We start from the raw sequence: 115,343 nt of genomic DNA, 5'->3' as shown, positions 1-115,343 counted from the left end.
CAGCATTAAACAACATGACAAACGTTGAATTTGGCGTAGGAGAAGCAGAAGTAGTCATTCCAAACTGGTACAAACAAGGCATCATCGCTGACACAATCGTAGTCGATCCACCACGTAAAGGCTGTGATGAAGCACTACTAAATACAATCATCGATATGAAGCCAAAGCGTGTGGTGTATGTATCATGTAATCCGGCTACACTTGCTCGTGATTTGAAGGTTCTTGAAGAGGGTGGGTATAAGACGCAGGAAGTTCAACCTGTGGATATGTTCCCGCATACTACGCACGTGGAGTGTGTGGCATGGCTTAAGTTGGTATAATAGAAAAGCAGTTGATATAGAAAAAATCTATACCATCTGCTTTTTTGTTTCTAAAAATACCATTCAGGACCGATTTTAGGTAAAATAAACATTGCCGATTTTCACAATAGTTTTTCACAAATTATAAATGTCCAAATGTACTTGTGTTTGATAATAAGTTATTAGGCATGATATAAGTGTAAAAGAAGTGGAACATTGGGCTTTATCCCGCTATTCGCGGGCAGTAATACTCCCACCTCAAAATTCAGCGAAAGCAAAGAAGTTAGGTGGGAGTATTACTGCCCGTAAAAGTCCGATTGGTTCAACTAATAATCAGTGGGGGATGAAGAAAACCCCAACTGATTAAAGTTTCACTTTATATTTTTTGACCGAGAGTTTGAAATTGTATCCATAGTGAGAGGATTTGAGTTTGAAATGATAGATAATTTTTGGCGTGATTTACCACGACCATTTTTTGTACTTGCACCAATGGAAGATGTGACAGATGTTGTTTTTCGTCACGTAGTAAGTGAAGCCGGTCGACCGGATGTATTTTTCACAGAGTTTACAAACTCGGATAGCTATTGTCATCCAGAGGGCATGAAAAGTGTGCGTGGCCGTTTGATTTTTACAGAAGATGAACAGCCAATGGTGGCACATATTTGGGGGGATAATCCCGAATATTTCCGTCAAATGAGTATTGGCATGGCAGAGCTAGGATTTAAAGGCATCGATATTAATATGGGCTGCCCTGTACCGAATGTGGCATCGAGAGGGAAAGGTAGTGGCCTTATTCTGCGTCCAGACGTTGCGGCAGAACTTATTCAAGCAGCAAAAGCGGGCGGACTGCCTGTCAGCGTGAAAACACGACTTGGCTTTAAGGAGTTAAATGAGTGGGAGGAGTGGTTAACGCATATTTTAAAACAGGATATTGCGAACCTTTCTATTCATTTACGTACAAGAGAAGAAATGAGCCAAGTAGATGCGCATTGGGAGCTAATTCCGGAAATCAAAAAATTACGTGACCGTATTGCACCAAATACGCTACTAACAATCAATGGAGACATTCCTGACCGTCAAACTGGGCTGCAGCTTGCTGAAAAATATGGTATTGATGGCGTTATGATCGGGCGAGGTATTTTTAAAAATCCTTTTGCTTTTGAAAAAGAGCCGAGAGAGCATAGCAGTAAAGAACACCTTGATCTTTTAAGACTGCAGCTTGACCTTCAAGATCAATATGCGGAAGTACTACCACGTTCAATCACAGGGCTTCATCGCTTTTTCAAAATTTATGTCAAAGGATTCCATGGAGCTGCTGAATTAAGAAATCAATTGATGAGCACGAAATCAACAGATGAAGTGCGTGCATTGCTTGATAAGTTTGAAGAGAGTGTTGATAAGGCTGGGGATAGTGAAACGGTATAACTCTTAAAGAGTTAGATGGGAAATGAATTGCATCAATGTATGTGTAGTGTGTGATTTGGTTGAGTTTAAAATAAGCGTAGAGCTGAAAAAGAACAGTGTATTTGAGAAATCAAAGCACTGTTTTTTCTTTTAGTTAATGTTATGAGGGGAATCTTTTCATAAGCATATAACAAACACGTAAGAGATCTATAGATACAATGATAGAGAAAAGTTCGGGTAAGACTATAAAACCTACCTTTAAAATGTTAAAGTATTAATTTAGCGGATATTAACTAAAAGGTTATATTAAACATGATAGTTTAAAGCATGTTAGAGGATAGACTTTAACTTCTGTATAAATAATCAACATTTAGGAGGACTAACAATGGCAATGAGCAATAATGATATATTAAAAAGAGTAAGATATGCTATGGATATAAAAGATACAGATATGGTAGAGATATTTAAACTTGGTGGCATTGAAGTAACGAAAGAAGAAGTAGTTGATATGCTTACAAAAGTAAAGAAAAGTCCCCAGCATGAAGCTGAAAATGCTGATGTAGTCGAAGATGATTACGTATTAACATGCGATATGATGATGTTAGAGTCATTTTTAAATGGATTTATTACTTTAAAAAGAGGAAAGCAAGATCCGCAACCAGGGCAACCAGCTGGACAAGCGATGCCTTTACAGAGTAATGAGAGTGCCAATAACCTTCTTCTAAAGAAAATGAAAATAGCACTTTCATTAACAAGTGAAGATGTGCTTGATATATTAGACAGCGTAGGAGTTAAGGTGACAAAAGGAGAGTTAGGCGCTCTATTAAGAAAGAAAGGTCATAAGAATTACAAAGAGTGCGGCGATAGATACGCAAGGAATTTCGTAAAGGGATTAGCTGTAAAGTATAGAGGCTAAGGAAAGGAATAAGCGTTGTAACATTTATGTTGAAACAGTAAATGATATAATAGATAGAGTAGGACGTTTGTAGCCTACTCTTTTTTATTTGTAAAAATAACTTGAACGAATACTTTAGGTGATGAAATGATACATACATATTTAGGTGAGACAATTAATTTTCATATAAATTATAAGAAGAAAAAATCAGTACGTATTTATGTAGATTCTTACGGAAATGTTGAGGTGCAAGCTCCGAAAGGGACGCCTGTTGAATATATAATCCAATTGTTAGAAGAGAAATGGGATTGGATTCAGAAAACACGTAAGGAAATGCAGGAGAGAGCGCGTGGACCACAGGAAAAGGCTTATGATCAAGGAGAGGGCTTTCTGTATCTAGGGAATACGTATCCGATACAGATTTCCCAAGATACAAGCATTGAGCAAGATAACGCAGTTTTTGAAGGAGATAAGCTATATATTTATGTGAAAGAGCTTAAGGATGAGAAAATACAACAAGCTTTAAAGCGATTTTACTATAAGCAGTGTAAGGCATTAGTAGAGAAAAGTATTAAAGCGCATCAAAGTAACTTCAAAACAAAACCGCGTTCTATTCGTATTACAGATAGTAGTCGTACGTGGGGAACTTGTGATTCAAATTTACAGTTAACGTTTAATTGGAAGTTAGCAATGGCACCACAACGGGTAATTGACTACGTAGTCGTTCACGAAATGTGTCATATGGTTCATTTAAATCATGATCGATCTTTTTGGCGTCTTGTCGGGAAGATAATGCCTGATTATAAGGAAATGGAAAACTGGTTAGCATTATCGAGTTGGAAGATGACGGTTTAGTAGTGATATTGTTGGAGCAATTATTATTGCACTATAGTTTTAGTTTATAATTGCTTTTTTTTTATAACTGAACTCACAAACATCCCGTTGTATTGCTGTATACACTCCGAGCATGTATGTGGAGTGTGTGGCTTGGTTGAGTTTTGCTTAAGTCAATAGGATTAATAAAAAAGTAAAGTGCTGATTAGTACCTTACTTTTTTATGGTAAGTGTCTTGGATAACAAGTAAGGGCTTAGAGGGAAAGTAAGGCTTGTATGAAGGATTAAGAAATATATGTCATTTAACTAAATGCTTTTGAATAAATCGCGGTAAATATCAGAATAAAACAAAAAGCACGAATAATCAAAAAACACACTTGTGTTTTTTTGTCTATTTTGTATAATTAAATACATGGAAACTTTTGACGGTTATAAAATTCGTATATTGCGTAGGAAGAATTCCTTGACGATTCAAGAGCTTGCTAAATTAGTTAATTTATCTCCTTCTGCTATCGGGATGTATGAAAGGGGAGTAAGGCGACCGGATTTATCTTTAGCTATGAAATTATCTGAAATATTTAATCTAAGCATTGATTATTTTTATAGTAATGATGAAGAGAGTCAACCAGATGTAATCCAACATATACAGAAATTAATCGAAAATGTAGATTTTAAAGAAATTAGTGAAAAAGAAAAAATAAAAAAGGAAGTTTTAAAGCGAGCAAATGGTTATTGTGAATTATGTAATAGTTTTGCTCCTTTTATTGGAAATGATGGAGTTCCATATTTAGAAATACATAAAGTGAACTCACAGGGAATAAAAATTACTTCAGAAGATGCTGTTTTTGTAGCACTTTGTCCAAATTGTTATAGAAGATTACAAATATTGGAGTTAAAGGGAGATATAATTTATCTTATCAATAAGGTTAAAGAAAATTAAGTTTTTGGAGGGAATCTATGAGTATTGAAACATTATTAACAGATATTGAAGCTATAGAAGATGAAATTAAAAGCGAAATGGAAAAAAATAGTGTTCAGGCTACTCTTTCTGTTAATACTTATAATAAGCTGTTAGAAAAAATTCAGTTATTAAAAAATAATAGTAATTTAGATTTTTCGTTGGTGTTTATTGGGGAGAAAGGTGTAGGAAAAACTACCAATATATGTAGGGTTTTAAATTTAGTACATATGGCAACTAAGAAACGGAAAACTAGGAATATTAAGGTTGTAGAGGAAATTTTACAAACTGGATCGGGAGCAACAACAATTTGTGACATAGAAATTGCTCCTAGTCAAATTGGGAGAACATTTATAAATATAGAAGAGGTCAATGAACAAGACCTTTTTGATTATTTAAGATCTTTTGCAGAGTACATTTTTATGAAAGCCCATAAAAACATAAATGAATTTGATGATAGTGTTCCATTACCTCCAGAAATTGAGAGGGCTTGTCGTAATATGACGAACTTGAGAGAAACTAGAGACAATGAAATTCGAATAGACCATGGGATAGAACTGGCTAGAAAATTTGCAGAAAATGAGCTTGGTTTGTTCATAGATGAGGTTATTACAAGAGCTAATTTGGAAAGGCGTTCTCAAAAGCATTTTGAATTTGGAAATGATTTATTTGAAAAAGATGAATTGTTATGGATTAAGGGTATTTTTAAGAATTTAAATCTTGGGAAAATAGACGTGGCACCACTTCCAAAAATTATAAAAATTCACTTGAGCAAGGAAGTTTTTAATTTTGATGATTTGCCCTTTATTAATAGGATAGTTGATACAAGAGGTTTAGATTCTTCAGCTAATAGTGATAGAAAAGATTTATTCAAAATTCTTAGAGAAGAACCTAATAATATTGTCATTTTAATTGATAAGTTTGCTGCTCCCTCTTTATCTATGATTGATCTTCTTAATACGTATGCATATGATGAAACTCTAAACTTAATAGACCGATTAATTTTCCTGGTAAATTTTCGGAATAATGAACCCAACCTGGTAGTTGGAGTAGATGGTTCAGTGGAGGATGAAGTTGAAGGTATTGAGATTAGAAGGAAACAAATAATTCGAAAGTTTACAGAGAATAGAATCCCTTTTAATGAAAATAACATTATGTTTTATAATCCTTTAAGATTCTTAGACAGTGAGAAGAAACTCGAAATAACAATGGACGATCTGGAGGATTATGGTGGGAAAGTTGAAGCAGAGAAATATAAGAATGAGATTATTCAGGATGAGAGAAGAGAGGTTATAAAGCGAATTAATGCAATAGTTTTAAATGTAATTAAGAAGTATGATAAAGAGGTTGAAGAGATTAAGGATAATTTACAAAAATTGAAATATAGTCATGAGAATGATGAGTATGCAAAAAATCAAGTTAATAAGGTTATTAGAGAAATTGAAGAATATTATCAAGATGATATTAAGGCTAAAGAAGAGGTATGGAATATCTATAATAATTATTTTATAGATAAATATCCAAGTACTATACGAGCAATAAATTTGAGGTATGGAGTTTATGACTATCATGATATATATCTAGAAGGAGCAATTAGAATAGAGGAATTAGTAAAATATCGACTAAAGGAAATCAAGGATAATGCATTATATAAATTAAACAATATAAAATCTTTTGCAAACATAAGTTCAAGGCAAGAAGTTGCAATTACAATGGTAATTGAAGATATAGGGAATTTGTATGTAGAAAAAATTAATTTAATAAATCAGAAAGCTTATGAAACATTTGAAAAAAATGTATTTTCATTCGAAAAAAATGAACAGTTCTGGAGGAAAACTAATCATAGGTGGGGACAAGGGAATGGGTATAGGCGTGATATAATTGAATACTATCAAGAGCGTATTGAAGAAAGTCAATTGCTTGAGGCAATTGAAGCGTTCTTAGTGGAATGTGTCAATTCATTTGTAAACGAATTAGTAGAAATTATTACAGAGCTCAACTAAGTTTTGAAGTAAATCTAAATAGTGGAACTTAACGAAAATATTTCTTGAATTGCATTTTATTCACATGGAATGCATAGCAACATTAATACTTCAATAAGAAGAAGCCCGCTTCCTTCCCGGAAGTGGGCTTCTCTTTATATGTACAGAAACATAGAATCAATATATTTCTTTAACAATAATTAATCCACATAAAGTAAATTTCAAAGCGTAATTATAGTAAGTACCTGCATGTCATTATAAACGAAGTCATTTTTTGTCAAAAAATCACTTCTGAATTTTATTGTTATTTAATGGAAAAATGTTATTCTATTTGAGTGGATACGATTGAAAAAACGGGGAGAGAGCGCGATGGAAAAGAATAAAAGGATGCCTTTTGTGATCGTAGCTATGGCGTTAGGACTTTTTATGTCATCTCTGGATAACACCATTGTTTCTGCGAGTATTAGTCAAGTCATTAAGGATATTGGTGGATTTGATAAAATGAGCTGGGTTTTTACGGCTTATATGCTTGCGGCAACGAGTACGATGCTTGTGTTTGGGAAAATGAGCGATTTATTTGGAAGAAAATTGTTTTATTTACTCGGGATCAGTTTATTTCTAATTGGCTCGGCATTATGTGGAACTGCTCAAAATATAGATCAGTTGATTGCGTATCGTGTTATTCAAGGGATAGGCTCAGGAGCTATTTTTCCGATTTCATTCACAATCATTTATTCAATTTCTACAGATCCTAAGCAAGCAGCGAAAATGTCCGGTGTGTTTGCCGGGATATTTGGTATATCCTCGGTTCTTGGACCACAAATCGGTACTTGGATTTCTGAAGCCTCTTGGTTAGGGTGGAGATGGTGCTTTTATGTAAATGTACCTTTTGGCATTTTATCGATTGTTACTTTATTGTTTTCTTTAAAAGAATCTAAATCAGAACATAAACCAAAAGTGGATTATTTTGGAACGGTTTTATTAATTACTTCAACTGTTTTACTTCTTCTCGGTTTAGAATGGGGCGGGAAGGATTATGCCTGGGACTCCGTTCAAATCATTGGAATGTTCAGTGCAGCGGCTATATCGATTGTGTTGTTCATATTAGTGGAAAGAAAGGCTAGTGAACCGATTTTACCTCTTTCCATTTTTAAAAATAAAATGGTGCTTGGCACAAGTATTGTTGTATTTTGTCAGGGAGCAATCATGTTCTCTGCGATTACGTATCTTCCCATTCTTTCAGTAGCTATTATTGGGAATGAAAATTCAAACGGTGTATTAACACCGATGATGTTTCCAATTATGATTGGTGCGATTTTAGGAGGTTTCCTTTGTACGAAAGTTCCTTTCCGTACTATCATGGTAATTTCGATGGCAGTTGGAATATTTGAAGCTTATATGCTTAGTAACATTACACATGATACTGCGAAATTGACAGTAACTCTTGTGATGATCACAATGGGATTAATTGTTCTTGGTCCGCTTATGAGTGTCGCACAAAATGCTGTCGCTCAATCCGTTGATATGAAATATATGGGGATTGCTTCATCAGTTGTCGGGTTCTGGAGAAGTATTGGTGGTGTGATGGGGGCTGCAATTACGGCAACCATTGTGAACAATGATTTAAAAGAAAAGATGATAGATTTTGCAGCATCCTCTAAAATGCCGGCTAATCAAATTGATAAATTAGCAAAACCAGAAATCTTGATGCAAAATCATACACAGCTTCCTCCTCAGCTAGTAGAATTCATGAGAGGGGCATTAGAAGCAGCATTGCATCATGGCTTTATATTGGCAATGGTAGCTGGGATCATTGGATTGCTTGTTTCCTTATTTGTAGGTGGAGATCGTTATAAGGTTGAGCAAAAAGACAATAAGGAAAAATCTGAAACAGAGGGATTTGTTAGAGCTTAATAAGTAATGAGAACACGTCATCTTATAGTAACTGAGGCGTGACTGATTCAGCCATTTTCCTTCCTAAACCGCACCAAATATTCCCCACGAATAGCGGGATAAAAAGCAATCCAATATACTTGGATTGCTTTTTACGTGCCTTCGAGGTATCATTCCACATCTACATACGATTTCTCCTCATTCTTCACGTTAAGTACATCAAGCAAGAAGATAAAAATCGGAATCCCAATTATTAACCCCCACACACCAAAAAAATGCTCTGAAAATATAAGGATCATAGACGTATAGAAAATTGGTAAATTCGTTTTTGCAGACATAAATTTTGGATTTAAAAAATAGCTTTCAAACGCATGAATGACTGTAATGAGAATTAAAATATATACTACATATGTAATCCCGCCAATATTATAGGCAATCATACAAAGTGGAAATAGCGAAATGATTACACCTGCAACTGGGATGAGCCCAAGTAAAAAAATCATTACTGCTAATACAAGGAGCTGCGGAAATCCTAAAAGCCAAAGTGCAATAACTGAAAGGATACAATTTATCACAGCGATTAAAAACTGTGCCTCAATAACTTTTCCAAATGAACGTACAAATTTCTGTCCAAAATATGCAATCTCATTGTAAAAAAAGCTAAGCTTACTATCTTTAAATTTAGAAGTGAAAGCTATAATACGCTCTTTTTCTAACAAGAAGAACAAACTTAAAATAAAGGAAAGAAACATTTGCGAACTTACTTTCCCAATATTAGCTAAAGACTGATAAATAACATCGACACTTTGTTCAATATACTTTGATACTTCCATCTCTTTAAGGGTAGAAATCAAATATTTTATAATTTCATTATCAGGTGGCCGCTTAAAGAACACTTGAAATTGATGAATTAACTGTGAAATTTGAACGGTAATGACCGGTAAATATTTATATAACGTGGTAACAATCAACATAACTAAAACGATGTATAAAAAAGCGATAATCACTTTCCTATTTATCCGTACAAAACGATTAAGCTTTTCAGAAATAAACCTTTGAAAGTGATCCATTAAAAATGTAAGGATAAAGGTAATCAATATTAAATTAATCATACCTTTTAACCCATATAATATAAGGGCTAAAATTATTAACACAAGCAACCTTTGAAATCCTTTACTTTGAAAGAAATTTTTCATTTGCATCATTAGGACTCGATCTCCCCTTCAGTGGATAGAAATTCAATATATTCATGAAAACGTTGATTATTTATCTATTACTTTCTACCTGCTTTCTGTGTTTTTATTTGTATACAAAAAACACATGTAATTATAATATGCATATGTAGATTAAAAAGAGAAGAATCAATTTTCAGCAGTTATATAATTAATCTACAAAAAAGGAGAAGTGTAGATAAAAAATAGTGAGGGGTAGCTGGATTTACGTGTTAGACGTACATGTTTTATATTATATTAAATAACATTGTATAAATTCATCAGATTCCGGTGATTCATTATCCGAATCTAAGCTTTTAAGGATACAGTCTTTTGAATTGAAAATTTTCATGAATGTATCTTTTGAATCAGCTTGTTTAATTTAAAGAAACGCTAACTGTAAAAGAAGAATCTCGTAAAATTGAATGGTTTTAGTAGTTGGAGGAGTAAACACCGCTCGGAAGATTTTATTCTGAGCGGTGTTTATGTTATGAATATGAATGAATGGAAAGGAGATGAGTGGCATGAGCCGATTAATTGAGAAAGCGATGCAGTTTGCTGCTATTAAGCATGAAGGTCAAATGCGCAAGGGTACTAATATTCCGTACATTATACATCCATTTGGAGTAGCACTCATTTTACAGAAAGCAAAGCAGCGTGATGAAGTGATTGCCGCAGGATTATTGCATGATACTTTAGAAGATACGAGTACAACCGAGGCTGAGTTGTGCGAGCATTTTGGCGAAGAAGTGTTGAGATTGGTTCAGGCGGCTTCAGAACCAGATAAATCGTTGTCATGGGAAGAACGAAAAAAACATACTATTCTATCTCTTCCACACCGTTCGAATGAAGAAATTACTTTAATCATCGCGGATAAATTACATAACTTACGGTCCATTCAAGAGGACGTAGAAAGAGACGGCGATCCCATATGGGCGCGTTTTAATCGTGGAAAGCGTGACCAATCATGGTATTACATGAGTATTTTGCATACTTTGAAAGAAAAAGAACGAGAAATTCCAATTATTCGGGTGTTCGGAAAAGAAACACAAAATTTATTTATTGGAAAAGAAGCACTTACCTTGAAGGACATCGATGTATTATTCAGTTGTGCGTATGGCATTTCTGAGTCACAAAAAGCGAATTTGCATGAAAGAGGTCTATTAAAATTTGCGAAGGAAGTTTCTACCGCTGGTGAGGCGACTTATCGTAGTGGAAATATTGAAATGATCACTCCGTTAGCAAATGATCTTCAAGAAAGAGGAGTTTCTTTTCAGTCCAATTCAGATGGCCCCATTATTATATTGGCCTATTTAACTGAACTAAAGCATCGAATGGGTTGGTCCGATGAATTATTTCATCAATATTACTTAAGGAACTGCTCGAAATTATAGAGAGGGCGAGTATACAATTAAAAGTGGAAGGAGAAAGTTATCAAGTTCTCTCTACCATTTTCTAAGAAGGATGTTTCATTGAAAAAAGGTGATACACTACAGATAATAGTATCTCACCTTTTTATTTCTTCGTAGTAAATAATATTAGAAAATGCGCTATTGTTATTTTACTTCCCAAATCGCACCCAATACTCTCCACCACGAAACTCCATCTCATACCCACGATAACCCTTTGCCAGTAGTCTTTGTTGCTCGGTAGTATCACTCATTGGAAGTTCCTTCACGTTCGTCCATTCTTTTTGTCTATTACCCTGCAATTCTTTCACAAACACATACCGCAACCGATCACTATATTTTTCTTTCAGCGCAGCAACTTCCATCCCTTGCGCGAATTTGTCTTTTAAACTAGGGATATTAAACGGTGCAACAGTGCAGCAGACATAATCGTATTTGTTATCTACTTGTTTTAATTGCGCCATAATCAATTTCGCTAACATTTTTTGAAGGCCGTTTCCCTGGTGAGTTGGATGAACATTTGATACTTCTTGATAGATGACCCGTTCTAATTCCTCACCTTGTAAGCCAATATCCAATCCTAAATGCTCTTCATCGATAGGTGGAATTAAGAGCGCACGGAACGCAATGAGTTGTTCGTTTGCGAAAGCACCGATCATTAAGCCATTTCCTGTTAATATATTTTGAAATTCTTCTAATGTAAGAGGCTGTAAGTTTTGTTTGTTTTCTAGCGCTTCAATTACATCATCTTGTACGGATAAAATTTGCTCGATGTGATGCAAAGATAATGGCGCGACTTTGAATGGTTGCTCGTTTTGTTTTAACGTTCCTTTATAAAGAATGTTCATCATTTGGCCTCCTTTAGCGAACAATATCTTGAAAAGCAGTTAACTCATTGAGTATATCTTCATTAACGTCAACGCCTAATCCAGGCTTTTCTGTTAGGCGAATAAATGGGACATCATAGGAGAGGTTCCCAATATCTTTTGTGAATTTTAATGGTCCAGTTAGTTCAACACTTGTAATGATTTTTTTAGAAAAAGCAACATGGAATCCTGCGGAAGAGGCAACAGAGGATTCAACCATTGAACCAATTTGACACTCAATACCAGCCATTTCTGCTTGATGGGCTAGTTTGACAGCTGGATAGATTCCGCCGCATTTCATTAATTTAATGTTCACTTTATCAGCTGCTTGCTTTTGAATAATTTGGCGCATTTCACGCGGGCCTTTTAATCCTTCGTCAATCATAAGAGAAAGGTCTGTTTTTGATCGAATGTGAGCCATTGCGTCAATGTCATCGGCTATAACAGGCTGTTCAATCCAATCAATGTCCAAATGCTTAAGTGAACGTAATGCGGTTAACGTCGTTGCACTGTTTTTCCAGCCTTGGTTCACATCAACGCGAATTGCGACATCATTTCCGACTCGTTCACGTACAGCTTCAATTCTCTCAACATCTTTTTTGACATCTGTCCCGACTTTCATTTTAAAGGATTGGTATCCTTTATTTATCATGGAAGCAGCTTCTTCCGCCATGCTTTCTGGGGAATCGATACTTAAAACATGGGTAATTGTGAATTTTTCATGATAGCGTCCGCCAATCAATTGATACACAGGCTGTCCGAGTTTTTTCCCCATTACATCAAAGCAAGCTATATCAATTGCAGCTTTGGCAGTAGGCACCCCGTAAATAGTTTGATTCATGATGTCATGTATTTTCTCGATATTCATTGGATTTTTACCTAGCAAGGCAGGAGCTAATGTGTGCTTTAACACATGAAAGGTGCTTTCCCATGTTTCACCTGTAACATGCTCGTCAGCTACTCCTTCTCCGTAACCAATAATGCCTTCATCAGTTTCGAGTTTTACAATAATAGAAGGCATATCGGGATAAGTGCCGTAGCTTACGATAAATGGACTCTGAAGCGGTAAACGAATTGCATAAAGATGAATTGCTGTGATTTTCATTGAAAAGACCCCTTTCTGTTTACAATGCTCTTGTGCATTTGATATAGTTGTCGTTAAATAGTCGTTAAATAGCTATAAGGAGTTTGAACAAATGATGATAAAGATTGCGGTTATTGGTACACAAGAGTCTATTCAGCGCCTTGTGTCTGTTGCCCACCAAGTCGAAGATATAGAGATTGAACCTTATGTTTATTCTCATCCGAAAGAATCTTCAGAAGTTATCCGGCATATAAAGCCGTGTGATGTTATCTTCTTCTCCGGTGTTATACCTTATTATATTTCAAAAGAAATGCGAGAACAATTACGAATTCCAAGTATTTATTTGCAGCAAAACGAAATGGCACTTGCGTCTTCTTTGCTTTTCATTTTACATCATAAAAACATTCAACCGGAGCGAATTTCAATTGATTTAGTGAATTCTTCTTTCGTTACAAATGTTTTCAATGATATCGGAATTACAGGGGTTCCTCACGTTATGGATTATCAAGATATGTTACCGAATATGTTTGAAATAAAAGAGATTGTGGATTTTCATTACTCTCGGTACCAGTTAGGATTGGTTGATTTAGCACTAACGAGTGTTCATGCTGTCTATGACAAACTTATCGAACTTGGTGTGCCTTCACAGCGAATGCTTGATCCGACAAAAGCTCTTATACAAGGATTAAAAGATGCAAAAGCAAAAGCACAGTTAGCAAAGAGTCACTCAGCGACTGTTGCAGCTTGTGTGGTAGCATTCCCGGCATCAAACCATATTTCAATGGAGCATCTTGATACATTTGCTCGTGAAATTCACGGTTCATTTCGCCAAGTAGATGAAGCTTCATACATTTTGTATACGACGCGTGGTGATATTGAGGCACTTATAAAAACAAGTTCTCTTCAAAACTTTTTGAGTAATTCAAAAGATCCTATAGCACTTGGATTTGGTTACGGTAGAACAGTAAAAGAAGCGGAACAAAACGCTAAGATTGCTCAAAGTTTCGCAACAAATAATCAAATGGAAAGCTGTTGTTATATATTAACGGATGAAAAGGAACTGTTCGGTCCTTTTCCAAAAGAAAAGAAAGTACAAAGCCTTAAAAATGATGACCAGGAATTACTAAAGATAGCGAAAGAAACGAAGCTTAGTCCGGCAAATTTATCGAAAATTATTCAATTTAGTCAGTCTCGTTCATCACTTCAATTTACAGCAGCTGACCTTTCTGAGTATTTACAAGTAACAAGACGTACGACAGAACGTATTTTAAAGAAATTAGTTGATCAAGGATATGCAAATATTTGCGGTGAGGAGATGCCTTATCAACAAGGACGTCCTCGCGCCCTTTATGAATTAAAGCTGCCTATTTATTCTTTTTATACTACGTCTCTGGTGTAGTTTCTTAGTGCCATTCTTTTTGTCTTGGAAAGTTTAGTGATACTAAAAGGATTTAATGCATAAAGAATGGAGAGGGTGGATACAGTGAAATTCAGTCCAGCATATGGTGAAAAGGGAAAGTTCATTCATCATACTGAGGGAAGAATTACTTGACATTTAAACGAATATTCAATATGTTTTTGAAAAACAAAAAGCTGTTTAGTGTGGAGTGAATGTCATTTCAAAACAGCCTTAAGAGAATTGTTTTGCGTATAGAAGGGAGAGCATCAAGTTGAAGAGAGAAGATTTGCAGAATCGTTTAAATAAAATTTTTCAATATTTACATGAGCATCCTGAAGTGAGTTGGCATGAACATAATACGACTACCTATATTACAAAATTTTTAGAGACAGAAGGAATTTCTTATAAAACATTTGATGATTGTCCTGGAGTAATTGCAGAAATGGGAAGTGGGAAACCAGTTGTCGCCATTCGAGCTGATATGGATGCATTATGGCAAGAGGTAGATGGGGAGTTCAAAGCAAATCATTCATGTGGTCATGATGGTCATATGACAATTGTGATGGGGCTTATTTTACAGTTAAAAAATGCAGAGTGGCAAACAGGGACAGTTCGCTTTATTTTTCAGCCCGCAGAAGAAAAAGGAGGCGGAGCTCTGAAGATGGTTGAGAAAGGTGTTGTGGATGATGTTGATTTCCTATTTGGTGTTCACTTACGACCAATAGAGGAATTACCATTGAAGCAAGCGGCACCATCCATTCGCCATGGAGCAGCTGATTTTTTAGAAGCTCATATATATGGAACTGACGCTCATGGTGCAAGGCCGCATCAAGGTGTAAACGCAATCGATGTGATTTCGATGATTAACATTGGATTAAAGAATATATGGCTGTCACCACAACATTCATACTCCGTTAAAATGACGAGATGCCAAGCGGGTGGTGAAAGTTTAAATATCATTCCAGGGAACGGGCATTTCGCTTTAGATGTAAGGGCAGAAAGCAATCCATTGTTGGAAGAGTTAAAGGAAAAGATAGAACAAGTTATTCAAGCAGCTGAATCGATGGGTGTAAAGATTTCTTATGAATGGGTTGATTTCGCACCTGGAGCACAAGTATCAGCTGAGGCGGAGCAGTTCCTTCGTAAGGGAATTCTCCAAACATATGGCGAAGAAGGCTGCACTGCACCGCTTCCTACAGCAGGAAGCGATGATTTTCATTATTATACGGTCAAAAAGCCGCACTTAAAAGCTGCCATGTTAGGATTAGGTGCGAATCTAAGGCCAGGGTTACATCATCCTCACATGACGTTTGATCACGCTTGTATAATAGATGGCGTGCAAATATTGAAGCAAACGGTATTGGAAGTTTTAAAATAAGGTTGTTTAGTCCTTAAATTTAGATATGAAAGCTACCCTGAAAAGGTCAAAAATGATTGCCTTTTTAGGGTAGCTTTTTATATGGTGTAGGCTCGAAATTTTTGTGTATGATAAAATTGGATTATATGTCATTGAGAAAATATTAGATTTAATAAATATATAGTTATTAAGGAGATATGACGATGCTTAATCATTCTTTATTTGAATTTGTTGAACAATTTTCAAGTGATTTAGCTGAACTTGCTTACCGTATTGAAAATCAGCTGTTTGATCAACCTCATGCGTCAATGATGCAGGCTCGTTTATATAGTGAAGAGCTGGTGAAGATTATTAGTAAGGAAGAAGAGCTTGAGAATATCTATCCACTTAAGCACGCAGAGAAAATACATAAATTATATCGTCAAAATGCGATTGAAGAAGATATTTATATGAAATTAGAATGGATTAGAAAGAAGGGCAATAAAGCGACGCATGATGTAAAAGAGGTAGAAATTCATGATGCATTGCAAGCTCACAAGTTTCTATTTGAGATTAGTGTCTGGTATATGCAAGTATATGTGAACTACAATTTTGAACCTCCTATTTACAAGTTACCTATTAAATCTGCTCCAGAAACGAATCCATTAGAAGCAAAGGATATAGATGATTTGATTAAGCCATATCTAAATCAAACGTTGCAAAAGATTGATGATATGTGGTCAGAAATTCAACAACAGATTGAAGCAATTAGGGAGGAGAAAGGGCGAGTGCAAACTGAGGAACTTCTTTCTAAAGCTGTTAACATACACCAATCAGAAGTAGCAGCAACGGCTATTAAAGAACCTTCAAAAGGCGCTTCAAATTTTCGCCTTCAATTTAAAAATGAAACACTTGTCGTAACAGGTGAGCTTTCAATAACGCCTATTATAGATCTACCTGTAAATGGATGTAGCCATCTGTTACGTGAACTTTCACGGATTGGTATAGATTCTCTTTTGAAAATAACAACGCCAATGGATACGTTACATATGAAATTGAATGGTGTTGGTCCGCATACGATTGAGAAATTTTGGAGGGAGCTTGTTCTCTTACAAGGCCGCGAAAGTGTAGCAATTAATGAAGAAGCAATTAAGATGAGTAATGTAATAGAAAAATTATATAAGGTTTTTCTAAAAAATCATTTTCACTTAATAAATAAAACTGCTAAGGCTGCAGAATTTGAAAATGTTAATAGTAAGGAAGTCGTATACTTACTACCTAATAAAGACATAACGATTGTTATGAACCCAAATACTGTTGAAAATCATTCAAGTTTTAAAAGTGAGAATGACTACCATAGCACTGCATTGAAGAAATTTCCGAAGAAAATAAAAAACGGAAAAACGCCAACAAATTATGGATATGCTTTCAAATTCAAAACAGAAGGTGATCTAGATTTATTTTTAAACCGTGTAGATCATATTTAATTTATGTGAAGGCGAAGAGTATTCACATAAATGGTCTCGGCATGCTCATTGAAATAATTTAAAAAAATCATTTCAATGAGCATGGATTTTTCTATGTATGTTCTTCGGTTTTACTAATACCATACATGTTTTGTCTGATATAATTTGTGAATATGATATGTGGCTTGATTAGAAAAGAATGATGAGTAGAATCCTAATTGTATTAGGGTTCTTTTTTAGAGAGAAGGAGCAATAAATGAACGAACAATATTATGATGCAGTACTAAACATAAAAACAGTAGGAGAGCAAAAGGGATTCTACGAGTCTTTGCATTATCATCGTTATGAACCGACACCATATCTTGCACTAGAACAGTTGTTTAATAAGTATGAACTGAAAAGTAGTGATCGAGTTGTTGATTTTGGATGCGGAAAAGGACGATTAAATTTCTATATCCATCATTTTTATCATGCATCTGTAGTAGGAATAGAAATGAACGAGACCTTCCATCAAGAAGCAATGGAAAATCGAGATCGTTATTTGAATAAGTCTAAGAAAAGTAAAGATAAAATTCATTTTCATTGTTGCTTGGCACAAGAGTACGAGATTGATCCACTGGATAATAAATTTTATTTTTTTAATCCATTTTCGGTGCAAGTGTTTATGAATGTGATAAACAATGTATTGCTTTCGGTAGAAAAAGTAGAAAGGGAAGTAGAGCTAGTTTTATATTATCCATCGGAAGATTATATTTATTTTTTAGATAATCAAACTTCTTTTGAATTGAAAGAGGAGGTTATATTGCCAGGATTGTATGAACGAAATTCGAATGAGAGGTTTTTGATATATCGATTAGCGTATTAGAAATCTATGCTAGATTGATAAAGAACAAGGGCCTTTCCACGTTAATGGGGGATAAAAAATGCTAAAATATCACCCGTTTTCATCAAAATTTGACAGAATTTTCTCGCATAATATGATATTGTTATTTTTAAAATATATATATATTCGGGGGAAAATATGAAAAAATTTACGATTATGCTTGTTTTATTGTTTAGTATGTTTTTTTATACCGATCAGACAAAAGCAGATAGTGGTTCCCAGTTACTTATCATTAACAAAAAAATAAATCAACTGGCCTATTATAATGGAGGTACTTTAGTCAAAACATTTAGAGTAGCTACAGGAAGAGATGACTCTTTAACGCCAGAAGGGAATTTTAAAATTGTAACTAAGATTGTAAACCGGCCATATTATACAGGCAATATTCCAGGTGGTGATCCTCGCAATCCTCTAGGTAACCGTTGGATGGGGTTAGATGCTAGAGGTACATATGGTACAACTTATGCTATACACGGAAATAATAACGAAAATTCGATTGGATCTTATGTAAGTTCAGGTTGTATACGAATGCACAACGATGAAATTCGTTGGCTTTTTGATCAAGTACAACTGTACACACCAGTAATCATAACAAATACAAATGATACATTCGATACGATTGCTGCTTCCAATGGTTATTATGTTGTTTCTGGCTGGAAACAAACAAATGGGAAATGGTATTTCTATGATGGCAACGGAGTGATGAAAACTGGTTGGTTATTAGATAGAGGAAAATGGTATTACCTAGATGGATCTGGTGTGATGAAAACCGGCTGGACATTAGACAGAGGGAAATGGTATTACCTAGATGGATCTGGTGTGATGAAAACTGGCTGGTTATTAGACGGAGGGAAATGGTATTACTTAGATGGATCTGGCGTCATGAAAACTGGTTGGTTATTAGACGGAGGGAAATGGTATTACCTAGATGGATCTGGTGTGATGAAAACTGGTTGGTTACTAGACGGAGGAAAATGGTATCACCTAGATGGATCCGGAGTGATGAAAACTGGTTGGTTATTAGACGGAGGAAAATGGTATTACCTAGATGGATCTGGTGTGATGAAAACTGGCTGGTTACTAGACGGAGGAAAATGGTATTACCTAGATGGATCTGGAGTGATGAAAACCGGCTGGTTATCAGACGGAGGGAAATGGTATTATCTAGATGGATCTGGTGTCATGAAAACTGGTTGGATGAAAATCGATGATGACTGGTATTACTTCTATGATAATGGCTCAAGGGCTGCAGGTACTATAATCGACGGGTATAAATTAGATAAGGATGGCGTCTTGGTTAAAGTTGAATATCTTGCTTTAGGAGATTCTTTAGCAGCTGGGCAAACTCCATATGGAAAAATGGATGCAGGTTATCCTAATTTTATTAAAGAACGCTTTCAAAAATCTTATCATGTAGTTGATTTTAATAATTTTGGTACGGCGGGATATACATCTGTTCAATTGAAAAACGATGTTTTATACAATGAAAAAGTTCAAAAAGAAATAAAAGAGGCAAGTCATATTACGATCGATATTGGTTTGAATGATCTGGCTCCTGTAATTCAAACAAATTCAAATCAAGCCCAAGAAGCAATTCAAAATGTAAGTGTGAATTTAGAAACGATTTTGAGTACTATAGATAATCTTAATAATCACGTTCATGTTTATGTAATGGGATACTATAATCCTTTCCCATATCAATCACAAGAACAACAGGCGACGCTATTACCATTATTACATGATTTAAATACTCAAATGGAATTACAGGCTAATTCACATGGTGATACATTCGTACCTACTGAGAAGGCAATTGAAGCGAATTATGCAGAGTATATTCCAAATCAATCTGATGCTCATTTAAGTTTAGCGGGATATAGTGTGGTAGCGGGTGAGTTTTGGAAAGCAGTATCTAAGAATTAAGCAGAAAATAGTTGAGTCCAATTTACTAATTTAGTTTAATTACATTTGTTAGTGATGTTAATTTAAAAATGAAAAGTTTCATTTTATAATAAAAAGCGCAAGTTAAGTTGCCCTACACAATTCCCTTTTTGGTGAGATGTAGGGCAATTTTATTTTTATAAGAACAGCAAGTAAATGATATAACTAATCATTTTTTTAAAAGCTTCTTTTTTCACTAGAGCATTCATTATAAAATCATTCCCTTAATAAATTACTTAATATATATGATCCATTGTTTACAAACCTTGTCAGTATGAAAGGAAAGATGGTGATGGGATTGAAGACAGGGCTTGGAAGTTCTGATAAAAAATCTGCGCTTAATGTAATATATATTGTTCTAGATGATGTGGGTTACTCCGCTTTAGGTTGCTTTGGTTCAGAAATTGAAACACCTAATATTGATTCATTAGCTGAAAATGGCCTGCGTTACAATAATTTTAATGTAACTCCTTTATGTTCTCCTACTCGTGCTTGTCTATTAACAGGCCGTAACTGTCACTCTGTGGGGGTGGGATTCATAACTGAAATAGATTGGGGACCTCAATATCCTAATAAACGAGGGAGAATTTCAGATACTGCTGCTACTTTAGCTGAAATTTTAAAATTGAATGGGATGGCTACATATATGATTGGAAAGTGGCATTTGGTTCCTGGGCATGAAGCAGCATCAAGCGGACCTTTTGAAAATTGGCCGCTGTCAAAAGGCTTTCAACGATATTATGGTTTTTTATTAGCTCAGACAGATCAGTATGCACCGGATTTAGTATACGATAATCATCGTGTGCAGAGGCCGGATATATCTAATTATCATTTATCAGAGGATCTGGTTGATAAAACCTTGGAATTTTTAACGGATCATATTTCTGTTACTCCAGACCGGCCGTTCTTTCTATACTTAGCCTTTGGGGCACAGCATGAGCCTCATCAAGTACCAAGAGAATTTATAGAAAAATATAAGGGGGTTTACGATAAAGGATGGGATGAGATAAGGAAAGAGCGATTTGAGCGACAAAAGGGATTGGGAGTTATTCCGCCTTATACAGAACTCGTTGAACGCAATCCAGGGATTAAGCCATGGGTTGAACTGAAAACGAAAGAAAAAGAATTGTTTATTAAATTTCAGCAGACATATGCTGGGTTTCTAACACATACAGATCAGCAAATTGGCAGGTTACTCTATTTCCTAAAATCAAAAAACAAGCTAGATGATACTATCGTCGTTTTACTTTCTGATAACGGAGGCAGTCAGGAGGGAAATTGGAATGGTTCGATTAATGATTCAGCATACTTTAATGGAATCGAGGAAAGTGTGGATACTATGTTTGCTCATATAGATGAAATAGGAGGACCTTCCACAAGTTCTAATTATCCTAAAGGATGGGCACAAGTTTGTAATACACCTTTTAAATATTATAAGCAAAATACTTTTTTTGGAGGGACTCATGTCCCGCTCATCATCCAATGCCCTCAAAGTATTCCAGACCCTGGATCAATTCGTTCCCAATTTTATCATGCTATTGATATTACTCCTACTATACTAGACCTTCTAGGCATTGAGGCTCCTGGGGTGTATGAAGGCGTTCCGCAGATGCCGCTTCATGGTTTGAGCATGCTGGATACATTTACAGAACCGCATGTTCCATCAAAGCGAAAAACACAGTATTTTGAAATGATCGGACATAGGGCTATTTGGCAAGATGGATGGGTTGCCGTTACCTATCATGAAACAGGCATACCTTATAATGAAGATCATTGGGAATTATACAATGTAAATAAAGACTTTTCGCAAAAGTACAATCTAGCAAAAAAGTATCCAAGAAAATTGAAAGAGCTTCAAGCAATATGGTGGGAGGAAGCTAAGAGGTACGGTGTTTTACCTTTAAGTGACAATCCATATCGAAAAGGGTATGAAGGTTTACAGGAGGGAAGGACAACGTTCATTTTCTATCCTGGCATGGCTCATTTGCCAACGAGTGCTGCTCCCCAAATAACACTTTCTTCTTATTCCATTACAGTTCCAATCTTTCGTGCAACTCGTACAGCAGAAGGTGTATTAATTGCTCATGGCAATCATTCAAGTGGTTATACATTATATATAAAAGATAACTATTTATTTTATGAATATAACTATGTTGGAACTGTTTATAAAATGCAATCTTCTGTTGAAGTGCCCGTTGATTATTCAACTATACGATTTGAATTTAAAAAAGAGATGTTAAATCAAGGAATGGGCATTCTTTATATCAATGGCCAACAGGTTGGCACACTTTATATGCCTCGCACATTACCATTTCTTATTTCTACTGAGGGGTTAGATATAGGCCGAGATCGATTAACAGCCGTGGGCACTAACTATCCAGTGGCGGAATTTCCGTTTAGTGGGCAAATTGAGAGAGCGGTTATTGAACTTCAGGATGATCAAAAAGATAACCAGTTTTTGAACAAAAGAGATTCCATTTACATTAATCTAAATGGAACGATTATTTATTTGTAAGGTTGGTATTATCCCTCTAGAGAAAAGAGGTAATAAAATGGGGAAGCATAACAGTTTTCATATTCTTGCTAAGCCGACGGGCCCAATGTGTAATCTCGATTGTAAGTACTGCTATTACACTGAAAAGGAAGCTTACTTTCCTAAGGATGATTCCTTCCGAATGTCTGATGCAGTTTTAGAATCATATATTAAACAGTATATCGCTTCTCAGGACACGCAAGAAATTGTCTTTGCTTGGCAGGGAGGAGAACCAACATTAATAGGCTTAGATTTCTTTCGCAAGGCTGTATCTCTTCAAAAAAAATATGCAGATGGTAAACAAATTACAAATACAATTCAAACGAATGGAACATTGTTAAATGACCGTTGGTGTGAATTTTTTTCAGCTCATCATTTTTTAGTTGGTCTGAGCTTAGACGGACCTGAGCACATTCATGACATGTACCGAATTGACCGTGGAGGGAAACCTACATTTGAATTCGTAATGAAGGCAATTGCTATGTTAAAGAAACATGGTGTAGCATTTAACATACTGACTTGTGTTACGAGACATTCCGCTTATAAACCTCTAGAAATCTATCATTTTTTTAAGCAGCAAGACATTCAATATATACAGTTTATCCCGATTGTAGAAAGAGAAGTGAATGAAGATGCGGCAAAGTTATCCCTGCGCCATGCAACTCCTCCTTCTCTGTTAATGGAAGAAACGGAGCAAGAAGTAACTCCTTGGACAGTAGAATCAGAAATGTATGGAGAGTTCCTTATTCAAATATTTAATGAGTGGGTTCAGCATGATGTAGGATCGGTTTATGTCATGAATTTTGAATGGGCATTAGCTTCCTGGATAGGAATTCCGTCACCGATCTGTATTTTTAGAGAAGAATGTGGCCAGGCGGTAGCTATGGAGCATAATGGTGAGATGTTTTCTTGTGATCATTACGTTTATCCTGAATACCGATTGGGAAATATTACAGATGGTTTAACAAATATAATGAATGTGCCATCACTCCTTGCCTTTGGCAAAAAGAAACGAGATACTCTTCCAAAAGTGTGCAGAGATTGCGAGGTTCGATTCGCTTGTCATGGAGAATGTCCTAAAAATAGATTTTTAGTTTCAGATCAAAATGAACCAGCGTTAAATTATTTATGCGCATCCTATAAGAAGTATTTTAAACATATTAATCCGTACATGAAAATGATGAAGCAGCTGTTACAAGATGGATTGCCTGCTTCTTATATTAAAGAAATAATTATAGATCAAGGCGGTATTTCAAAAATTTAAAATAGGATATTTTTAATTTTTGAAATCGTTGGGACTTTATATGGGGAAATGTTGACTCCCCTTCTTAACAAGCTATAATAAAAACTAGATGTTCGTTTCGAACAAAAAATGATCCAAAAAGAACATGCTATAGGTTGAATAAAATACTATCAATCTATTATTTTTACGGATTTTAGAAAACGCTTACATTTAGTGTGGAGGGAGAAACCATGTCTAAGTTCACGAAGTATTTTTTAATGGAATCTAGTGATGTAATACCGTATGTGATGGAGAAGTTATCGATGTTCGAGGACGCACAGCGTTTGCAGTGCAAGGAAATTGGGGACGGCAATTTAAATTATGTGTTCCGTGTTTGGGATGAAGAGAAGGGAACTTCTGTTATTGTGAAGCAAGCGGGAGATACGGCGCGTATTTCTGATGAGTTTAAGTTATCTACGAATCGTATTCGCATTGAGTCAGATGTGCTCCAGCTAGAGGGGAAGCTGGTACCAAGGCTCGTGCCGGATGTGTATTTGTATGATGATGTAATGAATTGCTGTGTAATGGAAGATTTATCAGATCATACGATTCTTAGAACTGCACTTATGAATCATCAAATCTTTCCTAAGCTCGCAGATGATTTAACAACTTTTATGGCGAACACATTGCTATTAACATCGGATGTGGTCATGAACCATAAAGAGAAGAAAGAGCTTGTGAAAAATTATATAAATCCAGAGTTATGTGAGATTACAGAAGATCTTGTGTACTCTGAGCCGTTTACAGATCATAATAAACGAAATGAATTATTTCCTTTAAACGAAGGCTGGATTCGAGAGCATATATATAGTGATGACGAACTTCGCATGGAAGTGGCAAAGCTGAAGTTTGCATTTATGACAAATGCACAAGCTTTGCTGCATGGAGATTTGCATACTGGGTCTGTGTTTGTAAGAAAAGATTCTACAAAGATAATTGATCCAGAATTTGCGTTTTATGGACCGATGGGATATGACATTGGGAACGTTGTGGCAAACTTAATATTTGCATGGGCAAATGCAGATGCAACAATAGGTTCTGGTGTGGAAAAGGATACATATATGAACTGGTTGGAATGTACGATTACAGATATAATTGATCTATTCTCGGTGAAGTTCTTAGAAGCTTGGAATGTGCATGTTACAGATAGTATGGCGAAAGAAGAGGGATTTGATCGTTGGTATTTACAGTCTGTATTAGAAGATACAGCAGCTGTTACTGGTCTTGAATTAATTCGCCGTATTGTTGGCTTAGCAAAGGTGAAGGATATCACATCTATTGTAGATGAAGAAGCGCGTGCTAGAGCAGAACGCATTTGTTTACAAGCGGCTAAGTTGTTTATTTTACAAGCAAGTACGCACAAAACAGGCAATGATTTTTTACAAACGTTAAAAACACAAGCACTATCATTTAGCACAAAGTAAGGAGAGAAGATCATGTCAGAGCAATTAATACCGATTCAATGGAAAGATGAAGCTTTAGTTTTATTAGACCAGACTTTATTACCAAATGAGGTTGTCTATGAATCTTTTACAACGGCAGAGAGCGTATGGGATGCGATTCAAGTGATGAAGGTACGCGGTGCACCAGCGATTGGGGTTTCAGCAGCTTACGGTGTGTATTTAGGGGTAAAAGAAGTGCTGGAAGATTCAATGGAAGTGTTTATAAATGAAGTTGAAAAAGTATGTGCTTATTTAGCGACTTCAAGACCGACAGCCGTGAATTTATTTTGGGCGCTTGAGAGAATAGAGAGTGTCGCAAAAGAAAATGTTCATTTATCTATTATAGATTTGAAAAATAGATTGTTAGAAGAAGCAAAAATGATTCATAAAGAAGACGAGGAGATTAACCGTCAGATTGGTGAACATGCGCTTACGTTATTTCAAGACGGTATGGGTGTGTTAACGCATTGTAACGCGGGAGCTTTGGCGACAACGAAATACGGAACTGCGACAGCGCCGATGTATTTAGCGAAGGAAAAAGGCTGGGATTTAAAAATTTATTCTGATGAGACGCGTCCAAGATTACAAGGATCTACGCTAACTGCGTTAGAGCTGCAGCGAGCTGGTATCGATGTAACGGTTATCACAGACAATATGGCAGCGATGGTGATGTCACAAGGGAAAATTGATGCAGCAATTGTAGGATGTGACCGTGTGGCAGCAAACGGTGATGTAGCGAATAAGATTGGAACGTTGGGTGTCTCCATTTTAGCAAAGTATTATAACATTCCGTTTTATGTAGCAGCGCCGACACCAACAATTGATTTGAAAACACCAACAGGCAAAGAGATTCCGATTGAAGAGCGCGATGCTTCTGAAGTTATTAACCGCTTTGGACAATATTCAGCACCGCAAGATAGTAAGGTGTATAACCCTGCATTTGATGTAACGCCGCATGAGAATATTACAGCAATCATTACAGAGAAGGGCATTGTACGTCCACCGTTTGCGGAGAATCTAAAAAAGTTATTTCAGTCATAATGAATTTTGCATATTAGACATATAAGAAAATAAAAAAAGAGGATCGATTATCATGTCTAATTCACCAGCAGATAGAAGAAATAAAATGATTGCGATGCTCGAGAAGACAGAGTACGCAGATGTTTCGTATTTAAGTGATGTATTTCAAGTGTCATTAATGACGATACGACGAGATTTAGAGAGGCTTGAAAAGGACGGAAGGGTCATTCGGGTTTACGGTGGTGTAAAGCTGAAAACAAAGCGTGTATATGAAGCTTCTATGGAAGAGCGGTTAAATAGTAATAAGCGAGAAAAGATGGCAATTGCTCAAGAAGCAGCAAAGCTCATTGAAGATGGCGATGTAATAGCCTTTGATGCAAGTACAACTGCGCTTGAGGTAAGTAAGTTCATTAAAGACCGCAAAAACCTTACAGTTGTAACAAATAATTTGAGCATTGCAATTGAGCTGGCAGATGCGCCTCATATTGTAGTGATTTTGCTTGGGGGCTTTTTACGAGGAAAATCATTATCTATCATGGGGGCATCCTTACAGCAATACCTTCAATCAATTTATATTGATAAAGTTTTTGTTTCAAGTAAAGGGCTAAGCTTTCATGAAGGTTTAACAGATACAGCAATAGATGAAGGGGAAGCGAAGCAGGCGATGCTGAATAAGGCAAGTGAAATCATCGTTCTAGTGGATCATACGAAGCTTGGAAAGGTTGCTTTCTTTGAAGTGTGTAATAAACAGTGCATTACAAAAATTATTACAGATGAACTCATACCACTTACACCGATGCAGCAAGAATGTATTACAAGCTATAAAGAATATGGAATACCTGTCATTATAGCAAACTAGCCGTAGCAAGTTTCCTACTAAGGAGGATGTATATGTTACTACAAAAAGAGAGAGAAGAAATTGTAGAGTATGGAAAGAAATTAATTACAAGCGGACTAACAAAGGGGACAGGCGGTAATATTAGTATTTTTAACCGTGAACAAGGCCTAGTTGCGATGAGCCCAAGCGGCTTAGATTATTTTGAAACAACGCCTGAAGATGTGGTTGTACTGAATTTGGATGGAGATGTGATTGATGGAACAAGAAGACCATCTAGTGAGCTTGATATGCATCTCATTTATTATAAAAAAAGAGACGACTTGAATGCTCTTGTACACACACATTCTCCTTATGCAAAGACAATCGCATCATTAGGTTGGGAGCTTCCAGCCGTTTCTTATTTAGTAGCTTTTGCAGGTCCAAATGTGCGCTGTGCACCGTATGCAACATTCGGTACGAAAGAATTGGCAGAAGCAGCTTATGAAGGAATGATAGATCGCCGCGCTGTTTTACTTGCGAATCATGGACTTATTGCAGGGGGACATAATATTAAAATGGCATTTACAGTTGCAGAAGAGATAGAATTTTGTGCGCAAATTTACTATCAAACGAAATGCATTGGAGAACCGAAGCTATTGCCAGCGGAAGAATTAGCTGTATTAGCGAAGAAGTTTGAGACATACGGTCAAAAGTAATAAAAGATTAGGGATTGGTTTCCCTAATCTTTTGTTTATATAGAATACAATTGCATTGTCAGCTCCAAAAGTTGTGTTGTGTGTGATAAAGTTTATATAGCTGAAATTTTGTATTTCATACAGAGAGGAATGAACATATTGTATTTAACAGTAAAAGAAGCAGCTGAATTTTTAAGTATGCCAGAATCGTATATCGAAAGCCTAATCCAACAAAAACGCATTCGTGCTGTCCATGATGGCCAGCAGTACTTGCTGAATAAAGAGCAATTTAATACGCACTTAGAACAAATGGAGAAATATAAAAAGTTAGTAGAAGAAATATTAAATGAACCAATCCCAGAAGATATAGATGTGAAAGACGAGGACTAGGATACAATTTCTAGTCTTTTTTTATACATATTTTCATAAATAGGGTAAACAAGGGGAGCGATTTTTAACAAGGAATGTAATAAAGTATAAGGATTCTTCTTTTTTATTTTTAAATATAAGATTGTATATTTCTATTATATTATTATAATGAAATATCAGTGCTTTTTATTCGAAATTATAAAGTGAAACTTCCATCAGTGGTCTTACTGCCCGCGAATAGCGGGATAAAAACATACAAAGGAGTTTAATGTGAATCCGAGTACAATGTTATTTCAAGAAGAGAGGAAAGGTGCAAAGTTATTTTTATGGGTGTTTAATTTTGCTTATATAATTTTGCAGGGTCCGTACATAAGGACAGTAAATTACGATACAAACACATTTGGATTTATCGCTAATTTTGGTTTATCTATGCTCATTTTACTTTTATTATTACTTGGAATATATTGTGTAAAAAAAGAAATTCCGCATGCTGTGAAATATATATATTTAATAGGATATTTATTTGGAGATATTTTCCGTAACGTGTGGCTATATTTGGAAGACGCTGCTGAATTGGGAAGTGGAAACTTTGTAGAAGTTGTGTTAACTTTCTTTGTTCCTATTTTTATGAGTAAAAGGTATTTTTGGACTTTAATTATTAGTTTGGTTATAAAGTACAGTGTAATTATTGTTGTATCTCAACAGCCAAAGGCTTTGATGACAATGATTGTTTCTGTTGTAGTATTGGGTGTTTCTTATATTTTATTAATGCGCTTTCACTCTTATGTTGAGGGAATCAATAAGGTATTTAAGAAAACAAAACAAAATCAGCAGTCGGCAGTTATAGGAGAAATGGCCGCGACTATTGGACATGAAATACGGAATCCGTTAACATCTTTAAAAGGTTTTACACAATTGCAGAAAGAGAAGTATCCTAATGATCCAATCTATCATAATATGATTCAAGAAATTGAACGAATAAATAGTATAATCGGTGAGCTTATGATTCTAGGGAAACCAAAGTCGAAACAATATGGTACATATAACATAAGGCAGCTATTATTAGATGGAATTGATGTGGAAGAAAGGAATATTCGAGAAAGCGAAATAAAGATGAACTATATTTTTGATGAGAATGTACCAAGTATAGAATGTGATACAAAACAAATGAGATACGTTTTTGTTCATATTATGAAATATGTAATGAAGAAAATAGAGCAAGGAAGTACTATAAATATTTGCATTCAAACTATAAAAGAAGAATTTGTTGTTATACATATTGCTGATAAGGAATATGAAATAAATGAGAAAAGGACAATTGCTGTCGGAGAAGCGTCTTTTATCTCACAAGAAGATGAAATTGGTCTAGGGTTAATGGCTGTTCATAAAATTATAAATGAACATCAAGGTCACATTCATTTTGATTATGTAGCGAATGTTGGTATAAGAATAGAGGTTATCTTGCCAATTAAGCAATGAAGTATAGATTTGTTTGATAAATAACAAATTATTCTAGGAAGAATAGTTTCGTAAATTTGATTTTTCTTATAGAATAATAAGCGGTACATAAAATTGATGTTATGTATAAAGGGGTTTTAGCGTGGACAAAGCTCATATGCTCATACAAGAGGAAATTAAGGCATTAAAGCTTTTTTTAAGCTTGTTTTATATTATTTTTTTCTCCTATGATATCATATATTATTTTGTTTATCCGGCAATGAACATAGATGATCGGTCAATTGGTTTTCCAAAAGGTGGATTAGGATTTGGAATGCATATTTTCATGTTTCTGTTATTGCCGATTGGAATTTACTTAGTAAAAAAGAAAAATCCGTATGTTGTAAAGTATATCATCTTTATTGGATATACCCTTATTGATTTACTTAATAATATGATGATTTATCTAGATTCCAATCAAAAATTTGCAAGCGGGAATGCGGTAGAACAGTTTCTCATTCTGTTTTCGCCCCTTTTTGTGAATAAACGATATTTTTGGTTAGTCTCGCTTGGTATGATTGGAAAATATGCCCTGTTAGGGGTTGTTTTACATTCATCACAGGTTATTATCCCAATCGTATTATGTGTGATTCTCGCAATCATATCCTTCATTTTGTTAACACGTTTCAAATCGTATGTCCGTACCATTACAAAAATATTTGAAGGAGCGCAGCAGGCTGAAAAACTAGCAGTTGTTGGGAAAATGGCGACTACGATTGCACATGAAATTCGTAATCCATTAACAGCGTTAAAAGGATTTACGCAATTGCAGAGAGAAAAACATCCTGAAGATGCTGGGTATTATAATATTATGGTGCAAGAAATTGAACGTATGAATACGATTGTTAGTGAATTAATGGTTCTTGGGAAGCCAAAAAAGAGAGAATATAAATTACATAATATAAAAGATATTTTATCTTATGTCATTTATATTGTAGAGCAGCCAGCTTTACAAAATGGTATTACAATTTCTACAATGTTTGATAAAACATTACCTTTTATACAATGTGATGAAAAACAAATGAAACAAGTATTTCTTAACATTATTAAAAATGCGATAGAGTCTATGCCAAATGGCGGTAATATTATTGTCGAAGCGAATTCATTTCATGATAATCAGGTTGTAGTGAGTGTGACTGATGAAGGATGCGGGATGGATCAAGAGAAAATAGATAAAATAGGTGAAGCCTTCTATACGACAAAAGAAAATGGAACAGGCTTAGGGCTAATGGTTACATACAAAATTATTGAAGAGCATCAAGGTGAAGTCGCAATTGAAAGTAAGCTTGGTGTTGGAACAAAGGTAAATGTTATGTTACCAGTAGTAGAGACAAAGTAAATATATGTATAAAGAAACTCTTCTTTCAAACGATGAAAGAAGAGTTTCTTTATACATGATTATGAGTAAATAAAATGTAAAAGTATCGTTAAAGAGGGGGGGACAATCTGTTTTATTTAGAAAATATTTCATTTATAATAAAGGGAAATGTCGATAAATGACGAATTATTATGATTGGTCATCTTAACTATGTAGTTGTATATTTAAATAAATAATATGACTTCTTAGAGTACGTGCATCTAATGGAGGGAAATATGGCAAAATTAGAAGTTAGTTCTGTTGTGAGAACGGAAGAACGAAATACTGTCAAATGGTTTATATCATTATTTTATTTATGCTTTATACTATATGATTTTTTATGTAATTACATATTTCCTATTTTCATTATGAAAAATAGTACAACGTCTACAAGTTTTATGGGGCCGTGGTTTTATATTGTTATGGTACTTTTATTGCCAGTGATGTATTACGTTTTTCAAAAAAATAATGAACAATCAATAAAATATATTTGTTTTAGTGTTTATATCCTACTAACGATTATAGAAGATTTAGGAAGTTATTTAATGCATCCAAGAGCATATGCAAGTGGCAACATTGTAGAGCTATTTGCAATTTTATTCACGCCTATGTTTGTAAACACACGTTTTTTTTGGTTCGTTGTTTTAGGAGTATTAGGTAAATATCTTTTAATTGGATTAGTATTACAATCAATTACTGTTGTAATACCGCTTATATCTATATTTTTATTATCTATTATAGCTTATATATTGTTAAGGCATTTTAAACGTTATGTAGGAGTTATAAAAAATTCATACGATAGACAATTAGAAGCGTTAGTAAAAGGAGTTATTGCAACTTTAGAATTAAAGGATCCTTATACGAGAGGGCATAGTGAACGAGTGGCTACTTATGCACTTACATTGGCGAAAGAAACAGGGCGATTTAAGGCAGATGAATTAAAAGAATTTTATTATGCTTGTTTACTTCACGACATTGGAAAAATACATATTCCAGATCATATTTTAACAAAACCTTCTCGTTTAACGGCTGAAGAGTTTGAAGTTATTAAAACGCATCCAACTGTTGGAGCGGATGCCATGAAAGAAGTCGAAGGCCTACAACGAGGAATTAGTGTGATTCGTTCTCATCATGAGCGTTGGGATGGAAAAGGTTATCCAGATCAATTGAAAGAAACTGAGATTTCATTATTAGCACGTATTACGGCAGTTGCAGATGCATTCGATGCAATGACATCTTCGAGATCTTACCGAGCTGCACTCCCGTTAGAGGAAGCGTATAAACGAATTGTTGAGGGAAAGGGAACCCAGTTTGATCCGGATTTAATAGATTTGTTTAAAAAAGTGTATCCAGCATGGAAAGAAATACATCAAAAGTTATCTTGTAAGAAAGATATGAAAGTTTTTCATAAAAAGGAGGTGAAGGTATGAAAATTCGTAAACTAAAAAAAGTGAAGTTGACAGGATGCTGGTGGTGCAATTGGCCATGGTGGGAATAAAAAAGGATGCGAAGCATCCTTTTTTATTTATTTCAGCAGTTATAGAAAAAGGTGAATACTATGAAACTAACATATGAATCAACATTGATATTACATAATATAGAAGTCCGTCAAGATCAAAAAAACTACATTGTTGAAGATGCAACAACCGGTGAATTCTATGAAATGCCTCTTATTTGTATTGATGCAATTACTTTGATTCAAAAGGGATTTGATTTAAGAGAAGTAGAAGAGAAATTACAAAAACAGTATCCTGAAGAAGATGTGGATATGGTGGATTTTGCACAGCAATTGCTCGATTTAGAGCTCGTTCAAGCAGTAGATGGTGAGGAAATAGTTTGTAAGAAGGAAAAGGAGAAATTAGGATTTTCATGGATTTCTCCAAAGGTTGGTCGTTTCTTTTTTAATCGAAAGACAATGCTGCTCTATACGATTCTTTTTGTAGTGAATATCGTTCTGTTTATCGTACATCCATCTTTATTACCAAACTATAAAGATTTGTTCGTGTTTGATGTGATGACGTTTAATATTTTAGTTTGGGCTTCTGTCACATTTTTTTTGGTGTTTATTCATGAAATGGGGCATGTGCTTGCGATTAGGGCGCACGATTTTCCAACAAAGGTTGAATTTGGACATCGTTTGTTTTTGGTTGTGCTTGAAACAGATATGTCACCTGTTTGGAAGTTGTCTGCTAAAGAGAGAAACATTCTGTATTTAGCGGGAATGAGTTTTGATACAGTTATTTTATTTATTGCCTTAATAATGCAGCTTCTTTTTCAAATTCATTCACAAGTATTGTCAGGGATTCTTGCAATTATCGTGTTTGATACTACTTTACGCATGGTATATCAATGCTGCATATATATGAAAACAGATTTGTATTATGTGTTTGAAAATATGACAGCTTGTTATAACTTAATGGAGAATGGAAAGCGTTATATAAAAGGTTTGTTTGTTCCAAAATTCCGTGTAAGCAATGGTGAATTGTTTAATGGTGAAGAGAAGGTTGTTCGTTTTTATGGCCTTTTTTATGTTATCGGTGTTACTGTAACAATTACATTGGCAGTTCTGTTTTATATTCCGCAATCGGTGTATATGATGAGGCAAACGATTCCTAACTTGCAAAAACCAATATCGAATTTATATTTTTGGGATGCGGCGCTTATTATGCTGCAAACTGTAGTTATGGTTAGCCTTCTTCTGTATTCTTGGAGAAAAAAATATAGAAATGAATAATGAGAGATGAAGAGAAACTGTTAAGAGTTTCTCTTTTTTGGTCCCGCATTAATGGACAGTAGGCCCCACCTCAAGATTTAGAGAAAAGCGTTGTCCAGCTCTAGCGGCTAGAATCTCCGGTCGTTTCGCCCCCTCGGACGAGGCAAAAAGCACCTCTCTGCCTTGAGCTCCAACGTCCTGCGATTCTGGGCGAGCCGCTTCCGCTTTTCTAGAGAAGATAGGCGGAGGTTAACTGTCCGTAAAAGCACCTCCGAATGGGAGTTTCACTTCATTTGTAGCTGGGTATTCACCTATTCTTCCCTGTTTGCATATTGTAGCTTATGTAGTGAAACTGCTTACAAGGGAGTGAAAGGCAGTGACAGGAAATATAAAAAATTATTATGCTGGCGGTAATACAGCAAGGGGATTTTACAGTTTATATGAAGAGAACTTAACTGGATTAGACCGGTTGTTTATTTTAAAAGGTGGACCTGGAACAGGAAAATCTTCGCTTATGAAGGTGATTGGTCGTGAGTGGGTGGATAAAGGATATGATATTGAATTGTTACATTGTTCGTCTGACAATAACTCGATTGATGGTGTGATTATTCCGTCATTAAAGGTTGGGATTGTTGATGGAACAGCACCGCATGTTATTGAACCGAAAGCGCCAGGTGTTGTAGAAGAGTATGTAAATTTAGGGGTAGCTTGGGATTCTACTCAGCTTAGGGTGCATAAGGATGAGATTGTGCGTTATACATCAGAAGCGAGCAATGCATTTCAAGCAGCTTATGCGTGTTTTAAGACAGCGTTAGAGATTCATGATGAGTGGGAGAAATTTTATATTGACCATATTGATTTTGAAAAAGCAAATGAGCTGACAGAACAGCTCATACAGCGATTCTTTACTGATAAAACGTGTACGAAACATGCAAATGTAAAGCATCGTTTTTTAGGAGCTGCAACGCCAAAAGGAGCAGTTGATTTTGTTCCAAATTTAACAGAAGATGTACCGAAGCGTTATTTTATAAAAGGGCGTCCTGGTTCTGGGAAATCAACAATGTTAAAAAAATTAGCAGCGGCAGCTGAAGAGAAGGGCTTCGATGTTGAAATCTATCATTGCGGCTTTGATCCAAATAGTCTTGATATGGTTATTGTAAGAGAGCTTGGCTTTGCAATTTTTGATAGTACAGCACCTCATGAATATTTTCCAACACGTGAGAGTGATGAAATCATTGATATGTATAAGCTTATTATTGCACCGGGAACAGATGAGAAATATGCAGTAGAAATTCAAGATGTATCAAGGCGTTATAGAGAAAAAATGAATGAAGCAATGTCCTATTTAGCGAGGGCAAAATCTGCACGTGACAAACTAGAGAGAATTTATATTGCAGCGATGGACTTTGATAAAGTGGATGCATTCAAAGAGGAAATACAAGCAGAATTTGAGCGGATTGCAGAGAAAATATCACAAGAGCAAAAATAACACCTTGGTTTCCAAGGTGTTATTTTTTTGTGATTAACGAGGAAGTGACATGTAGTAGTGTCTTTTAGGAGTGGTGTTTGAAGGTATAGTTGTCGCTTTTAAATAAAGTCACGGTGTTTATAAAAAGACGCGATGTTTTACCCCTTTGGATCTGTTTATCTAAAGGGACGTTTTTATAGTGAAAAGTGAAAAGAAGATCTGAATTGAAAGGCGGATTAAGGAACTGTTGAGTAGTAATAAAGTTACTCCACTAAAGGGTTAGTTTTTTGAATAGCACTCAACAAGTAAATTTGATACGTATGTTTAAATATACGGAGAGGATTGTGAAGAAATATACTTAACCTAACGAAGGTGGGTTAGTTCGAAAAGGATATTATTAAAGGATATGGAATATAAATAAATTATTGAATTAGGGGGGGGGATAGTTGTCAATTTCAAAAGACATTGATAGTTACATTGTTCGTATTGGAAAAATAGAAGATGCCGAAGCAATTTTAGACATACAGAAATCAGTTGTATCCGAAGGCGAGTTTCTAATTTCGGTATCCGAAGAGTTTAATAAAACGTCATCTCAACAAAAAGAATGGGTACAGAGCATATTGGAGAGTGAAAATGAAACATTAATTGTAGCTGAAAAAGATGGTGAAGTTGTTGGTTGGGTAGTATTTGAAATTACCAAAAATAGAAAACGATTGTCTCATACAGGTTCTTTTGGAATGTTGATTAGAAAAGGTTACAGAGGACTGGGAATTGGAAAAATGCTACTAAAAACTTTATTAGAATGGGCAGAGAAGAACCCTTTAATTGAGAAGGTAAGTTTAGGAGTTTTCTCAACAAATCATAGGGCAATCTCATTGTACAAAAAAATGGGGTTCATTGAAGAAGGTCGTAAAATTAAAGAATTTAAATTTAATGATAACGAATATGTGGATGATATTCTTATGTATAAATTAGTTAAGTGAAATTGATTTTATTAGGCTTTTTTTCTAGCAGGTACGTTCCTATATTAAGTAGAAACGCATTTTCTTATTCAACAATCGGGCCCGATTGTGAAACAACATAGGTAGAAAGGATCAAACTTTTTTATAAAAACCAAACTTAAATCTGCTAGGGAAGAATCCATTTTGATCAATCTTTTTTCAAAATGGATTCTTTTTATTTATCACAAAACTTGGAATTGCGAGGTGTTTTTGATCGAACTTTATTTCAAAGCTACAAATTGAGTAAGCAAAAAATCCCGCTTTCAAGCAAATCTTTGTGTCAATTGATGGTCTATTATGTTGTGATTTGTGTTGTCAAAAGTTGTGTGATTTCTAATTTTGTACTCCAAAAGAGAACCCGTTATGTAAAACATCGGCTTTTTATTTGAATAAAAATCAACAATGAAATTTAACAGAGCCGAAAACAAAAAGAGCCACTTTCTGTTAGAGAGTGGCTTTGTATGAGTACGATTACTACATGTTACAGGGCTAGTATGTAAGTAATTACTTAAATGCATATTGCCTTATTTACTGAAAGAAGAACACCTGTTTAATTATTTTCTAATCAGTCTCGTTAAAGCCATCCCAAGAAATCCAACGCCCATTCCTATCAGCCATCCAATTTGGGAACTTCCTAACAAAGATCCCACTCCTCCACCAAGAAACATGCAGCCAACGAATACTAATCCTCCAATGCCCCATTTCTGCTGATCCATAATTCAATCACACCCTTTCAATAAAACATATGCTATTAGCTAACTAACTTTTCTTAAATATGATATGTTAATTATTTTGCTAGAGGTGGTATAGTTGTTTGGCTTAGGATCAGCAATGGTCAGGGAATTCAAAAGATGAAGATTGACGGCTTTGAAGGGATTGTAGAAGGTGAATTTAACTTTTAAGTATCATAACTTAAAAGTTGCGGAACAACATAGGTAGAAATGATCAAATTTTTTTATAAAAACTAAACTTAAATCTGCTGAAGAAGAATCCATTTTGATCAATCTTTTTTCAACATGGATTCTTTTTATTTATCGTAAAACTTGGGATTGCGAGGTGTTTTTGATCAAACTTTATTTCAAAGCTACAATAGTTGATAAATAGAGAATCCTCTTCTTTGATATTTCATCTTACAGAAAGACACCACATACATAGGGAATTTGTATATGTATGTTATCGCAGATGCCATACTAAAGGAAGGTGCTTCGGATTCGGTGTCGAATTTCCGAGGAAATGATAGAAAAATGAGAGTGATAAATATGAGAGAAAAAATTCAATTAGAGCTACAACGAATTGAAGGAGAAAACGACGTAAAGATTCTCTTCGCTGTTGAATCCGGAAGCAGGGCGTGGGGTTTTCCATCAAAAGATAGTGATTATGATGTTCGTTTTGTATACGTACATCGAATGGACTGGTACTTATCAATTGAACAAAAGCGGGATGTTATTGAGTATCCAATTAGCGATACCCTTGATATAAGTGGGTGGGAACTCCGTAAAGCATTACAGTTATTTTCTAAATCGAATCCAGCTTTGTTAGAGTGGATTCTTTCGCCAATTGTATACGCTAAGACATCAAATCTTCCGGAGCGTTTGCAGGAAATGAGTAGTCATTTTGATCTAAAAGCAACGATATATCATTATTTACATATGGCATCTAAAAACTATCGCACGTTTTTGAAAGGTGAGGAAGTAAAGCTAAAGAAATACTTTTATGTATTACGTCCGATATTAGCTTGTAAATGGTTAGAAGAGAAAGGAACATTGCCGCCTGTTGAGTTTGAAAGATTAGTGAATGGATTAGTCTTGGGTGCAAACCTTTTGAAAGAAATTGAGGAACTGCTTGAGAAGAAAAAAGCAGGTATCGAGTTGAATGTAGGACCAAGAATTGCGACATTGAATGAATTTTTAGAAGGACAGATTACGTATTACGAGGAGTATGTAAAGAGTTTAGAAAAGAAGACGACTATAGATATTGAGCAGTTGAATGTCCTGTTTCGGGATATGCTACATCAAAGCTGGAAAGAGCACCGATAATTTGGTGCTCTTCCTTAGTAAAGGTTGTACATTAACAGTACTACATATCTTCAATTCTCTTTAAAGCCTTATCAGCCGGCCCCTCAATCACATCTCCCTGAATCGAAAACCGCGAACCATGACAAGGGCAATCCCACGTACAATCACCACTATTCCATTCTACTTCGCAGCCTAAATGTGTACACGTTGTATCGACAATGTGAAGCTTGCCGTCATCGTCTTTATAAGCACCGGCACGTTTTCCGTTTATTCTTACGACAGCACCTTCTCCATTTACGAGGTCTTCTGGTTTACGAAGCGCAAATTCTAGTTTTCCTTCAATTAAATGTTTTGCTACGTCGAGGTTTTGAGTAACGAACGTTTTTATATCTGCATTCGCATGGAATCGTGATGGTGCGTAAAGTTCTTTATATGGGCTATCGATTTTCATAATGGACGCTTTTAGTAATAAAGCTGCCGCAGTTCCATTTGTCATGCCCCATTTACGGTAGCCTGTTGCGACGAAAATGTTAGGGTTATTTTCATTAATGTGTCCGATATAAGGCACTTTATCGAGTGTAATTAAGTCTTGCGTTGCCCATCTGTATGGAATTTCTTCTATGCCAAAGGTTTCTTCGCCAAATGCTTGCAGTGCTTCGTAATGGTTCATCATGTTAATGCCTTGTCCTGTTTTGTGGCTTTCTCCGCCAATTAATACTAATTTTTCATCACCCATTGTGGTGTAACGAAGGGAACGTTTCGGATTATCAATACTTATATACATTCCCCCTGGATATTCTTGTTTTGTTTTTACACCGAGGACATAAGAGCGCTCTGCGTACATTCTTGCGAAGAAAAAGCTGTTCGCATCATAAAACGGAAAGTGTGAACAAGAAATGATATAGCTACAGGTAATTCGATGTCCGTCCCTTGTAATGACTTCCAGATAAGATCCTTTTTCCACATCAACTGCAGTTGTATTTTCGTATATAACACCGCCGGCTTCAATGAATTGCTCGACAAGCGCCGCTAAATAGCGAAGCGGATGGAACTGTGCTTGATTCTTTATAACAAGTGCCGCTTTGATAGGAATTGGAAGCGGGATACTTTCTACGTATTCGCCAGGGATACCAAGCTTTTTGTATGCTTCTAATTCTTTCGTTAACTTGTGTAGACTTTCGGTTGAATTCGTATATAGATAAGCATCTTCTTCTGTGAAATCACATTGGATATTGTGCTGTTGTACGGTATCTTTTATAAATTGCCGTGCTTTATCGTTTGCTTCGTAATATAATCTCGCTTTCTCTTCTCCAAAATTGCTAATTAGTTCATCGTAAATAAGATCGTGCTGGGTTGTAATTTTTGCAGTTGTATGTCCAGTTGTTCCATTTAAAATATTTCCGGCATCAATTAATGCAACTTTGATTCCTTCTTTTGCAAGTAAGTACGCCGTTGTAATGCCAGTGATACCTGCTCCGACGATGGCAACTTCTGTTTTGATGTTCTCAGTTAGCTTTGGGAAAGTAGGGAAGCTAGTAGAATCTCGCCAATATGGTTCTGGAAATCTTGGCATTTGTTCATATTCCATCTGAATGCACCTCTTATTCTAATTAGTTTCTGTTACTTAATTTTTCCATTAACAAAAATTTCATGTGTCAAAATTAAATTATTTTAAAATAATAAAATGGTAGACGTTCTGTACATAATTTTTTGTTTTCATTTGCTTGACATAACATAAGATAAATAGGATTAAGTATAGTATCCTTCATAAAATTAAGTGTTTAGTAACGAAGTGATAAGGAATTGATAGGAAGTGTAAATGTTGGTAAATAAGCATTTTTTATTTAGTAACATAAGAAGTGATTATGAAAATATAACCAACTTTTATTACTAGGTCATAAAAGTTATTGACAATATAGAAAGTCTACTGATATGATTCATCTAGTGGAAAGGTTGATAAAGGGTAAAAAGAGAAATGTTTTTCAATGAATAATAATTGTAAGAATGAGTGAACATAATTTTCTTTGAGAAAGAAAATTTTATAATAATAGTATTATCAATCTGGAAACGACAATCGATGTATGTAAGGTGCGTAAGCGCGGCATGCAAAGGGGGTAAAAGAATGAAGGATCTTCATACGTTTGGATGGTATGCAGCACGCGTATCACCGCATTTGCCAAAGAAGGCATTTAAACCAGTCCCAACTCGTTTGTTTGGTGGACTAGCCTATTTACTTATTACGGTAGCGGGATTTTTGACAATTGGTTTATTAGATTTGAACGTGTGGGCTAATCTTGGAATTGCAATCGTTTTAGGATTATGTTTTGCATCTATGGGATTTCTTGGACATGAAATTTTGCATGGTACAGTAGTAAGAAAAGCTTGGCTAAGAGATTTTCTTGGAGCAATTGCGTTCTTGCCGCTGTCAACTGGACCAAAGTTGTGGAGAAAGTGGCACAATTTGACTCACCATGTGCATACACAGCATGAGGAGCATGATCCAGATGCGTGGCCAACGATGGATAAGTTTAAGAAAAGTAAATTTTTACGTTGGGTATATCGCCTTCCGTTGCATGTTCGTTCTTTCTTTAGCTTTCTATCGTTAACATTTCAATTTACGATGCATTCGTCTCGTATGTTTTTCCTTTTTATCAAGGAATTTAAGCCATCAACTCAAAAATCTGTATGGCTTCAGCTTCTTTTACCATGGACAGTGTGGATTAGTTTATTTTTTATTATGGGACCTTTAAAATGGTTTTTTGCTTATGTTATTCCATTATTAATTGCAAACGCTATTGTAATGGGATATATCGCAACAAATCACCGTTTGAATCCGATTGTTCCTGTAAACGATCCGCTTGCCAACTGTTTATCAGTAACAGTGCCGCGCTGGGTAGACGTGTTACATTTTAATTTCTCATATCATACAGAGCATCACTTGTTCCCAGGTATGAGCTCAAAATACTATCCATTAGTAAAAGAGAAAATTAAAGAAATGTGGCCAGAGCGCTATCACGAGATGCCGATGGGGAAAGCGTTAGCTGCGCTTTGGAATACACCACGTGTGTACTACCAAGGTAGCGAGTTAGTTGATCCGCATAAAGCACATCTATACGGCTCTTTAGGGAATGGATTAGATCCTGCGAATATTGAATATCGCGAGGAAAGTATAGAAGAAGTAAAAAATGTAAAAAACGGCTAAAATATATTTCGGTATTAGAATCAATGATTTTTATATAATAAAGATAAAAGCACGAACTCATGAAGAGTTCGTGCTTTTTACATAGGGATTTCTTTTTGCTTAGCGGGTTGTGTGTGATTCATATTTTTTCGTGCTAATCGTTTTTCAAGAAGATGAACGAAGTACGTAAATAAAAGAACGAGCGCAAGGTAATAGATGCTGACGACAATATATGTTTCAAGCTGCTGAAAGTTGGCAGCAGCTTCAGAAAGTCCAGATCCCCATAGCTCGGACATTCCTACATAGGCAACGAGAGAAGAGTCTTTTAAGCCGATAATGAACTGATTGCCTAGAGGCGGAATAGACAAACGAAATGCTTGAGGTAAAATAATACGGCGCATTGCTAATGGGTATGTCATTCCTAAAGAGCGAGCTGCTTCGAGTTGACCTCGGTCTACAGACTGAATGGAACCTCTGAAAATTTCAGTAATATAGGCACCGTTATGAATAGCGAGGGCAATAGCGCCAGCCCAAAAAGGTGATAACACAATAACAGATGTAATTCCAAAATAGAGAATCATAATTTGTACAACTAACGGTATACCACGAATAATAGCAATGTATACATGCGCAATTCCATTTAAGAATTTGCTATTGGAAATACGAAAAAATGCAAATAACAATCCAATTAGGCATCCAAGTAATAAGGAGGTTATTGTTAATTGTAATGTCAGCACAATTGCTTTTAGGAACGTTGGATATGTAGATATAAAAATATCAATCATTAGTATCACCTCTATAGAGTTGATTTCAATTTTATAAATATGATAGCAATGCCCTAATGAAAGGTGCGGAGCACTACTCATGTATAAAAATTTATTTTGCTTTCTCGCCTAGAATGTTACGGCCAAACCACTTTTTACTAATTTTCTCATACGTACCGTCTTGAATGATTTCATCTAATGCTTTATTTAATTTTTTCATTAATTCTTTATCATCTTTGCGAACAGCAATGGCCATTTCATCAAGAGATAATGGTTTACCAGCATCTTTTATATTTGATTTTCCCTCTTTCATCATGCGAAGACCGACCATTTGATCTGTGACAACAGCATCAACTCGTCCTGGTTCTAAATCCATAAGAGCGGTAATGTCGCTATCGTATTCTGTAATTTGATCTGTCTGCTTGGCAACAAGTGTTTTGAATGTACTTGCTTTTACGACACCTACTTTTTTCCCCTTTAAATCTTCAGCAGAGGAGATTGACGTGTTAGTTTTTGAAACGAAAATTTGTGCCCCAGAGCGATAATATGGATTCGTAAAACTAACCGCTTTGAGACGATCTTCTGTGATAGCCATACTTCCTAAAATTACATCATATTTTTTTGCTTGCAGACCTTGTATGAGTGTTTCCCAAGGGTTTGTTACTGGGACAGCCTTCATATTCATTTTTTTAGCAAGTGCCTCACCAATTTCGACGTCAAAGCCGACAAGCTTGCCGTTTTCTTTATAGTTAAACGGTTTATATAAACCGCTCATTGCATAGCGAAATTCTTTCTTTCCGTCTGCTGATGTAGTGCTGCTTTCTTTACTACAGGCACTTAATATTAAAGAAGCACATAATGTAATCGCTGCTATTACTTTAAACATCTTTCGTTTCATAAAAATCCCTCCAATGTTTATATAATGTTTCGTAAAAATTGCTTCGCACGCTTATTTGACGGAGCGGTGAAAAACTGTTCTGGAGGTGCATCTTCTACGATTTGTCCGTCATCCATAAAAATGATACGGTCAGCTACATCACGGGCAAATCCCATTTCATGCGTGACGATAATCATTGTCATACCTTCTTTTGCAAGGTCTTTCATAACTTGTAGTACTTCTCCGACAAGTTCAGGATCGAGAGCTGAGGTAGGTTCGTCAAATAGCATAATCTTCGGATTCATTGCGAGTGCTCTTGCGATAGCAACTCGTTGTTTTTGACCACCTGATAAAAGATCGGGCATTACGTTAGCCTTATCTTGCAATCCGACTTTTCCTAACAATTCGTAGGCAATGCTTGTTGCTTTTGTTTTGTCTAATTTCTTGACGTGAATAGGAGCTTCAATGATGTTTTCTAGTGAGGTCATATGAGGAAATAAATTAAAATGTTGAAAAACCATGCCGACATCTTCGCGGACTTTGTTTAGATTTGTATGTTTTGGATGGATTTTTTCTCCCTGTATCGAAATTTCTCCATCATCATACATCTCTAAGAAATTTAAACAGCGCAATAAGGTACTTTTTCCTGAACCGCTTGCACCAATTAAGACAACAACTTCTTTTTCTTGCACGTGTAAATTGATGTTTTTGAGCACGTTTAAGGAACCAAAAGATTTTGTTAGATTTTGAACTTGTATCATGCATCCCCCTCCAATGAAATTCAGATGTATAAAGATACCTTGTTTTTGGTAATTAGTCATAAATTGTCATATTCCTTTATTTTTTGTTAAAAATTTAAAGGGATTATAAAGTGAAACTTCCATCAGTGGAGTCTTACTGCACGCGAATAGCAGGATAAATTGTTGTATACAAAGTCTGTAAACGGCGATATTTATAGAAATAGTTAGATGTATTACATAGAATCATTGATAGAAACCATTTATTTCAAAATTTAATTATTTATTTTGGAAATCTATATATCTTTTTATATGAAAAATATAGATAATAACATATAGAAGATACTTATATCATTTAGATAGGGGGAAGCTTGGGATGGAGAAAGAAAAGAAGCCTTTTTCCTTTGGATTGCGTATACAGCTAGTGTTGTTTACGACGATTTTAGCACTTATTACGTATTCAACAAGTGTGGTGTTTATTTATGTTGTATATGATTATGTTCATGAATACGTAAATCAAACTATGTACAATATTATTGTGATGATATTAGGGGTTATTTGGTCAGGAATTTTAGCATATTTTGCAGCAGATTTTCTTATTAAGCCACTTCGAAAGCTGGAAGAAGCTGCCCATAAAGCGGCGAATGGGGATATTCGTGAGGACGTTTCTCTTCCAAAAGCAGATGATGAGATTCGTTCTTTAAGTGTTGCTTTTAATGCGATGCTTGGAAATTTACGGACAATGGTGAAAAATATTGATACAACGTTTACATACACACACAATCAAGTACAGCAAATTCGAGAGCAAACAGGAGAGGCGACGATACAAGCACAAGGAGTATCGGAAACCCTCACCGAAATTTCCGTAGGAGCGGAGCAATCAGCTGCCTCTATTCAAACGATTGTTTCAACTGTTGATGCGACAATTTCCATTGCAAGTGAAGTAGAAGGAAAAGCAAAACAATCAGATCAATTATCTTCGCAAATGGTGAAGGCGCTTGGACAAAGTACACGTGTTTTTGTATCACTTATTGAAGGGATTCAAATGTTAGCAAGAGAAAATGAACAGTCGATGAAAAGTGTACAAAAGCTAGAAGATCATACGAAGCAAGTGGGGCATATTGTCTTATTGGTGAGTGAAATTGCTAGCCAAACGAATTTGTTAGCCTTAAATGCATCAATTGAGGCAGCGCGTGCGGGAGAACATGGAAGAGGGTTTGCAGTCGTTGCTGAAGAAGTACGAAAATTAGCTGATGAAAGTGCAAGTTCAGCACAAAATATTTCAAAGTTATTGCATGATATGCAAAATGAAGTGAACCATGTTTCTCTACAAATGAAAGAACAAGTAAATGTAGCAAAAGAAGAGGCGAAACGCGGCGAAGCAACAGAGGTTATTTTAAAAGAAATGACAGCAAGCATTATGGAAGTAGTGGATGCGATTCAAAAAATTAGCGGTTATATGAATGAACAGATGGATTATATTCATGAAACGGGTATACAAACGAAGGAAGTAGCAGCAATTGCTGAGGAAACTTCAGCAGGAGCACAGGAAGTTGCTCGCATAACAATGAAGCAATCTGAAAATATGATATTCATTGATCAGCTATCAAAAGATTTAGAGAAGCGGGCAGCGGAATTAAAGAAGACAATTGCACAGTTTATGGTATAAGGAAGAACCATGTATCGTTCTTCCTTTTTATTTTGTTGTAAACGAAAGGCGTTATGACGGTCGTATGCAGTCTTCACTTCTTGTAATCTTGTGAGGTTTGTTCCGTAATAAGTGGTTGGCCAGTTTTTAATGTCTAAATCTGGCCAGTTTACATAGTCACCAACTGTATAAGGGGTACTGACGGAAAAACGCGAACTTACAACGTTAAGAATTCTTCATAATAAACCCCCAATTTATTTATGAAATTGGGGGTTTATTCCCTAAGCATCTGTTAGTTCATTTCTTTTGAAAGAGAAAATAAGCTAAAGTAGTAGTTAGAAAAGTTAACAATAAGGGTATTTTTACATATCCCCTCGAAAAGGTTTATTAAGAAAAAACAACGTATGTCAAAACGTATACAATACTATTGATATGTTTAAAATTGATTTAAGTTGTATTTATGAAACACAAAAGACAAGTTTAACAGCATGCTTCAAATAGTGTACTTCTTGAAAGGCTTTTCCTAAACTTAAGTGGTTCAAGTGATACAGCTTATTAAACTTTTTCGGAACGTTGTGCAAAAACACCCAAAAGTCGAAATAATTTATTAGGAAGCTTTTTGCTCGTAAGCTGCCGGAATCGCTTTGCGGCTAAATTTATCCCAAATAAATCCCATCAAAGTCCCAACCAAAGCAGGCACAACCCAGCCAAGTCCGAACGATGAAAACGGTAGCATATCCATCAAGCTCTGCATTTGCTTCAATTGGAGACCGAATGCTTTCAAACCATCATACAAAGCAACCAATCCTGTTAACAGCATGGCACTTCCGTATACCTTTTGTGCCTTTGTGAAGAAGGAAAGTGTTATTAAGACAATGGTTAATGGATAGGCCATTACAAGGAATGGCACGGATACAGTGATAATTTCATTCAATCCTAGGTTTGCGAGAGCGAAACTTACAATAGTTACCGTAGTTACGAAAAATTTATAGCTGAATTTGGAAGAAAGCTGTGCAAAGAACTGTCCGCATGCTGTTGTTAAACCTACGCAAGTCGTAAAGCAAGCAAGTGTAAAAATAACGCCTAACAACAGTTTTCCGCCGTAACCTAAAAAAGAACTCGCAGTTGCTGACAAAATTGCTGTACCATTTTCAAATGTACCTTGCGAAGCCATTTTTGCGCCAACTAAACCGACTGTCACATATACGAAGGCTAATGCCAATCCAGCTACAAATCCAGCTTTCAGTGTGGACTGCATTAATTGCCGATTATCCTTCACGCCTCTTTGACGGAAAGTATTCAGAATGACAACGCCAAATGCGAGGGCGGCAAGAGCATCCATTGTGGAATATCCTTCAATGAACCCTTTAAAAAATGCGCCGGATTGATAGTTTTCCGCCGGTGCATGCAAAGGAGCGTCCAAATGAATAAAAGCTGTTACGCATAAAACAACAATTGCCAGAAGTAAAGCCGGTGTAATCCAGCGTCCCATGTAATCAACCAGCTTAGACGGGTTTAGGCTCACCGCATAAACAAGAGCGAAAAATACAAAACTAAACAATAATAAGAGTACAGAATTATTTAAGGAACTGCCGCCCACAAAAGGCTTCAATCCCATTTCATACGCGACGTTCGCATTACGAGGGATCGCAAGGAACGGTCCGATTGATAAATATACAATTACAGTAAACACAGAACCGAAAAGGGGATGTACACGACTTCCTAACGCTTGCGCCCCGCCCTTTACAAGAGACATCGCTGCTAAAACGACAAACGGTAAACCTACACCTGTCACGATAAAACCGCTGATTGCCAGCCAAAATGAGGTTCCAGCTTCCATGCCGAGAAACGGCGGAAAAATCAAGTTGCCGGCTCCAAAAAACATTGAAAATAACATAAGTCCGATAAATACAGTCTCTTTCTTCTTCATGAAAACGACTCCTTCCAAATTTGAAAAATAAAAAAAGCCCGTCCCTATGGTTAGGGACGAGCTGACTCGCGATACCACCCTACTTCCGCAGCAAAAAGTGAACTGCGGCTCTCGATCAACGTACAATCATACGTGTTCCATGGTAACGGCGGACAATCCGGCAAAGCTTACTAGTCATTCAGCTTTGCATCTCAGAGATGATTTTCGCACAAGTCTCGCACATCAACTCTCACCAAACGTTGATTCTCTGTAGAGCTAGGTTCTTGGGCTACTCTTCTCGTCATAGATTTTCTTCACTTAAGAATTAAAATAAGGTTAGCAGAGAAAATATTATCAGTCAATACTTATTTAATATTCTGAATTACATTTCGGATGAATCTTTAAGAAGAAAAATACAAATAGGATTAAATAAAGGAGAAGCCATGAATGGACTTGGAAGAGCTATTTTCTTCGGAAAACAAGGAGAGGATATAGAAACTGCACAACTTGTAAAAATTAAAAAGTAATGGATTAGGTGAAAGGCTGTAAATAATAAAAATAAGGTAGCGCATGAGCGCTGCCTTGTTTTTATGTGATATGGGAGTTTTACTATATTTTTTAATGAAAAATACAGATATTTGCGTATCAGTAAGGAGAAAATAAACATATTGAATAAGTAAAAGTAACAATATCAGATAAAAAAACCGTTACAAACTTAACATATTTTGTTATGATATCCTTACGAAAACGTTTGCATTAACTTGTGCAAAAGGAGAGAAGGAATTATGAATAAAACGTGGTGGAAAGAAGCGGTAGCTTATCAAATTTATCCGCGCAGCTTTATGGATTCAAATGGCGATGGTATTGGAGATCTGAAAGGTATTATTTCAAAACTAGATTATTTAAAAGAACTCGGTATAGACGTAATTTGGATTTGCCCAATGTATAAATCGCCAAACGATGATAACGGCTATGATATTAGTGATTATCAAAATATTATGGACGAATTTGGTACGATGGCTGATTTTGATGAACTATTAGCAGAAGTGCATAAACGTGATATGAAGATTATTATCGATTTAGTTATTAATCATACAAGTGATGAGCATCCATGGTTCATTGAATCGCGTTCTTCCAAGGATAATCCAAAGCGTGATTGGTATATTTGGCACGACGGAAAAAATGGAAAAGAACCGAATAACTGGGAAAGTATTTTTAATGGATCTGCTTGGGAGTATGATGAAGCAACTGACCAATATTACTTACATCTGTTCTCGCGTAAGCAACCAGATTTAAACTGGCAAAACAAAGAAGTGCGCGAGGTGTTATATGACACGGTGAATTGGTGGCTTGATAAAGGAATTGATGGCTTCCGTGTTGATGCGATTAGTCATATTAAAAAAGAAGAAGGGTTTAAAGACATGCCGAATCCAAAAGGGCTCAAGTATGTACCTTCTTTTGATAAACATATGAATGTTGATGGCATTCAGCCGCTTTTAGAAGAGTTAAAAGCAAGAACATTTGCCAATTATGATATTATGACTGTTGGCGAAGCAAATGGTGTGAAAATTGAAGATGCTGAGCTTTGGGTTGGAGAAGAGCAAGGGAAGTTTAATATGGTATTCCAATTTGAGCATTTAAGCTTATGGGATGCAGAAAAGAAAAAGGAACTTGATGTTGTAGGGCTTAAAAAAGTTTTAACGAAGTGGCAAAAAGGTTTAGAGAATAAAGGATGGAATGCGCTCTATATTGAAAATCATGATAAACCTCGTATTGTCTCTACTTGGGGCAATGATAAACAATATTGGCGCGAAAGTGCAACAGCTTTAGGGGCAATGTATTTCTTTATGCAAGGCACACCGTTCATTTATCAAGGTCAAGAAATTGGAATGACGAATGTTCAGTTCCCGCGTATTGAAGATTATGACGATGTGGCGATTAAGAACTTATATCGTCAAAAGATTGAAGAGGGGACACCTCATCAAGAAATTATGGAGATTATTTGGGCATCTTGCCGTGATAACTCACGTACACCAATGCAATGGAGTGGCGTGGGAAATGCTGGTTTTACAACAGGTACGCCTTGGTTTGGGATGAATCCAAATTATAAAGAAATTAATGTAGACGTGCAGCAAACAGATTCAAATTCCATTTTAAATTTCTATAAAAAGATGATTGCATTGAAAAAAGAGCATGAAGTGTTTACTTATGGAACGTACGACTTACTTTTAGAAGATGATCCACAAATTTATGCGTATACACGTACGTTAAGTGATAAAAAGGTTGTTGTAATCAGCAATTTATCAGAGAGTGAAGCTGTATATGATGAGACTGCATATAAGCTAGAACGCAATCGTTTGCTTTTAAATAACTATGAAGTAGAAGAGCATGATGCAGTTACAACAATAGCTTTAAAACCATATGAAACAAGAGTGTATTATACTCATTAAAAAAGATGCTATATAGCATCTTTTTTTTATAAAAAATACAAATTTTTATAAAATTATTATTGCAATATGAAAACGCTTTTATTAAAATTGATTTATGAAAACGATTGCGTAAAAAGTTTTCGTAAGGGGATAAGCAATTATTATTTATACATGAGGGATTGTAATCTAGAAAAAGGAGGAACAAAGAAATGAAGAAGCTTGCATCTTTTGATTTTTGGCAAAAGTTTGGAAAAGCTTTATTAGTAGTTGTTGCGGTTATGCCAGCTGCTGGTTTAATGATTTCCATTGGTAAACTAATCGGTATGTCTGCTGGTGATGTATCTGCAGTACAAACAATTGCTAGAGTTATGGAAGATATCGGTTGGGCAATTATTGTAAACTTACATATTTTATTCGCTGTAGCAATTGGGGGATCTTGGGCAAAGGATCGTGCAGGCGGTGCATTTGCAGCTTTACTAGCATTCATATTAACAAACCGAATTACAGGAGCAATTTTTGGTGTAAACGCTGTAATGTTAGCGGATTCAAAAGCGAAAGTTTCTTCCTTATTAGCAGGAAACTTACTTGTTAAAGATTACTTTACTTCTGTTCTTGGTGCACCAGCACTTAACATGGGAGTATTCGTAGGTATTATTTCAGGTTTCTTAGGAGCTACGCTATACAATAAATATTATAACTATGATAAATTACCACAAGCATTAGCGTTTTTTAACGGAAAACGTTTCGTGCCATTCGTAGTAATCGTTGGTTCTACAATCACTGCTATTATTCTATCGTTTGTATGGCCATTCATTCAAAGTGGATTAAACGAATTTGGACGTTGGATTGCAGCTTCAAAAGATAGTGCACCAATTGTTGCACCATTTGTATATGGGACACTTGAACGTTTATTATTACCATTTGGCTTGCATCATATGTTAACGATTCCAATGAACTATACAGCGCTTGGCGGCTCGTACACAATCTTAACAGGTGCCAAGGCAGGGCAAGTTGTAGCAGGACAAGATCCATTATGGCTTGCGTGGATTACGGACTTAAATAACTTAATAAATAAGGGTGATATGACAGCATATCATGATTTATTAAATAATGTTGTTCCAGCACGTTTCAAAGTAGGACAAGTTATCGGTTCCACTGCATCATTAATTGGTATCGCATTTGCGATGTACCGTAACGTAGATGCAGAAAAACGTCATAAATATAAACCAATGTTCTTCTCAGCAGCATTAGCAGTATTTTTAACTGGGGTTACAGAGCCGATTGAATTTATGTTTATGTTTGTCGCTCCAGTACTATATGTTGTTTATGCAGTTATAACAGGTGTAGCGTTCGCATTAGCAGATGTTATTCATTTACGCATCCATGCGTTTGGTTTTATTGAATTATTAACTCGTACACCAATGATCGTTAAGGCAGGATTAACAAGAGATCTTATCAACTTTGTTGTTGTATCAGCTATATTCTTTGGGTTAAACTTTACAATCTTCAACTTCTTGATTAAAAAGTTCAATTTACCAACACCAGGACGTGCTGGTAACTACATTGATAATGAAGATGGGGCTGAAGAAGTAGCAGCAAATGTAAAAGAAGGTTCATTAGCAACAGCGGTTATCGAGCTATTAGGCGGGAAAGATAACATTGCAGATGTAGATGCTTGTATGACGCGTTTACGTGTAACAGTAAAAGATTTAGATGTCGTTGCACCAGAAGCAAATTGGAAGAAAAACGGAGCACTTGGATTAATTGTGAAAGATAAAGGTGTACAAGCTGTTTATGGCCCGAAAGCTGATGTATTAAAGTCAGACATTCAAGATATTTTAGGTGCATAACAAATGAAATTATTAACTTTAAATTGCCATTCGTGGCAAGAAGATGAGCAACTTGCAAAGATTCATTATTTAGCAAAAACGATTCAAGAAAATGACTATGATGTCATAGCGTTGCAAGAGGTAAGTCAATCAATTGAGGCAAGAAATATATCTGGGAACATGAAGGAAGACAATTTTGTACGCTTATTACAAGCGGAGTTAGAGAAGCTTGGAGCTGCAAAATATGACGTTGTATGGGATTTTGCTCATATTGGATACGATGTGTATGAAGAAGGTTTAGCAATTTTAACAAAGCATCCAATTATAAAGAGTGATTCATTTTTCGTATCGGGCGGTACAGATACAACGTATTGGAAAACACGAAAAATTGTAAGCGCAACAATTTCCTATAACAATGAACCGGTGACAATTTATTCTTGTCATCTTGGCTGGTGGATTGATGAAGAAGAGCCGTTTAAGAAGCAAGTAGATCATTTGTTGAATCATGTAGATAATAATGAGTTGACGTTTTTGATGGGTGACTTTAACAACAATGCACGTACGCAGAATGAGGGGTATGACTATCTCATAAAAAATGGTCTATACGACACGTATGAATTAGCAGAAAGAAAAGACGAAGGAACAACTGTGCAAGGAAAGATTGCTGGTTGGGATGAAAATAAGAATAATTTACGCATCGATCTTATTTTAAGTAATCATCCTGTGAAGGTTGTTTCCTCACAAGTGATTTTTAATGGTATGAACCGAAATGTAGTATCAGATCATTTTGGTGTTGAAGTCCAAATTAACGTGTAATGAAAAAGCAACCACCGTGTAGAAATACGGATTGGTTGCTTTTTTATTACATTTTATATATGATTTTAATCATTGAACGTAAAACCAAAACGGTCATTTAGTGTTATAATTTGCATGTGTTCATTATATAATGACGTATAAAGTTTACTGGGAAAGTATCGATTATTTTAATTTAAAAATCTCAATAAACAGTGATATAATGGCAAAATGTATGTATGAATTTGGGAAAAAGAAAAAATATATGATTAGGTGATTAAAAATATGAAACAAATATGGCGTATTTATACGACAGACATACGGAATGTAGCAAAACATTGGGCTGCAATTGTTATCATACTGGGGCTTGCAATTTTACCGTCGTTATATGCGTGGTTTAATATTAAAGCTTCTTGGGATCCTTATGGAAGTACGAAAGATGTTCCCATTGCAGTATCTAATGAAGACACTGGTACAACTTTACGCGGGAAAGATATTAATATAGGGAAAGAGGTTGTTGATTCTTTAAAAAAGGATAAAAACCTTGGTTGGAAGTTCGTTGATGAGAAGCATGCTGTAGAAGGTGTAAAGCATGGTGATTATTATGCAAGTATTACTATTCCAAAAGATTTCTCCGAAAAAATTGCAACAGTATTAAGTGATAATCCGCAAAAACCAGAGCTTCAATATTATGTGAATGAAAAGGTCAATGCTATTGCACCAAAAATTACGTCAAAAGGTGCATCAGGTATTGTAGAGGAAATAGGTAAAAACTTCGTAAAAACAGCAAACGGTGAGATTTTTAAAATCTTCAACGAGCTTGGGATTGATTTAGAAACGAATTTACCAAGTATCGAAAAAGTAAAAGAACTTGTTTTTAAATTAGAAACACAGTTTCCGGAGATTAACAATTTGGTTGATACGGCATTAACGGATGCCGATACAGCACAAAAACTTGTGAAAACAGCGCAAGACACATTGCCGACCGTTGAGAATGTCATTCGAGATGGACAACAAATGACGAAGGATTTAGATACATTCTTTACACAGAATACGAAAACGTTAGAAGCTGCACCAGGAGCAATTAAAAACAATTTAACATTTCTAAAACAGTCTGCAGATGGTGCCGTACAAATTACAGAGTTCTTGAAAAACCCAGCAGGGAATTTAGACTTAGCAAATATTAACGAACAAACATTAACTGAATCATCAAAAACTGTAAAAAGCTTTTTAGCATCTACTCGACAAGTATTACAATCTACACAACAAATGGCAGATGCTATGAAACAAAATAATGTTGTTGATCCTGAAACGACAAAACAAAATCTTCAAATCATTAAAAGTCAACTTGATGATAGAAGTAAACAAGTGGATACAATCATTTCATTATTACAAACTCTTAATGAAACATTTAACACAACAATCTTTAATGATAATATTGATCGATTGAAAGGTTTAAAAACTGTATTAGATAATACAAGTAAGAAGACCGATAATATGATTAAGGCTATAGATCAAGGACAAAAGCCGTCACAAGATGCGATCAATGCACTAGATCAAGGGGCTAAAGATGGAATTGCTATTATCGACGGTGTTTTAGGAGCATGGCCTAAATTGGATCAATTAAAACAAGAGGGTGTAAATTTAGACCCAGCGAAAAACGGATTGAATTCTTTAAAAGCAAGTTTGACAGCTGGAATACAAGTGATAGATGGAATTATTCCAGTATTAAATGATGCAGATAAAATTGCCGGAGATTTAAATAAAACAACAAATATACCAAATACAATTAATCAATTGAACAAAGTAAAAGGTGAATTCCAAAAAGGAATCGATGGGGCAAATTTAGCATTAGATGCAATGAATAAAGGACAGAAACCTGCAAAGGATGTAGTTGATGGTATAAATGCTGCATCTAAAAATGCTTCAGCGGCATTAGGCGACATTTTAGGAAGATATGATTCCGAAATTGTTCCAAGTTTCAACGATGCTATCGAACGTACGAAACAAATGTCGAAAGATACATCAAAAATCTTAAGTGAAGCAAATAAAAGTATTCCTGATGTGAAGAAGGTACTAGAAGATGCATCGAAAGGTTTGTCACTTGGCAAAGATGAAGTTGAAAAAGTAAAAGCTGAACTTCCTGATGCACAGAAGAAAATAACAGATCTTGCTAATAAAATTCGTACATTTGAATCACAAGAAGATGTAAAGGACATCATTCGTTTGTTAAAGCATGATGTGGAAAAACAAAGTGATTTCTTCGCAAGTCCAGTAAACTTAAAAGAGAATAAATTATACCCAATACCGAACTATGGTTCAGCGATGTCGCCGTTCTACACAGTGTTAGCGTTATGGGTAGGAGCATTACTCATGGTTTCATTATTAACGGTAGAAGTACATGAGGAAGATGCGGAGTATAAAAGCTATCACATTTACTTCGGCCGTTTCTTAACATTCTTAACGATCGGTCTTGCCCAGGCATTTATCGTAGCAATGGGAGATATATTCTTATTGGGCACTTATGTGGTGGATAAATTCTGGTTTGTTCTATTTAGTATGTTAATTGCTGGAGTGTTCGTTTGTATTGTATACTCACTTGTTTCTGTATTTGGAAACATCGGTAAATCCATGGCAATCGTGTTACTTGTATTACAAGTTGGTGGTTCAGGTGGAACATTCCCAATTCAAATGACGCCAAAGTTCTTCCAAGCAATTTATCCATTCCTGCCGTTCACGTATGCAATTCGTATTATTCGTGAGACAGTGGGCGGTATGCTTTGGGGTGTTGTATGGAAAGACCTTCTCGCATTGTGTATCTGGGTAGTTGTAATGCTTATTATTGCACTGGCCTTGAAAAAGCGAATTAATAAGTCGAGTGAAAAGTTTGTAGAAAACGCAAAAGGAAGTAAGTTGATTCATTAATAACAAAAGGTTCCTACCAATTGGTAGGAACCTTTTGTTTATGAAGAGCGAGTGTAGGTTAAGTATGTCGAACATCGCCGGAGGGTCTTTATCCCGCTATTTGCGGGCAGTAAAGGCTGGAGAAGAGCGGGGAAGAAAACTGTCCGTAAAAGCCCGATTGGTGAGAGCTTTCCATCAGTGAGAAAAGCGTCACTGATGGAAGTTTCACTTTATATTGTGTCGAAGCGCCGATATATTCTAAAAAACGGTCGATATATTATTGGACATGGAAGAAGGAGTTGACTTAAAGGGCATCTATATCCCTTTTAAGTCAACTCCTTTAGGTGTGTTATTTATCAAATTTCAACCCTTTTAATGCTTCTGCAAACGCATTATTTAGAGGTTCTTCTTGTTTTTGTTGTTGTTTTAAGTATTTCTGTACAGAGCGTTTATCCATTTTTCCATGAGATTCTTTCTTACGGCGTTCTTGGAATGAAGAAAGCTTCTCACGATAGCCGCATTTACATGCGAAGATTTGACCTTCTCCTTCACCACGAAGTTCTAGTTTTTTCTTACACTGAGGGCAGCGTGCGTTTGTAGTGCGGGATACATTTTTACGATGACCACATTCTCGATCTTGGCACACAAGCATTTTTCCTTTTTTGCCGTTTACTTCTAGCATTGGTTTGCCGCAGTCTGGGCAAGTTTTTGTGGAAATGTTGTCGTGTTTATATTTTTTATCGCTCGATTTAATTTCAGAAACAATTTCTTTTGTGTAGTTTTTCATTTCTGAAATGAATACATCTTTTTTCAATTTACCCTTCGCAATTGCCTCAAGTTTTTGCTCCCACTCAGCAGTTAGTGCAGGGGATTTTAATTCTTCTGGTACTAGATCAAGTAACTGACGGCCTTTTGATGTAATGTGAATGTCTTTGCCGCGCTTTTCGATTAAGAACGAATTGAATAATTTATCAATAATATCAGCACGTGTAGCAACAGTACCTAGCCCACCAGTTGATTTTAATGTGTCTGCAAGTTGTTTATTTTGCGTGCCCATGTACTTTGTAGGATTTTCCATTGCTGAAAGTAATGTTGCCTCATTAAAGCGTGCAGGCGGTTTTGTTTGCCCTGCTGTTTGTGCAATTAGTTTTACGTTTAATATATCGCCTTTTTCGATGCGAGGTAAGATTTGTTCTTTTAAATCGTCTACTGCATCGTCATCTTCAAAGCGATTTTCGTATACTTCTTTCCAACCAGAATTAACAATTGTTTTGCCGCGTGCGATGAAGTTTTCATCGTCAATCTTTGCACGTAACGTTAGTTGTTCGTATTCGAAAGCTGGGAATAAAACTGCTAAGAAACGTTTTACAACTAGATCATAAATTTTGCGTTCTTTATCCGTGAAAGCTGAAAAGTTTACATAACTTTCTGTTGGAATGATTGCATGGTGATCACTTACTTTACTATCATCAACAAACGCTTTAGAAGCTTTAATGGGTTTAGTTAAGACCTTATTAGCTAAAGAACGATACTCACCTACACCACAAGCTTTCAGACGTTCTGGAAGTGTCTCCACGATGTCCGATGAGATGTAGCGTGAATCTGTACGAGGGTATGTTAATACCTTGTGCTGCTCATATAGTTTCTGCATAATATTTAACGTTTCTTTTGCAGAATAACCAAAGATTTTATTCGCATCACGTTGTAGTTCTGTTAAGTCGTAAAGACCAGGAGCAAATGATTTTTTAGGTTTTTTCTCAATTTCCACGACAATAGCATTTTGTTTGCCTAGTTTTTTCACAATGGCATCGATTTTTTCTTTATCGAAACTACGGCTATTGCCTTTCGCATCTTGCCAAGTCAATTTTAATTTGTCTGTTGTTTGAGCTTCGATACCGTAGTATGTTTGCGCTTTGAAGTTTTTAATTTCATCTTCACGGCCTGCAATGATCGCCACAGTAGGCGTTTGTACACGACCGCAATTTAGTTGTGCATTGAATCGTGTCGTTAATGCACGCGTTGCGTTAAGACCGATATACCAGTCGGCTTCCGAACGTGCGACAGCTGAAGCGTATAAATTGTCATATGCTTTACCAGGCTTCAAATTTGCAAAGCCATCTTTAATTGCTTTATCAGTAACAGATGAAATCCATAGACGCTTAATAGGTTTATTGATTTTAACTTTATCAATAATCCAACGAGCGACTAATTCTCCTTCTCTTCCTGCATCTGTAGCCACGATGATTTCATTTACATCATTTCTAATCAGTTGACTTTTAACAGCATGAAACTGTTTTCCAGTCTGCTTGATCACTGTTAATTTTAAGCGTTCAGGTAGCATTGGAAGGTCTTCTAAATTCCAAGTTTTATATTTCACATCATAACTTTCTGGATCCGCTAATGTAACGAGATGCCCTAAAGCCCAAGTAACGATATACTTATTGCCTTCAATATAACCATTTCCTTTTTTATCACACTTCAATACACGTGCAATATCACGTGCAACAGAAGGTTTTTCAGCAATTACAACACTTTTTGCCATATTTCAAACATCCTTTCGAATTTCCGTAAGTTAACTATAGCATACATCCTTTTTGGATTCAGTTATTCGGAAGATTCGAATCTATTGTTAGTAATGAAATACTTTACATCTTTGATGAGTTAAGCGGAGAAGAATTTTCATAACAAAATGTAACTTGTGATTTTGATAGAATAAGAGTAGACTCTGAATTAGATGAATAATAAAACACATGGGAGTTTGCGGATGCAAACTGAGAGTACGGCTAATCTGTCGTTGACCATTTGAACCTGTTGGATAATGCCAGCGTAGGGAGAGTGTGAAAGCATATATTAAGACACTTTGCATGCGCAAAGTGTCTTTTTTGGCTATATCTCCCATTATTAAAAAAGGAGATGGACAAATATGAAAATCGAAGAAATTGCACAAGTAATTGAAACAGTACGAGAAAGAAATCCGCTCGTTCATAATATTACAAATGTTGTTGTGACAAATTTTACAGCTAATGGTTTACTCGCATTAGGTGCATCGCCTGTGATGGCATATGCGAAAGAAGAAGTAGCTGAAATGGCAAGTATTGCTGGAGCACTCGTTTTAAATATGGGAACACTTCGTCCGGAAGAAGTAGAAGCGATGCTCATTGCTGGGAAATCAGCAAATGCGCATAATGTACCAGTTTTGTTTGATCCTGTTGGTGCTGGTGCAACATCGTATCGAACAGAAGTTGCAAGGTATATCCCAAGTGAAGTAAAACTAGCAATTATCCGCGGCAATGCGGCGGAAATTGCAAATGTTATTGATGAGAAGTGGGAGATTAAAGGTGTTGATGCAGGAGAAGGAAACGGTGACGTTGTTTCCATTGCGAAACAAGCAGCAGAGCAGCTAGATACTGTCGCTGTTATTACTGGAAAAGAAGACGTTATAACAGATGGAGAAAGAACATTCATTCTTCGTAACGGTCATCCGATTTTAACAAAGGTAACAGGAACGGGCTGTTTATTAACATCTGTGATTGGAGCATTTACAGCAGTCGAAGGAGACTATGTAAAAGCAGCAGTCGCAGCAGTAACGTTTTACGGTGTAGCGGCAGAAATCGCAGCAAACAAAACGGCTGAACAAGGACCAGGAAGTTTCCAAATTGAATTTCTTAATCAGTTAGCAAATGTTACTGCAAAAGACATTGAACGATATGGGAATGTCGAAGAAGTTCGTTAAGAGAGGATGAGAGAAATGGCGCGCATCGATAAACAGCATATGTCTGAGTTATTACAAGTATATTTTATTATGGGGAGTAACAATTGCCGCAAAGATCCATTACAAGTCATGAAAGAAGCACTTGATGGTGGAATTACAATTTTTCAATATCGTGAAAAAGGTGACGGAGCATTAACGGGAGAAGAACGATATGCATTTGCAAAACAGCTTCAGTCTTTGTGTAAAGAATATAATGTTCCATTTATTGTGAATGATGATGTGGAATTAGCACTAGAATTAGATGCAGATGGCGTTCATGTTGGGCAAGATGATGAAGGGATTCGAACAGTACGTGAAAAAATGGGAGATAAAATGATCGGTGTATCTGCTCATACAATAGAAGAAGCACGTTTTGCAATTGAAAATGGTGCAGATTATTTAGGTGTAGGACCGATTTTTCCAACAAATACGAAAAAAGATGCAAAAGCAGTACAAGGAACGGAGGGATTATGCTTTTTCCGTGAAAGTGGCATTGAAATTCCGATTGTCGGTATTGGTGGAATTACAATTGAAAATGCTGCTTCTGTCCTTGAAGCAGGTGCGGATGGGGTGTCTGTTATTTCTGCGATTAGCTTAGCAGATTCTCCTTATAATAGTACGAAGAGATTAGCTGAACAAGTGAAAAAATAATAAATGAATCTGTTATATATCGTGAAAATCACTACTATTTTGAAAGAACCATTTCTAACATGAAGAAATGGTTCCTTTTGTCGTATAAAACAAACTGTGAGGCTTAAACTAACGTGTATGAATATATATCGTTTCGGAGGCGACAATATGATTTCGTTACAAAGTATTATAGCTGCTCATGAAAAAATGAAGGGGATTGTACATACAACACCGTTAGATTATTCCAGTACATTTAGTGAACTATCTCATAACGAAGTGTATTTAAAGTTAGAAAATCTACAAAAGACAGGTTCCTTTAAAGTACGTGGCTCTTATAATAAAATGACTTCGCTTAGCAAAGAAGAATTGCAAAAAGGAGTTGTGGCAGCATCGGCTGGTAACCATGCACAAGGTGTAGCTTATTCTAGTAATATGCTCGGTATTCCTTGTACGATTGTGATGCCAAAAGGAGCACCGCTTAGTAAGATACTTGCGACAAAGCGTTACGGAGCTAATGTTGAATTGCAAGGGAATGTATTTGATGAAGCATTAGCATATGCACTTGATTTAAAGGAACGAACAGGAGCGACGTTTGTACATCCATTTGATGATGAGCTTGTTATTGCTGGACAAGGAACAGTTGGATTAGAAATATTGCAGCAGCTTGATGATGTTGATGCGGTCATTTGTCCTATTGGTGGCGGTGGTTTAATTGCGGGTGTTGCGATGGCAATTAAAGAACAAAAGCCATCTGTGAAAATATACGGTGTACAGGCGTTGGCGTGTCCTAGTATGAAACAATCCCTTTCCGAAAAACAAAGGGTAACGGTAGAATCAACGCCAACGATGGCAGACGGAATTGCGGTGAAAAAACCGGGGGATCTCACTTTTCAGCTTGTGCAGCGCTATGTGGATGATATTTTCTGCGTCGATGAAATGGAAATTGCTCGGACGATGCTCATGTTACTAGAGCGTAATAAATTACTTGTAGAAGGATCGGGTGCTACTTCATTAGCTGCGCTATTATATGAAAAAGTACCAGTACAAGGAAAAAAGATTGTCCCTGTCTTGAGCGGAGGCAATGTTGATGTTAATTTTATTTCGCGCATTATTGAACACGGTATGGTTGAAGCAGGCCGATTTGTACATATTTCAACAACAATTAAAGATAAACCGGGGCAATTACAGCAAGTATTACAGATTGTAACCGATTTTGAAGCGAATGTTCTTCATATTCACTTAGAGAGAATTGGAACGAAAGTATTTCCAGGTTATGCACAGCTGCACCTTTCTCTTGAGACGAAAGATAATGAACATATTGAGCAAGTGCTAATTGGGATGAAGAAGAAAGGATATAGCATCGAAGTTATTGAATAAGTATTTAAACAAACGTTTGATTAAAAAGAGCTAGCCCTTGTAAAGGCTAGCTCTTTCTTAATTAAAACATCAGTGAAATGAGGAGCATTCCGATTCCAATTGATGTTATTGTTGCAACAAGACCTGGAATCATAAAGCTATGATTTAATACATATTTACCGATACGAGTTGTGCCTGTACGGTCAAAGTTAATTGCCGCAACGATTGTTCCGTAGTTTGGAATAAAGAAATATCCGTTTACAGCTGGGAACATTGCAATCAATAGTGCTGGGGAAATGCCAAGTGTTAATCCAAGTGGTATTAACGCACGTACCGTTGCAGCTTGGCTATATAACAAGATTGATAGTACGAATAGTGCAATTGCGAATAACCACGGTGCACTCGTTACGAGACCTTGAATAGAACCTTGAATCATTTGTAAGTTGCCGTTAAAGAACGTATCCCCCATCCATGCGATGCCGAAAATCGCAACAACTGCTGTTGCTCCTGCTTTAAAAACGTTACCGGACACGATGCTTTCTACATTTGGTTTACAAAAAATAATAATTAGTGCAGCGATTGTTAGCATAACCATTTCAATGGTGCTTGGCATAGAAAGACGTACAAGTTTTCCGTCTATCATCCAGCTAGGACGTAACGCTTCAAAAGATCCAAGAAGAACAACTAGAACTGTTGCAAGCAAAAAGAGGATAACAGACAGTTTTGCACCTTTTGGAACAATAAACTCTTTCTTTTCTTCTAGTTTTGGAATCATGCCTTCTTGTAATCGTTTTAAGTATTCTTCATCTTCGTTTAGCTCTTTTCCCATTTTGCTTGCAACGAAAGCAGCTACCATACAAGCGATAAAGGTAGATGGAATACTAATTTTTAAAATATCTAATAGTGTAATCTGATAGTTAGCAAGCATAGCGAGAAGTGCAACGGTTGCTGCTGAAATTGGACTTGCCGTAATCGCTTGCTGCGATGCAATAACAGCGATTGACAGTGGACGCTCTGGTCGAATTCCTGATTCGCGCGATACTTCAGCAATGACAGGAAGAACCGAATAGGCAACGTGGCCTGTCCCTGCGCAAAACGTAAATAAATAAGTGACGATTGGGGCAAAGAACGTAATACGTTTTGGGTTTTTGCGGAGTGCTTTTTCTGCAAGGTGAACAAGATAGTCCATCCCCCCAGCAGCTTGTAGTGCTCCAGCGGCTGTAATAACTGCTAAAATCATAAGCATAACATCGATTGGCGGGGAAGTTGGTTGTAAGTGGAAGAAGAAGACAAAGATTGTCATCCCAACGCCTCCCATTACGCCAAGGCCAACACCTCCAAGGCGCGCACCGATGAAAATACAAAGTAACAAAATGATGAACTGTAGCCAGAACATAGTGTAGTACCTCCGAGATAATAATCAATTGTTATTATCGAATAACTTAATTTGTTTGATGCTTCGAAAATTAAATAATGAATAATAAAATAAATCTCTGAAAATAGCCATTTTTATTATATAGCATATCCAAAACATGATTTGCTCATTTTTGTTACAATTATTTTACAAAAGAATTATTGTGGAATTAATATTTATATGTGCAAATAAATGGACAAACTGATTTAAATGTTGTAATCTGAGACAGAGAATTGTGTAATTCTCATAAAACTCCCATATCGTTCAACTCGTTCATCGAGAAAGGCAAACTTATGGAAACATAAGGGCGCAAAACTATAGGGGCTAAGGTCGAAATAGACTAAGCTAGCCAGTTACCGGACTGATAGGGTTGGTTTAGACCAATGCTTTTTCATACATTGGTCTCTTTTTTTAACTATTTTTTTGGTTTTAATATTCTAAATATTTTTATATTATGTTAATTTGTTTTTGGAGGGTAAAATGATTATAAAAAAATATTTGTCTAAGTTATCGTTTTTACAAAAAAACGTATTGTTAACAATCCTTGTTATTTTAATGCTTATTGGCAGTATGAGCGTGTTAAACTTTAATATTTTCCAGAATAGTATGTTGTCTATATATGAAAAGCACTCTGTAGATACGGGGGATATGGTAGTCCACAAACTAGACACGGGATTGATTGAGGATCTTGCAAAAGACCCAACGACGCAAAGAGTGAAAAAAGAAACGTTAACTCAGCAGTTAGGTGATGTATCAAAAGAATTAAAAACCATAGGTCATCTGTATGTTACTGGTGTAAAAACAAATAACAAGGGAGAAGTACAAGTAGTAGGAATGACCACGGAGTTATCGAAGGCCACAAAACTACAGGCAGGAGATTATGCTAAGCAGCCTTCATATTGGATGGAAACTTATGAAAAAGTAATGTCGACCAAAAAACCACAGGTATCCGCAGTATATGAAGATGATGTTGGGACCTGGGTCACAATATTAGAGCCAATTATAGGTGAGGGTCAAAAAATTGTTGCAATTGTTGGGGTAGATGTAGATGCTTCTATTATTGCAAGTACGAAACAAAAATTTATCATTCAAAGCTTGATTTTTATCTCGATTTTTCTCATTATTGCGACTTTAGTTCAATTCTTTATCGTTCGTAGTTCTTTAGCACCGTTAAAAGAGTTACGTGAAGGGTTGCGAAAAGTAGGAGATGGCGATTTAAGTATACAACTGAGAGAACGTTCAGATGATATAGGGGTTATTAATACGTATTTTAATAATACGATTGAAAAGTTCAGAAAAATTATTGAGAAAGTAAAAGAAACCTCAGAACAAGTTTCAGCTTCTTCGCAAGAGCTTTCAGCAAGTACAGAAGAGAATAGTAGGGCTGTACAAGAAATTGCAAGCTCTATTGGAGGGCTAAACGAGGGCGCACATTCTCAGCAAACTTCTGTACAGCAATGTCTAGAAATTGTCAATGAGATGGGTAATAAGATGCAAGGAATTACAGAAGTTGCAGGGCACGTAGCGGAGGCTGCTGAAGGAATGGAGAATCATTCTGCTAAAGGTAACAAGGCGATTGAACAAATTATTCAGCAGATGAATTTAATACAGAAAGCGGTCCAAGATTTATCTTTTATTATTTATTCGCTGGAAAATCGTTCAAAGCAAATTAGTGATATTGTTACAGTGATTACAGGGATTTCAAATCAAACAAATTTACTTGCTTTAAATGCTTCTATTGAGGCAGCGCGTGCTGGAGAGTCTGGAAAAGGTTTTGCAGTTGTAGCGGAAGAAGTGCGGAAATTAGCAGAACAAACGGAAACATCTGCTAAAGATATTTCTAAACTTATTAGTGAAACACAAACAGAAACTGAACAAGCCGTTGTTTCGATGCAAAAAGGATCACAGGAAGTGGAATCTGGTATTTCTCTTGTGCAAAATAGCGGTGTGTTTTTTGCAGAAATTTTACAGTCAGCACAGTCTGTGACAAAACAAGTAAAAGAAGTATCAGGAACATCAAGCTTGATTTCGCAAAACAGTAAAGATATTGTTCATTTAGTAAATGATCTTTCAAATATTGCAAAGACATATGTCGAGAGTACAAACCATGTAGAAGAAGGTATGAAAGAGCAGGAAATGTCTGTTCAAGAAGTAGCAGAATTAGCAAGTTGTTTAAATGTGCTTGCCTATGAATTGCGAGAGCTTATTGGAGAATTTAAAAGCTAAAATATCATAAAAAAGCAGAAGTGCTAACCGCTTCTGCTTTTTTATATATGTTATCTCGATATTTCGGTGCACTAAGGCCAACACTGATGGAAGTTTTACTTTGCAAAGAATTTCATTATGAATTTTCTTTGATATGTGTAAAGATATTAATAGAAAATATAATAATAGCAAGAACAACAAGAATGCTACCGCCGGCAACAAACGGAATAGCAGCATGATGTCCATAAATCTCAAGAGCCAGTGCGATCATCATAACTGGCAGCCCAATATTAAGCAGCCAAAAGTGAAATTTCCCTAGTTTAGACTGACCAGCCTCTTGAAAGATATGATATAAAATGCCAGCTACCATCATTGAAGCCCAGCCAAGAAGCAGCAAGTGAACATGTACACTTTTTAATGCAAAATTCAGAGACATTGACATATACATCCCCATGCAGACGCCGATGATAAAATAAATAGAAGAAATCTTTATAAAGCGAATGCCCATACAAATTCCACCTTTCCGTATTAATTTGTGAGTACAATAGAATATATGAAGATGAACTTGAGGACAGTATCATTAGATGGAAAAATTTAATTTTATTTGTTCACAAAAATAATACGTGCTACAATGAAAACGAATTGGAACAGGGGAGCCTATGTGGCTGAGAGGATGTAATAAAGCATCGACCCTTAACCTGATCTGGATAATGCCAGCGTAGGGAGTTGTATCAAGAATCGTAGCATATGTTATTCTATGGTAACTTGAATATAAGGCTTTCCTGGCTTCATGACAGGAAAGCCTTTTCTTTTTTCGTAAAACGCTTATATAAGGAGGAATTTAGTATGTCACAGCAAGTTACAGTTTCATTTTCAGTTGTACCACAAGCGAAGCATAAAGATGTATATTCAGTTGTAGATAAAGCAATTGAGGTTGTTCAGCAATCGGGTGTGCGCTATGAAGTTGGCGCGATGGAAACGACAATGGAAGGAGAGTTAGATGAACTTCTGGACATTATTAAACGTGCGCAACAAGCTTGCATAGATGATGGGGCAGAAGAAGTGATTACTTCTATTAAAATCCACTATCGTCCAAGCACAGGCGTAACGATTGACGAAAAAGTGTGGAAGTATCGTGAAGATCATGAAAAAACAGAAACGATCTAACATAGCAATTACAACAATTTGGCTTTTCCTTCTCATTGCAATATGGGAAGGAGCTGTTTCGGTATTCCATATTGAATCGTGGATTTTACCGAAGCCTTCTGCGATTGTACGTGAACTTATAGAAATGAAAGATTTACTACTTCCGAATACAATGCAGACGCTGCAAGAAGTTTTAATCGGATTATTTTTTGCGATTGTACTTGGAACGAGTATTGCAATTATTATGGACGTCATCCCATTATTCCGTGTTTTAATTAATCCATTATTAGTGATTTCACAAACGATTCCGATTGTCGTGCTAGCGCCTTTATTTATTATTTGGTTTGGCTACGGAATGCTGCCAAAAGTAATGGTTGTTATTCTCGTATGCTTCTTTCCGATTGCACTTAGTATTTTAGAAGGTTTTCAAACGGTAGATAAAGCAATGCTGAAATTGCTTCAAACGATGCGAGCAAGCAAGTGGCAAGTATATCAAAAGGTGAAATTTCCGGCAGTATTGCCATACTTTTTTTCAGGATTAAAAATTGCCGTTACATATAGCGTAATGGGAGCTATTATTGGAGAATGGCTTGGTGCAAGTGAAGGGCTAGGTGTTATGCTGACAAGGGCAACAAAATCCTTTTTAACAGCACGTGTATTTGGGATAGCCGCTGTTATTGTCGGTGTAACGTTATTGTTGTATTTTATTGTTGAATTGGTGGCAAGACTAACAGCACCATGGATTTACAGGAAGGATGAGGGAAAATGAAAAAAGGGTTAAAAATGCTATTAGCAGCTTCGTTACTATTTTCATTTGCAGGTTGCTCAGCAGAAAAGAAAGCGGAGAGTAAAGAGAAAAAAGTAACAGTGGTATTGGACTGGTTTCCAAATACAAATCATACTGGTTTATATGTAGCAAAGACGAAAGATTATTATAAAAAACAAGGATTAGATGTAGAAATTATTCAGCCTGGTGATAATACTTCTGTTGAACAAATGGTTGCATCCGGAAAAGCTGATTTTGGTGTAAGCTACCAAGAAAACGTAACAATAGCACGTGGAGAAGACGTTCCAGTTGTATCAATTGGTGCAATTATTCAACATAATACATCTGCGTTTGCATCTCTAAAAAAAGATAATATAACATCACCAAAGGCGTTTGAAGGAAAAAGATATGGCGGCTGGGGTGGACCAGCAGAAGAAGCAACATTAAAAACAATTATGGCGAAGAATCAAGCGGACTATAGTAAAGTACAGAATGTTGTACTTGGACAAACTGATTTCTTTAAATCTATCGGCCGCGATGCTGATTTTGAGTGGATCTATTATGGCTGGGATGGTATTGAGGCAAAGAGAAAAGGCATTGAACTAAATACAATTATGTTAAAAGATTTAGATCCAGCATTAGATTATTATAGCCCTGTTATTATTACAAGTGAAAAACATGCAAAACAAGATAAAGACTTTGTGAAGAAATTTATGAAAGCAACAACAGATGGTTATAATTTTGCAATTAAGGAACCGAAAGAAGCAGCGGATATTTTAATTAAAAATATACCTGATATTAATAAAGAGTTAGTACAAGAAAGTCAAAAATGGTTAAGTACGAAATATCAAGATGATGCGAAAGCGTGGGGAGTACAGAAGGAAGAAGTGTGGAGCAATTATATGAATTTCTTATATGACAATAAAGTCATTAAAAAGAAAATTGATGTAAAAGCGGCCTTTACAAACGAATTCCTTCCAAGCGAAAAATGAGCGGATTACAAGTAAAAGACGTTACGAAAACATTTGATGGGAAAACAGTGCTAGAACATATGAATGTCTCAATTCAGGATGGAGAATTTGTGTCCTTTGTTGGGCCAAGTGGTTGCGGAAAAAGTACATTATTAAACATTATTGCTGGAATTGAGCGAGCGAATGAGGGAGATGTATTTTACGAAAATCAATCTGTTATGAATCGAGATATTGTTAGCTATATGCCGCAGCAAGATCTTCTGCTTCCGTGGCGTTCTGCTCTTCATAATATTGTGTTACCTTTAGAAATTGAAGGGCAGTCAAAAAGAAAACGATTAGAAGCTGGGATGGAGGCACTAGAGCAATTTGGACTTGATGAATATGCAAATCATTATCCAGATGCTTTATCAGGTGGTATGCGGCAGCGGGTTAGCTTTTTACGTACGTATTTATGTGATAAACCAATTATGCTGCTTGATGAGCCCTTTGGGAAATTAGATGCATTTACAAAAATGGAAGTTCATAGCTGGCTGCTAGAATCATGGCAGAAAGGAAAGCAAACCATCATTATGGTTACGCATGATTTAGATGAAGCCATTTTGTTATCAGATCGTGTTTTCATTATGTCGCAGCAACCATCAACAATTGTTGGAGAAGTCAAAGTGAATTTGCCGCGACCTCGAACAATGGACATGTTAACGTCAGTAGAATTAAAAGAAGATAAAACAGAGATCTTAAAAATATTGGCTCCTTATATGAGAAAATAGACGAAAAAACTCTTAACAAATCTAATTTGTTAAGAGTTTTTTCTTTTGGGTGCAGGAACAAAAAGAAAAATGAAGAATATGATATAAGAGATTTGTTTATACTATTATTATGAGAAAATAATGATTTCAAAAGGAGTGAAAGGATAAGATGACTTTATCAACTGTTCTTCAAATGGTTTTGGCTTGATAAGGGAGAAGTATGCCCAATTTTTGATTAAAAGCCAACCGGAAGACAGTAGATAAAGAACCTTATTCCTTTTTTACGATAATAAATTGTAATGGGTAAGGTGTGTTCGCCTTACCCATTTTTATGTTCAGCTAATTGAATGTTGTTTTTATCCCGCTATTCGCGGGCAGTAAGATCCCCCACCTCAAGATTGAGAGAGAATCGAAGAAGATAGGTGGGGGGATAACTGCCCGTAAAAGCCCGATTGGTTCAACTAACCTTTTGTGAGGAAAAGCACCTCACGAAAGGAAGTTTCACTTTATCACGCTGTTCTCCCGTTTGGCTTTGTACATGAAGCGAAAAGGAGAGAGTAAAATGAGTATGTTATCAGTTGAAAATGTTACCCATATGTACGGGGATAAAATAATCTTTCAAAATATTTGTTTTCGCTTACTTCGAGGTGAGCGCGTTGGCCTTGTAGGAAGCAACGGAGCAGGGAAATCTACATTACTGCGTATATTAGCAGGAGAGTTACTTCCTGATGCAGGAAAGATTGAATGGTTTCCTCATGTAAATATCGGCTTTTTAGAGCAGCATATTGATTTGCAAGCTGGAACAACTATTATGAAATATTTACAAACAGCTTTTGCCCACTTGTATGATATCGAGCGTAATATGCGGCAAGTAGCGGATAAAATGGCGACAGCAGGGGATAACCTTGAGCAATTGTTAGTACAGTACGGAGAGTTACAAAGTATGCTAGAGCATTCTGATTTTTATCATATTGATGCAAAAATAGAGGAAGTTGCTGCGGGATTAGGGATTTTAGCACTTGGTATGGATCGTGAGGTAGAAAAACTAAGCGGCGGTCAACGAACAAAACTATTATTAGGAAAATTATTATTAGAAGAGCCGCATGTTTTATTGCTTGATGAACCAACGAACTATCTTGATAACGTGCACATTGAGTGGCTTATAGGATATTTGAAAAATTATAAGCATGCTTACATTGTGGTTTCGCATGATGAAAGGTTTTTAAATGAAATTACCAATGTCATTTATCATTTAGAGCATAAAGGAATAAAACGTTATATAGGTAATTATCAAACATTTATAACAAGCTATGAACAAAATAAACAGCAATTACAAGAAGCGTATGATAGGCAGCAAAGAGAAATTGGAAAGTTAAAGAACTTTATCCAAAAGAATAAAATTCGTAAAGCAAAACAAGCAAAAAGCCGCGAAAAAGTATTAGAAAAAATAAACAAAATCGGAAAACCGACTTCTACGTTACAGCCGCGTTTTATGTTTCATGTTCACTGTGATCCTGTGAGTCGGATTTTAGAGGCAAAAGATATGCAAATTGGCTACACAGAGCCTCTATTCCCACCAATTGATTTACAAGTAAAGCGCGGTGAAAAGATTGCTATTGTTGGCTATAACGGCATTGGGAAAACAACCATGTTAAAAACATTATTGGGACATTTGCAGCCTTTAAGCGGTCTTGTGAAAATAGGGGAGCGAGTAAATCCAGCTTATTTTGCACAAGAAGAGTTTGCTTCAGAACAAACACCGCTTGAAGAAGTATGGTCACTAAGGCCTGATATGACGCAAAAAGAAATTCGGCAAGCTCTAGCAAGGTGTGGTTTAACAGAAGAACATATTGGACAGCAGCTTTGCTCATTAAGTGGTGGGGAACAAACGAAAGTACGTTTATGCGAATTGATGTTAACAGAAAGTAATATACTCGTTTTAGATGAACCGACTAACCATTTAGATGTTCGAGCAAAGGAAGCACTTAAAGAAGCTCTCATGCAATATGAAGGAACGGTGCTACTTGTTTCTCATGAACCAGATTTTTACGAAGAATGGGTGACGAAAGTTTGGAAAGTGCAAGAATGGTGTGAAAGTATAAAGTAAATTTTGGTAATACAAGATAAAATAAAAGGTTTCAAAAGAGCTTTGTGCTCCTTTGAAACCTTTTTAGTTATCTGTGCAATCTTTTATACCATTGATATATGCAAGAGGATCTTAAGAATTATGATTAGAGGTAAGTTTCTAGACTCATGCTATTAATCTTCAAAGTTAATAAACTCTCTTTTGTTATAAGTCATTTACATAGTGCTGCCATGTATGAGAAGAGATTAGTAAACTGAAGTGAAACCTTCATCAGTGGGGGGCTCACTGCCTGTTCATGCAGGATAAAAATTTTTTGTAAACGCTTTAAGTGTTTTTCCAAAAATTGTTGTATGATAGAGACAAACATTATTTTAATAGGGATGTTTTTGTTTTTTAGCCACTATTAAATTTAGGGGAAAGTAGTAGTTTTGATTAGTATATTAATAGCCAATACTTTAATATACTGCATGAAAATTCAGGGTGAGGAGAATTTAGAAAAATGAATCGAAAAATTGCAGCTCTATGTGTAGCTACTAGTCTATTAGTATCTCCAATAAATAGTTTCGCACATGCAGAAGAAATGAAAGTAGATCAAACATCTATTGTACAGCAAAAAGAAGAAAGCTCTACAATAACAACAAACGGTACGAGTAAACAAAAAAATACTACTGGGGAAGTAGTAGAGAAGACACAAAATGAAAAAGTTGTTGAGAAAAAGAATGATGTGCAACAGGAGCAAGGTGTATCAGAAGAAGATAAATCATTAAAACAGCAGACTACATCGACTCCATCTAGCCAAGCAACAAACGAAACAACTGAAGAAATTTCAAAAAAACAAGTAGAGCGTTCTAACTCTCAGGAGCAAATTAAGAATGGGTGGGTTCAAGAAAATAACAATTGGTATTATTATACAAATAATGAAATGGTAAAAGGATGGAAGGATATTGATAATAAACGATATTATTTTCATCCAGAAACAGGAGTACGGCAAGTAGGATGGATTAAGGATCAAAATACGTGGTATTACTTAAGTGAAAATGATGGAGCAATGGCGACAGGATGGAAGGATATTGACAACAAACGATACTACTTTCATCCAGAAACAGGAGTACGGCAAGTAGGATGGATTAAGGATCAAAATACGTGGTATTACTTAAGTAAAAATGATGGGGCAATGACAACCGGCTGGGTAAAAGACGGAAGTGCATGGTATTACTTAAATAACAATGGAGCAATGGCAACCGGCTGGATAAAAGACGGAAGTGCACGGTATTACTTAAATAACAACGGAGTAATGGCAACCGGCTGGATAAAAGATGGAGATGCATGGTACTACTTACAGAACGACGGAACAATGGCGACGGGCTGGATAAAAGATGGGAATGCATGGTATTACTTACAGAATAACGGCGTGATGGCAACAGGTTGGTTGAAGGATGGGAATACATGGTACTATTTATCGAATATTGGAGTAATGGTAACAGGCTGGGTAAAAGATGGAAGTACATGGTATTACCTACATAATAGCGGAGCGATGGCAGTTGGTTGGTTAAAGTACGGAGATAATTGGTTTTATTTAGCGAATAATGGCGCTATGCAAACAGGCTGGTTATGGAATGGCGGGAAATGGTATTACTTACAGAACAGCGGGGCAATGGCAACCGGCTGGATATGGGATGGCGGCAAGTGGTATTACTTGTATGAAGATGGAGTTATGAAAACAGGTTATGCATATTTAGACGCACCGCAAATCTTCCAAAATCCTGAATTGAAGAATGGCTGTGAAGTAGTCTCTATGGCAATGATGTTACAGTATCACGGCTATAATGTGAATAAAATGACACTTGCTATGCAATTGCCAGTAGATCGAACACCGATTCAAACAGGACCGAATGGCCAAATCTATACATGGGGAGATCCTGCAGTTGGTTTTGTTGGTGATGTAACAGGTGCTTCTAAAGGATATTCTATTGATCCGGCACCATTAAAGACTGTACTAGATCGTTATACAAGCAGCGGTATTAATTTAACTGGTTCTGACTTCTCTAGAATTGAGCGTTTATTAGAAGAAGGAAAGCCGGTTGTAACATGGATTACAGCATCTTTTTCGTATCCAGTAGCACCAAAAACGTGGAAAACTTTATCTGGTAAAGTTATAAATGCTGATTTTGATATGCATGCAGTGTTAGTAACTGGATACGATGATAACTATGTGTACTTCAATGATCCTCTTCGAAGAGGTAAGGGAGCGAAGGTGAGTAAATCAAGCTTTATCAATAGTTATAATTACATGGGGAAGAAAGCTTTAAGCATGAATTAATTTTTGAACATAAACTATAGAAAAGAACTTGAATACATCCGAGGATGTGATGGTATGGATATCTTTTCAATTATTGCTGAAGAACGCATTCGTCAAGCAATGAAAAAAGGTGATTTTGAAGATCTTCCAGGGAAAGGAAAACCTCTTGAATTAGAAGATTTGTCAATGATACCGGAAGACCTCCGTATAAGTTATAAAATCTTAAAAAATGCTGGTATGATTCCTGAAGAAATGCAGTTACAAAAGGAAATGTTAAAAATTGAAGATCTAATTGCTTGCTGTCACGATGGTATGGAACGAGAACGATTGCAAGAAGAATTAACAGCAAAATCGCTTCGTTTTCAGCAAGTTATGGAAAGACGTAAGGTAAAAGAAACAGCAGCATTTGGTATATATCGTAAAAAGATATTTCAAAAATTTATGTAAGAGGGATTCGTATGAAACAATTTTCAAATGTAGAAGAATTAGCAGCATATATTGAGCAACAACCATTATGTTTATTATTTATTAAAACCGAGGATTGTGGTGTATGTGATGTTATGCTTGAAAAAATAATGCAATTACTCGAAACTTACCCTAATGTGGAAAAAATTGTTGTTTCATTAGAGGATATGAGGGAAATTTCAGCACAATATTTAGTGTTTACTGCACCAACCGTTTTACTATTTTACGATGGAAAAGAAATAGTACGAGAATCTCGTTTCATTTCTTTGGAGAATATAAATCGTATTCTACAAATGATTGAATAGTGAAAGGGGGATTTAGAGTGGAAATATTAGTAGGCACTGTGCTTTTTATTGTATTGTTTTGGATTATTGTAAAAGTAATTGCATCTAATGAAAGAAAACGGGTACGAAAGCAATATAAATCCGATGCAACGGATAGTACAGCGTATAGTGCACCGTTATTTTTCGCAGGGTCTAGTGATAATTCAGGAGATTGCGATAGTTCTTTTGGTGGAGATGGCGGAGATGGTGGAAGTTGTGGTGGCGATTGAAGTGAATATGGAAATGCGTCTGAAAGGGCGCATTTCTTATTTTGAAATTTAAACAAACGTTTGATTAGTTGTGGCAAAGCCTTGTGAAATGTATTAAACAAACGTTTGATTAATAAGGAAATCCGCATCACTTAATAAAGATAAAAAGATATAAAGAGGGAATATAGAATGGAAAAAAAGCCGAAAGTAAAAAATAAAGGGAAGATGATTGCATTTGCTTTAGTAGGGGTAGGCGTTATTTTATTTAAGGTCGCGTTAAAAATAGGGAAACTGTATGCGATTCATAATTGGATTGACAAGATGTTTTCTTAAATAGGGGTCACCTTACATACCCATCAACTTAAGAAATTGCTTGTTCCCCAAAACGCAAAACATGCACTAAATTCTCATAAATAACTGTTGTAGTGATATAAAATTTTTGTTTTGGGGATACTTCAAAATATTAGCTTGATGGACATGGGGCGGCACCCCAATATGCTTGGATTAAAATCATTGCAAACAGCTAAAAAATGATTACTGGAATAGAAGTTATGCATATAATCAAAAAAGGACAAACTCCCCAAGGTGAGAAGTTTGTCCAAAAATAGATATATCTTATCCATGATTTCTTTGGTTGAACAACATAAAATTCAATTCCGCTAGGAAACTTTGCACCAGAGCCAACAATAGTGAATTAGAATAATGACTTAATACTTGCTAGGACAGTAAGTATACCTATAATAATGACAAATACATTGCTCGCTTTCCCTTTGTATTTAGCTAGTACTGGTACTTTATGGATCGCATACATTGGTAATAGACATAAGATAGCAGCAACTAACGGACCACTTAGGGCATCAATGATTCCAAGAATACTTGGATTTGCATAAGCAACATACCAGCATGTTAATACGACAAAAGTAAGGATCATTGTCTTAACTGTTTTTTCTCCCATATTTTTACCGCGTTTTTTACCGACCTTGATAATCATGTCACGCATTACCTCATATGCTCCTATATAATGGCCAAGGAAGGACTTTGTTATAGCCGTAAAAGCAATAAGAGGAGCTGCAATAGTGATTACAGGCGAATTAAGCTCATTAGCAAGATATGATAGAATTGATAAGTTCTCTTCTTTTGCCTTTATAAGATCAGCTGGAGTTAAACTCAATGTGCTGCTCCAAACAAAGAACATAACAACAGCGAATGTCATGATATAACAAGCTTTTTGTATTTGAGCACATTTGGCATCAGTAGCTTCTATTCCATAGGTAGCTCTCTGTTTCATAACAAATGATGAAATCATAGGCGAATGATTGAACGAGAATACTATGATTGGTAGTATCATCAATATCGTTCCAAAATATCCTGTGCCTGTTGAAGCATTAGAAACACTTGAAAAACTAAGCATTGACGTATTCCATTTTGGAATTAAAGATATTGCGATAAAAAGTAGAGAAGCTATGAAAGGATATACTAGCATGCTCATTATCTTTACAGTGATATCTTGACCAAAATTTAGTATAGCTATAAGACCGAGTACTAATACAAGCGATAAAATGGCCCTTGGAGGCTCCGCCATGTGCAATTGATTCACGATAAAACTACTTGCAGTATTTGTAAGTGCAACCGAGTACATCAGTACGATCGTATAAATTGAGACGAAATATACAATGTTAAAAGTTATACCTGCCTTATTTCCGAAATACTCTCTTATTGTACCTGTAATCCCCTCATCAGCAGAATTGGAAGCGTATATCATTTTAGCAAGCGCCCTATGTGAGTAATACATAACAGGAAATGCAAGTATGGTAATTAGCAGTAATGATAATAAACCACCTGAACCTGCATTAATTGGTAAAAAGAGTACTCCTGCTCCAATTGCTGTTCCAAAAAGACTCAATGCCCAGGTAGTATCCTGTTTATGCCACTTTTTAGGGTCTGGATATTTCTCATTTTTTACTGCAGTATTTTCAGCTTGAAATTCTATGTTTTTTGCAGTATTCCCATTCATATAATGATTCCTCCTTGTATCTTATTCTTACGTCTTTTTTTAAGGCTTAGGGATATTGGCCCAATCACATCAAAACAACTTTTGTATTTAACAACTAAGCCCCCATAATGTATTGTTTTTAACTGCAGTTGAATCTAAGTTATTAGAATGTCCAATTCAAAATATGTTCCGGCTTTTATTTTCTACAACTCCATTTGTTCCAAAAATCAGAATATAAGATTCGGATGGTAACGCTTCCAGTTTTATGTTAAATAAAATTCCTTTTCTGATTACAAAAGGAAGCGTATCAGTATGTCCAATTTTAGAAGCTTAGAATTTTTGCACCAGAACCTGGTTTGATATTTTCTCTGCAGGTAATAGATTATCTCCTGACGCCCTCATTATAGCTTGCATATTTATGAGTTTTAATATTTTTTTATTTTTAGAAAGATTGAATAAACAGAATCTTGAATAGATAATAAATTACACTTGGCATGTAGCAATTGTGCCCATTGTTAGAATCTGTATTAGTTAGTAGAAAGAAAATAATAATACAGTTTTCCTTGGATTAACACATCGATTATATTGGAAGACCATTATAAAGATACTTCTACTTTCCTTTGTTGAAACATCTTATTTTAGACGGGAAAACTGTTATAATAAATGATTCATGCAGATGTAAAGGAATAAATGAAAGAAATATAAAATCCTTTTTGGTTATTTATTATCCGACTTGAATTTATATGCATTTTTCAGAAAAAAAGAACTTCTTTTTTATAAATCCTGTACATACTGATATTATTACTTTACAAAAGGTGTGTGATTAGTATGGAAAAAGAACAGTTATTTAGGTTCTGGTGCAAAAAAGAGAATAAAATGCATATATCCCTAACAGAATCGTATCTTATGCTATAAGGCCCAGTACCAGCGTTCTTGCAACCAGGGGCAAAGTAGCAATTAAGTGTAGAAAGTTAATCCTATATAGTGATTCCAAATAAGAAAATTGCCTCTTGTAAGGAAGAGGCAATTTTTGTTAAAGTTAGACTGAACGGTCGGTTTAGTGAGGTGCAATAATGAGAAAGAGTGCTGAAGAAATTAAAAGAGAAATTGCTTATAAAGCAGAAGAACTATTTTCAAAAACAGGGTATGCAGCAACATCTATGGAAGACATTTGTGAAGTTACTGAGCGGAGTAAGGGCAGTATTTACTATCACTTTAAAAGTAAAGAAGAATTGTTTTTATTTGTAGTGAAGCAGCATACGTACGATTGGCTGGAAAAATGGGCTGAAAAAGAAAAACAGTATTATACAAGTACGGAAAAGCTATATGGCCTTGCTGAATATTATGTGGAAGATGTCCAAAACCCAATTTCTAGCACAATTGAAGAATTTCTAACGAGTCAAGTTGTAAGGAAAGATATAATGGATGAAATGATCGCCTTAACTCGTGAATCGTATAGCATTTTCAAGAAGCTAGTTGAAGAAGGGATGGCATCAGGTGAATTTCGCCAAGACGATGTAAATGATCTTATGTATGTTGTGAACGGTCTGTTAGCTGGGCTTGGACCATTATATTATGAAATGAATGCAGAAGAAATGAAACGGATTTATAAAAAAGCAATTGATGTTTTATTACAGGGAATGGCAGCTGAATAATGATTATCAGCAGCTTTTCTTACGAACTAAATTAGACCGAACGGTCGGTTTATTAAGGGGGAGATAGGATGAATGCTTTGTTAAAAAATCGAGTGTTTATGCTTGTAATCGCTTCTGATATTTTACAACAATTTGCGATTTGGATACGAAATATGGCGCTTTTGTTTTTTGTTATGGAACATACAAATAATGATCCTGTTGCTGTTTCTTTATTGTCTGTTATGGAATATGCCCCTATATTCATCTTTTCATTTGTTGGAGGTGCATTGGCTGATCGGTGGAATCCAAAGCGAACAATGATTACAGGGGATATATTAAGTGCACTATCTATCGTCATGATTGTTTTATTATTAAAGATTGGTTATTGGCAAGCGTTATTTGCTGCAACATTTGTGTCAGCGGTCGTCAGCCAATTTTCACAGCCAGCAACTTCACGAGTTTTTAAACATCATGTCGAAGAGGAACATGTTAGTGCAGCCATTGCAATATCTCAAAGTTTACAATCATTGTTCCTTATCTTTGGTCCGGTTGTAGGAACATTCGTATATACACAGCTTGGGTTATTTGTATCATTCTATAGCTTAATCATTATTTTTGCTTTATCAGCTCTTTGTCTTTCATTTCTGCCGCGATGGATGAAAGAAGTAGAGGTGATGCAATCTTCATTATGGAATGATATAAAAGAAGGTTGGTTGTATGTGTTACGTTCTAATCCTTTACGAATGCTGACTGTTGTTTTTTCTATCATTGGTTTAGCAGCAGGTTTAGTGCAACCACTTGAAATCTTTCTCGTTGTGGAGCGATTAGGAATGGAAAAAGAAGTTGTACAATATTTAACTGCAGCTGATGGGATAGGAATGTTAATTGGCGGCGCAGTAGCAGCAGTGGTTGCTGCAAAAGTAAAGCAGAAACATTTGCTTGTTTTTGGAATTATCATTTTAGCCGTTTCATTTGTTGTAGAAGGACTTTCTACTTCATTTTGGATCACGGTATGTATGCGTTTTGTTACAGGAATTTGTTTAGCGTGTGTAAATATCGTAATAGGAACTTTCATGATTCAGCTTGTAGCTGACAATATGATTGGCCGGGTAAACGGAACTATATTGCCGTTATTCATGAGCACGATGTTAATAGGTGTTTCTTTAGGGGGGATATTGAAGGAAGCGACTTCCCTTATTACAGTGTTTAGTGTAGCAGCTGTACTTGTCGTAATTGCTGTCTTGCCGATACTCAAAATGAAGATGACACAAAAACAAGAAATGCAGAAAGTAAATCAATTATAAAAAAACTCTCCCACTAGCATAAGTTGGGAGAGTTTCTTTATTACCCCGCTTTAACGGGCAGTAAGTCCCCTTCACCTCAAGATGCAGAGAAAAACGTTGTCCAGCTCTAGCGGCTAGAATCTCCGGTCGTTTCGCCCCCTCGGACGAGGCAAAAAGCGCCTCTCTGTCGGGTACTCCAACGTCCTGCGATTCTGGGCGAGCCGCTTCCGCTTTTCTACAGAAGCTAGGTGGGGGGTAACTGCCCATAAAAGCCCGATTGGTTCAACTAACCATTCGAAGGAAAAGCACCTTTGAATGGAAGGTTCACTTTATAATGTTTCTGATTTTGGAGAAGGTGGTGTTACAGAAGCAGAAGAGCTCTCTGGTACGCGTGTTAACAGAAATCCACCGATAATAAATAATATGATAATACTTAACACGCCAGCGTTTGTTTTGCCTGTTAATTGCGTTGTGACACCGACGAGAACAGGACCCATAATGGCAGCGAATTTACCAAATATGTTATAAAATCCAAAGAATTCGTTTGCTGATTCTTTCGGAATGAGCTTTGCAAAATAGGAGCGGCTTAACGCTTGAATACCGCCTTGTGAAGTAGCAACGAGCATCGCTAAAATCCAGAAATCCAGCGTTGTTTTTAGGAAATAAGCGTACGTGCAAATAATAATATAAATAATAATACCAACATATAGCATTTTCTTGCCGGTAAATGTTTCAGATAACTTGCCATATAATAATGCAAATGGGCAGGCGACGATTTGCGTAACGAATAAAATAATTAATAAATTTGTTGCACTAATCCCAAGGTCTGTTCCATATGCTGTTGACATTGTAATGATTGTGTCGACTCCATCAATATAGAAGAAATAGGCAAGGAGGAAGAAAAAAACTGTTCGGTATTGACGGATATTTTTAAATGTATAAGCAAGGCGTTTAAAGCTTGTTATAACAGGATTTGGATCACGTTCGATAAAATAACGTTGTTCAACATTTTTTAACATAGGGATGGTAAAGAGTCCCCACCAAAGTGCTGTAATTGCGAATGAAATTTGGCTTGCCACGCCGACTGATAATGGGATGATACTTTTTTGTGAAAGAATAATAAGAGCCATGCAGCCGATAAATGGAATTGTACTTCCGATATAGCCAAGGGCAAAGCCGCGTGTTGAAACACGGTTCATTCGTTCCTCTGTCGTCACATCTATTAAAAAAGCATCGTAAAAAATATTTGATCCTGCAAACCCAATTAAAGCGAGCATATAGCAGCAAAGTAAGAGAATCCACTGCGAAGTTGGTACTACTGCCAACATACCTGTAAAAATAATGCCTAATAGGAAAAAGAATGTGAAGAAACGTTTCTTAAATCCTTTATAATCAGCAATCGTACCAAGAATTGGAGCGAGTATAGATACAAGAAGTGTAGCAAAGGAATTTGCATACCCCCAATATGCAGTGGATGTTGTACCTGCAAGTCCAAATTCTTTAGCGGCTGCTTTAAAGTAGATTGGAAATACAGCCGTTGTAATAACAAGTGAATACACTGAGTTTGCCCAGTCATATAATATCCAGCTTTTTTCCTGCCTGGACATTTTTTTCATATATGTTCCTCCCTCAACTAATCTAATGTTATTGTACAAAAAGGCGTTTATAAAAAAGAGAAACTAACTGAATGTTTACATATTTTTTACATAACTTTACAATTGCAATAACTCTTCTATAACAGTTCCATCTGTTTCACCAAGATGTAATCCAAGCAATCTTGCAATTGTAGGACCTTCATCAATAAGTCGCATGTGCGGAATAATGGCGCCTTGACGAATTCCTTTACCGGCTGCCATGAAAATAGTTTCGTAATTTGGTTTTGATGGAGAATAGCCATGGGTACCAAACGTATATTTTTTACTAGAGGTTACATCTTCTCTTGTAATCTCTCTTATAAGGTCTCCAGTATGATTTTCTAAAAAGTAATACCCTTCTCGAGCCTCAAGCATAAAGAGGCAATTCCCATCAGCTCCGCGATCTTTTGCTTCTTCATCGGTTAATAGAAATTCTATGCCGTTTTGCTTATCTTGCATGATTTCTTGCAGTAAACGGTGTAAACTTCCAATTGTTTCTGTATCATTTTTATCTTTTACGTATACATATGCTGAGCCGTCACAGCTTTGACAATAAGCTTTCCAATTTGTTACTTCTCCTTTTTTATTTACAGTAAGGAACCCTTTTTCACGCAATAGGACATTTAATTGAATGGCCTTATGTTCATCTAATGCGCTATGATCCCCGAGTGCAATGATGGTTGTTTCTTCGTACATACCGCTTTCTTTTAACGCCTCAACAATTGCACCTAAACGTTTGTCGTGGCGATGAATAGCTGCTACTGTTTCTTCAGAAGAAAATCCATGGTAATGGCGCTGTGTATCTAAATCAGTAAAATGAACAAACATAAGATTTGGCTTTTTCGTTTGAATTGTGTGTACTGCAGAAGCGAGGACAAAATCATCTAGCTCTGGTTGTGACAAACCATTCCGAATATGACCAAAACGTTGATTTAACTCTAGTTGATACAATGGACTCCCGCTGAATAAGGAGACGAGTACTTGATTTTGCCATGGCCGATTTGGGAAAATTTCTGGCATATTGTAATCAATTTTTGCTTTTCCTGTGACAGGCCATAGAAGTGCAGCTGTTTTTAAATTTGCTTTTCGCGCTTCATCATAAAGGGTCGTTCCTTTAATAGAACGGCGGTACCAGTGCCAGTCGGGTGATTCTTTTCCAGGTTGCAGCAGTGTATTGTTTACAACACCATGTTTTGCAGGATAATTTCCTGTCACAATCGTTGCATGACTTGGATATGTAACAGATGGATAAATACTTTCAACTTTTTCAGCGTATGCACCACGTTTTAGTAAAGAACGGAAGTGAGGAAGGTTTTGTAATATAGGAAAATCTAAAGCTGATAAACAATCAAAAGATAAAACAATAACATGTTTTGGTATGGACTTGTTCATAGAAAATACCTCCGAAAGTTCTAAAACCTATTTTTATATATTACTATTAATACTTGATTATAAATACTCCCGTTTAGAAGAAAGTATTTTTTAAATTTTTTGATCAATTAACATATAATGTATGTATGGGAGGGAAGATAATGGAAATTTTTTTAATAAGTAGTATTGTCACGACAGTTGTTGTTTTTCTCATTTCATTCATGTTACGAAAAAGCTTTCCAAATCGTTCGTTTGACTTTGCCTTTGGACTTATTGTGATTATAATTTGTTTCGTTTGTTTTTTACTCACATTGTTTTTCATTGGTGGATGGGAAGGTATGGCATATGGTTTCCTATGTTTTTTTATTCTGATTGGAACAATTATTGGGATGTTAATTCATCAGATCGTGAAATTTTTTCGAGATAGATATATATAATGCAAGTATAAAACAAAACAAAATGAAAAGAATATATAAGAATCAGAAAATTAACTATTGCTTTACAACAAAGTGTGTATTATGATAGTCAACAAATTTATATCGTTATGACGATGAAAAAGGATTAGTACATGTTCAATCTTTTTGCAGAGAGAGAATCCAGTGGCTGAGAGATTCTTAAAAGACAATATGGAACCTGCCTTTGAGTTCTGCATATGCAGCGGGATATTCCCGTTACCACCCTGATTCATATACATGTTGTATATGAATCAGGGTGGTAACGCCGGCAAAAGCTCGGTCCCTATTATAGGGATACGGGCTTTTTTTATTTTTTTTAAGGAGGAAAAGTAGATGGGAAAAGAACAAGTACAAGCCATTACAAAAATGGAAGAAGATTTCACGCAGTGGTATACCGATATCGTAAAAAAAGCTGAGCTTATTGATTATTCAAGTGTAAAAGGGTGTATGATTTTACGTCCGCATGGATATGCCCTTTGGGAAAACATTCAAAAAGTAATGGATGAAAAGTTAAAAGAAACAGGGCATGAAAATGTGTATATGCCAATGTTTATTCCAGAAAGTTTACTTCAAAAAGAGAAAGATCATGTGGAAGGCTTTGCACCAGAAGTAGCGTGGGTTACACATGGAGGAAGTGAAGAATTAGCAGAGCGTCTTTGTGTTCGTCCAACATCAGAAACGTTATTCTGTGAGCACTTTTCGAAAATTGTTCAGTCGTATAATGATTTACCAAAGCTGTATAACCAATGGTGTTCCGTTGTACGTTGGGAAAAAACAACGCGTCCGTTCTTACGCACAACTGAATTTTTATGGCAAGAAGGTCATACAATTCATGAAACAGCGGAAGAATCACAGCAAGAAACGCTTAATATTTTAAATATATATGCGTCGTTTTGTGAAGAGTATTTAGCTATTCCAGTTATAAAAGGACAGAAAACGGAAAAAGAAAAATTCGCAGGGGCAAAAGCGACTTACACAATTGAAAGTTTAATGCATGATGGTAAGGCACTGCAAACGGGCACGTCGCATAATTTTGGCACTAATTTCACAGAAGCATTCGATATTAAGTTTTTAGATCGAAATGGGAAATGGCAATATGCGCATCAAACATCTTGGGGTGTAACAACGAGAATGATTGGTGCACTTATTATGGTACACAGTGATAATAACGGACTTGTATTACCACCAAAGATTGCGCCAACGCAAGTGATGATTGTACCAATTGCCCAGCATAAAGAAGGCGTGTTAGAAAAAGCAGCTGAGCTTCAAACTCGTATTCAAAAAGTTGCGCGTGTGAAAATGGATGCAAGTAACAAAACACCAGGCTGGAAATTTAATGAATATGAGATGAAAGGTGTACCAATTCGTTTAGAAGTAGGACCAAAAGATATTGAGAAAAATCAAGTTGTTCTTGTACGCCGTGATACAAAAGAGAAAGAAATTGTATCTTTAACCGAATTAGAAGAACGTATTACAACATTACTTGATGACATTCAGCAGTCTCTCTTTGAAAAAGCAAAAGTATTTCGTGAAGAAAAAACATATATAGCTACCACTTTTGAAAAAATGAAACAAGTAGCAGAAGAAAAGCAAGGATTTATTAAAGCAATGTGGTGCGGAAATCTTTCCTGTGAAGAAAAGTTGAAAGAAGAGGTAGGCGTTACATCACGTTGTATGCCATTTGAACAAGAGGAATTAGCTAAACACTGCGTATGCTGTGAGAAAGATGCGAAGCATATGGTGTATTGGGGCAAAGCGTATTAAAGAATGGGTGGCTGGATTTATTAAAAGTGAAAAAGGTTGGCAAAATGCCAGCCTTTTTCAATATTGTATGGTGTATTTTCTTGATGTGAATTTGTGTATTGGTTCATAGATTCTTAACATTTTTCAAACACAAGGGATAGCGGTATGTATGTTAAAATATTAGATAAGAAAGTATGGGAAGGGGTGAACTTAGAATATAAGGATCCTTATATTCTAATAGATGATGAAAAGGATAGAAAAGCAAATAATAGCAGGTACATTTATAGCAACAGCGGCATCTCTTATTTCCACACATGCTTTTGCACAAGAAGAAAGCACAGCGACAGTAAATGCAATGAATTTAAATATACGCGAACAACCAACAACGCAAAGTCCAATTGTTGGACAATTAAAGCAAGGAACAACTGTAAAAATATTAGGGATACAAAAAGAGTGGGCAAAAATTTCTTACAATGGGAAAGAGGGCTATGTGTCACTGCAGTTTTTAAAGATAGTAGGAACGAAGCCTGCGATAGAATCTAAGCCTACAGTAGAAGCTAAGCAACAACCGAGTATTAGTAATGGACAACGTGAAACTGGTGTGATAACAGCTACTCGTTTAAATGTCCGTAATAGCCCTGGTATAGGGAGTACTCTTCTTGGAAACGTTCAAAAAGGAGAGAATGTCACTATTTTAGGGAAAGCAAATGGTTGGGCAAAGATTGAATATAAAGGTAAAGAAGGCTATGTTTCCTTAGAATTTATAAAAGTAGGAGAGAAGGCAGAGCAACCAGTATCACAGCAACAAGCAGTAATTGCTAATGGAGACCATGAAGCAGGAACAATCACAGCAACAAGTCTCCGAATAAGAAGTGCAGCAAATACAACGAGTACAATTCTTGGAAATTTAAAACAAGGTGAAAAGGTAACAGTATTAGGGAAAGCAAATGGCTGGGCAAAAATTGCGTACAACGGAAAAGAAGGCTATGTTTCTCTAGAATTTGTGAAATTAGAGGGGAAACCGATAGAAAAGCCAGTAGAAAAACCGGCAGAAAAGCCGCCAGAAAATATCGTAATGGGTACGCAAGAGACAGGAACAATTACGGCAACAAGTCTCCGAGTAAGAAGCGCAGCAAATACAACGAGTACAATTCTTGGAAATTTAAAACAAGGTGAAAAGGTAACAGTATTAGGGAAAGCAAATGGCTGGGCAAAAATTGCGTACAACGGAAAAGAAGGTTATGTTTCTCTAGAATTTGTGAAATTAGAGGGGAAACCGATAGAAAAGCCAGTAGAAAAACCGGCAGAAAAGCCGCCAGAAAATATCGTAATGGGTACGCAAGAGACAGGAACAATTACGGCAACAAGTCTCCGAGTAAGAAGCGCAGCAAATACAACGAGTACAATTCTTGGAAATTTAAAACAAGGTGAAAAGGTAACAGTATTAGGGAAAGCAAATGGCTGGGCGAAAATTATGTACAACGGAAAAGAAGGCTATGTTTCTCTAGAATTTGTGAAATTAGAGGGGAAACCGGTAGAAGAGCCGGCAGAAAAACCGGCAGAGAAACCAGCAGAAAAGCCGCCAGAAAATATCGTAACGGATACTCAAGAGACAGGAACAATTACGGCAACAAGTCTCCGAGTAAGAAGCGCAGCAAATGCAACGAGTACAATTCTCGGGAATTTAAAACAAGGTGAAAAGGTAACGGTATTAGGGAAAGCGAATGGCTGGGCGAAAATTATGTACAACGGAAAAGAAGGCTATGTTTCTCTAGAATTTGTACAAATTAGTACGACTCCGAATGCTAACGATGGAAATAAAGAACAAGTGACAGAAGAAAGAGGAATTGTAAATACATCTTTATTAAATGTACGCCAAGGTCCTTCTACGAGTACTTCAGTTGTAGCACACTTGAAAAGTGGGGAGTCAGTCTTAGTCCTTGCTAAGGAAAATGGTTGGGCAAAGGTTCGAGTAAATGGTGTAGAAGGTTATGTTTCTTTACAGTTCTTAAAATTAAAACAAGCATCTTCTTATGAAGTGATCACAGCGATAGGAAAAGTTCAAAAATCGAATGGGATGGAAGCAGAAAAAGAACTGCAAACAAAACAAGAAGATGGTTATATTGTTAGCGATGGTAAAGTTGTGAATATGAAACAAGGCTTTGTACGAGCGAATAAGTTAATTAATATTTACGATATCGCGACTGGTAAAAAGTTAACATATGTACGAGAAGGAGCGGACTTAAAGTTCATAAAAGTGGATGGAGACCGCGTGCATGTGAAAATTGATGGTACGACAGGATATGTCAATATAGATGATGTTACTTTATATCCAAATATGGTTCATGAATCAGCGTCATACTATACAGTGAAAGATGGGAAGCTATATCATTACGTATATAATACTTCTTCGAAAAAGTATACGACGTATCAAATTGGTAATGCACCGAAGCATTTAAAAGAAGGTGAGCGTTATGAGGCATTTGATAAAGAACACATTGGTGGACAAGATAGTTATCAATATTTTGAATATATGCCGCTTCGCGTTACCTCTACTTATACAGCGAAAGACATTGATGATTTCTTAAGAAAATATAGTCCAGATAGCCCGCTTATTGGAACTGGACAATATTTCGTTAATGCAGCACAAAAATATAATTTAAATGCAGGATATTTATTATCTCATGCCGTTTTAGAATCTGGGTGGGGAAAAAGTCGTATTGCGCAGGATAAGAAAAATTTATTTGGTTTTAGAGCGGTAGATTCTGATCCATATAACGGTGCAACGGCGTTTAAAACATGGGAAGAAGGTATTGATTTCTGCGCTTCATATATTGATCAAAATTATTTAAATCCAAATGGCTGGACATATAATGGCGGGAACTTGGGAGATAAATCACAAGGTATGAATGTCATGTATGCAAGTGATGAGAATTGGGGACAACAAATTGGTTCTCTTATGAATAGACTCGATGCTATGAATGGTGGAAAAGATTTAAATAAATACCAACTGGGAATGCTGCAACAAGGATCTGTGTTATTTAAAAATTTAGCTAATGAACAAGCTAGTTCAATACCTCGTAATGTCATGGTTGCAATTAAAAGAACAATTCAAACTTCAAATGGAACATATTATGAGCTGGTTTCCGATAACAAAGCATATACGAGCGTGTATGCGAAAGCAGATTCTGTAAAACTTGTATCTTCATACTAAAAATAGCTAGTTTCATAACTTCTATGTTACATAGAAGTTATGAAACAGGTGAAATTTTAAAAAGTCATGATGTACAAACAGAAGCGCATTTAGATTTGGAAAAAACAATTCAAATATAAGTATTGATGGGCTTACATCTTATATGTGTCAGTAGTAAAATAGAAATTCTCGCACTTCTTACATCAGTGCGATGAAATCGAATAGGTGTTTTCGTATAATTGAAAAATTATTCTTTTTCTCAATCTATGAAAAATGCTACAATATAAAGAAAGAATACAATATTTTCCTAAGTGGAAAGTGATTTGTAGAAAGGAAGAGACTTCATGCCTATTATTTTAGAAAAAGGACAGAAGATCGATTTAACGAAAGGAAAACCTGGTTTAACAAAGTTACAAGTTGGTTTGGGCTGGGATCCAATTGAAAAATCAGGTGGATTTTTATCTTCATTATTTGGAAGCAAGCCAAATATTGACTGTGATGCATCTGTGATTATGCTTGAAAATGATCGCTTTTTACATAAAAATGACCTTATTTATTTTGGAAATAAATTATCTTCTTGCGGAAGTATTATTCATTCGGGGGATAATTTAACGGGTGAAGGAGCGGGCGATGATGAAACTATCTTTGTGGAATTATCAAAAGTTCCATCTAGAGTAAACCGCTTAATATTTGTTGTAAATATTTATGATTGTGTGAACCGTCGTCAAGACTTTGGAATGATTCGCAATGCGTATATTCGTATTCAAAATCCACAAACAAATGAAGAGTTAGTACGTTATAATTTAACTGATAACTACGGCGGAAAGACGACGCTAATTGCTGGTGAAATATATCGTGATAACGGTGAATGGAAATTCTCTGCAATTGGAGACGGAACACAAGCTAAAAACTTAAGCGAAATTGTAACGCGTTATCAATAATCTCTAAGGAGGCGCTAAATATGGCAGCTATTTCATTACAAAAAGGACAAAAAGTAGATTTAACGAAAACAAATCCAGGTCTTTCAAAAGTAATTGTTGGTCTTGGCTGGGATACAAATAAATATGATGGACAAGCTGATTTTGATTTAGATGTAAGTATTTTCTTAGTTGGTGCAAACGGTAAAGTTGGCGGAGGAGAAGATTTTGTTTTCTATAACAATCCAACTGGAGCAAATGGTTCTGTACAGCATTTAGGTGATAATCGCACAGGAGATGGCGAAGGGGACGATGAAACAATCAAAGTTGATTTGAAAAATGTTCCTGCGCATATTGAACGTATTTGTTTTACAATTACAATTTATGATGGAGAAGGTCGTCGTCAAAACTTTGGACAAGTATCTAACTCCTTTGTTCGCATTTTAGATGAAGAGAAAAACACAGAGCTGATTCGTTATGATTTAGGTGAAGATTTCTCGATTGAAACAGCGGTTGTAGTAGGTGAATTATATCGCCATAACAATGATTGGAAGTTCAATGCGATTGGCAGTGGTTTCCAAGGCGGATTAGCAGCTTTATGTAAAAACTTTGGTTTAGATGTAGAGTAAAGAATCTATGTAAATAGAGGTGGATGGATATGGTTATTCAGTTACAAAAAGGACAAAAAATTGATTTAGGTAAGACAAGCCCAGGCCTTACAAAAGCAATTATTGGTCTTGGCTGGGATATTAAACAATATGACGGCGGAGCTGATTACGATTTAGATGCATCTGCGTTCTTATTAAATCAAGAAGGTAAATGTACGAAAGAAACAGATTTTATCTTTTATAACAATTTACAATCTCCTTGTGGTTCTGTGACACATACAGGTGATAACCGAACTGGAGAAGGTGAAGGCGATGATGAGCAATTAGTTGTCGATTTAAATAAAGTACCAGCGGATGTACATCGTATTGCTATTACAGTTACGATTTATGATGCAGAGGGGCGCCGCCAAAATTTTGGCCAAGTTGCCAATGCGTTCGTTCGTTTAGCAAATGAAGAAACAAATGAAGAAGTACTTCGCTATGATTTAGGGGAAGATTTCTCCATCGAAACAGCAGTTGTCTTTTGTGAATTATACCGTCATAATGGACAGTGGAAGTTTAATGCTGTCGGAAGTGGCTTCCAAGGCGGATTAGGTGCGCTTGTAAGAGCGTATGGCTTGGATGCATAAGAAGGAAGCGAATTTCGTTTCCTTCTTTTCCGCTTTTTAGAAATTTAAAACAGAATAGGAGTCAACAACAATATGGAGATTTTACACGGAATCCTTAATACGTATGCCCAATTCTTTGATCTAGATATGTGGGTAAAAGTATTAACAGATCCAGTATCTTGGGGATTGATTGGTACGCTTGTTGTTTTGGAAGGATTGCTATCTGCTGATAACGCGCTTGTATTAGCTGTTATGGTAAAACATCTTCCAGAAGAAAAGCGTAAAAAAGCGTTATTTTACGGACTTATTGGAGCTTATGCATTCCGTTTTATTGCCATCGGAATTGGTATGTACTTAATTAAATTATGGTGGGTAAAAGTGTTTGGTGCTCTTTACCTTGCATGGCTTTCTTTGAAACACTTCATTGATAAATCTAAAGGAAATGAAGAAGACGAAGAAGCTCATGGTATGAAGAAAGATAGTGTGCTATTTAGAATGTTTGGCATGTTCTGGGGAACAGTTGTAATGGTCGAACTAATGGATATCGCGTTCTCTGTAGATAGCGTTCTTGCGGCATTTGGTGTTTCAAACGAAGTATGGATTCTGCTTCTTGGCGGAATGCTTGGAATTTTAATGATGCGTGGTATTGCAGGTGTATTTTTAAGATTACTAGAACGTGTTCCAGAGCTTGAAACGACAGCATATATATTAATTGCAATTATTGCTGTAAAAATGTTCCTTTCTGTATTTCATATTGAAATGCCGCATTGGATGTTCTTTATGATTTTAGTTATTGCATTTGGTGCTACATTTATTTTACATTATATGAAAACATCTCGCCAAACTCGTGAAGAGGTGGCAGCTTCTAAGAAAGAAGATTAATAGGTTAATAGACTAAATGGGTTTGCTCGTTATGTGGGCGCCCATTTTTTATAAACGTTTCGTTTGGAGGTGAATTAGTGTGTTTTCACGTTTTACACTTCATCCACATGCATTAAACGGGGAAGAAGAATTGAAGCAATTTGAAGTAGAGTTAGCAAAGCGTCCGCATTATGAACTTACAGAGAATGATCTGCATTTTAGTTATGTCGGATGCCGCATTCTTGGTGTGCCGAATGATGTGGATGAATACTATAACCGGTTATTTGATTATGGTCAAAATGAGAATATCACTGTACTTCATGAACAAAATTTAAATAAAGTCATTCCTTCAGAGAAGCTTCGTGATATTCAAGAAGTTTTTTCATTACATCAACAAGCATCAAACGGTTTAACTATAAATCGACTTGTTGCTCATTTATCAGGAAAACGTTTGTTGCCTGAAGTTGACCATCCAGATATACAACACTACATACACACAACTTTTATTTCAATTTTAAAGCTGTACGAACAACAGCACAATCAATCGTTAAAAACAGAAGGCTTCCGCCGTTTTCTAATTGATATGATTAAGTTAAGTGAAAATTACGTTTCAAAATGGTTTTCACAAAAGGATTACAAAGTACAAATGCCCCAAATTATATGGTATGGTGATGCGTCGGAAAGCCAAACTTACTTTTTATACTTTCTTATTATGCTTGGATGTGACGTATTGTATTATCATCCAGAAGGAAAAGATGGATTTGAAAAAATCGATGAAGAGAATCGGACATTTGTAATCTCGCATCCAAGCCGAATCTCATTAGAACCATTTCCAGATAAAAAACGGGAGCGCGTTGCAACGGTTGCATATCAGGCATCGAAAGAAATTGAGCAAGTGCTTCATCATGATAATTCGCTCTTATATAAACCGTGGCAATTCAGGGCATATACGCCAGTTGCGCGTACATTAAAGACAACATATGATGAACTCTTTATCATTACGAAAGAGAAGGCATTTATAAGGCCAACATTCTTTGTAGAAAAGCAACATATTTATATTCCATCGTTATTTGCAAAGGTGTCTGGTGTTTCTAAAAATGGGAAAGAGTATTTTCAAAGATTAAAAATGTTAACATCGTATGAGAACAGTATGTTAGTAAATCAATTTCCGTTTACGAAAGAACAGAAAGCTAATTTTCAATTTCATTATCGCGATGCATTAGATCGTTCTGGAAAACTTAATGCACAGAGAATCATTCAAAGTCATTGGTGGCCGCACAAACGCTTACCGGAAGGCTTACAATACGGCATTGCAGAAGCGATTATTCATACATGTGAGAGTCAGCTTTACAAAAGAATGGGAACAGAAACAGAGCAAGATGCAGCTTTATATGTGTTTGCGCAGCTTTCACAAATTCCACCGAATATACTTGAACAGCTTGAGAAATTTGATTATTCTCAAGACGTACCGAAAATAGTTATATTTAACAATGAAAAAAGTGGAGAACTTACGCGTTCTGATGCGATATTGATGCTCTTTTTAAATCACATTGGTGTCGATGTTTTACATTTTAATCCGACAGGACGTAATGATATTGAGCAGTACATTGAAGCGGGAGCATTTGATTCACATTGGTTAGAAGAAGTGAGCTTTGATGTAGAGTTTCACGGTCCATCATCCTATAAAAATTTATCAAATACTTTAAAAGGGATATTTCGTCCATTTTTATAAAGGAAGGAAGATACATATATGAATCCGATTGTATTAGACCCAACAACAACAGAATTGACTGAACAAACATCACAAAATATTCGTTTGCAATTAAGACAAGATCCTGAAGTGCAGCGCATCTATAATGCGGTAGATATAAAAGATCAATTGGAATTAATCGAGCTAGGAAAAGAGCCATCTGTAGAGATTTCCCGGTTTGCTGATCAAATTTTACATACGATGACATTATCTAAAGTAGAAGATTCCGGTGAGCTATTAAAACAGCTTGGGAAAATTATGGACAAGTTTGACAGTAAAGATTTCGTTGAAGACAAAGGCGGTTTTTTCTCTCGTTTATTTAAAAAAGGAAATCAAATGATTGAACAAATCTTTAATAAGTATCAAACGATGGGCCGCGAAATGGATAAAGTATACGTGGAAATCACGAAATATCAAGATGAGATGAAGCGTTCAATCGGTACGTTAGATGGTTTGTATGAACAAAACTTAAAATACTATTTAGATTTAGAGAAATACGTTGTTGCGGGTGAAATGCTACTTGAGCGTCTGCAAACAGAGTTAGTTCCAATGTATGAAGAGCGCGTTCGTAACAATGATCAACTTGCAGGAATCGAGCTGGAATCATTAAAAAACTCTGTAGAGATTTTAGAGCAACGCATTGACGATTTAGAAAAAGCGCGTATGGTTGCACTATTAACAGCACCGCAAATTCGTATGATTCAACGTGGTAACAACAAGTTAATAGGGAAAATTAATACAGCGTTTATTACGACAATTCCTATTTTTAAAAATGGTATTATTCAAGCCGTAAATGCAAAACGTCAAAAGCTTGTTGCTGATTCGATGGCAGAACTTGACCGCCGCACAAACGAGTTATTGAAGAGAAATGCACAAAATATAGCGACGCAAAGTGTAGAAGTAGCAAAATTGGCGGGTTCTTCAAGTATTAAGATGGAAACTCTTGAAGAGACTTGGAATATTATTTCTAAAGGTGTTCAAGAAACAAAACAAATTGAAGAACAAAACAAACTTGAGCGTGAAGAAAGTCGTAAGCGTATGGCAGAATTAACAGACAAAATTAAAAAGGAAATGCAAGGATAATTAAAAAATAAAAAGGCAATGAGGATGCTCCTCGTTGCCTTTTTATTTTTTAATTAATGAACCTAATTCTTCTGTAATAGCTTGCATTTCACTAATGCTAAATGTTTCGCGTTTCATAACGTGTTCATAAATGTCATGTAAATCTTCATACATATCTTCATTGAAGTTTGAAGCTCTCATTGCTCCGGCGTTTACCATGCGTAATTTTTCTTTAATTGCTTCTACCATATATTCAACGTTTTCTTGCGTTTTTACGGATAAATCCACGGAAGTGCCCCCCTTTAAAATAGCATAGACTTATCTTAACATTTTTTATCATTTTCGTTAACGGAAGTTTGAAATCATATTAAATTAGCGCTTATTTCCTTTATAAGTAATTGTTGATTGTTTATACTAAATATAACAAATGCATCATGAAGGGAAGAAACGAATATGGTTCGAGTTTTATTTGTTTGTCTAGGAAACATTTGTCGTTCTCCGATGGCAGAAGCAATTTTTCGTGAGCTTGTAAAAAAAGAAGAATTAGAACAAGCGATTACTGTTGATTCGGCTGGAACTGGAGATTGGCATATCGGCCATCCGCCTCATCACGGCACACAAAAAATTTTAACAGAAAATGAAGTATCCTTTGAAGGAATTAAAGCACGTCAAGTAGAAAAAGAAGACTTAACAAAGTTTGATTACATAATTGCAATGGACAATAAAAACTTAGACGATTTAAAGGCTTTAGGAAAAGCAGGCGGCTATATTGGCAGACTATCCGATTTTGTTCCAGACGGTGGCTGGACAGATGTTCCGGATCCATATTTTACAGGGAACTTTCAAGAAGTATATGACCTTGTAACAGAAGGATGTGCAAAATTGCTAGCGTTCATTCGAAATGAGCAAGGAATATAAGGATGTTAGTTCAGAAAGTATAATGTGAAACTTCCATTGGTGAGCATTGCTACTTATGGTTAGTTAAACCAATCGAGCTCTTATGGGGAGATACCTTAAGGCTATCACCTTTAGGGTTTCATTGCCCGTTTGAGCAAGATAACTTTCTAACAAAATAGATGAAAGGGTGAAGGAATATGGCAAAGAAGGGAAATATTGTACGAAATATTGCAATCGGTGTGGCAGCAGGTGTGGCGGCTTCTATGTTAAAGAAAGAAAATCGTGAAAAAGTAAAGTATACAGCAGGAAAAGCAAAAACAAAAATGATTGAAATTGGTGAAAATGCAAAGCTAAAAGAAAAGATGCAAACAGTTACAGATAAAGGGCGCGAAATTGCTGATTTTAATGTTGTAAAAGCAAAAGTAGCAGAAATTAAAAAGTTAACGCCAGCTGTTGTTGAAACATTAAAAGAGACGAAAGATATTTTTAACAAGAAGAAGAAGAATGTGAAAGAACAACCAGAAACAATTGAAATTCAAGCGGTTGCACCGACAGAAGAGTTAAAGACGGAAGAAGAACTGATTGTAGCAGAAGATAGCGACAAAAAGGAATCTATTGTAGAAGAGAAGAAATCAGAAGCGTTTATTGAGCTAAAACAAAATCAAGAAGAAAAGAAAAGCGTTTAAAAAAGATGAAAACATTTTTACAAAAAGCAAGAACTCATCATGTTTTCACATTTGGGAAAGATTTATATGATCGAACAATGCGAGATGATGTGGCAGGCTTAGCAGCGCAGCTTGCCTATTTCTTCTTGCTTTCTCTTTTTCCAGCACTTGTTTTTTTAATAACGCTTCTTGGATATATTCCAATTGAAACGGAAGATGTATTAGCCTTTTTACAGAATTATGCTCCTGAAGATGTATTGAGTTTAATTGAAACAAATGTAGATAAAATAGTGAGTGAACAAAATGGTGGGTTATTATCGTTTGGTTTACTTGCAATGTTATATTTTGCTTCGAATGGCGTAAATGCGGTGATGAAGGCATTTAACCGTGCCTATGATATTACTGAAACACGTTCATATATTGCAACAAGAGCATTGTCAATTGTATTAACATTAGCAACGATTTTTATGATTGTTTTTGCTTTAACTTTACCTGTATTTGGCCAATTAATTGGATCAGCGATTTTTAAAATTCTAGGTTTATCTCATGAATTTTCGTTTGTTTGGAGTATTGTTCGATTACTATTAAGTTTTCTCGTATTATTTGGTTTATTTTGCTTTTTGTATAAATTTGCCCCAAATCGTCATGTAAAGAGAAAAGAAGTGATAACAGGAGCATTATTTGCTACAATCGGATGGATTGTGGCATCGTATTCATTTGCATTCTATGTCGATCACTTTGGAAATTATTCGAATACATATGGCAGCCTTGGTGCTATTATCATTTTAATATTATGGTTTTATTTAACTGGCTGGGTGATTTTGCTTGGTGGAGAAATTAACGCACTCTTGAATTATTATCGAACGAGTGACAATAATTCCCGTAATCAAAAGTAACCTTCTGTTCCATACTAAGGGGGAATAGGGGGGATTATTCATGGGTCAAAATAAGACTGGTAATAGTAAAAACGACAAAAACCAACGTAAACAACACAGCAGCTCACAGCCAAAACATAAAACGAGCAGCAGTGCAAACGGACATAACGGTTATCATTAAAAAAAGGGTTCCATATTGGAACCCTTTTAATTATTTGCTTTTAATAATCGTAACCCATTTAAAATAACGAGAATAGTACTTCCTTCATGACCGATGACACCTAATGGAAGTGCTAAAAATTGTAGGAAGTTTGAACAAATGAGCAGCATAATTACTGTCAATGAAAAGGTAACGTTTTGCTTTACAATACGATTCATTCGTTTTGATAAACGAATTGCTTGTGCTAAGCGAGAAAGTTCATTTTTCATTAAGACAACGTCTGCAGTTTCTAAAGCAACATCAGTTCCTTCTCCCATGGCAACTCCAATACTCGCTGTTGCCAATGCAGGAGCATCATTAATGCCATCACCGACCATCGCCACTGCACCATATTTCTTTTTCAATTCTTTTATTGCTTCTACTTTTGTTTCTGGTAAGCAAGATGCGTAGTACTCTTTAATATTACTTTCAGCAGCGATGGTCTTTGCTGTTTGTTCATTATCACCTGTAATCATAACCGCTTCGATGCCAAGGGTTTGAAGCTCGCGAATTGCAGCAATTGTTTCTTGGCGCAGTGTATCTTTTAAGGCAATAAGACCGAGAATACCTTTCTCATCGCTTACATATACAACAGTTTTTCCTTCTTGTTCTAATTTCGTTGAAATGCCGTTATGGAATGATTTTGTTGCTTCACCCATAAAATCAGCTTTCCCAATTTTGTAAGCTTTGTTTTGCAGTGTTCCTTTTAAGCCAAATCCAGTTACATCTTCAACGTTTTCTGGTTTTGTTAATGTCATGTCATATGCATGTTTTGCATATTTAACAATTGATGCTGCTAAAGGATGTGTAGAATGACTTTCAATAGATGCTGTAATGTGCAATAACTCTTTTTCAGATATTCCGTCACGCGTATATACATCTGTTACTGTTGGCTTTCCTTGTGTTAATGTACCTGTTTTATCAAAGGCGATGGCTTTTAATGAAGCGAGTCTTTCTAAATGAACACCGCCCTTAAATAAGATTCCATGGCGTGCACCGTTTGAAATTGCCGATAACGTAGCTGGTGTAATGGCTGCAACGAGTGCACATGGAGAAGCGACAACGAGTAGAATCATCGCACGGTAAAATGTTTCGTTCCAGCTCCAGCCAAGAGCATAGTGAGGAACAAACATCATGAGTGCTACAACAAGAAGTACGCCTTTCACATATGTCCCTTCAAATTTTTCAATGAAAAGTTGTGAAGGAGATTTTTCACTTTGTGCATTTTGCACGAGACGAATAATCTTTTGGAACAACGTTTGATCGCTATGCTTTGTGATTTTTACTTCGATCGCACCACGTAAGTTAACCGTTCCTGCGAATACTTCGTCACCAGGTTTCTTTTCACTTGGAATTGGTTCACCTGAAATGGCAGCTTCATCAATATTTGTTTCACCAGTGTGAATCATGCCATCTGCTGGAATGCGTTCACCTGGCTTAATTAAAATGATGTCACCAATTTGCAGCTGTTCAACTGAAATACGTTCCTCTACTCCACGAGAGATACGCAATGCTTCTTCAGGTTGTAGGTCGAGCAGTGCGGAAATCTCCTTTTGACTTTTGTTCATCGTGTAAGCTTCCATAGCTCCGCTTAAAGCGAAGATAAAAATTAATATAGCACCTTCTGTCCAATAGCCGATAATAGCTGAGCCGATAGCCGCAAAAAGCATGAGCATTTCGACGTTCAGCTCTTTTTCTGCGATTGTGTCTTCGATACCTTCTTTTGCTTTTGCATAACCTCCAATTATATAAGCTAATACGTAAAATATGGTTGCAGTTGTTGTTATGTCATTCTTTGTTAATAGCCAACCTATTAAAATGAAAACTCCAGATGTAAGTGCAAAAATGAGTTCATAATGTTTTTGAAATGTTGCAAGCCAAGATGAAGAAGTTGGCGTTCCTTGTTGCTTTGATAATACTTTTACTTCAGAATTCATAGCTGTTTTGCTCCTTTCTATTGAGAAAAAATTTATTATGGAAACCAGTGAAAGATGGATAGTAGCTTTTTTTTAAGGTGGCGTTCCCGTTTGTTTTAATAATGCTTTTATTTCAGCATTCATAGTTTTTCGCTCCTTTCTATTGAGAAAAAGAATCATCATCGACAGCCCTATAAAACGGCGAAAGCTGCCATCCATCTAGATAGCAGCATTCTTTTAAGTTGAAACGTTCTTTTGCTTTGATAATATTTTTACTAGTGAATTCATCTCTTTTACTCCTCTCATTGAGAAAAAGAATCATCATCGAAACCCTTATAAAACGACGAAAGCTGCCATCCATACGGATAGCAGCATTTCTTAGAAAACACATTCTGTGTAGTTATTTACTTTATTATTATTCTAAATTGTAACATATGTTTCCACATAGAGAAAGATTTTTTACTTAATGATTATAAGTAAAAAATCTTGTGTTTTTGACTTTGCTTTGTTATATATGAATATTGTTCGTAAAAAAGTACGGAAAGGAAGACATCACGTGAAGATAGAAAGATTTTTTACACATCCGCTTGGTGTATTTGTTGCGGCATTAAGCGCAACTTTTCTATGGGGCAGTGCGTTTCCATTTATTAAACTAAGTTATGTGCAGTTAGATATTCAACCCCATGAAGTAGGTGAACAAATTTTATTTGCTGGCTACCGTTTTTTCCTAGCAGGAGTTATGCTCTTATTCTTTTTTAAAGCATTAGGAAAGAATGTATCTTTCCAAAAAGGTACAGCGAAGCAACTTGTTCAGATTGGTTTGTTTCAAACGTTTTTACAATATGTTTGTTTTTATATCGGTTTGAGCTATAGTACTGGGATTGAAGGAGCAGTTATTTCTGGAACATCGTCATTCTTTCAAATTGTATTAGCACATTTTCTATATAAAGATGATTCATTAAATATGAGAAAAATCGTTGGTGTATCAATCGGTTTTTGTGGTGTCATTCTTGTAAACATTCCAAAAGGAAATATGGATTTTCACTTTGGCATTGGTGAATTGTTATTGTTAGCTGCGGCAATGCTGTACTCGTACGGTAACATTTTGGCGAAAGAAGGCAGTAAAACGATGGATGTAGGCTATATGACTGCATATCAAATGATTATGGGTTCTTTAGGTTTATTATTCATCGGGATTTTACAAGTTGGATTCATGCCATTTACATTTCATATGCAAACGTTGCTTATGTTACTGTACTTATCTTTTTTATCGGCAGCGGGATTTTGTATTTGGAATACAGTGATGAAATACAACAAAGTTGGAAAAGTATCGATGTACATGTTCTTCATTCCAGTGTTTGGTGTAATATTATCAAGCTTAATTTTAGGTGAAGCGATTCATTCTTTCGTATTGTTTGGATTGGCATGTGTAGCGACGGGAATCATTGTGGTGAATCGTACACCTATAGTGAAAAAAACGGAGCAAATACAAAAGCAGTGTGAAGAGGTTCATTAAGAGCCTCTTTTTCACATGTAAAGTTAGGAAATATGAAATGGAGTTTTTTCAGAAAGTGATGGAGTAATAGAGATACATATATTTTTTGTTGAAACTTGTAAGTAAAAGGAAGGAAAATGGCGTTTTTATATCGAATAACATAGAAATATTAATCCATCAAGGAGAAAAATATGAATGAAATGTACGTACTGCTAATTGGACAAGTAACTTTATTTCTGTTCGGTACAATTTATGCAATAAGGCAATCAAAACAAACAAAGAAAAACGAACCATTACCTTTATTTATACGTTTGCTCCTGAGTTTTTCATTAACTGGAGCTGCGACATGGATGTGGCTGCAGGACCCTGTGACACCTTATCGGCAGTGGGTTGCAATCGGTATGCTTTTATCAACAATCGGCGATTTATTTATGGCAGGCTTGATTCCATTTGGGCACCGTTTAATTGGCGGAATGGCGACATTTGCTATTGCACATTGCTTGTATGTTACAGCTTTTTTAGAAACAGGTATTTCATGGACTGGGTTATGGTTTAGCTTAGTAGGATACGGTTTATTTTTAATTATTGGCTGGTTCTTTTTTATTCGAAATAATAAGCAAGACAAGTTATTTACAATAGGAGCACTTGTATACGGGCTTTGGGTTAGTGGAATGGCATGTTTTGCATTTGCACTTGCTTATTTGAACGGTGGAACATGGTGGATTCCAGCATTTGGAGGTTTGTTGTTTGCCATCTCCGATTTTATTATTGGTGTTACTGATATCGGAAGAAGGAATATAAAATATGATCCTCTTTGGGTTTGGGCAACATATATTGGAGCGCAAATGTGTATTATTTATGTTGGAATGTAATCGGTCAACGAATCAGGTACTAATGATGAACGTTTAAGAGAATATTCTCAGCATAAGGAGATTATTATAAAGTGAAACCTCCATCGGTGGGGCTCTTACTGCTTTAAAGTAGCGGGATCAAGTTGACAGCTATATAGAAAATGAAAGAAGAACTGCTTAAGAGTAGTTCTTCTTTCGTTTTCTATATACCGAATGTTAGATTTTATTCTATAAATCGCATATATAATTTACTGATAATATAGAATTTATTTACAAAAGTATTTTATAATATATGTACATAGAGGGATAGAGGAGATAAGCATGAGACAGAAAAGCCGCTTTCGGGAATGGATTGAAGTATTGGCGATTGCATGTATTATTGCTTTTTTTATGAAAGTATTTGTATTTTTTCCGACGACGGTACAAGGAGCTTCCATGCAGCCTACACTTCATGACGGAGATAAAGTCATTATAAATAAGTTAGCAAGGAAAGTTGATCGCTATCATCATGGTGATGTAATTGTGATAAAAACAGATAATTTTTATGTGAAACGTATTATCGGTTTACCTGGAGATAAAATTGAAATGAAAAATGATCAGTTGTATATCAATAGTCAATTACAAAAGGAATCATATTTGGAAAAAAATAAGAAGCAAGCAAAACAACTTATGATAAATTTAACAGAGGATTTTGGTCCGATAATCATTCCAAAAAATAAAATCTTTGTGATGGGGGATAATCGATTAGTAAGCCGAGATAGTCGTAATGGGCTAGGACTAATTGATAAAGACGATGTATTAGGAAGTTTGGTTGCAATATATTATCCTTGTCAACTACCCACCACTTAAATGCTAACGCATTTTGAAGTGGGGGCTTGTAAAAAGTCCTGGTTGTCTAGCCTTAGTCTTTTGTAGACTCCGTTCGTAGGTTGCATACCCAAGAATGATTCCCTAGTTTTTGGCTCTATGGTGGCTCTGTAACAGTTCTGATTGGGAAGGAACGGTCAACCACATGCCTTCTTGTATAAGAAGTTGCCAACACCTACAAACATTGGCGAAGGGAAACAAACTCTCAGGAGGGACAAAACATGCGTGTATTTGTCAAGAATTTACGTGGGAAACCGCTTATGCCTTGCAGCCATCGCAAGGCACGGCTTCTTCTCAAACAAAGAAAAGCAACGATTATTGGATATACTCCGTTTACCATTCAACTTCTATATGCCACAGGTGAAACAATGCAACCCGTCACAATCGGTGTTGACAGCGGGGCGAAGCATATAGGCATTGCGATTGTCACAGAAAACAAAGTGCTAGCAAAAGGAACGATTGAGTTGCGTCAAGATGTCAAAGAGAATCTTACCCTTAGAGCTACACTACGTAAAAGCCGAAGAAAACGTAAAACCCGCTACCGAAAAGCGCGTTTTCTCAATCGAAAAAAGAAAGAAGGATGGTTACCACCATCGATTCAAAGCAAAGTGGATAACCAAATTCATTGGATTGAAACATTCCGCTCGTTATTACCTTCATCAAAAGTAATTGTCGAAGTAGGAAAATTTGATGCACAAAAACTAAAAAATCCTGACATACAAGGAATAGAATATCAACAGGGGGATTCCTTTGGCTTTTGGAATATAAGGTATTACGTGTTTGCGCGAGATCAATATACCTGTCAAATTTGTAAGGAAAAAGGTGGGGTCTTGCATACGCATCATATCATCGAAAGATGCAATGGCGGTTCGGATATGGCAGATAATCTTGTAACCGTACATGAAGAGTGTCATCAAAAATTTCATCAAGGAATAATCAAACATGTTTTCAAAAAACCAAAACAGTATAAAGAAACCGCTTTTATGAATATATTGCGTTTGCAAATCATGAAACGTTTGGATTGTGAGATTACGTATGGCAGTTACACTACACCAAAGAGAAAAGAACTTAGATTAGCCAAAACACATGCAAATGATGCCCTTGCGATTACGAATCCAACAAAATTACAAGAATATGACCAAAGCGGTAAATTTCGCATCAAGCAATTTAGAAAGAAAAAACGTTCCCTGCATGAAGCAACCGCAAGAAAAGGAAGAAAAACAAAGAATGCAAGTGCAAAACGGAACAATAAAAACACACCGCATGTAGATGGAATCTATCTAGGGGATAAAGTGAAAGTATTTGGACAAGTAGGGTTTGTGACAGGATTTACAGGGAAAATTGTATACGTACAAGATATCAATGGACACTATATACAAAATCCTTCTAAATCTTACAAGCAAGTGAAGATATCAGATATGGAATGTATACACCATACTAACAATTGGCAGTTCTTACAAATCAGTTAGGCTATGCCTAACCGAAATTCATCCCCACTTATCGCTGGGCTCTTGCCCGTCACGCGCTTGAAGATGGGGACTTCTTTCGGAAATACATTAAACGGATGCACATGATAGACTAGAAGGAGAGGGGCTATGGAAGATATTATTGGTCACATTCTCGCTGGGGTTGTACGAGGAGCAGTTGCACTAGGAGAAGCGGCAGCAGATGCTACAAAGGTTATCGCTCGGGGAACGGTTGGAATTGTAAAAGTTGTAGGAGAAAATATAGCAGAGGAAATTGTGGAACAAGCGTTAGAAAGCATAGAAGGACGAGAAAAGCGAAAACAAAGAAGATTTGCTCGTCATATTGAAAAGTTAAAAGGGCATGATTGGTTCAAAGTTATATATGAAGATGTAAAATGCCGAGATGTCATTCATACGGAAGAACGTTATCGGAATTTGTTAAGTAAGCGGCGGTATATACATAAACTAATTCGTAACGAAAACGAAAGACAACAATTTATTCAGCAAATTCGAGTGGAAGCAAAGGTCGATGATGTGATTTGGGATATAAAGTGAAACTTTAATCAGTGGAGGGTTCTTCATCTCCCACTGATTATCAGCCCTCACCAATCGGGCGCATGCCATCAGTCACCTTCACATAAGAATTTAGTAAAAAAAGCAGCCAATATTGGCTGCTTTTTTGTTCTTATTTACTACAATATGAGAAAATTAAAAAGTGGATATTTCATCTATGTTTGTTTCTAAAGTTGAATCTGTATAGGAATTATCCTTATTCATATTCACGATTACTTCATACTGACGTAATCTCAATTCAAAGAGCGTTATAGGATCATGATAAACTTCAGGACTCGATTTCATTTTATGCAGTGTATTTTGTTTTTCTTGTATTGTTAAATGTGTGTCTTCTACAGCTTGTTTTAATGTGCCAAATGGATTTCTGAAGAACATAGTAATATCTCGCTCTAGAGCGTTTTCAAATAGCTCAAACTGCAAGAAAAATTTGTTCATAATAGAAGCAGTTACATCGGTATAATCTTCATTTTCTAAATACTGTGTGTATTTGTTATATAGCATTGTTTTATTTTTAGGAAGAACTCCAAATAATTTACCGGCACTTTTCAGTAAAAATTGTGCTGGTGTAAATCGGCGTAAGATATTCACTTCTTCCATTTGGATTCTAGTTGTCATTCTATCTGTATCTCTGCGCCAATCATCGAGCACTTTAAAGTCACATTCTAACTGTATTCGATTTTCTCCACATAAAGAATTAAGTCCTTCACTGATTTCTTCTAAGTACGTTTGACTTTGAAGGAACTCGTTATTAGAAGTTGCAATCCAATTTTGCATAGAGCGAGCAAGGTTAGGTAACACAGTTTGTTCTAGATAGTTTTGAACTCTTTCGTTCATCGCTTTATTTAGTTCAATATCAATGTGTCCGAAATCACTTTCTTCGCTAATTAAATCAGAACAACTTTGCAGTAGTTTCGGAATACGTTCTGTTAGATCATTCGTAATTTCGTTTTTCATTGTACGATATGATTCTGTAATAGAATGAATTTTTTCCTTCTCAAAAGCAGTAAGATTATTAATAAAACCATTTAGTCTAACTAAAATATCTTCATTCCAACTAATAGAATCCACTAAGTTGTTTTCCATCTCAACTCGTTTATCCAAAAGATACGTGATTGTTTTTCGAATGAAAAATAATAGCTTTTCAGTGCGTTCTGTATCGATGTTTTTATGGTTAAAGTTAAAATGAATAAACTCAGTTAAATCGTTTAGTTGTTGACTATTTGTATATAACGAAGAATAAGGGAAAACTCTCGCATGCGGGAAATATGTGTTTATTCTCGCTTGCGTATCATGCATAACTCTTTTTGCTTCTGCTTCACTGTAAATGTTATCAATTTTATTTAATAAGAAATGAATTTGTAGATTTGGTGTATGTTCTTGAATACTTAATAAAATGTCACGTTCTTTGTCAGTAAAAGGTGAATCAGCATTCAATACGAATAATAATTCGTCTACTGAATGTAAATATTCAAAGGTTTCATTTCTGCCATCGTTGTTTCTGTTAAAGCTAGGTGTAACAACGAATGTAAGTCTATTTTTACTTAAAAATCTGCATGGTAATTTAAATTCAACACACGCTCTATCTCTATATGTTTGGCGCTGCATAGACATCATGTTATGGAACTCAGAGAAATTCTCAGACGTTGTAATTGCTGAATCTGTTATGGCGTTAATTTCGGTATGATCATCATTTTTAAAGACAACTACATTTGAGCTTGAGTCTTCTAATATATTTTCTCCTAGTATAGAGTTAATAAATGAAGATTTTCCGTTTCCTGAAGTTCCTGTTACTAAAAGACGATTTGTTTTTAAATCCGCAAGCTCGCCAACTAACCATCTAGATCGATGGCCCATCTCTAACTCATTTCTTTGTGCCCACTGTGTAATAGATTCAAAAAGATGTAAACTATACTCTAATCCATCTGTATGATTGGTAGAATATGATAGATTATTTTCTGCATGTTTTACATCTGCTGAATCTATTTGGGAAGGGAAAATCTCATCCCACGCCAATACTGCTGCAGATGGAAATACAGAATAAGACGGATTGGCTACCTTTAACCAATTTGTTAATAGGTTCGGAATGATATCGTGTAATTGTCTCAGCATATATTGACCTTGAATTAATTCAAAGTACGTTTCTTCGTAAAGAGAAGAAATTTTGTCCCATATATCGGACGAATGTATTTCGATATGTAAGAAAAATTCATTTATTGTTTTAAGCCATAATAAATAAGTTTGTTCATTTTTATAGCTCTGCCAAAGCGATGAAACAATTTGCGTAAATTGTACTTGGTCTACATTATATAATGTAGTTAATACTTCATAAAAATAATCTGGTGAAATAGTTGTAGTAAATCCTTTATCAATATATTCTTTTAGAACTTCAAACCATGGGAAAGATTCTGTTCGAATTAGCTCATTCACAGCAAGCTCTACTGCACTACCAAAATCTTGCTGTTCTTCATAAAAGGAACGAGCGATTGCTGTAACGTTTGGATAATCGGGATTTAAAGAAACTGCTTCTTTTATAACAGTGAAAGCTGAATCCAGTTTATTTTGCTCGATGTAAAGAGAGAGTAATTGTAGTGATATTTCGGTCATGAGTATTTTATTATCAGTAGTAATAGATGTATAAACATTTTCAGCAACTGATAATTGGTTAAGTTCGAAGTAAGCATCCGCAATATTTTTTTGTGCCCATGATGCTAATTCATTATTGACTTTCTCCCATTTAAAAATAGCTGATTCAAAATCTTGATGGTGATAATAAAATTCACCTTGAGCAAAACGAATATAAGATCCATCGGAAAATTCATTTTTTTGTTCGTTTAAATAAGCTTCTCCAAGCACTTGAAGAGGTGGATGTGTTTCATTCTCCATTAGGAATGTTTCATAATATATCTTTTTTATTAATTGTTTTTCTAATCTCATTTTTTTTCCCCCACTATATCTTGAAAGAATACGTTTTCCTCCATGTGTCAACACTTTTTTATCTGTATGCTTTTTATTTTAGCAAAGATTTTCTTTTGGAAAATTTCATTTTCCTTTCAATTTTTAAGTATGATTGAATTCTAATGCAAAAAGTTTCAGTTGTTTTTCAATTTCCTTTCAGTTGTGAAACAACATTATGTCTTCCTAATAAGTTAATGTGGATATAATATTCTCCATTAAGTTGTAACATTGTATATAGAGTTCGTCATAAAAACAATGTATAGTGAATATGTATGCCATGTTTGCTTCATTGATAGAGAGGGTACAATGTGGAATAACGATAGCGTATAGGATGTGTCGTGCGAATGGAACAAAATATTGGTGAATTAATCGCACACTATGGTTATTATGGAATTATTATTGCACTTGCTGGAGGAATCGTTGGATTACCGATACCAGATGAATTTTTACTTACATTTGTCGGATACAATATTTCAAGAGGATATATGTCAGGTACAGAGGCTTTTATAAGCAGCATGACTGGGGCTATAGTTGGGATTACATTAAGTTATATGCTCGGTTTAAAACTAGGACTTCCTGTACTAAAAAAATATGGTTCTAAAGTGGGGATTAAAGAAGCACAAATTGAAAGGACTCATATTTTATTTGGGAAGTATGGTCCTTTTTTACTAATGATTGGCTATTTTTTGCCTGGTGTCAGACAGCTAACTGCATATTTTGCAGGAATGTCCAACTTAAAATGGGGTAAGTTTTGTTTATATGCGTATAGTGGTGCTTTGATTTGGGTGAGTGTGTTTATTGGGCTTGGTTGGAAATTAGGAGAAAAGTGGAGAGATGTAGAGTACAATTTACATCGATATGGATTTTGGATTAGTATGATTTCAATCGTCATCGCTTTGCTTGTTTATACATATGTAAAAATACAAAAAGCTAAGAAAAACCGCTAATATATATAGCGGTTTTTCTTATCCCGCTATTCGCGGGCAGTAAGCCTCCACTAATGAAATTTTCACTTTGTTAACTAAAAGCAATAAAAAGAACGCCTGTTGTAATAAAGAGAACACCGATACCGGTCATGAAATTTAATTTTTCACCAAGAATAATTATAGCCAAGATAATTGAAAAGACCACGCTTAATTTATCAACAGGTGCTACTTGTGAAACCCTTCCTGTTTTTAAGGCGAGAAAGTAAAAGAGCCAGGAAGAAGCACCGGCTACACCGCTCAGTGTGATAAATAATAATGCTTTCTTATTTACTAATACTTCTCCGATATTTTGGAATTTTCCTTGGATGATAATAACGCCGATCATAAATAAGGCCATAATGATTGAACGAATTGTCGTTGCAACATTCGAATCAATTCCTTCTAGTCCTATTTTTCCAAAGATAGATACAAGCGCTGCTGCGATTGCTGATAGTAATGCGAATAATAACCATGAGCTCATATGAATTCCTCCAATCATATATTATTTTACATGAAAAAGACCATTCCTGTTTAGGGAATGGTCTTCTGTATTATTCTGCAATTTCCTCATATAAGAAGTAAGTCACATTATAAATATGTTCTACTTCGTCATCCGTCATATACATAAGTTCTTCGCGTTCAATTCCTTTTTTCTTTTCAATAAACTCAATCATGTTTTTCCGTTCTTCTCTTTTCATCATTTTTATTTCCCCTCTCATTCTGTTTTAATACAGTTTATTTAAGTTAATGCTATTATATAACAGAATCTTTAGAAAGTTCCAGCTTTTTCAATTTTTTTTGGAAAAGAACTTTTCGACAAAACGAGATCTCATATTTCGTGAGATCTCGTTTCTTTTTGCTATAGACGTAAAAATTCTGGTTGCGTTGTACCAACACTATCAATGTAATAAATTGTTTCAGGATTAATTTTTATTAAAACGTAATTTGGATCTTCAGGACCAAGTAACCAACGTTTCAAGCTGTTTGTCCAGAATTTATTTTTTAACGTATGGTCTTCTTCAATAGAAGCGATTCCTTCTATCTCAATATACTCTTCATCCCAGTTCTTTCCTTCTCGTCCAAGTAAAATATGAACATTTGGATTTTGTTCTATATCTGCTATCTTTTTTGAATGGCGATCTGTTGCAGCGTACAATACAAAATCTTCATGAAAAAATATCATAAAGCAGCTATGTGGTTTATTGTCACGAATTGTTGCTAGTACACCTGTTTTTTGATTTTGAATGATATTTGCTATTTTTTCTTTTATATGCATTTGTTTATGCCCCTTTCTATTGTCCCGCACTGATTATTAGTTGAATGAACAGGATTTACGTGATAAGAAATTCTTTGCTCGCTTTTACTTTTTTCCTCAATGACCTTTTTTAAACGTAATTATCATGAAAATTGGGTAAGTTAGAAGAATAATGATAAAACAAAGGATAATTGATGAAAATTGGAAGGATGAAAAGGATGTTTAATAAAATCTTTTTATTCGTTGTAGTTATCGGTGTGCCGTTTTCCATTCTTGGTAACATCATGCACTGGCCACAAACAATTATGTTTGCTGTATATTGTATTACGATTATTGCGCTTGCTGGCTTTATGGGGAGAGCGACAGAAAGTTTGGCGATTTTGGCAGGACCGCGTATCGGTGGGTTGTTAAATGCAACATTTGGTAACGCGGTTGAGCTTATTATTTCTATTTTTGCATTGCAAGCTGGGTTAATAGAAGTAGTGCTCGCTTCGTTAACAGGTTCTGTTCTCGGTAACCTATTGCTAGTGGGCGGCCTTTCCTTTTTTATAGGTGGTCTAAAGTATAAACGTCAAAGCTTTAATGTATATGATGCAAGACATAATTCAGCCCTATTAATTTTTGCGGTTGTTGTTGCATTTGTTATTCCAGAAATATTTTCAATGAAAATGAACATAGAGAAAACGTTCCAACTTAGTATTGGCGTTTCAATCATTATGATTATTTTATATTTAGCTGCATTGTATTTTAAACTTGTCACGCATCGAGGAGTATATCAGCCTAAAGAAGAAGTAATAGAACAACACGACGAAGAGCCAGAATGGTCAAAAGGAAGAGCGTTGCTTATTTTAGCACTTGCAACAGTAGCGGTTGGCTATGTATCAGAGGCGCTTGTACATACGTTTGAAACAGTCGCAAAGGTATTTGGCTGGAGTGAATTATTTATTGGAATTATTATTGTGGCCATTGTTGGAAATGCGGCAGAGCATGCATCGGCTATTCTTATGGCCTATAAAAATAAGATTAGTATTGCCGTTGAAATTGCAGTTGGATCAACATTACAAATTGCAATGTTTGTTGCACCTGTACTTGTCATTATTTCTATGTTTTTTGCAGTAAACATGCCTCTTATATTCACTTTTCCGGAATTAGTGGCAATGATTACAGCTGTATTTTTGACAATTGCTATATCAAATGATGGTGATACGAACTGGTTTGAAGGCTTAACCTTACTTGCAGCATATTTCATTATGGGTATCGGTTTTTATTTATTATGAAAAATCCCGCCGCTTTTCTCCTTTGAATCTTGAAGTGGGGAGGTCTCGTGTATCACCTTTGGTAGATGCCTAACACGAGTGAAGTTTTCTTGCCTATTTTTTGATAAAAAGTTTGGATAACAAAGAGGTGTGCGGAAAAGAATATAACAGTATAGTCCCATTAGGAAGGAGCTTTACGGATGAAACGAATGTACAGTATTTGTCTCATCATCATGTTCTCGTTTATCTTTTTATTTCCTTGTAGTAGCTTTGCAAAGACAGAACTGAATGTGAAAATTCCACCGTCTGTTTTAAACATTTCAAAAGAAAATACGTATCCAAATCCAACACAAGATTTGCCGCGCTTACAACCGAGTGAACTGGCAAAAACATTACTTGAAACATCGCCAATAGCGATTGAAAATCCGGACTTAATTCGAATGTTTAATGAAACGTCTATTTCTAATGCGCCGCTTGCAGTTGGATACCGGGCTAAAATTTATTTAGGACAATGGCCTTTAAATTATGAATCAACTGAAACAACGATGAATTGGGAATATCGACAAGTGAATCGGAATTTCCATGATAATCGTGGTGCACAGGGATTTTATTCACTTCATTATAAGCAAGAAGCACAAAAAATTGTGGAAGGTGGACTCACTTCTTACATTAAAGATGCGGAAGATGTAAAGAAGATGATGCTGCTAAAAGCAATGGAAAAAGTACGCTTACCTCTTTCGTTTAAAACAATTATTGGCTATGGCACCGCGCATGAACGAGTATACAATATTAGTCCGAAACAACTTGGATACTTATATGCATATACGCCAGCAGTTAATGAAAAAGGAAAAGTAACATTTGGAGAAGTATATCTTGTCTTAAAAGGAAATCAGCGAAAACTTATGATAAAAAATATAACATCACAAGGAATTGGAGCTTCCATACCAATTCAAGATCATATTTCATTTAAGTTTATTACGTCCCCTACCCCAAAATAAAGTGAAGTGGGAGTATTACTGCCGGTGAATAGCGGGAAAAAACGCCAGCGCATATTGCGCTGGCGTTTTTTCTCCCACTTATAGAGTGAGATTTGCTTGTTTTGTTAAAAAGTTTTCTGTTGGGTAATAACTATTTTTCACAAGAATATTTGGTCCAAGGCATTTTACAGCTGGACAATGACAGCTTAATTCTTTTGCTGCTTGTGAAGAGCTCCACTTGTCATAAGCTTCTTGCAATGTGTTCGTTTGGATGTTTCCAAGCAATGGAATGTCACCGAAATCTGTAACGATAATATTGCCGTCAAAAATATTTACATTTAAGCGAGAACGACCGTCTGGATCATTGCGTACTGTGACGTTTTTACTTGTATGCAGCTTTTTGAATACTTCTAAATCACGTTCGTCATTGCTGCATGCATAGAATGGCAATGTTCCAAATAACATCCATACATTTTCATCACGAATATCAAGAAGATGTGAAATTGCACTGCGAATTTCATCTTTCGTTAAAATTTCAAGATTGCTAGCAAAATCACTTGGATACATCGGATGTACTTCATGACGTTTGCAGCCCATCTCTTCAACAATTTGACGGTGAATATGTTCAATGTGTGGAAGAGTGCGTTTATTTAACATTGTTTCAGCAGAAACAAGAACACCCGCTTCTGATAATGCTTTACTATTTGAAATCATACGTTCAAATAGTTTGGCGCGTTGTTCATATGATGGTTTGCGTTCCATCATGGCAAATCCGCCTTCAACGAAATCATCAATAGTTCCCCAGTTATGAGAAATGTGCAAAACATCTAAGTAAGGAATAATTTGTTCGTAACGAGCCAAATCTATAGTTAGGTTAGAGTTAATTTGTGTACGAACGCCTCGTTCGTGAGCATATTTTAAGAGCGGTGTTACATAGTTATCAACGGATTTTTTTGAAAGCATTGGCTCGCCGCCTGTAATACTTAAAGAGCGTAGATGAGGAATTTCATCTAATCGTTGTAATAACAAATCAAGCGGAAGTGGATTTGGATCTTTCGGCTGTAATGTATAGCCAACAGCACAATGTTCACAGCGCATATTGCATAACGTTGTAGTTGTAAACTCAACGTTTGTTAATAATAATTTGCCGTACTCTTCAAGGTCCATATACGCTTCCCATGGATCATAAGAAGGAGTAATCGGCTTCATTTTTTGTGATGTATTCATTATGAAATACTCCTTTGACTATTGAAATAACAATTTGTCCATTCTCTATGATAGAAGAAGATTGCTTTTTAATAAAGGGAAACTTTGAGTAGAGGGAGAGGTAAATTCATTACTGCTTATAAATTAAACCAATCTGATACATGTCATATACTTATTTTTTACTTTCTGCCTACTGCCAGTAAATGGTAAAATAAGCCACTTTACCTAAATTGACGGAAAAATTTCATGACCGCGGTAATCATTTTTGCTGTATAATGAAATAAAGATTCAACAAGTTAACAAATGAGTATGCTAGATATGAAATTAGGATAACTCGAATAAAAAGGAGAGAGCACCTATGGGAAATGCTACTTATGATAAAGATTCACAATTAGTATATTTGAAAGAACGTTTAAATATGTTTATAGAGGTTATTGATACAATTGAACCAGAAGATGTAGAACTAGAAGATGTGGATCGTCTTCTTGAAATGTTAGATGATATTGAATTTAAATGCGAGCAATTTAAAAAAGGTGAGTAAGAATCAGCAAATTGCTGATTCTTTTTTGTTAGAAGCAATACAAAAAAAGATGTATAATCAAACTGTGAAATTTTTTAAAGCGTTTTGGTAGCGTTCACAATTGAGGGGGAAGTAATGATGAAAAAGCTTCAAGAAAGCATGTATCAACTAATTGTTGCAACGTCGACGAATTTACCGAAAGATGTTCGCCGTGCAATTCAACAAGCGAAAGAACGAGAAAATGCAGGAACTCGTTCAGCAATGGCGCTTGGCACAATTACAAATAACATTAAAATGGCAGATGACAACATTTCGCCAATTTGCCAAGACACAGGGATGCCAACTTTTAAAGTTTACACACCAGTTGGTGTAAATCAATTACACATTAAAGAAGCAATCTATCAAGCAATTGAACAAGCGACAAAAGACGGGAAGCTTCGCCCAAACTCTGTTGATTCTCTTTTTGGCGATAATAGCGGAAATAATTTAGGACCGGGAACACCTGTTATTAAGTTTGAGCAATGGGAAAAAGATTATATTGATGCACGTCTTATTTTAAAAGGCGGAGGCTGTGAAAATAAAAATATTCAATATAGCTTACCTTGTGAACTAGAAGGGTTAGGACGAGCTGGTCGTGATTTAGAAGGAATCCGTAAATGTCTTCTTCATGCAGTATATCAAGCACAAGGACAAGGGTGCAGCGCTGGTGTAATTGGTGTTGGTATCGGAGGAGATCGTACTTCTGGTTATGAGCTTGCGAAAAACCAATTATTCCGTACATTAGATGATGAAAATCCAATCCCAGAATTGAAGCAGCTTGAAGAATATATTATGGAAAATGCGAATAAGCTTGGCATTGGAACGATGGGCTTTGGCGGCGAAACAACATTGCTTGGCTGCAAAATTGGCGTATACAATCGTCTCCCAGCTAGCTTCTATGTTTCTGTTGCGTATAACTGTTGGGCATATCGCCGCTTAGGTGTAACGATTCACCCAGAATCAGGTGAAATTATTGACTGGTTATATCAAGAAGGTGAAGATACGTTAAAACACGAGGAAACGAAGGAAGATGCAAATACGCAACGTGAAATCGTCCTGCAAGCTCCAATTACAGAAGAGCAAATTCGTGAACTTCGCGTCGGTGATGTTGTAACGATTAACGGTATGATGTACACAGGTCGCGATGCGATTCATAAACATTTAATGGATAACGATTGTCCAGTTGATTTAAACGGACAAGTTATTTATCACTGCGGACCAGTTGTTGTAAAAGATGAAAACGACAATTGGAAAATTAAAGCGGCAGGACCAACAACAAGTATTCGTGAAGAACCTTACCAAGGCGATATTATGAAGAAATTTGGTATTCGTGCTGTTATTGGTAAAGGCGGTATGGGTGCAAAAACATTGGCAGCATTAAATGAGCATGGCGGCGTATATTTAAATGCAATTGGCGGTGCAGCACAGTACTATGCAGAGTGTATTAAAGAAGTAAAAGATGTTGATTTCTTACAATTTGGTATTCCAGAAGCAATGTGGCATTTACGTATAGAAGGATTCAAAGCAGTTGTAACGATGGATTCTCATGGTAATAGCTTACATGCCGATGTTGATAAAACATCTTTAGAGAAATTAGCAACGTTTAAAGAGCCAGTATTTAAATAAGAAAGATGAAGGGAGCTGACTTTTGTCAGCTCCTTTTTTGTGCGTCGAACGTTGCCGAAGTGTCTTTATCCAGCTATTTGCGGGCAGTAAAGGATGGAGAAGGGCCAGGAAGAAGACTGCCCGTAAAATCCCGATTGGTGAGAGCTTTCCATCAGTGAGAAAAGCGTCACTGATGGAAGTTCCAATTTAGCCCATGTCGAAGCGCCGATATATTTTAAAGAGCGGTCGATAGAATGATTTCTTTGTATTGGTATAAATGGAAAAACGTGTTCAGCATGAAACAAATTAGAGACACAGAAACTACAAGTACGATTCTAGATGAAAAGGAGTTTACAAATGAAGCGTAATTGGTTATACATCGGCGTTATCTTTTCAATAATGATGGTACTTGTTCCGTCTTCTGTGCTTGCTTATGTGAATACACCAAATCATTGGGGAATTCCGCGTGCGAAAAATGAAACTCCTCCGGATGCTGGTCAAAAATTTACAGAGCTGCTGCAAAAGAACGGAGGATTTTATTTAGGGGATACAAAGAAAAAAGATATTTATTTAACGTTTGATAATGGATATGAAAATGGCTTTACAGGAAAAATTCTTGATGTGTTAAAAGAAAAGAAGGTCCCGGCAACATTTTTTGTAACAGGGCATTATATAAAAAGCCAACCAGATTTATTGAAAAGAATGGCAAATGAGGGGCATATTGTTGGAAACCATTCACAGAGTCATCCGGATTTTACAACAGTACATGATGCAAAGCTTCGTGAAGAACTGCAAATTGTAACAGATGAAATTAAGAAGGTAACAGGACAAAAAGAAGTACGATATGTAAGGCCGCCACGCGGGATCTTTAGTGAGCGTACATTAGCACTTGCAAAAGAACAGGGCTACTATAATGTATTTTGGTCACTTGCTTTTCTGGATTGGAAAGTAGATCAGCAAAGAGGCTGGCAATATGCTCATAATAATGTTATGAATATGATTCACCCTGGAGCTATTATTTTATTGCACTCTGTTTCCAAAGATAACACAGAAGCACTAGCGAAAATCATTGATGATTTACGCGAGAAAGGGTATCATTTTAAAAGCTTAGATGATTTAGTAAAAGGCAATCAACCGTAAGCATGTATGCTTGCGGTTTTCTCATGCTATAATGATGTGTAAAAAGGATGAGGAATGCATGTGGAGCGAACAAATTACGTTAGAATACCCGTATCGTTTTGAAGAAGTGTTAAAGCGATTATCTTTTGATCCATTAAATGTCGTTAATCTAGAAGATAAAACAATTCATGTTCCGCTTAGCATAGATGGAGAGCAACTTGTTGTACGTGTACAAGGGAAGGGAACAATGGAACAGCCACAATTTTGGATCTCTAGCCAAACAGACAAACAAGATAAAATTATGAAGCGTATTTCTTTTATTTTCCAATGGAATCAACCTTTTCATGAGATTCAAAATCATTTTATAAACACGTCATTACGTCCGCTTTTTGAAACATTTGCATATACACCAATTATTTTGGAATTTGATTATTTTTCTTGTCTTCTTCGCTGTATTATTCATCAACAAGTTCATTTGAAATTTGCCACAAAGCTCACAGAACAATTTGTAAAAACATACGGAACAGAGAAACATGGCGTTTTCTTTTTTCCAAAACCTGAACAAGTAGCAAATATTACAGTAGAAGAATTGAGAAATCAAAAATTTAGTCAGCGGAAGGCAGAATATATTATTGGACTGGCGAAACATATTACGGACGGCAAATTAAGCTTAGAAGAGTTAGAGGGAAAAACAGACGAAGAGGTTAGAGAACAACTATTGCCACTGCGAGGTATTGGAGCATGGACCGTACAAAATTTCTTACTGTTCGGGCTTGGACGTCAAAATATGTTTCCAAAAGCAGATATCGGAATTCAACGCGCGCTTCAACAGTTGTTTCAGTTAGAACAAAAGCCAGATGACGCATTTTTAGAACGAATGAAACAAGAATGTGAGCCATATTGCAGTTATGCATCATTATATTTATGGAAAAGTATAGAGTAGAGGTGTAACAATGATACAAAAACAACATGAGAGTAAGTTGGAAGTTGGTCAAACGTTTCCTGTGACAATTAAACGTCTCGGAAT

At 35.9% G+C, this 115,343-nt stretch carries 97 protein-coding genes, 2 pseudogenes, 3 riboswitches and 2 other annotated features (2 of these 104 cut by a window edge); of the genes and pseudogenes, 75 read left to right on the top strand and 24 right to left on the bottom strand.

The genetic code is table 11. The features are described from left to right. The 7 genes from rlmD (WAX78_RS20625) to WAX78_RS20595 all read left to right on the top strand — a co-directional run. Positions 1–320, top strand: partial view of a 23S rRNA (uracil(1939)-C(5))-methyltransferase RlmD gene (rlmD, locus tag WAX78_RS20625; protein ID WP_336483888.1) — the final stretch only. Its footprint begins 1,057 nt before the window's first position; only the last 320 of its 1,377 coding nucleotides appear in the window; the start codon falls outside the window, past its left edge; the stop codon is at positions 318–320. Between the two features lie 414 nt (positions 321–734). Then, positions 735–1,724 carry a tRNA dihydrouridine synthase gene (locus WAX78_RS20620; RefSeq protein WP_336483940.1) on the top strand — a complete coding sequence of 330 codons (990 nt, stop codon included), beginning with the start codon at positions 735–737 and terminating at the stop codon, positions 1,722–1,724. Positions 1,725–2,088: 364 nt separating this feature from the next. Next, the gene (locus WAX78_RS20615; protein ID WP_336483886.1) at positions 2,089–2,619 is read left to right on the top strand and encodes a YehS family protein; all 531 of its coding nucleotides are present in this window, start codon (positions 2,089–2,091) and stop codon (positions 2,617–2,619) included. Positions 2,620–2,745: 126 nt separating this feature from the next. Next, a complete protein-coding gene (locus WAX78_RS20610) occupies positions 2,746–3,453 on the top strand; it encodes a M48 family metallopeptidase (protein WP_336483884.1) in 708 nt (235 codons plus the stop codon). 391 nt (positions 3,454–3,844) lie between these two features. Continuing rightward, a complete protein-coding gene (locus WAX78_RS20605) occupies positions 3,845–4,372 on the top strand; it encodes a helix-turn-helix transcriptional regulator (RefSeq protein ID WP_336483883.1) in 528 nt (175 codons plus the stop codon). Between the two features lie 17 nt (positions 4,373–4,389). Next, the gene (locus WAX78_RS20600; protein WP_336483882.1) at positions 4,390–6,393 is read left to right on the top strand and encodes a hypothetical protein; all 2,004 of its coding nucleotides are present in this window, start codon (positions 4,390–4,392) and stop codon (positions 6,391–6,393) included. A gap of 348 nt (positions 6,394–6,741) precedes the next feature. Continuing rightward, entirely contained in the window at positions 6,742–8,286 is a 1,545-nt protein-coding gene (locus WAX78_RS20595; protein ID WP_336483881.1) for a DHA2 family efflux MFS transporter permease subunit, read from the top strand. 149 nt (positions 8,287–8,435) lie between these two features. On the opposite strand, the gene WAX78_RS20590 is transcribed toward WAX78_RS20595, so the two are convergent. Further along, positions 8,436–9,470, bottom strand: coding sequence for an AI-2E family transporter (locus WAX78_RS20590; protein WP_336483880.1), 1,035 nt, complete (start codon positions 9,468–9,470; stop codon positions 8,436–8,438). 530 nt (positions 9,471–10,000) lie between these two features. Here WAX78_RS20590 and WAX78_RS20585 point away from each other — a divergent pair. Further along, the gene (locus tag WAX78_RS20585) at positions 10,001–10,870 is read left to right on the top strand and encodes an HD domain-containing protein (RefSeq protein WP_336483879.1); all 870 of its coding nucleotides are present in this window, start codon (positions 10,001–10,003) and stop codon (positions 10,868–10,870) included. 167 nt (positions 10,871–11,037) lie between these two features. Here the strand turns inward: WAX78_RS20585 and WAX78_RS20580 are convergent, their stop codons facing one another. Together WAX78_RS20580 and WAX78_RS20575 are read right to left on the bottom strand one after the other, a co-directional pair. Continuing rightward, positions 11,038–11,733, bottom strand: coding sequence for an N-acetyltransferase (locus WAX78_RS20580; RefSeq protein WP_336483877.1), 696 nt, complete (start codon positions 11,731–11,733; stop codon positions 11,038–11,040). Positions 11,734–11,746: 13 nt separating this feature from the next. Continuing rightward, the gene (locus WAX78_RS20575; RefSeq protein ID WP_336483876.1) at positions 11,747–12,856 is read right to left on the bottom strand and encodes a mandelate racemase/muconate lactonizing enzyme family protein; all 1,110 of its coding nucleotides are present in this window, start codon (positions 12,854–12,856) and stop codon (positions 11,747–11,749) included. Positions 12,857–12,947: 91 nt separating this feature from the next. On the opposite strand from WAX78_RS20575, the gene WAX78_RS20570 reads away from it, so the two are divergent. From WAX78_RS20570 to WAX78_RS20485, 18 genes are all read left to right on the top strand, one after another. Beyond that, positions 12,948–14,234, top strand: a complete 1,287-nt coding sequence (locus tag WAX78_RS20570; RefSeq protein ID WP_336483875.1) for a transcriptional regulator — start codon at positions 12,948–12,950, stop codon at positions 14,232–14,234. Positions 14,235–14,505: 271 nt separating this feature from the next. Further along, a complete protein-coding gene (locus WAX78_RS20565) occupies positions 14,506–15,612 on the top strand; it encodes a M20 peptidase aminoacylase family protein (protein WP_336483874.1) in 1,107 nt (368 codons plus the stop codon). A 182-nt stretch (positions 15,613–15,794) separates the two neighbouring features. Further along, a complete protein-coding gene (locus WAX78_RS20560; protein ID WP_336483873.1) occupies positions 15,795–17,057 on the top strand; it encodes a DUF4145 domain-containing protein in 1,263 nt (420 codons plus the stop codon). A 235-nt stretch (positions 17,058–17,292) separates the two neighbouring features. Continuing rightward, positions 17,293–17,901 carry an SAM-dependent methyltransferase gene (locus tag WAX78_RS20555; RefSeq protein ID WP_336483872.1) on the top strand — a complete coding sequence of 203 codons (609 nt, stop codon included), beginning with the start codon at positions 17,293–17,295 and terminating at the stop codon, positions 17,899–17,901. A 156-nt stretch (positions 17,902–18,057) separates the two neighbouring features. Beyond that, entirely contained in the window at positions 18,058–19,839 is a 1,782-nt protein-coding gene (locus WAX78_RS20550; protein ID WP_336483871.1) for a L,D-transpeptidase family protein, read from the top strand. Between the two features lie 310 nt (positions 19,840–20,149). Beyond that, a complete protein-coding gene (locus WAX78_RS20545; protein ID WP_336483870.1) occupies positions 20,150–22,372 on the top strand; it encodes an arylsulfatase in 2,223 nt (740 codons plus the stop codon). Between the two features lie 37 nt (positions 22,373–22,409). Then, on the top strand, positions 22,410–23,654 hold the full coding sequence (locus tag WAX78_RS20540) for an anaerobic sulfatase maturase (protein WP_336483869.1): 1,245 nt from the start codon (positions 22,410–22,412) through the stop codon (positions 23,652–23,654). A gap of 209 nt (positions 23,655–23,863) precedes the next feature. Continuing rightward, entirely contained in the window at positions 23,864–25,096 is a 1,233-nt protein-coding gene (mtnK, locus tag WAX78_RS20535; RefSeq protein ID WP_336483868.1) for an S-methyl-5-thioribose kinase, read from the top strand. 12 nt (positions 25,097–25,108) lie between these two features. Beyond that, a complete protein-coding gene (gene mtnA / locus WAX78_RS20530; protein WP_336483867.1) occupies positions 25,109–26,155 on the top strand; it encodes an S-methyl-5-thioribose-1-phosphate isomerase in 1,047 nt (348 codons plus the stop codon). A gap of 52 nt (positions 26,156–26,207) precedes the next feature. After that, the gene (locus tag WAX78_RS20525; RefSeq protein WP_336483866.1) at positions 26,208–26,993 is read left to right on the top strand and encodes a DeoR/GlpR family DNA-binding transcription regulator; all 786 of its coding nucleotides are present in this window, start codon (positions 26,208–26,210) and stop codon (positions 26,991–26,993) included. A gap of 32 nt (positions 26,994–27,025) precedes the next feature. Beyond that, positions 27,026–27,667 carry an L-fuculose-phosphate aldolase gene (locus WAX78_RS20520; RefSeq protein ID WP_336483865.1) on the top strand — a complete coding sequence of 214 codons (642 nt, stop codon included), beginning with the start codon at positions 27,026–27,028 and terminating at the stop codon, positions 27,665–27,667. Positions 27,668–27,796: 129 nt separating this feature from the next. Continuing rightward, positions 27,797–28,036 carry an excisionase family DNA-binding protein gene (locus WAX78_RS20515; protein WP_336483863.1) on the top strand — a complete coding sequence of 80 codons (240 nt, stop codon included), beginning with the start codon at positions 27,797–27,799 and terminating at the stop codon, positions 28,034–28,036. A 249-nt stretch (positions 28,037–28,285) separates the two neighbouring features. Further along, the gene (locus tag WAX78_RS20510) at positions 28,286–29,494 is read left to right on the top strand and encodes a histidine kinase dimerization/phospho-acceptor domain-containing protein (protein WP_336483862.1); all 1,209 of its coding nucleotides are present in this window, start codon (positions 28,286–28,288) and stop codon (positions 29,492–29,494) included. Positions 29,495–29,615: 121 nt separating this feature from the next. Continuing rightward, on the top strand, positions 29,616–30,851 hold the full coding sequence (locus WAX78_RS20505; protein WP_336483861.1) for an ATP-binding protein: 1,236 nt from the start codon (positions 29,616–29,618) through the stop codon (positions 30,849–30,851). A gap of 254 nt (positions 30,852–31,105) precedes the next feature. Next, a complete protein-coding gene (locus tag WAX78_RS20500) occupies positions 31,106–32,299 on the top strand; it encodes an HD-GYP domain-containing protein (protein WP_336483859.1) in 1,194 nt (397 codons plus the stop codon). A gap of 128 nt (positions 32,300–32,427) precedes the next feature. Then, positions 32,428–33,603: a hypothetical protein gene (locus WAX78_RS20495; protein WP_336483858.1), complete on the top strand. Its 1,176-nt coding sequence runs from the start codon at positions 32,428–32,430 to the stop codon at positions 33,601–33,603. A gap of 355 nt (positions 33,604–33,958) precedes the next feature. Beyond that, a complete protein-coding gene (locus WAX78_RS20490) occupies positions 33,959–35,071 on the top strand; it encodes a PRK06851 family protein (RefSeq protein ID WP_336483857.1) in 1,113 nt (370 codons plus the stop codon). Between the two features lie 425 nt (positions 35,072–35,496). After that, positions 35,497–36,033, top strand: a complete 537-nt coding sequence (locus tag WAX78_RS20485) for a GNAT family N-acetyltransferase (protein ID WP_336483856.1) — start codon at positions 35,497–35,499, stop codon at positions 36,031–36,033. Between the two features lie 572 nt (positions 36,034–36,605). Here WAX78_RS20485 and WAX78_RS20480 read toward each other — a convergent pair. Next, the gene (locus tag WAX78_RS20480; protein ID WP_336483855.1) at positions 36,606–36,767 is read right to left on the bottom strand and encodes a hypothetical protein; all 162 of its coding nucleotides are present in this window, start codon (positions 36,765–36,767) and stop codon (positions 36,606–36,608) included. 543 nt (positions 36,768–37,310) lie between these two features. On the opposite strand from WAX78_RS20480, the gene WAX78_RS20475 reads away from it, so the two are divergent. After that, positions 37,311–38,087 (top strand): nucleotidyltransferase domain-containing protein, encoded by a 777-nt coding sequence (locus WAX78_RS20475; protein WP_336483854.1) that lies wholly within the window; start codon positions 37,311–37,313, stop codon positions 38,085–38,087. A gap of 40 nt (positions 38,088–38,127) precedes the next feature. On the opposite strand, the gene WAX78_RS20470 is transcribed toward WAX78_RS20475, so the two are convergent. Then, a complete protein-coding gene (locus tag WAX78_RS20470) occupies positions 38,128–39,654 on the bottom strand; it encodes an FAD-dependent oxidoreductase (protein ID WP_336483853.1) in 1,527 nt (508 codons plus the stop codon). 534 nt (positions 39,655–40,188) lie between these two features. On the opposite strand from WAX78_RS20470, the gene desB reads away from it, so the two are divergent. Beyond that, positions 40,189–41,268, top strand: coding sequence for a Delta(10) desaturase DesB (desB, locus tag WAX78_RS20465; RefSeq protein ID WP_336483851.1), 1,080 nt, complete (start codon positions 40,189–40,191; stop codon positions 41,266–41,268). A 77-nt stretch (positions 41,269–41,345) separates the two neighbouring features. On the opposite strand, the gene WAX78_RS20460 is transcribed toward desB, so the two are convergent. The 3 genes from WAX78_RS20460 to WAX78_RS20450 form a co-directional block, all read right to left on the bottom strand. Beyond that, positions 41,346–42,032 carry an amino acid ABC transporter permease gene (locus WAX78_RS20460; protein WP_336483850.1) on the bottom strand — a complete coding sequence of 229 codons (687 nt, stop codon included), beginning with the start codon at positions 42,030–42,032 and terminating at the stop codon, positions 41,346–41,348. A 91-nt stretch (positions 42,033–42,123) separates the two neighbouring features. Then, positions 42,124–42,909 (bottom strand): ABC transporter substrate-binding protein, encoded by a 786-nt coding sequence (locus WAX78_RS20455; protein WP_336483849.1) that lies wholly within the window; start codon positions 42,907–42,909, stop codon positions 42,124–42,126. A 17-nt stretch (positions 42,910–42,926) separates the two neighbouring features. Continuing rightward, on the bottom strand, positions 42,927–43,649 hold the full coding sequence (locus WAX78_RS20450; protein ID WP_336483848.1) for an amino acid ABC transporter ATP-binding protein: 723 nt from the start codon (positions 43,647–43,649) through the stop codon (positions 42,927–42,929). 352 nt (positions 43,650–44,001) lie between these two features. Between WAX78_RS20450 and WAX78_RS20445 the strand changes: the two genes are divergently transcribed. Beyond that, complete coding sequence (locus WAX78_RS20445) at positions 44,002–45,294, top strand: methyl-accepting chemotaxis protein (RefSeq protein WP_336483847.1); 1,293 nt, start codon at positions 44,002–44,004, stop codon at positions 45,292–45,294. Here the strand turns inward: WAX78_RS20445 and WAX78_RS20440 are convergent. Beyond that, positions 45,225–45,467: pseudogene (locus tag WAX78_RS20440) on the bottom strand (BBE domain-containing protein); the annotation flags it as partial. The gene WAX78_RS20445 and the pseudogene WAX78_RS20440 sit on opposite strands and share 70 nt — an antisense overlap. A 413-nt stretch (positions 45,468–45,880) precedes the next feature. Continuing rightward, on the bottom strand, positions 45,881–47,203 hold the full coding sequence (gene brnQ, locus WAX78_RS20435; RefSeq protein ID WP_336483846.1) for a branched-chain amino acid transport system II carrier protein: 1,323 nt from the start codon (positions 47,201–47,203) through the stop codon (positions 45,881–45,883). A gap of 49 nt (positions 47,204–47,252) precedes the next feature. Further along, positions 47,253–47,496, bottom strand: a binding site (T-box leader). A 60-nt stretch (positions 47,497–47,556) separates the two neighbouring features. Here brnQ and WAX78_RS25245 point away from each other — a divergent pair. From WAX78_RS25245 to WAX78_RS20415, 5 genes and pseudogenes are all read left to right on the top strand, one after another. Beyond that, positions 47,557–47,670 (top strand): annotated as a pseudogene (locus WAX78_RS25245) (Tn3 family transposase); the annotation flags it as partial. A gap of 297 nt (positions 47,671–47,967) precedes the next feature. Then, the gene (locus WAX78_RS20430; RefSeq protein WP_336483845.1) at positions 47,968–49,632 is read left to right on the top strand and encodes a glycoside hydrolase family 13 protein; all 1,665 of its coding nucleotides are present in this window, start codon (positions 47,968–47,970) and stop codon (positions 49,630–49,632) included. Positions 49,633–49,820: 188 nt separating this feature from the next. Then, entirely contained in the window at positions 49,821–51,461 is a 1,641-nt protein-coding gene (locus WAX78_RS20425) for a PTS transporter subunit IIBC (protein ID WP_336483844.1), read from the top strand. A gap of 3 nt (positions 51,462–51,464) precedes the next feature. Beyond that, positions 51,465–52,256, top strand: coding sequence for an endonuclease/exonuclease/phosphatase family protein (locus WAX78_RS20420; protein WP_336483843.1), 792 nt, complete (start codon positions 51,465–51,467; stop codon positions 52,254–52,256). A 261-nt stretch (positions 52,257–52,517) separates the two neighbouring features. Then, on the top strand, positions 52,518–55,157 hold the full coding sequence (locus tag WAX78_RS20415; RefSeq protein ID WP_336483842.1) for a YhgE/Pip domain-containing protein: 2,640 nt from the start codon (positions 52,518–52,520) through the stop codon (positions 55,155–55,157). Between the two features lie 328 nt (positions 55,158–55,485). On the opposite strand, the gene WAX78_RS20410 is transcribed toward WAX78_RS20415, so the two are convergent. Continuing rightward, positions 55,486–57,678, bottom strand: a complete 2,193-nt coding sequence (locus WAX78_RS20410; protein WP_336483841.1) for a DNA topoisomerase III — start codon at positions 57,676–57,678, stop codon at positions 55,486–55,488. 198 nt (positions 57,679–57,876) lie between these two features. Next, positions 57,877–57,986: riboswitch (TPP riboswitch) on the top strand. A 73-nt stretch (positions 57,987–58,059) separates the two neighbouring features. On the opposite strand from WAX78_RS20410, the gene thiM reads away from it, so the two are divergent. The 3 genes from thiM to ilvA all read left to right on the top strand — a co-directional run bounded on the left by thiM (position 58,060) and on the right by ilvA (position 60,894). Beyond that, positions 58,060–58,869, top strand: coding sequence for a hydroxyethylthiazole kinase (gene thiM, locus WAX78_RS20405; RefSeq protein WP_336483840.1), 810 nt, complete (start codon positions 58,060–58,062; stop codon positions 58,867–58,869). 15 nt (positions 58,870–58,884) lie between these two features. Beyond that, on the top strand, positions 58,885–59,538 hold the full coding sequence (thiE, locus tag WAX78_RS20400; RefSeq protein WP_336483839.1) for a thiamine phosphate synthase: 654 nt from the start codon (positions 58,885–58,887) through the stop codon (positions 59,536–59,538). A 147-nt stretch (positions 59,539–59,685) separates the two neighbouring features. Further along, on the top strand, positions 59,686–60,894 hold the full coding sequence (gene ilvA / locus WAX78_RS20395; RefSeq protein ID WP_336483838.1) for a threonine ammonia-lyase: 1,209 nt from the start codon (positions 59,686–59,688) through the stop codon (positions 60,892–60,894). A 61-nt stretch (positions 60,895–60,955) separates the two neighbouring features. On the opposite strand, the gene WAX78_RS20390 is transcribed toward ilvA, so the two are convergent. Then, entirely contained in the window at positions 60,956–62,269 is a 1,314-nt protein-coding gene (locus WAX78_RS20390; RefSeq protein WP_336483837.1) for an anaerobic C4-dicarboxylate transporter, read from the bottom strand. A 292-nt stretch (positions 62,270–62,561) separates the two neighbouring features. Continuing rightward, positions 62,562–62,648, top strand: a riboswitch (cyclic di-GMP riboswitch). A 125-nt stretch (positions 62,649–62,773) separates the two neighbouring features. Between WAX78_RS20390 and WAX78_RS20385 the strand changes: the two genes are divergently transcribed. Continuing rightward, the gene (locus WAX78_RS20385) at positions 62,774–64,513 is read left to right on the top strand and encodes a methyl-accepting chemotaxis protein (RefSeq protein ID WP_336483939.1); all 1,740 of its coding nucleotides are present in this window, start codon (positions 62,774–62,776) and stop codon (positions 64,511–64,513) included. Positions 64,514–64,628: 115 nt separating this feature from the next. Here WAX78_RS20385 and WAX78_RS20380 read toward each other — a convergent pair whose 3' ends face one another. After that, positions 64,629–65,000 carry a cytochrome-c oxidase gene (locus tag WAX78_RS20380; RefSeq protein ID WP_336483836.1) on the bottom strand — a complete coding sequence of 124 codons (372 nt, stop codon included), beginning with the start codon at positions 64,998–65,000 and terminating at the stop codon, positions 64,629–64,631. A 131-nt stretch (positions 65,001–65,131) separates the two neighbouring features. Further along, positions 65,132–65,234, top strand: a riboswitch (TPP riboswitch). 104 nt (positions 65,235–65,338) lie between these two features. Here WAX78_RS20380 and WAX78_RS20375 point away from each other — a divergent pair. From WAX78_RS20375 to WAX78_RS20330, 10 genes are all read left to right on the top strand, one after another. Continuing rightward, positions 65,339–65,659, top strand: a complete 321-nt coding sequence (locus WAX78_RS20375; RefSeq protein WP_336483835.1) for an MTH1187 family thiamine-binding protein — start codon at positions 65,339–65,341, stop codon at positions 65,657–65,659. Further along, complete coding sequence (locus tag WAX78_RS20370) at positions 65,637–66,407, top strand: ABC transporter permease (RefSeq protein WP_336483834.1); 771 nt, start codon at positions 65,637–65,639, stop codon at positions 66,405–66,407. The genes WAX78_RS20375 and WAX78_RS20370 overlap by 23 nt, the downstream gene beginning before the upstream one ends. Further along, complete coding sequence (locus WAX78_RS20365; protein WP_336483833.1) at positions 66,404–67,396, top strand: ABC transporter substrate-binding protein; 993 nt, start codon at positions 66,404–66,406, stop codon at positions 67,394–67,396. The genes WAX78_RS20370 and WAX78_RS20365 overlap by 4 nt, the downstream gene beginning before the upstream one ends. Beyond that, positions 67,393–68,142 (top strand): ABC transporter ATP-binding protein, encoded by a 750-nt coding sequence (locus WAX78_RS20360; RefSeq protein WP_336483832.1) that lies wholly within the window; start codon positions 67,393–67,395, stop codon positions 68,140–68,142. Before WAX78_RS20365 ends, WAX78_RS20360 begins: the two co-directional genes overlap by 4 nt. A gap of 541 nt (positions 68,143–68,683) precedes the next feature. Continuing rightward, complete coding sequence (locus tag WAX78_RS20355; RefSeq protein ID WP_336483831.1) at positions 68,684–70,228, top strand: ABC-F family ATP-binding cassette domain-containing protein; 1,545 nt, start codon at positions 68,684–68,686, stop codon at positions 70,226–70,228. Positions 70,229–70,706: 478 nt separating this feature from the next. Beyond that, entirely contained in the window at positions 70,707–72,527 is a 1,821-nt protein-coding gene (locus WAX78_RS20350) for a C39 family peptidase (protein WP_336483830.1), read from the top strand. 54 nt (positions 72,528–72,581) lie between these two features. After that, on the top strand, positions 72,582–72,953 hold the full coding sequence (locus tag WAX78_RS20345; RefSeq protein ID WP_336483829.1) for a DnaJ family domain-containing protein: 372 nt from the start codon (positions 72,582–72,584) through the stop codon (positions 72,951–72,953). Positions 72,954–72,964: 11 nt separating this feature from the next. After that, entirely contained in the window at positions 72,965–73,276 is a 312-nt protein-coding gene (locus tag WAX78_RS20340; RefSeq protein ID WP_336483828.1) for a thioredoxin family protein, read from the top strand. A 17-nt stretch (positions 73,277–73,293) separates the two neighbouring features. Then, the gene (locus tag WAX78_RS20335; protein WP_336483827.1) at positions 73,294–73,524 is read left to right on the top strand and encodes a hypothetical protein; all 231 of its coding nucleotides are present in this window, start codon (positions 73,294–73,296) and stop codon (positions 73,522–73,524) included. Between the two features lie 168 nt (positions 73,525–73,692). Further along, a complete protein-coding gene (locus tag WAX78_RS20330) occupies positions 73,693–73,836 on the top strand; it encodes a histidine kinase (RefSeq protein ID WP_098309110.1) in 144 nt (47 codons plus the stop codon). 361 nt (positions 73,837–74,197) lie between these two features. On the opposite strand, the gene WAX78_RS20325 is transcribed toward WAX78_RS20330, so the two are convergent. Then, positions 74,198–75,517 carry an amino acid permease gene (locus WAX78_RS20325; protein WP_336483825.1) on the bottom strand — a complete coding sequence of 440 codons (1,320 nt, stop codon included), beginning with the start codon at positions 75,515–75,517 and terminating at the stop codon, positions 74,198–74,200. Positions 75,518–76,569: 1,052 nt separating this feature from the next. Between WAX78_RS20325 and WAX78_RS20320 the strand changes: the two genes are divergently transcribed. Together WAX78_RS20320 and WAX78_RS20315 are read left to right on the top strand one after the other, a co-directional pair. Next, positions 76,570–77,151 carry a TetR family transcriptional regulator C-terminal domain-containing protein gene (locus WAX78_RS20320; RefSeq protein ID WP_336483824.1) on the top strand — a complete coding sequence of 194 codons (582 nt, stop codon included), beginning with the start codon at positions 76,570–76,572 and terminating at the stop codon, positions 77,149–77,151. A gap of 68 nt (positions 77,152–77,219) precedes the next feature. Continuing rightward, positions 77,220–78,434, top strand: a complete 1,215-nt coding sequence (locus WAX78_RS20315; protein WP_336483823.1) for an MFS transporter — start codon at positions 77,220–77,222, stop codon at positions 78,432–78,434. A gap of 308 nt (positions 78,435–78,742) precedes the next feature. On the opposite strand, the gene WAX78_RS20310 is transcribed toward WAX78_RS20315, so the two are convergent. Together WAX78_RS20310 and WAX78_RS20305 are read right to left on the bottom strand one after the other, a co-directional pair. Next, positions 78,743–80,029, bottom strand: a complete 1,287-nt coding sequence (locus WAX78_RS20310; protein WP_336483822.1) for an MFS transporter — start codon at positions 80,027–80,029, stop codon at positions 78,743–78,745. A 96-nt stretch (positions 80,030–80,125) separates the two neighbouring features. Next, positions 80,126–81,439: an alkaline phosphatase family protein gene (locus WAX78_RS20305; RefSeq protein ID WP_336483821.1), complete on the bottom strand. Its 1,314-nt coding sequence runs from the start codon at positions 81,437–81,439 to the stop codon at positions 80,126–80,128. A 140-nt stretch (positions 81,440–81,579) separates the two neighbouring features. On the opposite strand from WAX78_RS20305, the gene WAX78_RS20300 reads away from it, so the two are divergent. From WAX78_RS20300 to WAX78_RS20260, 9 genes are all read left to right on the top strand, one after another. Next, positions 81,580–81,855, top strand: coding sequence for a YesK-like family protein (locus tag WAX78_RS20300; protein ID WP_336483820.1), 276 nt, complete (start codon positions 81,580–81,582; stop codon positions 81,853–81,855). Positions 81,856–81,959: 104 nt separating this feature from the next. Next, positions 81,960–82,161: a binding site (T-box leader), on the top strand. A gap of 45 nt (positions 82,162–82,206) precedes the next feature. Further along, complete coding sequence (gene proS, locus WAX78_RS20295) at positions 82,207–83,637, top strand: proline--tRNA ligase (protein WP_336483818.1); 1,431 nt, start codon at positions 82,207–82,209, stop codon at positions 83,635–83,637. Between the two features lie 223 nt (positions 83,638–83,860). Beyond that, positions 83,861–86,830 (top strand): SH3 domain-containing protein, encoded by a 2,970-nt coding sequence (locus WAX78_RS20290; RefSeq protein WP_336483817.1) that lies wholly within the window; start codon positions 83,861–83,863, stop codon positions 86,828–86,830. Positions 86,831–87,153: 323 nt separating this feature from the next. Further along, positions 87,154–87,750 (top strand): TerD family protein, encoded by a 597-nt coding sequence (locus WAX78_RS20285; RefSeq protein ID WP_336483816.1) that lies wholly within the window; start codon positions 87,154–87,156, stop codon positions 87,748–87,750. Between the two features lie 20 nt (positions 87,751–87,770). Beyond that, positions 87,771–88,355, top strand: a complete 585-nt coding sequence (locus WAX78_RS20280) for a TerD family protein (protein WP_336483815.1) — start codon at positions 87,771–87,773, stop codon at positions 88,353–88,355. Positions 88,356–88,384: 29 nt separating this feature from the next. Continuing rightward, on the top strand, positions 88,385–88,963 hold the full coding sequence (locus WAX78_RS20275) for a TerD family protein (protein ID WP_336483813.1): 579 nt from the start codon (positions 88,385–88,387) through the stop codon (positions 88,961–88,963). A gap of 72 nt (positions 88,964–89,035) precedes the next feature. Further along, positions 89,036–89,824: a TerC family protein gene (locus tag WAX78_RS20270; RefSeq protein WP_336483812.1), complete on the top strand. Its 789-nt coding sequence runs from the start codon at positions 89,036–89,038 to the stop codon at positions 89,822–89,824. A 79-nt stretch (positions 89,825–89,903) separates the two neighbouring features. Further along, on the top strand, positions 89,904–91,535 hold the full coding sequence (locus tag WAX78_RS20265; RefSeq protein ID WP_336483811.1) for a YceG family protein: 1,632 nt from the start codon (positions 89,904–89,906) through the stop codon (positions 91,533–91,535). Between the two features lie 18 nt (positions 91,536–91,553). Further along, the gene (locus WAX78_RS20260; protein ID WP_336483810.1) at positions 91,554–92,636 is read left to right on the top strand and encodes a toxic anion resistance protein; all 1,083 of its coding nucleotides are present in this window, start codon (positions 91,554–91,556) and stop codon (positions 92,634–92,636) included. A gap of 42 nt (positions 92,637–92,678) precedes the next feature. On the opposite strand, the gene WAX78_RS20255 is transcribed toward WAX78_RS20260, so the two are convergent. Then, positions 92,679–92,903 carry a DUF1128 domain-containing protein gene (locus WAX78_RS20255; RefSeq protein WP_336483809.1) on the bottom strand — a complete coding sequence of 75 codons (225 nt, stop codon included), beginning with the start codon at positions 92,901–92,903 and terminating at the stop codon, positions 92,679–92,681. Positions 92,904–93,068: 165 nt separating this feature from the next. Between WAX78_RS20255 and WAX78_RS20250 the strand changes: the two genes are divergently transcribed. The 3 genes from WAX78_RS20250 (at position 93,069) to WAX78_RS20240 (ending at position 95,073) form a co-directional block, all read left to right on the top strand. Beyond that, a complete protein-coding gene (locus tag WAX78_RS20250) occupies positions 93,069–93,533 on the top strand; it encodes a low molecular weight protein-tyrosine-phosphatase (protein ID WP_336483808.1) in 465 nt (154 codons plus the stop codon). 176 nt (positions 93,534–93,709) lie between these two features. After that, on the top strand, positions 93,710–94,198 hold the full coding sequence (locus WAX78_RS20245; RefSeq protein WP_336483807.1) for a DUF4075 domain-containing protein: 489 nt from the start codon (positions 93,710–93,712) through the stop codon (positions 94,196–94,198). Between the two features lie 5 nt (positions 94,199–94,203). Further along, complete coding sequence (locus tag WAX78_RS20240; protein ID WP_336483806.1) at positions 94,204–95,073, top strand: YihY/virulence factor BrkB family protein; 870 nt, start codon at positions 94,204–94,206, stop codon at positions 95,071–95,073. A 186-nt stretch (positions 95,074–95,259) separates the two neighbouring features. On the opposite strand, the gene WAX78_RS20235 is transcribed toward WAX78_RS20240, so the two are convergent. Together WAX78_RS20235 and WAX78_RS20230 are read right to left on the bottom strand one after the other, a co-directional pair. Beyond that, positions 95,260–97,188 carry a heavy metal translocating P-type ATPase gene (locus tag WAX78_RS20235; RefSeq protein WP_336483805.1) on the bottom strand — a complete coding sequence of 643 codons (1,929 nt, stop codon included), beginning with the start codon at positions 97,186–97,188 and terminating at the stop codon, positions 95,260–95,262. Between the two features lie 139 nt (positions 97,189–97,327). Beyond that, positions 97,328–97,528 (bottom strand): hypothetical protein, encoded by a 201-nt coding sequence (locus WAX78_RS20230; RefSeq protein WP_336483804.1) that lies wholly within the window; start codon positions 97,526–97,528, stop codon positions 97,328–97,330. Between the two features lie 195 nt (positions 97,529–97,723). Here WAX78_RS20230 and WAX78_RS20225 point away from each other — a divergent pair, with 195 nt between their 5' ends. The 5 genes from WAX78_RS20225 (at position 97,724) to WAX78_RS20205 (ending at position 102,401) form a co-directional block, all read left to right on the top strand. After that, positions 97,724–98,683, top strand: coding sequence for a DMT family transporter (locus WAX78_RS20225; RefSeq protein WP_336483803.1), 960 nt, complete (start codon positions 97,724–97,726; stop codon positions 98,681–98,683). Positions 98,684–98,853: 170 nt separating this feature from the next. Further along, positions 98,854–99,534: a lysoplasmalogenase gene (locus tag WAX78_RS20220; protein ID WP_336483802.1), complete on the top strand. Its 681-nt coding sequence runs from the start codon at positions 98,854–98,856 to the stop codon at positions 99,532–99,534. 300 nt (positions 99,535–99,834) lie between these two features. Beyond that, positions 99,835–100,362 (top strand): signal peptidase I, encoded by a 528-nt coding sequence (gene lepB / locus WAX78_RS20215; protein ID WP_336483801.1) that lies wholly within the window; start codon positions 99,835–99,837, stop codon positions 100,360–100,362. A 239-nt stretch (positions 100,363–100,601) separates the two neighbouring features. Beyond that, positions 100,602–101,849: an RNA-guided endonuclease IscB gene (gene iscB / locus WAX78_RS20210; RefSeq protein WP_336483800.1), complete on the top strand. Its 1,248-nt coding sequence runs from the start codon at positions 100,602–100,604 to the stop codon at positions 101,847–101,849. A gap of 126 nt (positions 101,850–101,975) precedes the next feature. After that, positions 101,976–102,401, top strand: a complete 426-nt coding sequence (locus WAX78_RS20205) for a hypothetical protein (protein WP_336483799.1) — start codon at positions 101,976–101,978, stop codon at positions 102,399–102,401. Between the two features lie 153 nt (positions 102,402–102,554). Here the strand turns inward: WAX78_RS20205 and WAX78_RS20200 are convergent, their stop codons facing one another. Continuing rightward, positions 102,555–105,353, bottom strand: a complete 2,799-nt coding sequence (locus WAX78_RS20200; RefSeq protein ID WP_336483798.1) for a dynamin family protein — start codon at positions 105,351–105,353, stop codon at positions 102,555–102,557. A 365-nt stretch (positions 105,354–105,718) separates the two neighbouring features. On the opposite strand from WAX78_RS20200, the gene WAX78_RS20195 reads away from it, so the two are divergent. Continuing rightward, positions 105,719–106,321, top strand: coding sequence for a DedA family protein (locus WAX78_RS20195; protein ID WP_336483797.1), 603 nt, complete (start codon positions 105,719–105,721; stop codon positions 106,319–106,321). Between the two features lie 70 nt (positions 106,322–106,391). On the opposite strand, the gene WAX78_RS20190 is transcribed toward WAX78_RS20195, so the two are convergent. From WAX78_RS20190 to WAX78_RS20180, 3 genes are all read right to left on the bottom strand, one after another. Then, complete coding sequence (locus WAX78_RS20190; RefSeq protein ID WP_336483796.1) at positions 106,392–106,820, bottom strand: EamA family transporter; 429 nt, start codon at positions 106,818–106,820, stop codon at positions 106,392–106,394. A 70-nt stretch (positions 106,821–106,890) separates the two neighbouring features. Then, positions 106,891–107,037 (bottom strand): BH0509 family protein, encoded by a 147-nt coding sequence (locus WAX78_RS20185; RefSeq protein ID WP_028411195.1) that lies wholly within the window; start codon positions 107,035–107,037, stop codon positions 106,891–106,893. 161 nt (positions 107,038–107,198) lie between these two features. Then, positions 107,199–107,615 carry a pyridoxamine 5'-phosphate oxidase family protein gene (locus tag WAX78_RS20180; protein ID WP_336483795.1) on the bottom strand — a complete coding sequence of 139 codons (417 nt, stop codon included), beginning with the start codon at positions 107,613–107,615 and terminating at the stop codon, positions 107,199–107,201. Positions 107,616–107,812: 197 nt separating this feature from the next. Here WAX78_RS20180 and cax point away from each other — a divergent pair, with 197 nt between their 5' ends. Both cax and WAX78_RS20170 read left to right on the top strand, forming a co-directional pair. Then, the gene (cax, locus tag WAX78_RS20175; RefSeq protein ID WP_336483794.1) at positions 107,813–108,871 is read left to right on the top strand and encodes a calcium/proton exchanger; all 1,059 of its coding nucleotides are present in this window, start codon (positions 107,813–107,815) and stop codon (positions 108,869–108,871) included. Positions 108,872–109,050: 179 nt separating this feature from the next. Then, positions 109,051–109,848: a YfkD famly protein gene (locus WAX78_RS20170; RefSeq protein ID WP_336483793.1), complete on the top strand. Its 798-nt coding sequence runs from the start codon at positions 109,051–109,053 to the stop codon at positions 109,846–109,848. A gap of 78 nt (positions 109,849–109,926) precedes the next feature. Here WAX78_RS20170 and yfkAB read toward each other — a convergent pair whose 3' ends face one another. Beyond that, positions 109,927–111,054, bottom strand: a complete 1,128-nt coding sequence (yfkAB, locus tag WAX78_RS20165; protein ID WP_336483792.1) for a radical SAM/CxCxxxxC motif protein YfkAB — start codon at positions 111,052–111,054, stop codon at positions 109,927–109,929. Positions 111,055–111,391: 337 nt separating this feature from the next. Between yfkAB and WAX78_RS20160 the strand changes: the two genes are divergently transcribed. The 5 genes from WAX78_RS20160 to rlmD (WAX78_RS20140) form a co-directional block, all read left to right on the top strand. Continuing rightward, positions 111,392–111,574 carry an SE1561 family protein gene (locus WAX78_RS20160; protein ID WP_251229065.1) on the top strand — a complete coding sequence of 61 codons (183 nt, stop codon included), beginning with the start codon at positions 111,392–111,394 and terminating at the stop codon, positions 111,572–111,574. Between the two features lie 117 nt (positions 111,575–111,691). Further along, complete coding sequence (gene fumA / locus WAX78_RS20155; RefSeq protein WP_336483791.1) at positions 111,692–113,218, top strand: class I fumarate hydratase; 1,527 nt, start codon at positions 111,692–111,694, stop codon at positions 113,216–113,218. A gap of 336 nt (positions 113,219–113,554) precedes the next feature. Next, positions 113,555–114,337 (top strand): delta-lactam-biosynthetic de-N-acetylase, encoded by a 783-nt coding sequence (gene pdaA / locus WAX78_RS20150; protein ID WP_336483790.1) that lies wholly within the window; start codon positions 113,555–113,557, stop codon positions 114,335–114,337. A gap of 58 nt (positions 114,338–114,395) precedes the next feature. Then, complete coding sequence (locus tag WAX78_RS20145) at positions 114,396–115,259, top strand: DNA-3-methyladenine glycosylase family protein (protein ID WP_336483789.1); 864 nt, start codon at positions 114,396–114,398, stop codon at positions 115,257–115,259. Positions 115,260–115,269: 10 nt separating this feature from the next. Beyond that, positions 115,270–115,343, top strand: partial view of a 23S rRNA (uracil(1939)-C(5))-methyltransferase RlmD gene (gene rlmD / locus WAX78_RS20140; protein WP_336483788.1) — the start only. 1,312 nt of this gene lie beyond the right edge of the window; only the first 74 of its 1,386 coding nucleotides appear in the window; the start codon lies at positions 115,270–115,272; its stop codon lies beyond the right edge, outside the window.

It is taken from the genome of Bacillus yunxiaonensis (genome assembly GCF_037104695.1).
Lineage (GTDB): Bacteria > Bacillota > Bacilli > Bacillales > Bacillaceae_G > Bacillus_A > Bacillus_A yunxiaonensis.
The sequence above is the reverse complement of the archived record's forward strand: the minus strand, read 5'-3'. Positions and strand labels throughout refer to the sequence as shown.

What these genes read in the sequence shown, in the direction of transcription:
- WAX78_RS20370 (WP_336483834.1), top strand. Translation starts at nt 65,637, where the DNA reads ATGAAAAAACAGAAACGATCTAACATAGCAATTACAACAATTTGGCTT.
- WAX78_RS20235 (WP_336483805.1), bottom strand. Translation starts at nt 97,188, where the DNA reads ATGAATTCTGAAGTAAAAGTATTATCAAAGCAACAAGGAACGCCAACT.
- WAX78_RS20340 (WP_336483828.1), top strand. Translation starts at nt 72,965, where the DNA reads ATGAAACAATTTTCAAATGTAGAAGAATTAGCAGCATATATTGAGCAA.
- WAX78_RS20250 (WP_336483808.1), top strand. Translation starts at nt 93,069, where the DNA reads ATGGTTCGAGTTTTATTTGTTTGTCTAGGAAACATTTGTCGTTCTCCG.
- proS (WP_336483818.1), top strand. Translation starts at nt 82,207, where the DNA reads ATGGGAAAAGAACAAGTACAAGCCATTACAAAAATGGAAGAAGATTTC.
- WAX78_RS20310 (WP_336483822.1), bottom strand. Translation starts at nt 80,029, where the DNA reads ATGAAAAAAATGTCCAGGCAGGAAAAAAGCTGGATATTATATGACTGG.
- WAX78_RS20540 (WP_336483869.1), top strand. Translation starts at nt 22,410, where the DNA reads ATGGGGAAGCATAACAGTTTTCATATTCTTGCTAAGCCGACGGGCCCA.
- WAX78_RS20270 (WP_336483812.1), top strand. Translation starts at nt 89,036, where the DNA reads ATGGAGATTTTACACGGAATCCTTAATACGTATGCCCAATTCTTTGAT.
- mtnA (WP_336483867.1), top strand. Translation starts at nt 25,109, where the DNA reads ATGTCAGAGCAATTAATACCGATTCAATGGAAAGATGAAGCTTTAGTT.
- WAX78_RS20620 (WP_336483940.1), top strand. Translation starts at nt 735, where the DNA reads ATGATAGATAATTTTTGGCGTGATTTACCACGACCATTTTTTGTACTT.
- WAX78_RS20375 (WP_336483835.1), top strand. Translation starts at nt 65,339, where the DNA reads ATGTCACAGCAAGTTACAGTTTCATTTTCAGTTGTACCACAAGCGAAG.
- WAX78_RS20475 (WP_336483854.1), top strand. Translation starts at nt 37,311, where the DNA reads ATGAGAGAAAAAATTCAATTAGAGCTACAACGAATTGAAGGAGAAAAC.
- WAX78_RS20555 (WP_336483872.1), top strand. Translation starts at nt 17,293, where the DNA reads ATGAACGAACAATATTATGATGCAGTACTAAACATAAAAACAGTAGGA.
- WAX78_RS20570 (WP_336483875.1), top strand. Translation starts at nt 12,948, where the DNA reads ATGATGATAAAGATTGCGGTTATTGGTACACAAGAGTCTATTCAGCGC.
- thiE (WP_336483839.1), top strand. Translation starts at nt 58,885, where the DNA reads ATGGCGCGCATCGATAAACAGCATATGTCTGAGTTATTACAAGTATAT.
- brnQ (WP_336483846.1), bottom strand. Translation starts at nt 47,203, where the DNA reads ATGAAGAAGAAAGAGACTGTATTTATCGGACTTATGTTATTTTCAATG.
- WAX78_RS20445 (WP_336483847.1), top strand. Translation starts at nt 44,002, where the DNA reads ATGGAGAAAGAAAAGAAGCCTTTTTCCTTTGGATTGCGTATACAGCTA.
- WAX78_RS20350 (WP_336483830.1), top strand. Translation starts at nt 70,707, where the DNA reads ATGAATCGAAAAATTGCAGCTCTATGTGTAGCTACTAGTCTATTAGTA.
- desB (WP_336483851.1), top strand. Translation starts at nt 40,189, where the DNA reads ATGAAGGATCTTCATACGTTTGGATGGTATGCAGCACGCGTATCACCG.
- WAX78_RS20220 (WP_336483802.1), top strand. Translation starts at nt 98,854, where the DNA reads ATGAATGAAATGTACGTACTGCTAATTGGACAAGTAACTTTATTTCTG.
- pdaA (WP_336483790.1), top strand. Translation starts at nt 113,555, where the DNA reads ATGAAGCGTAATTGGTTATACATCGGCGTTATCTTTTCAATAATGATG.
- WAX78_RS20575 (WP_336483876.1), bottom strand. Translation starts at nt 12,856, where the DNA reads ATGAAAATCACAGCAATTCATCTTTATGCAATTCGTTTACCGCTTCAG.
- WAX78_RS20320 (WP_336483824.1), top strand. Translation starts at nt 76,570, where the DNA reads ATGAGAAAGAGTGCTGAAGAAATTAAAAGAGAAATTGCTTATAAAGCA.
- WAX78_RS20285 (WP_336483816.1), top strand. Translation starts at nt 87,154, where the DNA reads ATGCCTATTATTTTAGAAAAAGGACAGAAGATCGATTTAACGAAAGGA.
- WAX78_RS20280 (WP_336483815.1), top strand. Translation starts at nt 87,771, where the DNA reads ATGGCAGCTATTTCATTACAAAAAGGACAAAAAGTAGATTTAACGAAA.
- WAX78_RS20520 (WP_336483865.1), top strand. Translation starts at nt 27,026, where the DNA reads ATGTTACTACAAAAAGAGAGAGAAGAAATTGTAGAGTATGGAAAGAAA.
- WAX78_RS20190 (WP_336483796.1), bottom strand. Translation starts at nt 106,820, where the DNA reads ATGAGCTCATGGTTATTATTCGCATTACTATCAGCAATCGCAGCAGCG.
- WAX78_RS20380 (WP_336483836.1), bottom strand. Translation starts at nt 65,000, where the DNA reads ATGGGCATTCGCTTTATAAAGATTTCTTCTATTTATTTTATCATCGGC.
- WAX78_RS20390 (WP_336483837.1), bottom strand. Translation starts at nt 62,269, where the DNA reads ATGTTCTGGCTACAGTTCATCATTTTGTTACTTTGTATTTTCATCGGT.
- WAX78_RS20430 (WP_336483845.1), top strand. Translation starts at nt 47,968, where the DNA reads ATGAATAAAACGTGGTGGAAAGAAGCGGTAGCTTATCAAATTTATCCG.
- WAX78_RS20170 (WP_336483793.1), top strand. Translation starts at nt 109,051, where the DNA reads ATGAAACGAATGTACAGTATTTGTCTCATCATCATGTTCTCGTTTATC.
- WAX78_RS20515 (WP_336483863.1), top strand. Translation starts at nt 27,797, where the DNA reads ATGAACATATTGTATTTAACAGTAAAAGAAGCAGCTGAATTTTTAAGT.
- WAX78_RS20275 (WP_336483813.1), top strand. Translation starts at nt 88,385, where the DNA reads ATGGTTATTCAGTTACAAAAAGGACAAAAAATTGATTTAGGTAAGACA.
- WAX78_RS20455 (WP_336483849.1), bottom strand. Translation starts at nt 42,909, where the DNA reads ATGAAACGAAAGATGTTTAAAGTAATAGCAGCGATTACATTATGTGCT.
- WAX78_RS20560 (WP_336483873.1), top strand. Translation starts at nt 15,795, where the DNA reads ATGCTTAATCATTCTTTATTTGAATTTGTTGAACAATTTTCAAGTGAT.
- WAX78_RS20585 (WP_336483879.1), top strand. Translation starts at nt 10,001, where the DNA reads ATGAGCCGATTAATTGAGAAAGCGATGCAGTTTGCTGCTATTAAGCAT.
- WAX78_RS20500 (WP_336483859.1), top strand. Translation starts at nt 31,106, where the DNA reads ATGGCAAAATTAGAAGTTAGTTCTGTTGTGAGAACGGAAGAACGAAAT.
- WAX78_RS20315 (WP_336483823.1), top strand. Translation starts at nt 77,220, where the DNA reads ATGAATGCTTTGTTAAAAAATCGAGTGTTTATGCTTGTAATCGCTTCT.
- WAX78_RS20605 (WP_336483883.1), top strand. Translation starts at nt 3,845, where the DNA reads ATGGAAACTTTTGACGGTTATAAAATTCGTATATTGCGTAGGAAGAAT.
- WAX78_RS20365 (WP_336483833.1), top strand. Translation starts at nt 66,404, where the DNA reads ATGAAAAAAGGGTTAAAAATGCTATTAGCAGCTTCGTTACTATTTTCA.
- lepB (WP_336483801.1), top strand. Translation starts at nt 99,835, where the DNA reads ATGAGACAGAAAAGCCGCTTTCGGGAATGGATTGAAGTATTGGCGATT.
- WAX78_RS20325 (WP_336483825.1), bottom strand. Translation starts at nt 75,517, where the DNA reads ATGAATGGGAATACTGCAAAAAACATAGAATTTCAAGCTGAAAATACT.
- iscB (WP_336483800.1), top strand. Translation starts at nt 100,602, where the DNA reads ATGCGTGTATTTGTCAAGAATTTACGTGGGAAACCGCTTATGCCTTGC.
- WAX78_RS20415 (WP_336483842.1), top strand. Translation starts at nt 52,518, where the DNA reads ATGAAACAAATATGGCGTATTTATACGACAGACATACGGAATGTAGCA.
- WAX78_RS20470 (WP_336483853.1), bottom strand. Translation starts at nt 39,654, where the DNA reads ATGGAATATGAACAAATGCCAAGATTTCCAGAACCATATTGGCGAGAT.
- cax (WP_336483794.1), top strand. Translation starts at nt 107,813, where the DNA reads ATGTTTAATAAAATCTTTTTATTCGTTGTAGTTATCGGTGTGCCGTTT.
- WAX78_RS20425 (WP_336483844.1), top strand. Translation starts at nt 49,821, where the DNA reads ATGAAGAAGCTTGCATCTTTTGATTTTTGGCAAAAGTTTGGAAAAGCT.
- WAX78_RS20580 (WP_336483877.1), bottom strand. Translation starts at nt 11,733, where the DNA reads ATGAACATTCTTTATAAAGGAACGTTAAAACAAAACGAGCAACCATTC.
- WAX78_RS20545 (WP_336483870.1), top strand. Translation starts at nt 20,150, where the DNA reads ATGGGATTGAAGACAGGGCTTGGAAGTTCTGATAAAAAATCTGCGCTT.
- WAX78_RS20200 (WP_336483798.1), bottom strand. Translation starts at nt 105,353, where the DNA reads ATGAGATTAGAAAAACAATTAATAAAAAAGATATATTATGAAACATTC.
- WAX78_RS20330 (WP_098309110.1), top strand. Translation starts at nt 73,693, where the DNA reads ATGGAAAAAAAGCCGAAAGTAAAAAATAAAGGGAAGATGATTGCATTT.
- WAX78_RS20610 (WP_336483884.1), top strand. Translation starts at nt 2,746, where the DNA reads ATGATACATACATATTTAGGTGAGACAATTAATTTTCATATAAATTAT.
- WAX78_RS20595 (WP_336483881.1), top strand. Translation starts at nt 6,742, where the DNA reads ATGGAAAAGAATAAAAGGATGCCTTTTGTGATCGTAGCTATGGCGTTA.
- WAX78_RS20355 (WP_336483831.1), top strand. Translation starts at nt 68,684, where the DNA reads ATGAGTATGTTATCAGTTGAAAATGTTACCCATATGTACGGGGATAAA.
- yfkAB (WP_336483792.1), bottom strand. Translation starts at nt 111,054, where the DNA reads ATGAATACATCACAAAAAATGAAGCCGATTACTCCTTCTTATGATCCA.
- WAX78_RS20205 (WP_336483799.1), top strand. Translation starts at nt 101,976, where the DNA reads ATGGAAGATATTATTGGTCACATTCTCGCTGGGGTTGTACGAGGAGCA.
- WAX78_RS20460 (WP_336483850.1), bottom strand. Translation starts at nt 42,032, where the DNA reads ATGATTGATATTTTTATATCTACATATCCAACGTTCCTAAAAGCAATT.
- WAX78_RS20590 (WP_336483880.1), bottom strand. Translation starts at nt 9,470, where the DNA reads ATGATGCAAATGAAAAATTTCTTTCAAAGTAAAGGATTTCAAAGGTTG.
- WAX78_RS20305 (WP_336483821.1), bottom strand. Translation starts at nt 81,439, where the DNA reads ATGAACAAGTCCATACCAAAACATGTTATTGTTTTATCTTTTGATTGT.
- WAX78_RS20420 (WP_336483843.1), top strand. Translation starts at nt 51,465, where the DNA reads ATGAAATTATTAACTTTAAATTGCCATTCGTGGCAAGAAGATGAGCAA.
- WAX78_RS20615 (WP_336483886.1), top strand. Translation starts at nt 2,089, where the DNA reads ATGGCAATGAGCAATAATGATATATTAAAAAGAGTAAGATATGCTATG.
- WAX78_RS20480 (WP_336483855.1), bottom strand. Translation starts at nt 36,767, where the DNA reads ATGGATCAGCAGAAATGGGGCATTGGAGGATTAGTATTCGTTGGCTGC.
- ilvA (WP_336483838.1), top strand. Translation starts at nt 59,686, where the DNA reads ATGATTTCGTTACAAAGTATTATAGCTGCTCATGAAAAAATGAAGGGG.
- WAX78_RS20260 (WP_336483810.1), top strand. Translation starts at nt 91,554, where the DNA reads ATGAATCCGATTGTATTAGACCCAACAACAACAGAATTGACTGAACAA.
- WAX78_RS20600 (WP_336483882.1), top strand. Translation starts at nt 4,390, where the DNA reads ATGAGTATTGAAACATTATTAACAGATATTGAAGCTATAGAAGATGAA.
- WAX78_RS20345 (WP_336483829.1), top strand. Translation starts at nt 72,582, where the DNA reads ATGGATATCTTTTCAATTATTGCTGAAGAACGCATTCGTCAAGCAATG.
- thiM (WP_336483840.1), top strand. Translation starts at nt 58,060, where the DNA reads ATGAAAATCGAAGAAATTGCACAAGTAATTGAAACAGTACGAGAAAGA.
- WAX78_RS20525 (WP_336483866.1), top strand. Translation starts at nt 26,208, where the DNA reads ATGTCTAATTCACCAGCAGATAGAAGAAATAAAATGATTGCGATGCTC.
- WAX78_RS20145 (WP_336483789.1), top strand. Translation starts at nt 114,396, where the DNA reads ATGTGGAGCGAACAAATTACGTTAGAATACCCGTATCGTTTTGAAGAA.
- WAX78_RS20195 (WP_336483797.1), top strand. Translation starts at nt 105,719, where the DNA reads ATGGAACAAAATATTGGTGAATTAATCGCACACTATGGTTATTATGGA.
- WAX78_RS20230 (WP_336483804.1), bottom strand. Translation starts at nt 97,528, where the DNA reads ATGGATGGCAGCTTTCGTCGTTTTATAAGGGTTTCGATGATGATTCTT.
- WAX78_RS20185 (WP_028411195.1), bottom strand. Translation starts at nt 107,037, where the DNA reads ATGAAAAGAGAAGAACGGAAAAACATGATTGAGTTTATTGAAAAGAAA.
- WAX78_RS20450 (WP_336483848.1), bottom strand. Translation starts at nt 43,649, where the DNA reads ATGATACAAGTTCAAAATCTAACAAAATCTTTTGGTTCCTTAAACGTG.
- fumA (WP_336483791.1), top strand. Translation starts at nt 111,692, where the DNA reads ATGAAAAAGCTTCAAGAAAGCATGTATCAACTAATTGTTGCAACGTCG.
- WAX78_RS20410 (WP_336483841.1), bottom strand. Translation starts at nt 57,678, where the DNA reads ATGGCAAAAAGTGTTGTAATTGCTGAAAAACCTTCTGTTGCACGTGAT.
- WAX78_RS20245 (WP_336483807.1), top strand. Translation starts at nt 93,710, where the DNA reads ATGGCAAAGAAGGGAAATATTGTACGAAATATTGCAATCGGTGTGGCA.
- mtnK (WP_336483868.1), top strand. Translation starts at nt 23,864, where the DNA reads ATGTCTAAGTTCACGAAGTATTTTTTAATGGAATCTAGTGATGTAATA.
- WAX78_RS20360 (WP_336483832.1), top strand. Translation starts at nt 67,393, where the DNA reads ATGAGCGGATTACAAGTAAAAGACGTTACGAAAACATTTGATGGGAAA.
- WAX78_RS20290 (WP_336483817.1), top strand. Translation starts at nt 83,861, where the DNA reads ATGAAAAGGATAGAAAAGCAAATAATAGCAGGTACATTTATAGCAACA.
- WAX78_RS20240 (WP_336483806.1), top strand. Translation starts at nt 94,204, where the DNA reads ATGAAAACATTTTTACAAAAAGCAAGAACTCATCATGTTTTCACATTT.
- WAX78_RS20160 (WP_251229065.1), top strand. Translation starts at nt 111,392, where the DNA reads ATGGGAAATGCTACTTATGATAAAGATTCACAATTAGTATATTTGAAA.
- WAX78_RS20550 (WP_336483871.1), top strand. Translation starts at nt 18,058, where the DNA reads ATGAAAAAATTTACGATTATGCTTGTTTTATTGTTTAGTATGTTTTTT.
- WAX78_RS20495 (WP_336483858.1), top strand. Translation starts at nt 32,428, where the DNA reads ATGAAACTAACATATGAATCAACATTGATATTACATAATATAGAAGTC.
- WAX78_RS20180 (WP_336483795.1), bottom strand. Translation starts at nt 107,615, where the DNA reads ATGCATATAAAAGAAAAAATAGCAAATATCATTCAAAATCAAAAAACA.
- WAX78_RS20300 (WP_336483820.1), top strand. Translation starts at nt 81,580, where the DNA reads ATGGAAATTTTTTTAATAAGTAGTATTGTCACGACAGTTGTTGTTTTT.